The sequence below is a fragment of the Streptomyces sp. NPDC048506 genome, from assembly GCF_040651315.1.
Classification (GTDB): Bacteria; Actinomycetota; Actinomycetes; order Streptomycetales; family Streptomycetaceae; genus Streptomyces.
In genome coordinates this window covers 57672-170581 of sequence record NZ_JBEZIX010000011.1, presented here as the reverse complement: position 1 = coordinate 170581, position 112910 = coordinate 57672, and the positions used below count along the sequence as shown (strand labels likewise).

Here is a 112910-nt window from a genome sequence, read left to right as displayed (position 1 = left end):
GCCCGGTGGGGCGGACGTTGGGGGAGCCGACGGCGTAGAGCGTGCCGTAGGCGACGGTCCAGCCGATCAGCACCGTCGTGATGATCGCGAACGGAGTGGTGTACCGGCCCACCAGGACCGCGAACGCCTCCAGCAGCAGCACGCCCCACATCGCGACCCGCCAGCGCGGCCGCCGGGACATCCCCACCGCCGTCATATAGGCGATCACCGGCGCCAGGTAGCTGTGCACCGGCGCGGAGAGCGAGCCGTTCGCCAGCGGCTGGGTCAGCGCGACCCGGATGGAGGCGGGGGCGGCCTCGGCCACCCACAGGTCGGTGGCGAGCGACACCCCGTGGGCGAGGACGGCGGCGAGCACCCCGTCCGCGATCCGCAGCCCGTCCCGCTTGATCAGCCGCTCCACGGCGAACGCCACCGGCACGATCAGCACCGCGACGCTGGACGTCAGCCCCGCCAGGTTGATCAGCAGCGGCGGCGCGGCCTTCGCGCCGGTGCCGATGTCCCGCGCCAGGCCCGCCGTGGTGCCGTGGGCGAACGTGGCCAGTCCGAGGACGAGGGCGATCCCCGCCATCCCGAGCAGCAGCCGCAGCAGGTCGGCGGGCCGGTGCACCCGGGCGGGCAGCAGCGGCTCGTCGCCGGAGACCCGGTCGACGTGGAATTCGCCGCACTCGTCGGCGCTCAGGTCCGAGCGGTGCGCGCCGCCGCGGGGCCTGCCCCGGGCCGCGCCGGACACCGGCTCCTCGCCCTTGTGGTGCTCGACGTGCTCGTCCGGAACCTGCTTCTGCTCGCGCTCCTCCTCGTTGCGCTGCGATGGCTCGGGCTCCCTGGGCCCCTTCGGCCTCTCGGACGCCCCTGGTCGTTCGGCCTTCTCGATCGTGCTCGCCTTTTCGGTAGCGGAAGCCGTGACCGGCCTTCGTGGGTGCTTCCCCGCGACGGGCAGCGCGTCAGGGGCGCCCGCCTCCCGCGGAGGCGCCGCACCCTGCTGCTCGGCTGTCTCTTCTTGATCTCGTATCACCAGTCACCGTCCGGAAGATGGTGGCACGGCCGACCAGTGGAGGGGGGCATCAGGGTGCATTTCGGGGGTACGGGAAGCGGAACGTCGGCCCCCGCTGCCGTGACGGCGAGGGCGGCGTCCCCCTTCCCGCGGGGCCAACGGCGCCGTGCCGCCGACCTCCCGGATGGTGCGGGACCGTGTGTCCGCTCCCATTGTCGGTGCCGTACGGCAGGATGGACCGAATGAGTGGGACCGGAGATACCGAGCCCGGCACCGAGGCCGGTGAGCTGCCCGAGTACGCGGAGCGGGTCCTCGCTGTCGCCGAGCTGATTCCGCCGGGCCGCGTGATGACGTACGGCGATGTCGCCGAGTGGCTGGAAGAGGGAGGGCCGCGGCAGGTCGGGCGGGTGATGGCCCTCTACGGTGGCGCGGTGCCCTGGTGGCGGGTGGTCCGCGCGGACGGCCAGCTGCTGCCCGGCCACGAACGGCGCGCCCTGGCGCACTACCGCGCCGAGGGCACCCCCCTGCGGGAAGCCGCCCGCACCGCGCCCGAGGGCAGCGCGCGCAGCGCCCCGGCGAGCGGCGGCGGTCCGAAGACGGGCGGGCCGATACCACGGCTCGACATGCGGCGGGCCCGCTGGGACGGGCATCAGGACGACGACGGCGCCCCCTAGCGTGTACGGCAGACCGCACGGCACGCGGCCGTACGGGCAGCCCGCACCGCGGCCCGCCGCGCACCGCATCCGCACCACGACCAGCACCCTTCTTTGGACCGGCGATCCACGTGAGTTCCTCCTCCTCGGCCGTCCCGCCGACGCAGCCCCACCGGGCGCGGCGGGACGACCCCGGCGCGTACCGACTGGTGCGTACCCCGCCGGGGCGGGTGGATCCTCCTGCCTTGGACGCAACCCAGCGCGCTGTGGTTGACCACCGGCACGGGCCGCTGCTGGTACTGGCCGGCCCCGGCACCGGCAAGACCACGACGCTGGTGGAGTCGGTCGCCCGCCGGATCCGGGCCGGCACCGACCCCGACCGGATCCTCGTCCTCACCTTCAGCCGCAAGGCCGCCGTCGCACTCCGCGACCGGCTCGCCGTCCGCCTGCGGGACCTGGAGGGGCACGGCCGTGACCGACGACGGGCCGGCGTCCCCCAGGCGACCACCTTCCACTCCTTCTGCTACGCCCTGGTCCGCGCCCACCAGGACGCCGACCTCTTCGCCGACCCTCTGCGGCTGCTGTCCGGACCCGAACAGGACCTCGTCGTCCGCGAGCTCCTCGAAGGACAGGCGGAGCTGGCCGGCGACGGACGCGCCCGGATCGGCTGGCCCGACGAACTGCGGGCCTGCCTGACCACCCGCGGCTTCGCCGACGAGGTCCGCGCGGTGCTCGCCCGCAGCCGCGAACTGGGCCTGGGTCCGGACGCCCTCGGCGACTTCGCCCGGCGCACCGGACGCCCCGACTGGAGCGCCGCCGCCGACTTCCTCGCCGAATACCTCGACGTGCTGGACGCCCAGGGGGTCCTGGACTACGCCGAGCTGGTGCACCGCGCCGTGCTGCTCGCCGGACGCCCCGACGTCGCCGCCGAGCTCGCGGCCCGCTACGACGCCGTCTACGTCGACGAGTACCAGGACACCGACGTCGCACAGGTACGGCTGCTGCGCGCCCTCGCCGGCAATGACGTGACCGCCGCCGCACCGGGCTCCCCGGGCCGCACCCTCATCGCCTTCGGCGACCCCGACCAGTCGATCTACGCCTTCCGAGGAGCCGACGTCAACGGCATCCTCGACTTCCCCGAGACCTTCCGGCGCGCCGACGGCACCCCCGCGCCGGTGGCCGTGCTGGGCACCGCCCGCCGCTCGGGCGCCGCCCTCCTCGCCGCCACCCGGCTGCTCACCCGCCGGATGCCGCTCACCCGGTTGCCCGCCCAGAAGGTCCGCGCCCACCGCGAGCCGGCCCCCGTACGGGACGGCGGCCGCGTCGAGGTCTCCACGTATCCGACGCCCGGCGCCGAGCTCGACAACATCGCCGACATCCTGCGCCGCGCCCACCTGGAGGACGGCGTGCCCTGGCGCGAGATGGCCGTCCTCGTCCGCGCCGGGGGGCGCACGATCCCCGCCGTGCGCCGCGCGCTCACCTCGGCCGGGGTACCGCTCGACATCGACGGCGACGACCTGCCGCTGCGCCACGAACCGGCCGTCGCACCCCTGCTCACGGCCCTGCGCGCGGCCGCCCGCGCGGCGCTGGCCGCCGCCACCGGCGACCACGCCGAGGACCCCGCCACCGACCACCGCCTCGACACCGAAACCGCCCTCGACCTGCTGACCTCCCCCCTGGGCGGCATGGACTCCGCCGACCTGCGCCGCCTGGGCCGCGCCCTGCGCGAGGAGGAGCGTGCCGCCGGGCAGCCGCTGCCGCCCCCCTCCGACGAACTGATCGCCCAGGCACTCGCCGAACCCCAGCGCCTGGTGGCCCACGACCCCGGCTACGCCCGCGGCGCCCAGCGGCTCGGCCTGCTGCTGCGCAAGGCCCGCGAACTGCTCGCCGGCGGCGGCACCGCGGAGCAGGCGCTGTGGGAGCTGTGGGACGGCACGCCCTGGCCGCAGCGCCTGGAGCGCGCCGCCCGCCGCGGCGGCGCCGCCGGCCGCAACGCCGACCGGGACCTGGACGCGGTGGTCGCCCTCTTCGAGACCGCAGCCCGCGCCGAGGAGCGCACCGGCGGCCGCGGCGCCCTCAACTTCCTGGAGGAACTCGACGCCCAGGACATCGCTGCCGACACCCTCACCCGCCGCACCGTCCGCCCCGACGCCGTCCGCCTGATGACCGCGCACCGCGCCAAGGGCCTGGAGTGGCGGCTCGTCGTCGTCGCCGGCGTCCAGGAGGGGCTCTGGCCCGACCTGCGCCGGCGCGGCTCACTCCTGGAGGCCGACCGCATCGGCCGCGACGGCCTCGCCGAACCGCTCACCCCCGGCGCGCTGCTCGCCGAGGAACGCCGCCTGTTCTACGTCGCCGCCACCCGCGCCCGTGAACGCCTCGTGGTCACCGCCGTCAAGGCCGCCGCCGACGACGGCGACCAGCCCTCCCGGTTCCTCACCGAACTCGGCGTCACCCCCCAGGACGTCACCGGTCGCCCGCGCCGCCCCCTCTCGGTCGCCGCGCTCGTCGCCGAACTGCGCGCCACCACCGTCGACCCGAACGCCGGCCCCGCCCTGCGCGAGGCCGCCGCCCAGCGCCTGGCCACCCTCGCCGCGCTGCACGACGACGACCACAAGCCCCTGGTGCCGGCCGCCCACCCCGACAACTGGTGGGGCCTCGCCGAACCCACCCACAGCAGCGTCCCGCTCCGTGACCGGGACCAGCCCGTGGTCCTCTCCGGCAGCGCCCTCGACCAGCTCGCCAACACCTGCTCCCTCCAGTGGTTCCTGGGCCGCGAGGTCAAGGCGGACGCCCCCGCCACCGCCGCCCAGGGCTTCGGCAACGTCGTCCATGTGCTCGCCGACGAGGTCGCCTCCGGCCGCACCCCCGCCGACCTGACCGTCCTGATGGAGCGCCTGGACTCCGTGTGGGACGCGCTCGCCTTCGACGCCCCCTGGAAGTCCCGCCAGGAGAAGGACAACGCCCGCGCCGCCCTGGAGCGCTTCCTGCGCTGGCACGTCATGGAGCGCGAGACCCGCGGCCGCGACGCCGTCGCCACCGAGCACGGCTTCGACGTCACCCTCACGGCAGCCGGCTACCAGGTCCGCGTCCGCGGCAGCATGGACCGGGTCTCCCGCGACGCACAGGGCAGGGCCTACGTCGTCGACTTCAAGACCGGCAAGCAGAAACCGACCGGACCCGAGGTCGCCCGCCACCCCCAGCTCGCCGTCTACCAGCTCGCGGTCCGCGAGGGCGCCGTCGACGAGGCCTTCGACGGCCGTACACCCGACGCCGCCGGCGCCGAACTGGTGCACCTGCGGCTCGGCGCGCCCCAGAAGGAGGGCGGCGAGGCGCTGCCCGCCGTACAGGCACAGCAGCCCCTGGACGGCGAGTGGGTCGGCGAACTCCTCGCCACGGCCGCGGGCCGCGTCCTGGAGGAGCGGTTCACCCCCACCACCGGCACCCACTGCACCCACTGCACCTTCCGCGCGTCGTGCAGCGCGCGGCCGGAGGGGCGGCATGTGGTCGACTGACGTTCCGCTGCGCTTGGCTGCCTGCCCACGTTGTTGGCTTTCCCGCCGTGGCCTGGCGGCCGGCGCTCCCCCCCACGTTCTTGGCTTTCTCTCCATGACGCCTGCGGCGGGCGGTTGCCGCTGCGCGGGGCTGTCAGCTGCGGGTGCGCCCCTCCGGACTTCGTCCTGCGGTCCGCCCCCTCCCGTGGGTGGGTGGAGAGGATTGGTGGGGGTGCCCGTAGACCGTCGTCTGCGCGCACGAGCCCTCTCACGCTCGCCCCCACGACCGTTTTTCCTCCCACTCACGGGAGGGGACGGGCCGGAGGGGCAGGGGTGTGGGACGTAAAGCGAAGCAATCCCACACCCCTGCCCCGCAGGACCGTCACCGCACCCAACACACCACGCCCGCCGCAGGCGCAACGGCGACAAGCCACCACGGCGGGAAAGCCAAAAACGTGGGAAGCCAGCCAAGCGCAGCGGACGGGTTACGGTTCTGGTTGTGTCGGCCCGCATCACAGACCCCGAGCAGCTCAAGGAGCTCCTCGGCATCCCGTTCACCCCGGAGCAGACGGCGTGCATCATCGCCCCGCCCGCCCCGCAGGTCATCGTGGCCGGGGCCGGTTCGGGCAAGACGACGGTCATGGCCGCCCGGGTCGTCTGGCTGGTGGGCACCGGCCAGGTCGCCCCCGAACAGATCCTCGGCCTGACGTTCACCAACAAGGCGGCCGGTGAGCTCGCCGAACGGGTCAGGGCCGCACTGCTCGCCGCCGGCGTCACCGACCCCGACGCCCTCCCGGTCGACGGCGGCACCGCGGCCGACCAGCCCCCCGGAGAGCCACGGATCTCCACCTACCACGCCTTCGCCGGCCAGCTCCTCAAGGACCACGGCCTGCGCATCGGCCTGGAGCCCAGCGCCCGGCTGCTCGCCGACGCCACCCGCTTCCAGCTCGCCGCCCGCACGCTCCGCGCCGCCCCCGGCCCCTACCCGGCGCTCACCACCTCGCTGCCCACCCTCGTCGAGGACCTCCTCGCCCTCGACGCCGAACTCGCCGAACACCTCGTCGACCCCGCCCGGCTCCGCGCGCACGACACCGACCTCCTCGCCGCCCTCGACGGCGTCAAGCTCAGCAACGCCGACCTGCGCAAGGTCCCCGAAACCGCGCGCGCCCGCCTGGAGCTGCTCGACCTGGTCACCGCCTACCGCAGCGAGAAGAGCCGCCGCGATCTGCTCGACTTCGGCGACCAGATCGCCCACTCCGCAACCCTCGCCACCACCCACCCCGAGGTCGGCCGGATACTCCGCGACGAATTCCGCGTCGTGCTGCTCGACGAGTACCAGGACACCTCCGTCGCCCAACGCCTCCTGCTCTCCGGCCTCTTCGGCTCCGGCTCCGGCGCCCCCACCGGGCATGCGGTCACCGCCGTCGGCGACCCCTGCCAGGCCATCTACGGCTGGCGCGGCGCCTCCGTCGCCAACCTGGACGACTTCCCCGCCCACTTCCCCTTCCAGGACGGCACCCCCGCCCGCCGCTTCGCCCTCAGCGAGAACCGCCGCAGCGGCGGCCGCCTCCTCGACCTCGCCAACGGCCTGGCCGCCCCTCTGCGCGCCCTGCACGAAGGCGTCGAGGCGCTGCGCCCGGCCCCCGGCGCCGAACGCGACGGCACCGTCCGCTGTGCCCTGCTGCCCACTCACGCCGAGGAGATCGAGTGGCTCGCCGACTCGATCGCCCACCTCGTCCGCACCGGCACCCCGCCCGGTGAGGTCGCGGTGCTCTGCCGCACCGCCGGCGATTTCGCCCGAATCCAGGGTGAACTGGTCGCCCGCGACATCCCCGTGGAGGTCGTCGGCCTCTCCGGACTGCTGCACCTGCCCGAGATCGCCGACCTCGTCGCCGTCTGCGAGGTCCTCCAGGACCCCACCGCCAACGCCTCCCTGGTCCGCCTGCTGATCGGCCCGCGCTGGCGCATCGGCCCCCGCGACCTCGCCCTCCTCGGCCGCCGCGCCCGCATGCTGGTCCAGCACGGCGGCCCCTCCGACGACCCCGAGCAGCGGCTCGCCGAGGCCGTCGAAGGCGTCGACCCGGCCGAGACCGTCTCCCTCGCCGACGCCCTCGACACCTTCCTGGAAGCCGACGGCTCCGACGACGGCCTGCCGTTCTCCCCCGAGGCACGGGTCCGCTTCGCCTACCTCGCCACCGAACTCCGCGACCTGCGGCGCTCCCTCGGCGATCCGCTCATGGACGTGCTCCACCGGATCCTCACCACCACCGGCCTGGAGGTCGAGCTCTCCGCCTCCCCGCACGCCCTCGCCGCCCGCCGCCGCGAAACGCTCGGCACCTTCCTCGACATCGCCGCCGGATTCGCCGCCAAACAGGGCGGCGAATCCCTCGACGGCGACGCCACCCTGCTCGCCTTCCTGGGTTTCCTGCGCACCGCCGTCCAGTACGAGAAGGGCCTGGACAGCTCCCTCCCCGGCGGCGACAACACGGTCAAGGTCCTCACCGCCCACAAGTCCAAGGGCCTCGAATGGGACGTCGTCGCCGTCCCCGGCCTGGTCGGCAAGCAGTTCCCCAGCGAACAGGCCCGCGAGTCCTGGATCACCCGCCCCAAGGTCCTGCCGCACGCCCTGCGCGGCGACGCCGCCACCCTCCCCGACGTCGAGGCATGGGCCGCCCGCGACCTGAAGAACTTCAAGGAGGCGATGAAGCACCACCAGGAAACCGAGGAACTGCGCCTCGGCTATGTCACCTTCACCCGCCCCCGTTCCCTGCTGCTCGGCTCCGGCCACTGGTGGGGCCCGCAGCAGAAGCGCCCCCGCGGCCCGTCCGCCTTCCTGGAGGCGCTCCGCGCCCACTGCGAAGCGGGGCACGGCGAAATCGAGCACTGGGCGGAGGCCCCCGAGGACGGTGCCGAGAACCCGGCCCTCGCCGAGGCCGCCGCGGAGCAGGCCTGGCCGCTGCCCCTCGACCCCACCGCCACCGCCCGTCGCCGCGCCGCCGCGGCCACGGTCCGCGCCCACCTGGCCCGCCGCACCGGCCCGGCGGCACCCCCCGCCGTCCTCCCCGCACAGCCCTCCTCCTACGACCCGGAGTGGCCCCCGCCACCGACGGACGAGGAGTGGGAGGGCGAGCCGTACGACGATGTCCCCGAGGACACGCCGTTCGCGGATGACCCGTTCGAGGACGCGCCGTTCGCGGATGACCTGCCCCAGGACGTGCCGTTCGAGGGCGACCTGTCCGAGGGCGACCTGTCCGACGGCGACCTGTCCGGGGGTGTCCCGCCACAGCGGAAGGCACTGCCCTACGGCGAGGCTCTGCCTCAAAAGGACGACCTGCCCTGCGGCATTGCTCCGCAGGCCGACCCCGACCCCACCGACCCCGACCCCACCGACACCGGGCCGCACGCCCTCCTCCCCGAGGAGCGCCGTACCGTCGGATCCTGGGACCGCGACCTGGAAGCCCTCACCGCCGAGCTGCGCCGCTCCCGCGCGACCGTCCGCGACGTCCCGCTGCCCGCCGCGCTCAGCGCCACCGACCTGCTCCGCCTCGCCGCCGACCCCGACGGCTTCGCCCGCGAACTGGCCCGCCCCATGCCGCGCCCGCCGCAGCCCGGTGCCCGCCGCGGTACCCGCTTCCACGCCTGGGTCGAATCGCGCTTCGAAGAGTTGACGCTGCCGGTCCTCGGCCCGGACGAACTGCCCGGCGCCGACGGTGAGGAGTCCGGGATCACGGACGAAGGCGACCTGGCAGCCCTCAAGGAAGCCTTCGCCCGGACCCCCTACGCCCATCGCACCCCGTTCCGCGTCGAAGCCCCCTTCCAGCTGACGCTCGCCGGACGGGTGATCCGCGGCCGCATCGACGCCGTCTACAAGGAGCACGGCCCCGACGGCGACCGCTTCGAGATCGTCGACTGGAAGACCGGCCGCGCCCACACCGCCGACCCCCTCCAGCTGGCCATCTACCGCCTCGCCTGGGCCGAGCGCTACGGCCTGCCCCCGTCCGCCGTCGACGCCGTCTTCCTCCACGTCCGCAGTGGAGAGGTGGTCAGGCCGGCGCGACTGCCGGGCCGCGCCGGACTCGAACGCATCCTCCTCGGCGAGACCGCCGACCGGCATCCCCCGGAAGGCCGATAGGCTCGGTCGTATGAGCACAACCCCGGACAGCGCCGTCCGCACGTACATCGCCGGCCACCGCGAGGCCTTCCTCGACGACCTCGCCGACTGGCTGCGCATCCCCTCCGTGTCCGCCGACCCGGAGCGCGCCGGCGAGGTCCGTCGCAGTGCCGAATGGCTCGCCGCCAAGCTCAGCGACACCGGTTTCCCGACCGCCGAGATCTGGGAGACCGACGGCGACGGCCTGCCCGCGGTGTTCGCCGAATGGCCCTCCGGCGACCCGTCCGCGCCCACCGTGCTCGTCTACGGTCACCACGACGTGCAGCCCGCCGCCCGCGAGGACGGCTGGCACACCGACCCCTTCGAACCGCACACCGTCGACGGCAAGCTCTACGCCCGCGGCGCCGCCGACGACAAGGGCCAGGTGTTCTTCCACACCCTCGGCGTCCGCGCCCACCTCGCCGCCACCGGCCGCACCGCGCCCGCCGTCAACCTCAAGCTGCTCATCGAGGGCGAGGAGGAGTCCGGTTCGCCGAACTTCCCGGCCCTGATCAAGAAGCACGTGGACCGCCTCACCTGCGACACCGTGATCGTCTCCGACACCGGCATGTGGTCCAGGGACACTCCCACGGTCTGCACCGGCATGCGCGGCCTGACGGACTGTCAGATCGATCTGTACGGCCCCGACCAGGACATCCACTCCGGCTCGTTCGGCGGCGCCGTCCCCAACCCCGCCACCGAGGCCGCCCGACTGGCCGCCGCGCTGCACGACGCCGACCGCCGCGTCGCCGTCCCCGGCTTCTACGACGGCGTCATCGAGCTCACCGACCGCGAGCGGGAGCTCTTCGCCGAGCTGCCCTTCGACGAGGCGGAGTGGCTGCGCACCGCACACTCCCACGCCACCCTCGGCGAGGCCGGCAGCACGACCCTGGAGCGCGTCTGGGCCCGCCCCACCGCCGAGGTCAACGGCATCGGCGGCGGCTACCAGGGCCCCGGCGGCAAGACCATCGTGCCGTCCACCGCCCAGCTCAAGCTCTCCTTCCGGCTCGTCGCCGGCCAGGACGCCGCCGCCGTCCAGCAGTCCGTACGCGACTGGGTCGCAGACCGGCTCCCGTCCGGCATCCGCCACGAGATCACCTTCTGGGGCGCCACCCGCCCCTGCCTGACCCCGCTCGACCACCCCGCGCTCCAGTCCGTCGTGCGCGCCATGGGGCGCGCCTTCGGCCAGCAGATCCGCTTCACCCGCGAGGGCGGCTCAGGGCCGGCTGCCGACCTCCAGGACGTCCTCGGAGTCCCGGTGCTCTTCCTCGGCATCTCCGTCCCCTCCGACGGCTGGCACGCCCCGAACGAAAAGGTCGAGCTCGACCTGCTGATGAAGGGCGTCGAGACCGCCGCCCACCTGTGGGGGGACCTGGCGGAGAACTGGTCCACGTCCTGACCGTGCTCGCACCGCCATCGTTACCGCCACCGCCAGCCCGCTCCGCGCCCGTACGCAGCAATCACCCACGCCATAGGGGGAGTTGGAAACAGCAGTGACCACCTGGACCGACCACACCGCCGACCGGCCGCTCACCTTCAGCGCGCCGAGCGGCATCGACCGCTCCGCCCATCACCGCCTCGACGAGGCCTGGCTGGCGGCGGCCTGGAGTCACCCGACGACCCGCGTCTTCGTGGTATCCGGAGGCCAGGCGCTGGTCGACGACACCCCCGACGGCGGCACCGAACTGATCATGACGCCGTCGTTCGAGGCGCCGCTGACCGAGGCCCACCGTTACTACCTCGGCACCGACGATGACGGCGTCAGCTACTTCGCGCTCCAGAAGGACTCGCTCCCCGGTCGCATGGACCAGTCCGCGCGCCCGGCCGGCCTGCGCGAAGCGGGCCTCCTGCTGTCACCCCGGGACGCCGGCCTCCTCGTCCACGCCGTCGCCCTGGAGAACTGGCAGCGCCTGCACCGCTTCTGCTCCCGCTGCGGCGAACGCACCATGATCGCTGCCGCCGGCCACATCCGCCGCTGCCCCGCCTGCGGCGCCGAGCACTACCCCCGTACGGACCCGGCCGTGATCATGCTCGTCACCGACGAGGACGACCGCGCGCTGCTGGGCCGCCAGGTCCACTGGCCCGAAGGCCGCTTCTCCACCCTGGCGGGCTTCGTCGAGCCGGGCGAGTCGATCGAGCAGTCGGTGGCCCGCGAGGTCTTCGAGGAGGCGGGCGTGATCGTCGGCGACGTCGAGTACGTCGCCAGCCAGCCCTGGCCGTTCCCCTCCAGTCTGATGCTCGGCTTCATGGCCCGCGCCACGTCCGGCGAGATCCAGGTCGACGGCGAGGAGATCGAGGAGGCCCGCTGGTTCTCCCGTGAGGACCTCCGCGCCGCCTTCGAATCCGGCGAGGTCCTCCCGCCGTACGGCATCTCCATCGCGGCCCGCCTGATCGAACTCTGGTACGGCAAGCCCCTCCCGAAGCCGTGACCGGCGCCTGACCCACCCGCGGCGCCCCGGCCACCCGCCGCGCGGTGGGCCTTCTGCGGGGTGAGCGGGCTGCCGCTCACCCGCCCGGGCCCGGCGCACATCGGCTCTCGACCGCACGCGCGAAGGGCCGTCCGGCCGGTCCCGGCGAGGGATCCGGCCGGACGGCCCCTCAGCGGCGCGTCAGGCGGTGCGTCCGACCGTCAGGCCGCGCCCACCTTCTGCTTGACCTGCGCCAGGGACGGGTTGGTCAGCGTCGTACCGTCGGCGAAGAGCACGGTCGGCACCGTCTGGTTGCCGCCGTTCGCCTTCTCCACGAACGCCGCGGACTCCGGGTCCTGCTCGATGTTGATCTCGGTGTAGGCGATGCCCTCACGGTCCATCTGGCTCTTCAGCCGACGGCAGTATCCGCACCAGGTCGTGCTGTACATCGTCACAGTGCCCGCCATGCGTCCCGCGCTCCTTTAGCTATGTCTTGCAGCTATGTCTTGATCGAATACCGCCCACTCGGCGCGGCCAAGCAACACAACGCACACCGAGCCCCAGCAATTCCCGACGGTTGCGTGCGGCCCGTAGGGCGCTGGGACTACTCGTCCCGGCACCCCGCCGCCCGCCGCGACGTGGGCACCACCCACCGGTCCCGCGCAAGGACCGCCCGGCCCGGGCCCCGCCGCTCGCTCGGTGTACGGACCGGCCGCTCGTTGTCGGCGCAGAGCCAGCAAAGCACGCGGCGTCGTCGCACGCCGGTCGTTGTCCACAGCGGGGGCGATGTGTACGACCGGGGCGGGCGGCTGTGGACAGGCGTCACGGGAGTCCCGGGGGACCTGGCAGCATGGCGGGGTGACAGCAGCAACGGACTCCTCGCTCTTCCCGCCGGTGCCGGATTCGGCCGACGGGGTGCTCGACGGGCTCGACCCCGAGCAGCGCGAGGTCGCGACGGCTCTGCACGGTCCGGTCTGCGTGCTGGCGGGAGCCGGTACGGGCAAGACGCGGGCGATCACGCACCGCATCGCGTACGGGGTGCGGGCCGGGATCCTGCACCCGGCGAGTGTGTTGGCGGTCACGTTCACGGCTCGTGCGGCCGGCGAGATGCGCGGTCGGCTGCGGCAGCTCGGCGCGGGCGGGGTCCAGGCGAGGACGTTCCACTCGGCGGCGTTGCGGCAGCTCCAGTTCTTCTGGCCCAAGGCCGTCGGGGGCGAGATGCCGCGGCTGCTGGAGCGCAAGGTCCAACTGGTGTCCGAGGCCGCCGCGCGGTGCCGCATCCGGCTCGACCGCAACGAGCTGCGGGACGCGACGGCGGAGATCGAGTGGTCCAAGGTGACGCAGACGGTGCCGGCCGACTATCCGGCCGCGGTCGTGAAGGCCGGCCGTGAGGCGCCCCGTGACCCCGCCGAGATCGGGCAGCTCTACGCCGCGTACGAGCAGCTCAAGCGCGATCGCGGGGCCATCGACTTCGAGGACGTGCTGCTGCTCACCGTCGGCGTGCTACAGGACCGGCACGACATCGCCGAGCAGGTCCGGGCCCAGTACCAGCACTTCGTCGTGGACGAGTATCAGGACGTCAGCCCGCTCCAGCAGCGGCTGCTGGAGCTGTGGCTGGGGGACCGCGACAGCCTCTGCGTGGTCGGTGACGCCAGCCAGACGATCTACAGCTTCACCGGTGCCACCCCCGACCACCTCCTCGACTTCCGCACCCGACACCCGCAGGCGACGGTCGTCAAGCTCGTCCGCGACTACCGCTCCAGCCCGCAGGTCGTGCACCTTGCCAACGGGCTGCTCTCCCAGGCCAGGGGGCGTGCCGCCGAGTACCGCCTGGAGCTGGTCTCGCAGCGCCCGGCCGGCCCGGAGCCGGTGTACACGGAGTACGCGGACGAGCCGGCGGAGGCCGAGGGGACGGCCCGCCGTATCCGGGACCTGATCGCTTCCGGCGTGCCGGCGAGCGAGATAGCGGTGCTGTACCGCGTGAACGCCCAGTCCGAGGTGTACGAGCAGGCGCTGGCCGATGCCGGCGTGCCGTACCAGTTGCGGGGTGCCGAGCGGTTCTTCGAGCGGCCGGAGGTGCGGGAGGCCGGCATCAAGCTGCGCGGTGCCGCCCGTTTCGGGGGCAACGACGCGCTGCTGGACGATGCCATGGACCTGCCGTCCGAGGTGCGGGCGGTGCTGAGCGACATGGGCTGGACCGGTCAGCCGCCGGCCGGCTCGGGGGCGACGCGGGACCGCTGGGAGTCGCTGGCCGCCCTGGTGCGGCTCGCGGAGGACTTCGCCCGGGCCCGGCCCCGGGCCACCCTCGCCGACCTGGTCGCGGAGCTGGACGAGCGGGCCAACGCCCAGCACGCCCCGACGGTGGAGGGGGTGACGCTCGCCTCCCTGCACGCCGCGAAGGGCCTGGAGTGGGACGCCGTCTTCCTGGTGGGTCTCACCGAAGGCATGATGCCGATCACCTACGCCAGGACCGATGAGCAGATAGAGGAGGAGCGGCGGCTGCTGTACGTCGGTGTCACCCGTGCTCGGGTCCATCTGGGGCTGTCCTGGTCGCTGTCGCGGTCTCCCGGTGGCCGGGCCTCGCGCAGCGCCAGCCGTTTCCTGAGCGGTCTGCGGCCGGGCACCGGCGCGGGGAGCGGGCGTCGGGTGCCGGGCGCGGCCTTCGGGGGGATCGAGCGCGGTGCGGCGACGGCGGCGGTTGCCCGGCGGACCAGGAACCGCACACCGGCCCGCTGCCGGGTCTGCAACCGCACCCTGACGGACGCGGGCGAGATGAAGCTGATGCGGTGTGAGGACTGCCCCGCGGAGCTCGACGAGGCGCTGTACGAGCGGCTGTACGCGTGGCGGGCGGAGCAGGCGGCGCGTTCGCGGCAGCCGGCCTACTGCATCTTCACCGACAAGACGTTGATGGCGATTGCCGAGGCGGTTCCGGGAACCGAATCGGAGCTTGCGGTCATCTCAGGTGTGGGGCGGCGCAAGTTCGACCGCTTCGGCAGCGACGTGCTGGCTATCTGTGCCGGTGAGGAGCTTGTGGGAGCCTCGGGAGACGGGTCCGGGGACGCCACGGAAAACTCGTCGGAAAAATAGTTTGCGCGTGCGGAGCGCATCCCCATAGCCTTCGGAGCAACGGGGACATCGGAACTTGTCCGAGATCCGATGGATCCGTGCTGTACTTGAACGCCCTGGAACGGGATTCCCGGTCCACCGAGACGCCGAGAGGAGGCGAGCCCAGTGATCAGCTTCATCGAGACCAGCAAAATGACCGATCGCTCGGTCGTCGCCACCTGCCCGCTCGGCTCCTCGCTCCGTGGCACCGGTCTGTCCGGCTTCGGCCGCCTTTCCGGTTCCGAGGTCGCGCGCCCCGAATCCCTCGCCGTGCTGACGCGCAGCGAGCGCACCGCGCGACCGACCGAGGCACCTGCGGCAGTAGCAGTGGCGGCTGAGGCGAATGCCTTTGCCTTCGCGGCGGCCAATGGTGCCGAATCCCGGAAGCAGTACCCGACGCAGCATGACATGTGGGCCTACCGCGGCCTCGAACCCTGGAGAGATCCAGCCTGATCGGCAGATCAGGTCGGCACCTTCCAGGGCCGCGGAACCCACACCGGGATCCGCGGCCCTTTTGTTTGCCCGATCGCCCGCCACAGCGGGCCGAACTGACGAGGAACACACCACCGTGCAACTGCAGACGCACACCACGTCCGTGGCCACCGACCTGATCCCTCCGCCCGACCCCCAGGAGAACTCCTTGCTGCCCCTCACCGAGCTCGACAACGAGATCGACCGCCTCGGCGCCGCCGTACCGTGCCGCACCTATGACCCGGAGGTCTTCTTCGCCGAGTCCCCGGCCGACGTCGAGTACGCCAAGACGCTGTGCCAGTCCTGTCCGGTCCGTGAGGCCTGCCTGGCCGGCGCCAAGGACCGCCGTGAGCCGTGGGGTGTCTGGGGCGGTGAGCTCTTCGTCCAGGGTGTCGTGGTGCCGCGGAAGCGTCCGCGTGGCCGTCCGCGCAAGAACCCGGTTGCGGCATGAGCATCACCGAGGCAGGAACGATCGACCGTCCCATCACACGGGACCCCAAGAAGCAGGACCCCACGATGAATCCCACCTTCACCGACACACCCGTCCCCACGAACGTCGACGCGATCGAGTGGCGTCAGAACAGGAACTTCGCCATGCAACTCATCCCAGAAGCCCTGGCACGTGCGCATATGCATGAACGCTTGCGGGAGGCCGAGTCCGAACGCAGGGCTCATCGGATCGCCGCCGCGCGGCGTATGCAGCGGCGTGCCGAGCGCGCGTCGCTGCGCGCCCGGCGTGCCCTGGCGATGGCCGTAATGCAGTAAGGCCGTGCGCTGACACGTAGCGTCCACGGGGTCCGTCCGACAGGGCGGGCCCCGTGGTGCGTTGTATCCGGCTTCGTGCGGTTGGCGGAGATATCGTCGGATGGTGGACCAGAAGACGCATGAACGGGCGGAGTTGGCCGACGGGAACACGGTGTGCGCCGGCTGCGGCGTGGTCGCCGAGGGCACTCCGCCGACCTGGACCTGCTCCGTGGAGAACGGCGAGCGCCGCTACTTCTGCGACGACTGCGCACGGGAGCACATCAGGGCCATCGAGGGGCGCCTGGATTCCAGCTGGTGGTGAGGCCGGGCGTCATCGAGGGGTGACGCCCGGCCCGCGGTTCAGGCGGTGGATTCCTCGACGACCTCCGCGTGGTTGTCCGCGCCGGTGTCGGTTCGGCCGTCCGAGGTGACGGAGCCGGAGGCGTCGGGGTCGATGCCGGTGGGGTCGGGGCCGGGGGGCTCCTCCTCGGGCACGAAGCCGGGCATCCAGGCTTCCAGTTCGTCGCGGAGCCGCACCGTCGCGCCGAGCTGGCACAGCACGCCGATCGTGCTCAAGGTCACACGGTGGATCAGCAGATAGGCGGGCGGCAGGTTGAGCCGCTTGCCCAGCTGGTGTGCGGGGGAGCGGGGATCGCCGACCCGGGCCGCCTGCTGGCGCATCCAGCTCCGGGTGAAGGTGAACTCCTCGGCCTGTGCGGGCTCGATGATGGGCAGCAGGTAGTGCAGCACCGCGTCCGGGTCCAGCTCGATGGACTCCTTGACGAAGCCCTCCTCGCACAGCAGCTCGTAAACCATGTCCGCCTCGCCGTCCAGCGTCATCCGCAGCGAGGTGCCGATGGTCGGCGGCAGTCCGTCGGGCAGCCGGTCGACCGTGCCGAAGTCCAGGACGCCCAGCCGCCACTCCTCGGCGGGCCCGTCCGGGGAGTCGCCGGCCAGCAGGCGGAAGTTGCCCGGGTGCGGGTCGGCGTGCAGCAGGCCGGTGCGGGCGGGCCCGGAGAAGAGGAAGCGGGCCAGGAGCTGACCGGCCCGGTTCCGCTGCTCGTCGGTGCCGTCTGCGATCACCTCGGACAGCGGCACGCCGTCCATCCACTCCGTCACCAGCACCTCGTCGCTCTGGTGCACCACCGCCGGCACCACCACGTCGGGGTCGTCGGCGAACTCCTCGGCGTGCGCGCGCTGGGCCTCCGCCTCCAAGGAGTAGTCCAGCTCCTCGGAGACCCGGTCGCGCAGCTCGGTGATCAGCGGCTTGATGTCCATACCGGGGATCAGCGGCCCCAACAGCCGGGCGAAGCGGCTCAGCTGTGCCAGGTCCGACAGCAGTGCCTGCCCGGCTCCGGGGTACTGGACCTTGACGGCCACCTCGCGGCCGTCGTGCCAGACTGCCCGGTGCACCTGCCCGATCGAGGCCGCCGCGGCCGGCTTGTCCTCGAACTCCTCGAACAGCTCCCGCCAGTCCTCGCCGAGCCGCTCCGCGAGCACGGCGTGCACCGTGCTCGTCGGCATCGGCGGTGCCGCCTCCTGAAGCTTCGTCAGGGCGGCGCGGTAGGGCCCGGCGATCTCCTCGGGCAGCGCCGATTCGAAGACGGACAGCGCCTGCCCGAACTTCATCGCTCCGCCCTTCAGCTCACCCAGCACCTTGAAGAGCTGTTCGGCGGTGCGTTGTTGCAGCTCGCGGCCCACGATCTCGGCGGATCTGCCGCCGATCCGCTTGCCCAGGCCCCAGGTGGCACGGCCGGCGAACCCCAGTGGCAGCGCGGCCAGCTTGGCGGTACGAGTGACCGCCTTGCGGGGAAGATCAGACATGCGCCCCTCCAACTCACACTGTTCCCTACCGGGGTTACTCCGTCATTGTGGCGTGTCGCGGCCGAGGATCCGAGGCGCCTGCCGAAGACAGCGAAGCGGCGGCACCGCAGCCGCACTCCGGATGTGGTGCGATCCGCACGGTGCGCACGCTCGCACACGGCAGCGCGAGCTCCATCCGCGCCCCCGTGCACGGCGGGAGCTCACCGTCGAGGAACGCCAGCGCCTGGGCGGCCGCGAGGCCCGCCACCGCCGTGGCCAGCGCGGCGTCACACGCCGGCACCGCGGGCGCCGCACGCCCCGACCGCCACTGCGCCAGCAGCCGCGGCCAGGCCGGCTCCGCGTCCATACGGCGCAGCTCGTCGCAGCGGGCGCAGGCCGACCCGCCGGGCAGCACCAGAGGACCCACCACACCCGTGCCCTCGATCACGCCCGCGTACAGGTGCGGGATTCCGGCGGTCAGCAGCGGCTCGGAGAGCACCGGGTCGGGTGCGTACGCGGCGAGCCCGTCCCGCGGGGCAAGCACCATCAGGGACAGTCCGGGCTCACCGGACTCGCTGACCGGGACCCGCGGTCGCGGCCGGCGGCTCCAGGGGGAGGAGCTGCGGACCAGCCGCTCGGCGGCGGTGGCCCGCCCCTCGCCGATCCGTTCGGCGCCGAGCCCGCCGGGCAGGACGTCCGCCGGGTCGACTGAGCCCCCGTCGACGACCTCCACCCTGCCGAGGCCGGAGGCCGAGAGCAGCGCCGCGATCGCCGCGCCCACCCGCCCCGCTCCCTTGATCTTCGTCCGGATCGCCCGGCGCGCCCCTATCCGGTCCAGGGCGCCGGCCGGCTCGCGATGCCGTACCGACAGGGACGCCAGATCGGGCCGCAGCCGCTCGAAGGCGGGCCGGTCCGCCCGCACGGCGGCGGCCGCCGGTCCGCCCGCGGTGGGGGCCTCCAGCAGTCCGGCCGCGCCGAGCCGGTCCACCACGCCCCGTGCGTGCTCGGGCGGCAGGTCCAGTAACGCGGCCTCCGCGATCAGTTGCTGCATGGTGCGGGTGCCGTCGATCAGCGTGAGGAAGCTGCCGGTCGCGGTGTCGACCGGGCCGACCACCATCGCATGGGCCGGTGCCACGCCGAACCGCACCGTCTCCCTGTCCCGCCAGCCGCGCCGCAGCGCGGGCTTGAGCATCGGATGCATCTCATCCGCCCCCGTTCTTCGTCGTACGGCCCTCAGCATGCACCCTGCGGCGGACGGCACCCGAAGTTATCCACAGGCCGGGTCGGGGTTTGTCATATGAACGGGGCGCGCCGTGGAGTGGATGGAGTGGTTCGGTGGCGAACCGTTCGCGGGGCGGGACTTCCCACAGGGCCAGCGGGTAACGTCGGGCGCGTGCCCGCCGACCCGCACCCTCACGGATCAGGGGAGACGCCCCTGCGCCGCGCCACCGACTCCTCGCGCAGGGCTGCCCCGAGCCCGAAGGCCCGGGGATCGGGGACCAGCGCGGTCGAGGTGCGGCGGAGTTCACGGCGGCGCCGGACGGTCTCCGCGTACCGCGAGGGCGACCGCACCGTCGTCCTCATCCCCGCCCGCATGTCGGAGGCCGAGGAGCAGCGCTGGGTCACCGTCATGCTCGACAAGCTGGCCGCCCAGGAGAGCAAGCGGATGCTCGGCGACGGCGAGCTGGTCGAGCGCGCCGGGCGGTTGTCGGAGCAGTACCTCGACGGCCGGGCCCGGCCCGCGTCGGTGCGCTGGGTCACCAACCAGAACACCCGCTGGGGATCGTGCACCCCCGCCGAGGGCAGCATCCGGCTCTCGCACCGGCTCCAGGGCATGCCGGAGTACGTCATCGACTACGTCCTGCTGCACGAGCTCGCCCACCTCCTCGTCCCCGGCCACGGCCCACAGTTCTGGCGCCTGCTGGAGTCCTATCCCCGTACGGAGCGGGCCCGCGGATACCTGGAGGGCGTGGTCGCGGCCGACCGGCTGCCCCATCTGCCGCCGGCCCGCAGCGAGTAGGCGCGGCGCCGGAAGAGGCGGGCGGGGCACCGGGACAACTTCGTGACGCCCCGGAATCGCCCGCTGTCGGCGCCAGCCGTTAGCCTGGCGGCCCAGGCGGAATCACAGCGGGAGCGGGGGACGGTCGTTACGTATGGCCAGGGAATTCCAGCGCGGCCACAAGGCCAAGATCGGTGATCTGACGGCGGGGACGGATCTGTACGTAGGGGTGCAGATCGCCGGCCCCGGCCTGACCTTCGACATCAGCTGCTTCGGTCTGGACACCGCCGAACGGCTCTCCGACGACCGGTACTTCATCTTCTACAACCAGCCAAAGTCGCCGGAGGAGTCGATCCAGCTGCTCGGCCCGCAGGCCGGCGACACCGAGTCCTTCCGGGTCACCCTCGACAAGATCCCGCCGCAGATCCAGAAGCTGTGCTTCACCGCCGCGCTCGACGGCGCCGGCCAGATCTCCCAGATCGGGCCGGGCTACATCCGGATCGTGGCCGGCGGCGAAGAGGTCGCCCGGTACTCCTTCACCGGCAGCGAGTTCAGCACCGAACGCGCCGTCATGCTGGGCGACTTCTACCTCAAGGACGTCTGGCGGTTCGCCGCGGTCGGCCAGGGCTTCGACGGCGGCCTGGAGGCGCTGTTGAAGAACTTCGGCGGCGAGGTCGCGGAGGAGGCGGAGGCGCAGCCCGAACCGCCCGCCGTCGCACAGGGCGCGCCCGGCTTCGCCCCGCCGCCCGGGCCGGCGGCGCCGGCGCCGTCCTTCGGGGCACCTGCCGCGCCCGTGACGCCGCAGCCGGCGCCCGTACCGCCGCCGCCCGCGCCCGAGTTCGGCGCGCCCCAGGGGGTACCGCCGGCGTCCCCGGCCGTGCCCCAGCCCGGCCCGGTGGCCCCGGCCCCGCAGCCCACGCCCCCGCCGGTCCACAGCGCGCCCACCATCGCCGCGCCCTTGGTCCCGCCGTCCCCCGAGGGCCTTCGACAAGCTCCGGTCCAGGGGGGACCCCCATGCCCGGTGCCGCCGCCCGGCGTGCCCGGACCACCCGGACAGCAGCCGGCGGCCCCCTACGGCCAGCCGCAGCCCGCGCCGGGCGGCTTCCCCGGCCAGCCGGCCCCGCAGGCAGCCCCGTACGGGCAGCCCGGCGCGTTCCCGGGCCAGCCGGCCCCGTACGGCCAGCCCCCGGCCGCCCCGTATCCGGGACAGGCCCCGGCCGTCCAGGGCGGTGGCCCCGGCCTCGGCGTCGTCCTGGACAAGTACAAGGAAGCCCCCACCGGCCAGCGCTGGACCCCGCAGAACAGCAAGCTGATCCGCGCCGACCTCGGCGTCGACGGGCAGCCGGTCCTCGCCCGCCAGGGCAGCATGGTGCTCTACCAGGGCAAGGTCGACTTCGGCTACAAGGGCGCCGGCTTCCGCGGCCGGATCGTCGGCAACGCCACCGGCCAGGAGATGCAGCTGATGCGCTGCACCGGCCAGGGCCAGATCTTCTTCGCCGACAACAGCGCCCACGTGCACCCCATCGAGTTGCAGGGCGACGCGCTCTGCGTGTCCGCCGAGTCGGTGCTCGCCTTCGACGAGTCGCTCCAGCACGAGGTCCGTCGGATCGAGGGGCACGGCATCCCCGGTGGCGCCCTGTTCACCATGCAGTTCCAGGGGACCGGCACCATCGTCGTCAAGACCCACGGCACCCCCGTGGTGCTGCCGGTCACCCCGACCACCTTCGCCGACGCCAACGCCATCGTGGCCTGGTCCGCCGGCTCGCAGGTGATCATCTCCAGTCAGGTGAGCCTGCGCCGGCACGCCTATCCCGGCCACTCCGGCGAGACCGTGAACCTCCAGTTCCGCGGTGCGCCCGGCAACTTCATCGTCGTCCAGCCCTACGAGGTCTGAGGGAGCCCGCACGTCATGAACCAGCAGCAGCTGTCGGGCTACGTCCCGACCCCGCCCGCCGCCCGGATGGAGAACCACGGCAGCGCCATGGTGAAGATCGCCATGCAGAGCGGCCAGGACGTCTTCGCCCGCACCGGCTCGATGGTCGCCTACCAGGGCTTCGTCCAGTACGAGCCGAACCCGCCCGCCGTCCGTCAGATGGCCTCCCAGTGGCTGACCGGCGAGGGCGCGCCCCTGATGAAGTGCTCCGGTGACGGCCTGCTCTACCTGGCCGACTACGGAGCCGACGTGGTCTGCATCAACCTCAACGGCGAATCCCTCTCCGTCAACGGCACCAACCTGCTCGCCTTCGACGCCCACCTCCAGTGGGGCGTGCAGCGCGTCAAGGGCATGGCGAAGTTCGCCGGTCAGGGACTCTTCAACGTCGGGATCTCGGGCACCGGCTGGGTCGCGCTGACCTCCCGGGGCACGCCCATCGTCGTCGACTGTGGCCGTGGCGAGGACGAGACCTATGTGGACCCGGACGCCCTGGTCGCCTGGTCGACGAACCTGAAGATGAAGGGCAAGCGCAGCTTCAAGGCGTCCTCGATGATCGGGCGCGGCAGCGGCGAGGCGTACCAACTGGGCTTCTCCGGCCAGGGGTTCGTCGTCGTCCAGCCCAGCGAGGACAGCACCGACCGGCTCCGGGCCCGGGGCTGAGGGGGAGGACCGAACACGCCATGCAGAGTCCGCTTTTCGCCTTCACCGAGGCACAGACCCAGGACCGCTACGCCCTCCAGAACGGCCAGCTGCTGCGGGTCGCCCTCCAGGGCCACGACGACGTCCTCGCCCGCAAGGGGTCGATGGTCGCCTACCAGGGACTGTTGGAATTCGACGGCAACTACCAGACGCCCGGGCAGCAGCGGGCCCGCGCCCACTCCGGTGAGGGCCTCGACCTGATGCGCGTCTCCGGGCAGGGCACGGTCTATCTGGCCAACCTCGCCCAGTACGTGCACGTCGTCGACGTCGACCACGACGGGCTGACCGTCGACAGCAGCTACGTACTGGCGCTGGACTCCGGCCTCCACTGGGAGGTGGTCTCCGTCGACAGCCAGTACGGGATCTCCGGCACCGGCAAGTACCAGCTGAACATCTCCGGGCAGGGCAAGGTCGCCCTGATGACCTCCGGTCAGCCGCTGATGTTGCAGGTCACGCCCGACAAGTACGTCAACGCCGACGCCGATGCGGTGGTCGCCTGGTCCGCGTCGCTACGGGTGCAGATGCAGGCGCAGACGCACTCCTCCGGGGTGTGGCGGCGCCGCGGCAGCACCGGTGAGGGCTGGGAGCTCAGCTTCCTCGGCCAGGGCTTCGCGCTGGTCCAGCCCAGCGAGCTGCTGCCGCCGCAGAACGCGGTCGTCGGCTCCGGGCTGGCCGCCCAGTTCGGCATGGGCCAGCAGGGCGCCCGGGGCATGAACCAGGGCAACATCTTCACCAACTGACCGGCCGCCCGGACGTGTTCGGCGCCCGCCCCGAGGAGAAGGTGCGAGCGCCGGACGCGTGGGGCCGATGCCGAGCCGGTGTCAGGGCGGCCGTGCGATGACAGGGCGTCCGGCCGGTGTCAGGGCGTCCGGCCGGTGTCTAGAGGAGCGCCCGGGCGCCGTCCACCAGGCGCGCCACCGACGCATCGGCGACGCCGGGCACCTCGTCGTACGCGAACCAGCGCAGGTCCAGCGACTCGTCGCTGATCGCCGCCACCGCGCCTTCGGGGGCCAGCGCCGCGTACTGGACGTCCAGATGCACCGCACAGGGCGTGTGGTGGCGGTCCAGCCGCACCGGGCCGCCGGGCAGCAGCGTCAGCCCCTCGGCGATGCCCGACTCCTCGCGCGCCTCCCGCAGCGCCGCGTCGGCCAGCGAGGCGTCCTCCGGCTCGCAGTGGCCGCCCATCTGGAGCCACATCTCCAGCTTGCGGTGGAGGGTGAGCAGCACCCGGCCGCCGACCGGGTCGATCACCAGCGCGCTCGCCGTGAGGTGCCCCTGGGCACAGGGCTTCCACATGCCGTCCTGATGGGCGGCGAGATGGTCCAGATACGCCAGCCGCAGCCGTTCCTGTTCGGCCGACGGCGCGGGCCACTCCTTGAGCACCCGCGCCGCATCCGCGTGCAGACTCACTTGTCGCCGTCACCCTTGCCGTCGCCGGGCGTCCCTTCCGGGCCGTCGCCCTTCTGCGCGGGCCCGCCCGGACCGGACGTGTCGCCGCGCGCCGCCTCGCCGAGCATCTTGTCGAGCTCGGAGAAGTCCAGCTGCTCGTGGTGCACAAAGCCGTCCGGGTCGTCCAGGTCGGCCGCCGTCGGCAGCATGTCCGGGTGCTCCCACAGGCCGTCCCGGCCGTCCAGGCCCCGGGCGTCGGTCAGCGACGCCCACAGTCGCGAGGCGTCCCGCAGCCGGCGCGGACGCAGCTGGAGACCGATCAGGGTGGAGAACGTCTGCTCGGCCGGGCCACCGCTCGCCCGGCGCCGCCGCAGCGTCTCGCGCAGCTTGTCCGCGGACGGCAGGTGCGGCTTGGCGGCGGCGTGCACCACCGCGTCCACCCAGCCCTCGACCAGCGCCAGGGCGGTCTCCAGCCGGGCCAGGGCGGCCTTCTGCTCCGGGGTGTCCTCGGGCTGGAACATGCCCTGCTGTAGGGCGTTCTGAAGCTCTTCGGGGTGCTGCGGGTCGATCTGGCCGACCACGTCCTCCAGCTTGGTCGTGTCGACCTTGATGCCGCGCGCATAGCCCTCGACGGCCCCGAACAGATGCGAGCGCAGCCACGGCACATGGGCGAAGAGCCGCTGGTGGGCGGCCTCGCGCAGGGCCAGATACAGCCGCACCTCCTCCTCCGGCACGCCCAGTCCGGCGCCGAAGGTGGCGATGTTCCCGGGCAGCAGCGCGGCCTTCCCGGCCGGGCCCAGCGGCAGCCCGATGTCCGTCGAACCGACGACCTCACTGGCCAGCACGCCCAGCGCCTGGCCGATCTGGGTGCCGAACATCGCGCCGCCCATGGAGCGCATCATCCCCAGCAGCGGGCCCGCCATGGCCTGCATCTCGCCGGGCAGCACCTCTCCCATGGCCGCGCCGACCCGCTCGGCGAGCGGATTGACCAGGTCCTTCCACACCGGCAGGGTCTCCTCGACCCACTCGGCGCGGCTCCAGGCCACCACCGAGCCGGAGCCCGACGGCAGCGACGTCACACCGTCCAGCCACAGGTCCGCCAGCCGCACGGCCTCCTCGACCGCCGACCGCTCGCCCGGCGACAGGCTCGCGTCCTTGCTGCCGTCCTGGGCGCCCTGCGCGACGGTCTGCCGCGCGATGTCCTTGGCCATGTCCCAGTTCACCGGGCCGCCCTCGTACGAGAGCATCTGGCCGAGCTTCTGGAACGCGGCTCCCAGGTCACCAGGGTTCATCTCGCCGCCGGGACCGCCCATGCCGCCGAAGAGCGCCGCGAACGGATTGTCCGCGCCGCCGCTCCCGCCGCCGAACCCGAAGGGGTCCGCGGGGCCCTGGCTACCTCCCTGGCCGCCCTTCTTCTTGCCGTTGTCGCCGTCCTCCGGCTCCTCCGGCGGAAGGCCGAATCCAAATGGGGTGTCACTCACGGGTTTCCTCGGCTCGTAGGGCCGCCGACCAGGTGGCCGACGGCGGCTGCCCGACATCACCTCCAGCGTAGACACCCGGACCGCTTCGGGGCTCGGTGCTTCGCCGTCCCGGTGGCTGGGGCAGGATGGACGCCACCTGGTGCGGACGCGTCAGCACACGCCCGCACTGAAGACAACCGCTGGAGACGCCCGGTGAGTTCCCCAGATCCGACCGTTCGCGCAGCGCGAAACGCTGCGGCCCAGACCGAGCAGGCAGGCGACCCCGCGGCCGGCGCCGCGGACCGGCCGCTGCGCCGGCCCGTCGTCGCCGTCACCGGAGCCGCCTCCGGGGTCGGCGCGCTGCTCACCCGTGCCCTGGTCGCATCCGACGAGGTCAAGGCGGTGGTGGCCATCGACGAGCGGCGCGGCGACGTCGCCGAGGCGCAGTGGCACGTCCTGGACGTCCGCGACCCCGCCATCGCCGACAAGCTGCGCGGCGCCGACGTCGTCGTCCACCTGGCGCTCGACCTCGACCTGGAGACCGACGCCACCGCGCGCACCGCCTACAACGTGCGCGGCACCCAGACCGTGCTCACCGCCGCCGCGGCCGCCGGCGTCCACCGGGTGGTGCTGTGCACCTCCGCCATGGTCTACGGGGCGCTGCCCGACAACGATGTGCCGCTGGCCGAGGACGCCGAGCTGCGGGCCACCGCGGACGCCACCGGAGTCGGCGACCTCCTGGAGATCGAGCACCTGGCGCACCGTGCGCCCCGGGCGCACCCGGGCCTGAACGTCACGGTGCTGCGCCCCACCGTCCTGGTGGGCGGCACCGACACCGCGCTCACCCGCTACTTCGAGTCGCCGCGCCTCCTGGTCGTCGCCGGATCCCGTCCCGCCTGGCAGTTCTGCCACGTCGAGGACCTGGTCAGCGCCCTGGAGTACGCGGCGCTGGAGAAGGTCGACGGAGAGCTGGCGGTGGGCTGCGACGGCTGGCTGGAGCAGGAGGAGGTCGAGGAGCTCTCCGGCATCCGCCGCATGGAGCTGCCGTCCTCGGTGGCGCTGGGCGCCGCCGCCCGCCTCCACCGCATCGGCCTGACGCCGTCGCCCGCCGGGGACCTCGCCTACACCATGCACCCCTGGGTGGTCAGCGGCAGCCGGCTGTACGACGCGGGCTGGCGCCCCCGGTGGACGAACGAGGAGGTGCTCGCCGAGCTCCTGGAGGAGGTCGCCGGACGGCACACCGTGGCCGGCCGCCGGCTGGGCCGCAAGGACGCCACCGCCGCGGGTGCCGCCGGTGCCACCGTCGCCCTGCTGGGCACCGCCGCGCTGGTGCGGCGCGCCCGGAAGGCCCGCCGCCGGATCTGAGCCCCTCCAGGCGCGCGGGCCTGGAGGAGTCTCCATACCGCGGCCGGGACGACCGGCAGATCCGGCCATTCCGCGCCGTGCCCGTGTACGGCACGATGGGGGTATGTCTGGCACGCCCTCCCCCTCGACGCCCGGCCGCGACCACCCCGGTGAGCTGGCCGCGGCGGATCCGATCCGGCTCCTGGAGATCCGCGACACCGCGCTGTCCGTGGACGAGGTGTTCGCGGCGGTCGGAGATGCGGCGGCCGGTGGCACGGCCCTGTTCGTCGGCACCGTCCGCTCCCACGACAACGGCGCCGACGTCGACGCCCTGGGCTACTCCGCGCACCCGACCGCCGAGGCGGAGATGCGCCGGATCGCCGAGAAGGTGATCGCCGAGTACCCGGTGCGGGCACTGGCCGCCGTGCACCGGGTGGGCGAGCTGCGGATCGGCGATCTGGCCGTCGTCGTCGCGGTGTCCTGCCCGCACCGGGGCGAGGCCTTCGACGCCTGCCGCAGGATGATCGACGACCTCAAGCACGAAGTGCCGATCTGGAAGCACCAGACGTTCTCGGACGGAACCGAGGAATGGGTGGGAGCCTCTTGAAGGACGGGGTAGGCGCCTTGTGATGACCCGGGGGAGGCGCTCCCGGGCGCGGGGCCGGATCCGGTGCCTGCGCGGGGCCGTTCGGCTTGCGTAACCCGCCCCCTGGCGTGAGCGTTGACCTGGCAGATGGTTAATCTGCTTATTCGTCGATTGCGGTTGTGCAAGGGGTTGGGAGGTAGCTGATGGGTGCGCTCCTCTGGTTGCTGATTCCGGTTGGCGCCGGGGTGATCGCCGCGGTGTGGAGCAGTTGGGCCCTGAGGCACCGCAAGACCGGGGACGTCGAGGAGCTCGCGGGCTACGCCCGGTTCCGTGACGCGATGGAGAAGCAGCATTCCGTTTCCGACCCCGCGCCGGCCGCCCCCGACCGGGCCTGAGACGCGTCACCCGTACGCAGTAGCAAGCACCGCCCGGTATGCCGCGTCTTCGCACGGGCGGGAGCCCGATCCCGTACGGACGGCCCCGCAGGCCGGTTGTCATACCTGTCCCGTACTGTCGTTCCATGCCACGCCGCACCGCGACGCTGCTCGCGTCGACCCTGATGCTCATCGCGCTGCTCTGCGCGGGAGTGCTCATCCCCGTGCCGTACTCGGAGATGTCGCCGGGGCCGACGGTGAACACGCTGGGTGACCACGATGGCGAGCCGGTGTTGCAGATCGCCCGGCACAAGACCTACTCGACGACCGGTCACCTCAACATGACCACCGTCCGGGTCACCGGCCCCGACTACCGGATGAACCTCCTTGAGGCGGTCTACGGCTGGCTCGACCACGACAGCGCCGTGGTCCCGCACAAGACGCTCTACCCCGAGGGACAGACCGCCGAGCAGGCCGACCAGCAGAACGCCGAGGAGTTCAGCCAGTCCCAGGAGAGCGCCAAGGTCGCGGCCCTCCGCCAGCTGCACCTCCCGGTCGCCACCCAGACCGTCGTCGGCTCGGTCGTGAAGGACAAGCCGGCCGACGGGCTGCTGCACGCCGGCGATGTGATCAAGGCCGTGGACGGCACGGCGGTCAAGCAGACCGGTGACGTCGCCAAGCTCGTCACCAAGCACAAGCCCGGCGAGAAGGTCGTCTTCACGATCATTCCGGCCAAGGAGGCGGCCGCGGCGGAGAAGCGGGGCGAGAAGCCCGAGACCGGCGCGCGGCAGGTCGCGATCACGACGCAGAAGGCGGACGACGGCCGGGCGATCGTGGGCATCCAGGCCGCCGTGGACCACATATTCCCGTTCCCCATCGACGTCAAGCTGGCCGATGTGGGCGGCCCGAGCGCCGGGCTGATGTTCGCGCTCGGCATCGTCGACAAGCTCACCCCCGGCTACCTGACCGGCGGAAAGTTCGTGGCCGGTACGGGCACGATCGACGACCAGGGCAAGGTCGGCCCGATCGGCGGCATCTCGATGAAGACGGTCGGCGCGCGTGACCAGGGCGCGGAGTTCTTCCTGACGCCGAAGGACAACTGCGCCACCGCGGCCAAGGACACCCCGCAGGGGCTCCGCCTGGTCAAGGTCGACACCATAGGCGACGCCATCAAGGCGTTGGACAAGATCCGCACCGGCGACCTCGCCGGCCTGCCGAGCTGTAGCCCGGCAGGCGGGAAGTAACGCCGGTCCGGCCCCGGAGCTTCAGCTCTCGAAGCCCGCGGGCTCAGCCCTCGAAGGTCGCGGCGAGTGCGTCGGCGAGGCCCGGCACCAGACCCGATCCGGTGAGCACCTCGGCGGTGGAGTCCTTCTCGCGCAGCCGCAGGGCCGACTCCCGGCGGCCGTCGCGCAGCACCGCCACCGTCATCCGGACCTCCTGGCGCTCCGGGTGCTCGGCGACCCACTTGGCGAGCTGTGCCTCGTCCATGCCGGCGGGCTCGGACGCCTCGGCGGCCGGCGGCAGCATGAGGCGCTCCACGGTCAGTGCGCAGCCGGTGACGGCGTCCGGCCAGGCGATGGTGGCGAGGAACTCGTCCAGCGGGACTTCCGCCGGGATCTCGTCCTGTTCCACGGGGGTCAGGGAAGCGGTGCTGGAGTCGTCGATGCCGAGCTGGGCGGCGAGCGAGGGCTCCTGCGCACGCAGCTTGGCGGTGTCGACGAGGGCGAACAGTCGGGCGGGCTGGTCCCAGCCGAGCCCCGCGGTGTACTCGTCGATTTCGAGCACCGCGCGGGTCAGTGGGTCGGCGGCAAGGGGGGTGCCGTCAACGGGGAGGTTGGTCATGCCCAACATCGTGCCTTGTCCACCCCCGAAATCGGGAACTGGGTAAAGCCTTCGTAAGTTGCATCAGTGGGTCCTAGTATCGCCGGGCCTGCCCCACACGACAGCGAACTTCGAGGTGCGCACCTTGGCTTTCCAGATGCCGGACCGCGGCTCAGGCCCGACAGGGCCACGGATCAGAGGCGGCCGACCATCGCGGCGGATCCGGACCCTGCTGATGACACTGGGAGTGCTGGCCGTGCTGGCCATGCTCTTTGTCATGTTTGCGGGGTTCTGGACCGATTGGCTCTGGTATCGCTCGGTCAAGTACTCCTCGGTCTTCACCACCACCCTGTGGACCAAGATCGGCCTGTTCTTCTTCTTCGGCGTCCTGATGGCGGTCGCCGTCGGCGTCAACGTCTGGCTGGCGCACCGACTGCGGCCGCCGCTGAGCGCGATGTCCATGGAGCAACAGAGCCTGGACCGCTACCGCATGAGCATCGCGCCGTTCAAGAAGTGGGCGCTGATCGCGATCACGGCGGTGGTCGGTCTGATCGCCGGCGCCTCGGCGTCCGGTGAGTGGCGCACGTGGTTGCAGTGGGTCAACGGCGTCCCGTTCGGTACGACGGACCCGCAGTTCGGCAAGGACATCTCCTTCTACACGTTCGATCTGCCCTGGTACCGCTTCCTGTTGAGCTTCGGCTTCGCCTGCGCGGTGCTGTGTCTGGTCGCCGCGGCGCTGACCCACTACCTCTACGGCGGACTGCGGCTGACCAGCCCCGGCTCACGGGCGACCGCCGCGGCCACCGGCCATCTGTCGGTGCTGCTCGGCCTCTTCGTCTCGCTCAAGGCGGTCGCGTACTGGCTCGACCGGTACGGACTCGCGGTCAAGTCCAGCGGCCTGAAGTCGGCCGACAACTGGGCGGGCCTGCGCTACGTGGACGCCAACGCCTACCTTCCGGCGAAGACCATCCTGTTCTTCATCGCGGCGATCTGCGCGGCGCTGTTCTTCGCGACGCTGTGGCGGCGGACGTGGCAGCTGCCGGTCATCGGCTTCGGCCTCATGGTGCTCTCCGCGATCCTGATCGGCGGCCTGTACCCGGCCATCGTGCAGAAGTTCCAGGTCCAGCCGAACGAGCAGGCCAAGGAAGCGCCGTACATCAAGCAGAACATCAAGGCGACCCGCGACGCGTACGACATCCAGGACTCCGCGGTCACGGCGTACAAGGGCAACTACAAGCCGTCCGGCAAGGAGGACAGCCAGCGGCTGCGCGACGACGCCGACACCACGGCCAGTCTGCGGCTGCTCGACCCGAACGTGGTCTCGCCGGCCTTCCAGCAACAGCAGCAGGCGAAGGGGTACTACCAGTTCCCCTCCACCCTGGACGTCGACCGCTACAAGGACCAGGACGGCGCCGAGCAGGACACCGTCATCGGCCTGCGCGAGCTGAACATCGCCGGTATCCCCGAGCGCAACTGGATCAACGACCACTTCAAGTACACCCACGGCTACGGCGCGGTGGCCGCCAAGGGGACCGAGACCGCCGACGGCGGCGGCCCCAAGTACACCGAGTCGGACCTGCCGGCCAAGGGGCAGCTCCCCCCGTACGAGCAGCGGGTGTACTACGGCGAGAAGACCTCCCAGTACTCCATCGTCGGCGGTCCGCAGAAGGAGCTGGACTACTCCGACGACCGCACCGGCGAGAAGAGCTACAGCTACAAGGGCAACAGCGGGGTCAGCCTCGCCAACCCGATCAACCGCGCCGCCTACGCGGTGGCGTTCGGGGAGCCGCAGATCCTCTACTCCGGCGCGATCGGCGACGGCTCGCGGATCCTGTACAACCGCACGCCCAAGGAGCGCGTCGAGTCCGTCGCCCCCTGGCTGACCATCGACGGTGACGCCTACCCGGCGGTCATCGACGGCCACATCAAGTGGATCGTGGACGCCTACACGACGAGCAACGGCTATCCGTACGCCTCGCGCACCACGCTCGGGGACACCACGGCCGATTCGCTCACCGACGGCCAGCGGGCGGTGGTGGCCCAGCAGAACCAGGTCAACTACATCCGCAACTCCGTCAAGGCGACGGTGGACGCCTACGACGGGTCGGTCAAGCTCTACCAGTGGGACGAGAAGGACCCGGTCCTCAAGACCTGGATGAAGGCCTTCCCCGGCACCGTCGAGAAGAAGAGCGCGATCAGCCAGTCGCTCAAGGAGCACCTGCGCTACCCGCAGGACCTCTTCAAGGTGCAGCGCCAGCTGCTGACGACGTACCACGTCACGGACCCGGGGACCTTCTACACCGGCTCCGAGCGCTGGCAGATCCCCAGCGACCCGACGACCAAGTCGGGCAACGCGGTACCGCCGTACTACCTGAGCATGAAGATGCCGGACCAGAAGGACCGGACGTTCTCCCTGACGACCACGTTCACGCCCAACAAGCGGGACAACCTGGGCGCGTTCATGGCGGTCGACGCCAATGCGACGAGCGCGGACTACGGCAAGATCAGACTGCTGAAGCTGCCGTCGCAGACACCGGTGCCCGGTCCGCAGCTGGTGCAGTCGAAGTTCAACTCCGATCCGAACATCGCCAACGAGCTCAACATCCTCAAGAAGCTCGGCGACTCGGAGATCGAGTACGGCAATCTGCTGACCGTCCCACTGGACGGCGGACTGCTCTACGTCGAACCGGTGTACCTGCGCGGTGCCAGCACCAACTACCCCCTGCTGAAGAAGGTGTTGGTCAGCTACGGCGACGAGAAGCCCGTCCTGGAGAACTCCCTCAAGGACGCGCTGGACGTGGTCTTCGGCAAGAAGGCGCCCAGTTCCGGCGGGACGGAGAAGCCGCCGGGCGGCACCGACACGGGCAAGCAGCCGCCGTCCGACCAGACGGTGCAGCAGGCCCTGTCCGACGCGGAGAAGGCGTACGAGGAGGGCGAGAAGGCCCTCGGACGGCGCGACCTGGCCGCCTACGACGAGGCCAAGAAGAAGCTGAAGGCCGCGCTGGACCGGGCCGCCAAGGCGGCCGAGAAGGGCGGTGCGTCGGGCGGCTGATCCGCCCGGCAGCGGTCTGGGACCTGCGGCCGCCGGTGCGAACCGGCGGCCGCGGAGCCGCTCCGGCGCGAGGGGCGGCGCGGTGCCGTGATACGTTGAGGGCACAACGACGCGGGGTGGAGCAGCTCGGTAGCTCGCTGGGCTCATAACCCAGAGGTCGCAGGTTCAAATCCTGTCCCCGCTACGGAACGCCGAAGGCCTGGATCCTCAAGGATCCGGGCCTTCGTCATGCGTCGTCATACGTTTCGGTGTGATCGGGGAGAAGGCCGGGTCGCGCGGCCAATGTAGGGAACCTGTGTGCTTGAGTTTGACTTGTCGTTGTGTCGGGAAGTCGACAAACCGCTGAAGTGACCTCACTGGCTGCGGTATACCAGGTGTACGCGGGTTACAGGTGATGCGACGATGGGTCTTATGGGGGACAAGGCAAGGTTGTTGGAGACGGACCGGTTTGTACATGCGCCCGACGACGGGCGCGAACCCGAGCTGGCGATGGACGCGATGGAGGCCGCGGAGGCCGCCGAGGCGTCCGACGCCGTGACAGAGACCGGCCACCGCCGGGCCGCCGAGGCGGGCGACACCGCCGCGATGAGCGCGCTCGGCGCGATGCTGCTGCGCCGCGGTGACCTCGACGGCGCCGAGCCGCACCTGCGCTCCGCGGCCGCCGCCGGGGACCGCGCCGCGGCCAACAACCTCGGCGTACTGCTCCACCAGCGCGGCTACGGGGACGAGGCGGCCGGCTGGTGGCGGATCGCCGCCGTCGCCGGCTCCGCCGCCGCGGCCCACGCCCTCGGCCGCCACTACCGCGAGCGCGGCGACGAACCGGCGGCCGAGTACTGGCTGCGCCAGTCCGCCGAGTCCGGCCACTGCCTGGGCGCCTACGCGCTCGCCGACCTGCTGGAGCACCGCGGGGACATCGGCGCCGAGCGCTGGTTCCGCGCCGCCGCCGAGCGCGGCCACCGCGAGGCCGCGTACCGCCTCGCCCGGCTCATCGAGGACGGCCGCGACACGGACCGCCGGACGGTGCCCGCGTACGGCGAGCTGACCCAGCAGGAGGAGGCCGAGCAGTGGTACCGCCAGGCCGCCGCGCGGGGCCACCGTCGGGCCGCTTTGCAGCTGGGCGCGCTCCTGGAGGACCGCGGCGACATCCAGGAGGCCGGCCGCTGGTACCTGTCCGCCGCCAAGGACGGTGAGGCGCGCGCCGCCTGCGCGCTGGGCTACCTGCTGCGCGACGCCGGTGACGAGGAGAGCGCCGCGGAGTGGTGGCGGCGGGCCGCCCAGGACGGCGATGGCAACGCCGCCAATGCGCTGGGGGCACTGCACGCCGACCGGGGCGAGGTGCAGAGCGCCGAGCGCTGGTACCGGGTCGCGCTGGAGGCCGGTGACGTCAACGGCGCCTACAACATCGGGCTGCTCTGCGCCGAGCAGGGCCGGGCCGGACGCGGCGAGCAGTGGTACCGCCGGGCCGCCTACGCCGGGCACCGCGAGGCCGCCAACGCGCTGGCGATCCTACTGCTCCAGCGCGGCGACGCCTCGGGAGCCGAGCCGTGGTTCTCCAAGGCGGCCGAGGCGGGCAGCGTGGACGCCGCGTTCAACCTGGGAATCCTGTTCGCCGGCCGCGGTGACGAGCGGACGGCGCAGACCTGGTACGAACGGGCGGCCGCGGCCGGGCACACCGATGCGGCGCTCCAGGTCGGGATCGTGCAGCTGCGGGACGGCCGGCTGGCGGACGCGGAGCGCAATCTGCGCTGTGCGGCCGACGGCGGTAGCGCCGAGGCGGCCTTCCGGCTGGCGGACCTCCTCGACCGCAAGGCCTCGGCCGCGGGCGACGGGCCGGCGGACGGCGAGCGGCCGGCCGACGACGAGAGCATGCAGTGGTACGAGCGGGCCGCCCGGCAGGGCCACCGCCGCGCCCAGGTGCGGGTCGGCATGTTCGCGGCGGCCCGCGGCGAGGTCGTCGAGGCCGCCAACTGGTACCGCGCGGCGGCCGAGGCCGGCAGCCGCAACGGTGCCTTCAACCTCGGGCTGCTGCTGGCCAGGGAGGGCAGCCTGCCCGAGGCGGCCCTGTGGTGGCAGCGCGCCGCCGAGGGCGGGCACGGCCGGGCCGCACTGCGGCTGGCGCTGCTCGCCGCCCGGCACGGCGCCCTCGCCGAGGCGCAGGGCTGGTGCGCGCGGGCCGTCGACCTGGGACCGCCGGAGGTCGCGGAGCGCGCGGCCCGGCTGCGTACGGCGCTCCAGGACGAGCTCAGCGCCTAGGGCACACCCACGGCGCGCGCAGCTCCCTCCGGGCCCCGGAGCCGGGTCCTCGGGCCCGGGGGCCGGGGGCCCGGAAAGGGATTTGCACTGGTCGTCGGGCCGGGGTTAAAGTAAGGGCACAACGACGCGGGGTGGAGCAGCTCGGTAGCTCGCTGGGCTCATAACCCAGAGGTCGCAGGTTCAAATCCTGTCCCCGCTACTCAAGGACGAAGGCCCGGATTCCATGGAATCCGGGCCTTCGTCGTGTGCGGAGGGCGGAACCGGACCGTACGGGCCCGTTGTGGCCGGTGGCCGACCGTCTCCGGGTACCGGCGGCGGTCACCGAGGCTGCCCCGCTCCCGTAGGGCCGGCGGGCTCCTGGGCCCTCACGCGGTCCCGGCGTAGTGTTCGGCGATCTCGTCACTGGTCGTGAGCCACACGCCGGGGTGGTTCGCGACGTACTCCAGCGCCTGGTCCAGGTACCTGTGCCGGAACGCCTGGCCGATGACGAAGGGGTGCAGGGCCAGCGACATCACCCGGCCGCTGCCCGCCGCGTCCTCGTAGAGCTGGTCGAGCTGGTCCTTGACGATCGTGACGAAGTCCGGCCCGGTGAGGCCCTTGCTGACGAACAGGCCGATGTCGTTCAGCTCGACGGAGTACGGCACGCTCAGCATTCCGGGCACGTTCAGCCGGTACGGCTGGTCGTCGTTGGTCCAGTCGAGCACATAGCTCAGGCCGAGGTCGGCGAGCAGCTCCGGCGTCCGGAAGGTCTCGGTGAGCGCCGGCCCCATCCAGCCGCGCGGCCGTTGGCCGGTGGTGCGCTCGATGGTGTCGACCACGTCGGTCAGGTAGGCGCGTTCCTCGTCCGGCGTCATGTCGGCCTGGAAGGTGGAGTTGTCCCTGCCGTGGGCGAGCCACGCCCAGTTCCGGGCCCGTCCGGCCTCGATGATCTGCGGATACCGCTCGCCGACAGCGGAGTTGAGCAGGGCGCTCGCGCGGATGCCGTGGCGGTCGAGGCTCTCGATCAGCCGCCAGATGCCGACCCGGGGGCCGTAGTCGCGCCAGCCGTAGTTCAGCGGGTCCGGAGTCAGCCCCGCGGTGCCCGCGAAGGTGCTCGTGGAGGGGCGGTCGATCCGGTAGTGCTCGATGTTCAGTCCGACGTAGAAGGCGACCCGGGCGCCGTTCGGCCAGTGGATCGGCTCGCGGTCGATGATGGGGCTGTAGTCGTAGAGCTGGTTGTCCATCGAATCTCACCTTCGAGTGCGCGTGGGTGCCGTGATCTGCTGCGATCTCTTGGTGGGATGCTCGAACCCTCACATTGATGTGAAGGTCAAGTGCGGGCCGGCTGTGACGCCGGTCACCTGCGAACCCGGGGCGATGGGCGGGGCCTTCGGGCACGCCGAAGCGCCCGCCGGATTTCGGCGGGTGCGGTCGGTTCTGCGTGCCGGGGCCTTGCGAGGCGGCCGACGGGGCCGGATTGCCCGGGGTGGTCAGGCGGCGGCGTTACAGGTGGGGCAGAGGCCGCGGTAGGTCACGGTGACCTCGGAGACCTGGAAGCCGTAGCGCTCGGGCTCGGGGAGCGCGGAGAGCGGGTCGCCCTGCACGTGGACGTCGCGGATGGTGCCGCACTGCGAGCAGACGAGGTGCTGGTGGTCGTGGTGCGCGTTCGGGTCGTACCGCTTGGCGCGGCCGTCCGTGCTCACCTCGATCACCTCGCCGAGCGCCACCAGCTCGCCGAGGGTGTTGTAGACCGTGGCGCGGGAGATCTCGGGAAGCCGGTCGGTCGCCAGTGCGTGCACTTCGTCGGCGGTGTAGTGGACGTGGTCCCCGTCGAGGACCTCGGCGACGACGCGTCGCTGCGCGGTCAGCCGCCAGCCGCGTTCCCGGAGTCGTTCCAGCAGGTCACTCATGCCAATCACCCATCAGTCAGATAGGGCAAGGGTAGCAGTGGGGATCCATCACCGGAATGTGTACGGCTTTCGGATGCTTCTTGACTTAGACAATGTCCAATGTAGGATCGTGTTCGGCGCAGGCCAAGGACAGGTGGAGAAGATTTTCAGGAGGCGCACGTGTCGGTAGAGAGCACCACCGGACCGCTGACCACGGAGTCCGGCGCTCCGGTCGCGGACAACCAGAACAGCGAGTCGGCCGGCATCGGCGGCCCCGGTCTCCTCCAGGACCAGCTCCTGATCGAGAAGCTCGCGCACTTCAACCGCGAGCGCATCCCGGAGCGCATCGTGCACGCCCGCGGCGCCGGCGCGTACGGCACGTTCAGGGTGACCGCGGACGTGACCCGGTACACCCGTGCCGCGTTCCTGTCCGAGGTCGGCAAGGAGACCGAGGTCTTCCTGCGCTTCTCCACCGTCGCGGGCAGCCTCGGTGCGGCCGACGCGGTGCGCGACCCGCGCGGCTTCGCGCTGAAGTTCTACACCGAGGAGGGCAATTACGACCTCGTCGGCAACAACACCCCGGTGTTCTTCATCAAGGACGCCATCAAGTTCCCGGACTTCATCCACACCCAGAAGCGCGACCCGTACACCGGCTCCCAGGAGGCGGACAACGTCTGGGACTTCTGGGGTCTGTCGCCCGAGTCGACCCACCAGGTGACCTGGCTGTTCGGCGACCGTGGCATCCCCGCCTCGTACCGCCACCTGAACGGCTACGGCTCGCACACCTTCCAGTGGAACAACGCCGCCGGTGAGGTCTTCTGGGTCAAGTACCACTTCAAGACCGACCAGGGCATCAAGAACCTCCCCCAGGACGAGGCCAACAGGCTCGCCGGTGAGGACCCGGACAGCCACCAGCGGGACCTGCGCACGGCCATCGAGCGGGGCGAGTTCCCGACCTGGACGGTGCAGGTGCAGATCATGCCCGCGGCCGAGGCGGCCGACTACCGCTTCAACCCGTTCGACCTGACCAAGGTCTGGCCGCACGAGGACTACCCGCCGATCGAGATCGGCACGTTGGAGCTCAACCGCAACCCGCAGAACATCTTCGCCGAGGTCGAGCAGTCGATCTTCTCCCCGCACCACTTCGTGCCGGGCATCGGCCCGTCCCCCGACAAGATGCTCCAGGGCCGCCTCTTCGCGTACGGCGACGCGCACCGCTACCGCGTCGGCATCAACGCCGACCACCTGCCGGTCAACCGTCCGCACGCCACCGAGGCGCGCAGCCACGGCCGGGACGGCGCGCTCTACGACGGCCGTCACGGCGGTCGGAAGAACTACGAGCCCAACAGCTTCGGCGGCCCGAACCAGACCGGTCAGCCGCTGTGGCAGCCGCTCCCGGTGACCGGCACCGCCGGTGACCACGCGGCGCCCGCGCACGCCGAGGACGACGACTTCGTCCAGGCCGGCAACCTCTACCGCCTGATGTCGGAGGACGAGAAGGAGCGCCTGATCGGCAACCTGGCGGGCTTCCTCGCACAGGTCTCCCGCGACGACATCGCACAGCGGGCGATCGAGAACTTCCGCAAGGCGGACGCGGACTACGGCAAGCGGCTGGAAGCCGCGGTGCAGGCCCTGCGCGGCTGATACGCCCGCCGCTGCCGTACATGCCGAAGAGGCCGGATGCCGAGGGGCTTCGGCCTCTTCGTGCGTCCGGCCCTTCGTGCGCCCTCAGGCCGGTACCGCGCCCGCCCTTGCGTCGGCGCGCACCTCGGCGGTCGACCAGCAGCGGATGATGTCGCGCACGGACACGATGCCGACCGGTTCGTGGTCCCGCAGCACGATCAGATGGCGGAAGCCGCCGCGCACCATGGCGTCCGCGGCATCGTCCAGGGTCCAGTCCGGTGTGGCGAAGACGACGTCGGGGGTGGTGTGGGTCTGGGCGGTCTCCCGGTCGGGGTTCTCGCCCGCGCCGAGGGAGTTGAGGATGTCACGCTCGGTGAGGATGCCGATGCCGCTGTTGTCGCTGTCGAGGACCACGGCCGAGCCGACGCGGCGGGCCGCCATCAACTGTGCCGCCTGGCGGAGGGTGTGAGCGGGCCCGATGGTGAGGATCAGGGTGCTCATGGCGTCTTTGACGTACATGGGCATGGAGCGGAGCCACCTCCTTGGTGAATGTGCCTTGCGAACGGATTCACAAGTTCACAAAGTGGGGGGTTCTCATGTTCACATGCCGTTGTGCAGCTCAACAAGGGGCAAGTGTTGGACGTTTGTCCGAGTGCTTGCCCCTCAGGTGCGCGGGCGCGCGCCGGTGTCAGTGCTTGTCGTCGCCGAGGTAGCTCAGCAGGTCCTCGTGCAGCAGGCCGTTGGAGGCCGCCGCGTTGCCGCTGTGCGGGCCCGGCCTGCCGTCCAGGCCGGAGAACTGCCCGCCGGCCTCCTTGACCACCACCGCACAGGCCGCCATGTCCCACAGCGACAGCTCCGGCTCCGCGCAGATGTCCACCGAGCCCTCGGCGACCATCATGTACGGCCAGAAGTCCCCGTAGGCCCGGGTGCGCCAGCAGTCCCGGCTCAGGTCGAGGAAGCCGGGCAGCTTGCCGCGCTCCTCCCAGCCGGTCAGTGAGGAGTAGGCGAAGGACGCGTCCTGGATGCGGCCGACCTTCGAGACCTGTAGCCGGGTCGCCGAGGTCAGGCTGCGGCCGGTGAAGGCGCCCAGCCCCTCCGCGGCCCACCAGCGGCGGTTGAGCGCCGGCGCGGAGACGATGCCGACCACCGGACGGTCGCCGCCCTCGCCGCGCTCCATCAGCGCGATCAGGGTCGCCCAGACCGGCACCCCGCGGACGTAGTTCTTGGTGCCGTCGATCGGGTCGATGATCCAGCGGCGCGGCCCCGTGCCCTCGCTGCCGAACTCCTCGCCGAGCACCGCGTCGCGCGGCCGCGCCCGCTGGAGCTGGCCGCGGATCAGCTCCTCGGCGGCCTTGTCCGCCTCGCTCACCGGAGTCATGTCCGGTTTGGTCTCGACCTTGAGGTCGAGCGCCTTGAAGCGCTCCATGGTGGCGGCGTCCGCGGCGTCGGCGAGGACATGGCCGAGGCGAAGATCATCGTGATAGTCGGGCATGTGCGAACAGTATCCATTGGTATACGCCGGAGCCACACGGCCGTGCCCGGCCCGGCGTGTGGTGCCCTCCGGGCGGGTGGTCGAAGGGTGCTGCGACGGCCCTTGACACCGACTGATGCGGCGTCAATTCTGTGCGCAATCCGGCCATCTGGGCCGGCGGCCGGGGAGGCGATGGATGTCGGCAGCGCGCGAGTCCCTGCTGGATGCCGCCTACACGGCGCTGACGACCCGGGCCTGGACGGCCGTGCGGATGGTTGACGTCGCGGCCGCCGCCGGGGTCTCCCGGCAGACGCTCTACAACGAGTTCGGCAGCAAGGAGGGCCTGGCCCGCGCCCTGGTCCGCCGGGAGACCGACAGCTACCTCAGCGGGGTCGCCCGGGCGCTGGCCCGGGGCGGCACCGCGGCCGCCGGGACGCCCGGCGACGCGGCGGCCAGGATGGTCGCCGCGGCCGCCTGGACGCTGCGTACCGCGCGCACCAATCCCCTGGTCAGGGCCGCCCTGACGGGCTGCTGGGGGGACCGACTGCCGGACCCGGAGGTGGCCGCGGCGAGCCCCGCGCCGGTCCGGGCCCGCCGCCCCGGCGGCGTGCCCGCGCAGCGCACCCGGCCGTCCACGGACGGGCCGCTGCCCGGGCCCGCCGAACTCGTCGGCCGGCTCTGCGACCAGGCGGTAGCCGTACTGGAGCCGGACTGGCCGAAGGAGGAGCTGCCCGCCCTGGGCACCGCGTGCGAGGCCGCGGCGCGGCTGACGCTGTCTTGTGTGGTGGCCCCGGCCGCGGCGACGGCGCCGGCCGGACGGACGCGGGCGCAGCGGACCCGCCGGGAGGCGGAGGCCGAGGCGGTGTCACGACTCGTACGGGGGGCGTTCGACCGGTTGCCGGGCGGTGCGGAGCGGCCCGGTCGGGGCTGACGGGCCGTCACGGGCGCGGCGGGCGCACGGCGTCCGGCGCACCGGTGCCGGCCGTGGCGGAGCGCGGCGTCCCGGCCCCGGCCGGGCTCAGTGGTGCCCCGACCCCGACAACTGGAGCCCGATCACGCCCACGATGACCAGCGTGATCGAGACGATCTTCAGGGTGGAGACCAGGTCCCCGAGGAAGACCATGCCGTAGATCGCCGTGCCGGCCGCGCCGAGGCCCGTCCAGACCGCATAGGCCGGGCCGACGTCGAGCTTGCGCAGGGCCAGTGTCAGCAGGCCGAAGCTGCCGAGGGCGAAGGCCGCGAAGGCGATGGTCGGGAAGAGCCGGGTGAAGCCGTGGGAGAGCTTCAGGCAGACCGCGAAGCCGGTCTCCAGCAGCCCTGCCACCACGACCAGCAGCCACGACCACGCCATACCCATGCCTCCGTCAGCTGGACGAGTGACGACGGGTTCCGGGGCGGTTGTCCGCCCCCACCCATCCGGGCCCCGTCCGGGCGTCCAGGGCCCGGTGACCAGTTCGCCGGCCTTGGTGTGATTATGCCGTTGCTCCGGACGGCCGGGGGTGAACTCCAGGGATCAGTCGCCCTCGCGTCGCTCCCGGGTGGCCAGCAGACGGCGCAGCGAGTACAGGCGGGCCGGTTCGGCATGGCCGTCGGCGACCCACTCGTCCAGTGCGCAGTCCGGCTCGTCGTGGCTGCACGCGCGCGGGCAGTCGACGGTGCCCGGCTCCAGGTCGGGGAAGGCGTGGATGACCCGGGACGGGTCGATGTGGGCCAGCCCGAAGGAGCGCACGCCCGGGGTGTCGATGACCCAGCCCGGGTCGCCGGGGAGCGGGAGGGCCAGCGCCGAGGTGGTGGTGTGCCGGCCGCGGCCGGTGACCGCGTTGACATGGCCGGTGGCCCGGCGCCGCTCCGGGACCAGCGCGTTGACCAGGGTCGTCTTGCCGACGCCGGAGTGTCCGACGAACGCCGTCATCCGACCCTTGAGCGTCTCCCGCACCCGCTCGGCGGCGCTGCCGTCGGCGAGTTCGTCCCGGTTGGTCACCACGTACGGCACGCCCAGCGCTCCGTAGGACTCCAACAGGGCGTCCGCGGGCGCCAGATCGGACTTGGTCAGCACCAGCAGTGGGTCCAGCCCCGCGTCATAGGCGGCGACCAGACAGCGGTCGATCAGCCGGGGGCGCGGCTCGGGGTCGGCGAGCGCGGTGACGATGGCGAGTTGGTCGGCGTTGGCGACCACGACCCGCTCGTACGGGTCGTCGTCGTCGGCGGTACGGCGCAGCGTGGAGGTGCGCGGTTCGACCCGGACGATCCGGGCCAGGGTGTCCTTGGCGCCGCTCAGATCGCCCACCACGGCGACCCGGTCGCCCACCACCGCGCTCTTGCGGCCCAGTTCGCGGGCCTTCATCGCGGTGACCGTGCGGCCCTCGATGAGGCAGGTCAGCCGTCCGCGGTCGACGGTCAGGACCAGCCCCTCGGCGGCGTCCTCGTGCTTGGGGCGGATGTTCGTACGGGGCCGGTTGCCCTTGCGGTTGGGCCGGACGCGGACGTCGTCCTCATCGGGGTTCTTGCCGTAGCGGCGCATGGCGGCCGGACCTCTCAGGCTCTCCGGGCGGGGGCGGCCGCCGGGTCGAGCATCTCGGTCCACAGCGCGGGGAAGTCGGGCAGGGTCTTGGCCGTCGTGGCGACGTTCTCCACCTCCACGCCCTCGACCGCGAGGCCGATGACCGCCGCGGCGGTGGCCAGCCGGTGGTCGTCGTAGGTGTGGAAGATCCCGCCGTGCAGCGGCCGCGGCCGGATGTGCAGACCGTCCGCGGTCTCGGTGACGTCGCCGCCGAGCTCGTTGAGCTCCTTGGTGAGCGCGGCCAGCCGGTCGGTCTCGTGCAGCCGCAGGTGCGCCACCCCGCGCAGGGTCGAGGGCGAGTCGGCGAGTGCGGCGACCGCGGCGATGCCCGGGGTCAGCTCGCCGACCTCGCTCAGGTCGACGTCGATGCCGTGGATGCGGCCGCTGCCGGTGAAGGTCAGGCCGTGGTCGGTCAGCTCGCAGGAGCCGCCCATCGTGGTGAAGATCTCGCGCAGCGCGTCACCGGGCTGGGTGGTGTGCGCGGGCCAGTCCGGGATGGTGACCCGGCCGCCGGTGACCAGCGCCGCGGCCAGGAACGGCTGGGCGTTGGACAGGTCCGGCTCGACGACCAGATCGCGGCCGAGCAGCGCACCGGGGGTGACCCGCCAGACGTTCGGCTCGCCGCCCGCCTCCGGGGTGTCCACCTGCGCACCGACGCTGCGCAGCATGTCGACGGTCATCCGGATGTGGGGCATGGAGGGCAGCGCGGCACCGACGTGCCGGACCTCGACGCCCTGGTTGAAGCGCGGCGCCGACAGCAGCAGGGCGCTGACGAACTGGGAGGACGAGGACGCGTCGATCTCGACCGTGCCGCCCTCCAGGGCGCCGCCGCCGAACACCGTCATCGGCAGCGCACCGCGGTTGTCGTCGTCGATCCGGGCGCCCAGGGCGCGCAGCGCGTCGATGACGCCGCCGAGCGGGCGCTCGTAGGAGCGCGGGTCGCCGTCGAAGCGGACCGGGCCGTCGGCGAGCGCGGCGACCGGCGGCAGGAAGCGCATGACCGTTCCGGCGTTGCCGACGTCGATGGTGGCCGGGCCGTGCAGGCCGGCCGGGATGATCCGCCAGGCCTCGCCGCCACCGGGCTGTCCGGCGGTGTCCGCGGAGTCGGCGGGGCCGGTGGAGCTGGACGAGGCGGTCTCCTCGATGCCGACGCCCATGGCGCGCAGCGCCTCGGCCATCAGGAGGGTGTCGCGGGAACGCAGCGGGCGGCGCAGCCATCCGGGCTCGGACGACAGCGCGGCCAGTACCAGGCCGCGGTTGGTGACCGATTTCGAGCCGGGAACGGTGACGGTCGCGTCGACGGCCCCGGAGGCGAGCGGGGCGGGCCAGAGGGCGGGATGCGTGGGGCTCTCGGTCATGCCCTTACTTTAATGGCTGGGCAAGGGGCCCGATCTTGATCAAAAGTGGCGCAACCCATCCGAAACACGGCACTGGTAGTGCGCTCGCGCACAGGAGGCTCACATCCGGTGGGCGCACCGGGCGTGCCGCCGGCGGCACCGGCCCCGGCCGACGTCACAGGCCGAGCAGCCAGCGTCCGCCGCCGATCAGGGAGCACAGGGTCACCACGTGGAAGAGTCCGAGCCAGACGGCCGCCGGGACGTTCGTCAGCCGCGCCAACTGATCGGGGTCCGAATCCACCGCTCCGCCGCGTCGCCGCTTGCCCTGGAGCTCGAACGGCGGCCGCACCCCGCCCAGCAGCAGGAACCACACCACCGCGTAGGCGAACGCCGCCTGGACGTCCGCCGACGTCAGCCACGAGACCAGCACGAACGCGGCGCCGGCCAGGACGACAGTGAGCACCCCGTAGGCGTTGCGGATCATGATCAGCATCGCCAGCAGCAGCGCCGTGGCACCCCACAGCAGCGCGGTGATGTGCCCCGCGGCGAGCAGCGCGGCACCGGCCAGACCCAGCAAGGATGGCGCGATATAGCCGGCCGCGGCGGTCAGGATCATGCCCGGACCGGTCGGCTTGCCACGCGAAACGGTCAGACCGGAGGTATCGGAGTGCAGTCGGATGCCGTCCAGGCGGCGGCCCGTGACCAGCGCGATCAGCCCGTGTCCGCCCTCGTGAGCGATGGTGACGGCGTTCCGCGACAGCCGCCAGGCGGTGTGCGGGACCACGGAGCCCAGCGCCAGCACCGCCGTGACGATCACCAGCCAGAGCGACGGAGCGGGCTGGGTCCCGACGACTCGGCCCCATATGTCGGTGAGGTGGTCGGTGTCCATGTCTCCCCTTCGTGTGGCATGGCAGTGTGGCATGCATGTGCGGTAGGTATGCAGCGAGCCGTCGGCCCGAGGACCTGGTGGGGCTCTTCGGCGTTCAGCAGTGGGAGCCGGCGGAGACCCTGGCGCCCAACTGGAACGTGGCTCCGACGGTCAACGTGCACGCGGTGCTCGAACGTCCCCTCAAGGGCGCGGCGGCCGACGGATTCCCGCCGGGGCCGGTGCGCCAGCTGCGGACGCTGAAGTGGGGCCTGGTCCCGTCGTGGTCGAAATCACCCGACGGCGCCGCGCGGATGATCAACGCGCGGGCCGAGACGGTCCATGAGAAGCCGTCCTTCCGCCAGGCCCTGGCCGCCCGCCGCTGTCTGATCCCCGGTGACGGCTACTTCGAGTGGGTCACCGACGCCGCCGAGCGGCAGCTGGAGGAGCAGGGCAGGAAGAAGCGCCCCCGCAAGCAGCCGTACTTCGTGACGCCCGCGGACGGCTCCGTGATGGCGATGGCCGGGCTGTACGAGTTCTGGCGGGACCGCACGCTGCCCGGGGACCACCCGCTGGCCTGGTGGGTGACCTGCACGGTCGTCACCACCGAGGCCGAGACCACCCCGCTGGCCGGGGCGAGCGGCGGTGAGGGCCCGCAGTCGCTGGCCGACATCCACCCCCGGATGCCGTTGGTGCTGACGCCGGACCGCTGGGACGCCTGGCTGGACCCGGCCGTGACCGACCCCGACGAGCTGCAAGCCCTGCTGACGCCCCCGCCGCCCGGCCTGATGCGGGCCCACCCCGTGCCGACCGACGTCAGCAACGTCCGCAACAACGGCCCTGAGCTGATCACCGAGCTCGACGGGCCCGAGGTCGGCACGCTGTTCTGAGGCGGCTCCGGGGCGTCCGCGTTCTGAGGCGGCTCCGGGGCGTCCGCCGCGTGCTGCGCTGCCCTTCGCGCCGCGGCGCGGGCAGGATGGGCACATGGGTGAGCGCGGCGAGCGCTCACGGGACGGTGCGTGCCTCGCGCAGGCGAGGACGGCGTGGAGCGGGACGTTTCGGCATGAGGACAGGGGCGATGGAGAGCGAGACGGTCGGGACACCGGCGGGCGACGCCCGGATCACCTGGTACCGCGGCGCGGAGCCGGCCCGGGCCGTGGTGGCCCTCGGGCACGGCGCCGGCGGCGGCATCGAGGCACGCGACCTGCGGGCGCTGGCGGCCGCGCTGCCGGCCCGTGGCTACACCGTGGCGCTGGTCGAGCAGCCGTGGCGGGTGGCGGGCAAGAAGGTGGCGCCCGCGCCCAGGACGCTGGACGCGGGGTGGCGCGAGCTGTGGCCGGCGTTGGCGAAGCCGGGCCTGCCGGTGGTGGCCGGCGGCCGGAGCGCCGGGGCCCGGGTGGCCTGCCGTATGGCGGGCGAGCTGGGCGCCGAGGCCGTACTGGCGCTCAGCTTCCCGCTGCACCCCCCGGGCAAGCCGGAGAAGTCCCGGGCGGACGAGCTGACCGGTGCCGGGGTGCCGACGCTGGTCGTCCAGGGCGGCCGGGACCCGTTCGGCCGTCCGCAGGAGTTCCCGTCGGGGACCGTGCTCACCGAGGTGCCGCACGGTGACCACGGCTTCGCGGTGCCGAAGTCGGCGGGCGTCACCGAGGCCGAGTCGATGGCCGGGCTCACGGATGCGGTGCTGGCCTGGCTCGACGGGATGCTCGGCTGACCCGACCCGGCGCGCCCCGGGTCAGTCCGCCGCTCCCCGCGGCCGGGCCCGCACGTGCATCCGCTCGCCCTGCCGGCCGAACAGGCTGAGCACCTCCACCGGCTCCTCGCCCGCGGGCCCGAACCAGTGCGGCAGCCGGGTGTCGAACTCCGCCGCCTCCCCGGCCCGCAGCTCCACGTCGTGGTCCGCCAACAGCAGGCGCAGCCGGCCGGACAGCACGTACAGCCACTCGTAGCCCTCGTGCGTCCGCTGCTCGGGGGCGCCCTCCTCCGGATCGATGACCAGCTTGAACGCCTGGAGCGCACCGGGCTGGCGGGTCAGCGGCACCACCGTCATGCGGCCGCGCCGCTGCGGCGCGGCGCGCACCCGTGGATCGCCCACCTCCGGCGCCCCCACCAGCTCGTCCAGCGGCACCCGGTGCGCCCGTGCCAGCGGCAGCAGCAGTTCGAGGGTGGCCCGGCGGCCGCCGGACTCCAGGCGTGACAGCGTGCTCACCGAGATACCGGTCGCCGTGGAGAGCGCCGCGAGCGTCACCCCGCGCTCCTGGCGCAGCCGCCGCAGCCGCGGGCCCACCTCGGCGAGCACCCGGTCGTGCTCGGTCTCTCCACCGGCGGGGCCGGTGCCGTCGGAGGGGCCGGGCGCGGAGCCGTCGGCGGGGGCGTTGCGGGTGCTGCGCGGCGTGTGGTCCACCCCTCCATTGCCGAACCGGCAAGGGGGTTTGTCAAGCCGACGGAAGAACGGGTGTCCGAGCGGGAATGATCCGCCGCACCGCGCTGTTGAGGCTGTCGTATGCACGTGAGTACAGCCGGCGAAGCACGAGAATGGGAGTCCGCCGCATGGGAATCGCTTGCCTGGCCCGCCCGGTCGCTGACCTGCCGTGGTCGCAGATGCAGGTGACGCAGCCCGCCCTGGCTGGAGCGGCGGCGGCACCGGATCGTCGTCTATTCTCCGATTCGAGTGGGTCCGTTTCCGGATCCGTGGTGTTGGAGGAGGTGGGTCCGGTCACCGGTACCGACGCAGGGACCGACGGCACGGCTGAGGAGCAGTCCGCGCGCCGACAGGAGAGCGCGGTCGAACGGAACGCGCGCTTCGAGCGGGACGCCCTCACCTTCCTGGACCAGATGTACTCCGCCGCTCTGCGCATGACGCGCAATCCGGCCGACGCGGAGGACCTGGTGCAGGAGACGTATGCCAAGGCGTATGCGTCCTTCCACCAGTTCCGGGAGGGCACCAACCTCAAGGCCTGGCTGTACCGCATCCTCACGAACACCTTCATCAACTCCTACCGCAAGAAGCAGCGGGAGCCGCAGCGCAGTGCCGCCGACGAGATCGAGGACTGGCAGCTGGCGCGCGCCGAGTCGCACATGTCGACGGGTCTGCGTTCCGCCGAGTCCCAGGCGCTGGACCACCTCCCCGATTCGGACGTGAAGGCCGCACTCCAGGCGATTCCGGAGGAATTCCGCATCGCCGTCTACCTCGCCGATGTCGAGGGGTTTGCGTACAAGGAGATCGCGGACATCATGGGGACACCCATCGGCACGGTGATGTCCCGACTGCACCGCGGCCGGCGCCAACTGCGCGGCATGCTGGAGGACTATGCCCGTGAGCGCGGGCTGGTCCCGGCGGGGGCGACGGCTGCGGACCCGCAGGCCGCGCGGACGTCGGAGTCGCACGACCGGAAAGGCTCGGGATCATGAGCTGCGGAGAGCCGCACGAGAAGGACTGCTCAGAGGTCCTTGACCACCTCTACGAGTATCTCGACCGGGAGATGCCCGCCGGGGAGTGCGCGGAGTTCCAGGTCCACCTCGAAGAGTGCTCTCCGTGCCTGGAGAAGTACGGCCTGGAGCAGGCCGTCAAGAAGCTCGTCAAGCGCTGCTGCGGCCATGACGACGTCCCCAGCGACCTGCGCTCCAAGGTCATGGGCCGGATCGATCTCATCCGGGCCGGCGAGGCCGTGCCCGAGGTGAGCGTGCTGGACCAGGCCCGGCACGAACAGGCACAGCGGGAGCAGGCGGAGGCCGAGGCGGCCGCCGGCTCCCAGGAGGCGGGCGACCGGTCCGAGGAGACCGGCGCCGCCGACGCGCGGACCGACGCCGGTCCTGATGCACGGACCAAGGCCGCGCGCGCCGAATAAGGCGGCACATCACCCTAAGGGGTGAGGGGCGGGGTGATTCGTCCCGCCCGATCCGCTGAAGCGCCCTTTCCGGCGCCCCAGCCCCTCTATTCTCACCGAACCCAAGCGCTCTGCGGACAGGACGGCAGCGCGCGGGCGGTGGGCATGGTGAGGAGGGCGCGATGCGGGGACTTCCGACGGCCGCGCGATGGTATATCGGCTGCGCCACCCTGGCCGCGGCGCTGTGCGCCGCCCCCGCGATACGGCTCGGCGCCGCCGCCCCCTGGAGCACCGCCCTGGCCCTGGCCGTCCTCTACGCACTGTGCGAACGGGTCCGTCGCGGGCCGCTGTTGGGTGGCCTGATGCCGTTCGGCCGGGGGACCGGCGTGACGCCCGCGGGGTTCCCCGCCGGCTGGGCGAGCCCCGTCCTGCTGGCCGGGGTGGTCCTGCTGCCACCGCCGCTGGCCGCACTGGCCGCCGTCCCCGGCGCCCTGCTCGCCCCGGCCGAGGAGCGCTCGGCCGCCGCTCGCAGGCTCTGGCACGCCGCCGAGCTGGCGCTCGCCTGTTGCGTGGCGGCCCGGGTCTTCCGGGTCGTCGACCACCAGCCGCTGTCCGCACCGCAGTTCCCCGTTCTGCTGCTGCCGGCCGCGGCCGGCGCGGCGGCCTTCTGCGCCGTGCTCGCCGCGCTGGACGGCGGGGTGCTGGTCGCCGCCGAGCGGTACCCGGTGCGCACCGCCTGGCGGGGGCTGCTGACCCGGTCGCTGGGACCGCACCTGGTGCACGGCCTGGCCGGACTGATGATGGCGGTGCTGTGGCGCAGCTCGTACGGCCCGCCGGCGGCGCTGCTGGTGCTGCTGCCGATGTACCTCTCCTGCTGGGTCTTCGACCGCTGTCACCGCGAACGCGCCGCCCATCAGGCCACCGTGCGCGCCCTCGTCCAGGCCGTGGACATCAAGGACCGCTACACCCGTGGGCACAGCGAACGGGTCGGCCGGGCATCGGTGATGATCGCCCGGGAGCTGGGCATGACGGAGGACCGGATGGAGGTGCTCCGCTTCGCCGGCATCCTGCACGACGTCGGCAAACTCGGCGTGCCCACCCGGCTGTTGCGCAAGGACGGGCCGCTCACCCCGGAGGAGCGCCGGGTCATCGAGCTGCACCCCGAGTACGGCCACGAGATCGTGCGCGGCATCGGCTTCCTGGGGGAGGCGCGGGCGGCGATCCTGCACCACCACGAGCGGCTGGACGGCCGCGGCTACCCCTACGGGCTGAGGGGGCATCAGATTCCCGAGTTCGCACGGGTGGTGGCGGTCGCCGACGCCTTCGACGCGATGACCTCCACCCGCTCCTACCGGCGGGCCAGGCCGGTGCCGGCGGCGCTCGCCGAGCTGCGCAAGTGCGCCGGCGCCCAGTTCGACCCGCGGATGGTGCGGGCGTTGGCGGCGTCCCTGGGGCGGTACGGCTGGCAACCCGACTCGGTGACCGCGGCCGATGTGGTGACCGCGGCGGACGTGGTGGCGGGGGCGGTGCGGTGCGGGAGAGGAAACGTCACAGCTGACGGGAGGGAAGGGGCGCAAGGGGTGAAGGGGGCGCTCGGGGTCGAGGGTGGCGCACCCGTCGCAGCCGTGGCGCGCGACCCCGCACCGGGTCGGCCCGAACGGACCGGACCGTCCGTTGCGGTAGGTTCCTCCGCCGCGACCGGACCGTCCGTTGCGGTCGGTTCCTCGGCCGTGACCGGGCCGACTGCCGTGACCGGGCCGACTGCCGTGACCGGACCGACTGCCGTGACCGGGCCGTCCATCGCGACCGGACCGTCCGTCCCGACCGGCTCTTCCGCCCCGGCCGGGCCGTCCGGACAGGGCGGTCGGCGATGACCCCCGCGCCCGAGGAGCCCCCCGACGGCCCGTCACCCGAGGGCCGGGCCGGCGGCGCCGGCCGCCGGGCGCCCGCCGTCCGCGGGCGGGGCGTGGTCGTCGCCGTCCACACCTCCGCCGCCGCGCTGGCCTGCTGGTCGCTCGGTCGGACGCTGTGGGACGGCCTGGTCCAGCCGGGGATCGCGCTGGCCTTCGGGGTGTTGATCGCGATCGGCGAGCTGGTGGGCCGGGGCCCGGCACCGGCCGCCGGGTACGGACGGGCGCCGGAGGAGCGGGAGGGTGCACCGCTCGCCGCGGCCGGGGCGCTCGCGTACGCACTGCTCGGAGCGGCCGCCGGACGGCCGACGGCGCACGGCGTCCCGCAGACCGTGGCCGTCGTCCTGGCGGCCGGCCTGGTCGGCCTCGTGCCGCAGGTCGCGCGCGGCCGCGGCCCCGCGCTGGACCAGCTCGCCCGCCGGGTGCTGACGGTCGGCTTCGCCGCCGTCTGCTTCCAACCCCTCCGCGCCAGTGGGGCGTTGGGCAGGTGGGTGACGTCCGGGCCGGCCCATCCGCTCTTCCTGGTCGGCCTACTGGCGCTCACCACGCTGTGCGACGCGGTGCTGGCCGCCGCGCTGGCCCGGGCCCGCACCGGCTGGCCGTACGGGCCGCTGCTGCACGACGAGTTGCGGGCGCTGCTCGGCCTCGGCACCGCCATCTGCGCCACCGGAGTGGTGATCTCGCTGGCCACCGCGGTCGCCGGACTGTGGGCGCTGCCGGTGTTCTGCCTGCCGCTGCTGCTCACCCAGTTCGCCTTCCGCCGGTTCGCGGCCGTGCGTGCCACCTGCCGCCAGACCATCGCCTCGCTGGCCCGCTCCACCGAGATCGCCGGCTACACCCCGCACGGCCACGCCCGCCGGGTGGCCGCGCTCAGCCGTGCGGTGGGCCGTGAACTCGGCTTGAACGCACCTGACTTGGATGTGTTGGAGTACGCCGCGCTGATGCATGACATCGGCCAGCTCTCGCTGCTGGACCCGGTGCCGGACGGTGCCACTGCCCCGCTGCCGCCCGCCGAGCAGCGTCGGATCGCACTGCTGGGCGGCGCCGTCGTCCGGCAGACCGGGGCCCCCGCCGAGGTCGCGGTGATCGTCGAGCGGCAGGCCGATCCGTACCGGGACCAGCCGGTCATGGCGCGTATCGTCCGCACCGTCAACGCCTACGACGATCTGTCCGGTGGGGCGGCCGGACCCGGCGGGCGGCTGCGCGCCCTGGAGCGGCTGCGGCTGGCCACCGCGCACGACCACGAGCCCGAGGTCGTCGAGGCGCTGGCCCGGGTCCTGGCGCGTGGCTGCCGGGCGGGGTGAGGCACGCGGGGCGTACGGAAGCGCGCCTGGTGTGCGCCCCGGACGGCAGGGGGTATGAGCACGGTGCGCGGGGGCGCCTGCTCCCGGCGCACGGAACGGGGCGCCTGCGGTGCGTCGTACACCCCGTTCACGGCCCCTGTTCCGCCGGGTATTCGCCGGTAAGGCCGGAAATCGCCCGTGACGGACGTACGCACGGCCCCGATCCGTCCGTACGTCCGCATCCCGCGGCGGAGCCGTCATCGTGTGCCGGGAGCCATGGAACCCATGGGTAATGAGCGCCCTCGGAGATGGGCATGGTTGGATGCGAAGGAAGGCCCTCTCCGGGGGGTTCAGGGGGTCGGCGAAGGGCAAGGAGCCGCAGGGGGCGCAACAAACCGGGCTGAGCCCGACGGCAATCTGTGGCAGGTTGTCGAGTGGGCCCCCCGACAGGGCCCCGGGCGCCACTCGGGAGACCACCGGAGCGGCAACGAGAGCAACCAGCAGGCGGGAATCGTGAGGATCTTCGGCAAGGTACGGCACCGGCCCTCCGCCTCGTGGCGGCAGGCGACCGACCGCGCTTTCACGCTGATCGGCGACGGCCGTTACGAGGACGCGGGCGCACTGCTGACCCGCGCCGCGGACATGGAGCCGTGGCTGTCGGAGTCCTGGTTCAACCTCGCCCTGCTGCACAAGTTCCGGCACGACTGGGAACAGGCGCGGGCCGCCGGCCTGCGCGCGGTCGCACTGCTCGACCGCGAGACCGGGGCGCCCGACTGGTGGAACGTCGGCATCGCCGCCACCGCCCTCCAGGACTGGCCGCTCGCCCGCCGCGCCTGGCAGGCCTACGGACTCAAGGTCCCCGCCGAGGGCTCCCCGTCCGGCGAACCGCTTGGTATGGCCCTGGGCAGCGCCGCCGTCCGACTCTCCCCGGAGGGCGAGGCCGAAGTGGTCTGGGGCCGCCGGCTGGACCCGGCCCGCATCGAGGTCCTCTCCATCCCGCTGCCGTCCTCCGGGCGGCGCTGGGGCGAGGTCGTGCTGCACGACGGCGTCCCGCACGGCGAGCGCACCACCGCCGCCGGTGCCGGCGGCGCCACCCGGGCGTACCCGGTCTTCGACGAGATCGAGCTGTGGGCGCCCTCCCCGGTTCCCACCTGGGTGGTGCTCCTGGAGGCCGCCACGGAGGCCGACCGGGACGCCCTGGAGCGGCTGGCGGCCGATGCCGGCTACGCCGCCGAGGACTGGTCGTCCTCCGTCCGGTTGCTGTGCCGCACCTGCTCCGAGAGCCGGATGCCCAGCGACGAGGGCGACGGCGAGCACCTGGACCCGCACGACCACAGCGAACCGGGGCACCCCGGCCCGCTGGGTCACCGCACCGCGGGCTCGGGTTCGCTGTGGGTGCCGGAGCGCGAATGCGGTATCGCCGCGCCGTCCGCCCTGGTGCGCGGGCTGCTGGACGGCTGGGTCGCGGACAGCCCGGACACCCGGGAATGGCGCGATCTCGAAGAGGTCTGCTGAGCGGCCGGGCGCGTCCCCGTAGGCTGTAGGGCGACTCATCAGGGTTTTGTGAGGAAGGCGTACGGCGGAGATGGCCCAGCAGCCGGTGTTTGATCAAGAGAGTGACCAGCGGGTGGACGACGAGTTCCTCGACGACGTCACGGACGCCAACGAGCGGGAGGCCGCCCACCGCGAGCGGGGTACCTCGCGGCCGATCACGGTCGTCGGCAATCCGGTGCTCCACAAGGAGTGCCAGGACGTCACCGCGTTCGACGACGAGCTCGCCCAGCTGATCGACGACATGTTCGCCAGCCAGCGCACCGCCGAGGGCGTGGGCCTGGCCGCCAACCAGATCGGCGTGGACCTCAAGGTCTTCGTCTACGACTGCCTGGACGACCAGGGCGAACGCCACGTCGGCCATGTGTGCAACCCGGTGCTGGACGAGCTGCCGGTCGAGCGGCGGGTGCTGGACGACTCCAACGAGGGCTGCCTGTCCGTGCCCGGCGCGTACGCCGAGCTGGCCCGCCCGGACTACGCCGTCGTCCGCGGCCAGAACATGAAGGGCGAGCCGATCGTCGTCCAGGGCACCGGCTACTTCGCGCGCTGCCTCCAGCACGAGACCGATCACCTCTACGGCTACCTCTACATCGACCGGCTCAGCAAGCGGGACCGCAAGGACGCGCTGAAGCAGATGGCCGAGCGGGAGCCGCGCTACCCCGTCGTCGCCAACGACTGAGGCGCAGCGGGCGCCCGGCTCCGGGCCGGGCGCCCCGCCGCCGCTACGAGGCCAGGGCACCCCGCCGCCGTTACGAGCCCGCCTGGTAGGCCTCCCAGACCTTCGGCGGGAGGGCCGTCCCCAGCGCCTTCGGGTCACCGCCGACGCCCTGGAGGGGCAGCAGCTCGGGCGCACCGGGCTTGTTGCGGAACATGGTGACGGCCGTGGTCGGCTCGTCGCCGGCGGTCGGGCCGGTAGCCCGCTCGGGGCGGACGACGCGCGAGCCGTCGGCGCCGTCGGACGTCGTGTCCGCGGCCGACGGGCTGCCGATGAACCACGCCGACTTCATCCGGTCGCCCGGCTCCGTCCGGCCGGCCGCGACCGGCCGGCCGTCGGGCAGCCCCAGGGAGCGCCAGCCCAGCCCCTCCAGGGTTACCGACACCTCCTGGGCGACCCCGGCGTCGAGGACCTGATCGGGCTCGGCGCGCTGGAAGCCGCTGATCTTCCTGCCGTCGCAGGTCATCTTGGACACCGCGTAGGGGTCGGCGTGCTGCCCGCCGTTGGCGAAGGTGGTGTAGGCGCTGGCCATCCGTATCGCGCTGGGCGCCGAGGTGCCCAGCGGGAAGGTCTGCTCCAGGCGCGCCATGCTCTCCTCGCGCAGCCCGGCGGCCACCGCGAGATCCCGGATCCGCTCCAGCCCGATCTCCTTCCCGGCCTGCACGAACGGCGGGTTCTCGGCCTTCATCAGGGCCCCGCGCAGGTCCCCGAGCCGGCTCTCCCAGTCCACCGGGGCCGCTTCGGTCACCCCGTCGTCGGGCCGGTCGCCCCGCTGCTGGAGCGCGGCGGCCAGCACGAACGGCTTGAAGGCGGAGCCGGCCGGGACGGCCGAGGTGTCCGCGTTGTTGCTGAAGTGCCGGGTGGCGTCCGCGCCGCCGTAGAGCGCGACGATCGCACCGTCCGTGGGTCGCACGGAGGCCGCGCCGAATTCCACGTAATTGTCGGCGGCGCGTTCCTTCGGGTCGATGTTCTCCCGGCGGACGTCATTGACCGCCTTTTCCAGACGGCGGGTGCGTGCCTTGTCGAACGTGGTGTGAATGCGGTAGCCGCCGCGCGCCAGGTCCTGGTCGGTCAGTCCGGTGGCCGCCCGGACGAACTTGTTGGCCACATCGACGAGATAGCCGATCTGGCCGGCCTGACTGGTGGGCTTCGACGGCGCCCGGGGCTCGGGGAACTTGGTGTACTTGGCCCGTTCCTCCTTGCTCATCTTGCCGGTGGCGACCTGCCGGTCGAGTATCCACTTCCAGCGCTCCACGGCCCGCTGGTGGTTGGCCTTGCTCAGCCCCGGGTCGTACTGCTCGGAGCCCTTCAGCAGGGCGGCCAGCAGGGCACCCTGGCTGGGGTTCAGGTCCTTGGCGTCGATGCCGTAATACGCATGGGCGGCCGCCTGAATTCCGTTGGAACCGCGACCGAACCAGCTGGTGTTGAGGTATCCGCGAAGGATCTCCGGCTTGGATTTCTGGTTGCTCACCTTCAGCGAGATGATGAATTCCTTCACCTTGCGGGTGACCGTCTGGTCCTGCGAGAGATAGGTGTTCTTCACGTACTGCTGGGTGATGGTGGAGCCGCCCTGGGTCTCCTCGCCGGAGACCATGTTGACCAGGGCGCGGGCAATTCCTTGGACCGAGACGCCGGGATCGCTGTAGAAGGTGGCGTTCTCCGCCGCGATGACGGAGTTCTCGACGGAGTCGGGCACCTTGTCGAGGGTGACGTTCTGCCGGTTGACCGCGCCCACGCTGACCATCTGGCTGCCGTCCGCCCAGTAGTAGACGGTGGCCTCCTGCCCGGCGAGCTCGTTCTCGTTCGGAATGTCCACCGTCGCGTAGACGACGGCGAACAGCCCCACCAGGCAGAGGATGCCGAACGAGAAGGTGCCGAGCCACAGCCGCCATGACGGCAGCCAGCGGCGCGGGCCCTCCCGTCCCTGGCGCGGATAGTCGATGAACCGGCGACGCCCCTTCGTGCCCTTCATATCCAGTGAGATGTGGTGGCCACCGCTCCGGTTGCCGAGGTAACAGAACGCTCACAATGGCAGGTGGCCAGGGTCGAAGGGGCGCCGCGGGTCCGGGACTTCGGTGGGCCTAGAAGTCGTCGTCGAAGGAGACCGAGCCTTCGACCGCGACCTGATAGGCGGAGGCCCGGCGCTCGAAGAAGTTGGTCAGCTCCTGGACGTTCTGAAGCTCCATGAAGGAGAACGGGTTCTCCGAGCCGTAGACCGGCGCGAAGCCGAGACGCTGCAACCGCTGGTCGGCGACGCACTGGAGGTACTCGCGCATCGACTCGGTGTTCATGCCCGCCAGGCCGTCACCGCACAGGTCGCGGCCGAACTGCAACTCCGCCTCGACGGCCTCCTTGAGCATCTCGGTGACCTGCTGCTCCAGCTTGTCGTCGAAGAGCTCGGGCTCCTCCACGCGGACCGTGTCCACCACCGAGAACGCGAAGTCCATATGCATGGACTCGTCCCGGAACACCCAGTTGGTACCGGTCGCCAGCCCGTGCAGCAGCCCGCGCGAGCGGAACCAGTACACGTAGGCGAAGGCGCCGTAGAAGAACAGGCCCTCGATGCACGCCGCGAAGCAGATCAGGTTGAGCAGGAAGCGGCGGCGGTCCTCCTTGGTCTCCAGCTGCTCGATCTGCTCGACGTGGTCCATCCACCGGAAGCAGAACTGGGCCTTCTCCCGGATGGACGGGATGTTCTCCACCGCGGCGAACGCGGCGGCGCGGTCGTCCGGGTCGGGGAGGTAGGTGTCCAGCAGGGTCAGGTAGAACTGGACGTGCACGGCCTCCTCGAACAGCTGACGGCTCAGGTACAGCCGCGCCTCGGGGGAGTTGATGTGCTTGTAGAGGGTCAGGACCAGGTTGTTGGCCACGATCGAGTCGCCGGTGGCGAAGAACGCGACCAGACGGCCGATGAGGTGCTGCTCGCCAGGGGAGAGCTTGGCGAGGTCGGCGACGTCGGAGTGGAGGTCGACCTCCTCCACGGTCCAGGTGTTCTTGATCGCGTCGCGGTAGCGGTCGTAGAAGTCCGGGTACCGCATCGGGCGCAGCGTCAGCTCGAAGCCCGGGTCGAGGAGGTTCTTCGCGCCCGTGGTGGCGGTGTGCGCGGCCGCGGCGGCGGTGGTGGTGGTCTCGGGGGCGGTGGGGTTGTCGGGCATTACTGGCAGGCCTCGCAGGACTCGGGGTTTTCCAGGGAGCAGGCGACCGCCTCGGGGTCGGCGGCCTGCTGCGGCACGGGGACGGCGGCGGCGGTGCCGCGGGCCGACTGGGCGATCCGGGTCGCCGGGCGCGACCGCAGGTAGTACGTGGTCTTGATGCCCTGCTGCCAGGCGTAGGCGTACATCGAGCTGAGCTTGCCGATGGTCGGCGACGCCATGAACAGGTTCAGCGACTGGCTCTGGTCGAGGTAGGGCGTACGGGCCGCGGCCATGTCGATCAGCGCGCGCTGCGGGATCTCCCAGGCGGTGCGGTACAGCGCCCGGACCTCCTCGGGGATCCAACTGACGTCCTGCACCGAGCCGTTCGCCTCGCGCAGGGCGTCACGGGTCCGTGCGTCCCACAGGCCGCGCGCCTTCAGCTCCTCCACCAGGTAGGTGTTGACCTGGAGGAACTCGCCGGACAGGGTCTCCCGCTTGAAGAGGTTGGAGACCTGCGGCTCGATGCACTCGTACACCCCCGCGATGGAGGCGATGGTCGCGGTCGGCGCGATCGCCAGCAGCAGGGAGTTGCGCATCCCGGTCGCGGCGATGCGGGTGCGCAGCGCCGCCCAGCGGTCGGCCCAGTGGGGCTCGGCGTTGGGGTAGTGGTCCGGGTGCAGCACACCGCGGGCGGTGCGGGTCGCGGACCAGGCCGGGTGCGGACCGTGCCGCTCGGCGAGGTCGGCGGACGCCTCGTACGCGGCGAGCATGATCCGCTCGGAGATCCGGGTGGACAGCTCCCGGGCCTCGGGAGAGTCGAAGGGCAGCCGCAGCCGGAAGAAGACGTCCTGGAGGCCCATCAGGCCCAGGCCGACCGGCCGCCAGCGGGAGTTGGACGCGCCGGCCTGCTCGGTCGGGTAGAAGTTGATGTCGACGACCCGGTCCAGGAAGGTGACGGCCGTACGGACCGTGGCGTCCAGCTTCTCCCAGTCCATCCGGCCGTCCGTACCCAGGTGCGCGGCGAGGTTGACCGACCCGAGGTTGCAGACGGCGGTCTCGCCGTCGTTCGTCACCTCCAGGATCTCGGTGCACAGGTTGGAGGAGTGCACGACCGCCCCCGGCTCGGCGGTCTGGTTGGCGGTGCGGTTGGCGGCGTCCTTGAAGGTCATCCAGCCGTTGCCGGTCTGTGCCAGGGTGCGCATCATCCGCGCGTAGAGGACCCGCGCCGGAACGGACTTGACGGCCCTGCCCTCGGCCTCGGCCCTGCGGTACGCGGCGTCGAACTCCTCGCCCCACAGGTCCACCAGCTCCGGTGCGTCCGCGGGAGAGAACAGCGACCAGTCGGCGTCCGCCGCCACCCGGCGCATGAACTCGTCCGGGATCCAGTGCGCGATGTTCAGGTTGTGCGTGCGGCGGGCCTCCTCACCGGTGTTGTCCCGCAGCTCCAGGAACTCCTCGATGTCCGCGTGCCAGGTCTCCAGGTAGACGCAGGCGGCGCCCTTGCGCCGGCCGCCCTGGTTCACCGCTGCGACCGAGGCGTCCAGGGTGCGCAGGAACGGCACGATCCCGTTGGAGTGCCCGTTCGTGCCGCGGATCAGCGAACCGCGGGCGCGGATACGGGAGTACGACAGCCCGATGCCGCCGGCGTGCTTGGAGAGCCGGGCGACCTGGTGGTACCGGTCGTAGATCGAGTCCAGCTCGTCCAGCGGGGAGTCCAGCAGGTAGCACGACGACATCTGCGGGTGCCGGGTGCCGGAGTTGAAGAGGGTGGGGGAGGAGGGGAGGTAGGACAGCGAGCTGGTGAGGCGGTACAGCTCGGCGACGTCCGCGAGGGCCCGCTCGGAACGGTCCTCGGCCAGCCCGCAGGCCACCCGCAGCAGGAAGTGCTGGGGGGTCTCGATGACCTGGCGGGTGGTGGGGTGGCGCAGCAGGTAGCGGGAGTGCAGGGTGCGCAGCCCGAAGTAGCCGAAGCGGTCGTCGGCGCCGTCCGCGAGCGCGCCGTCGACCAGTGCGTCCAGCTGCGCGGCGTGCGCCCGTACGAACTCCGCCGTCTCGTCGGCGATCAGCCCCTCGCGGTGGCCGACCTCGATGGAGACGGAGAAGGCGACCGCCCCCTGTTCGGCCGCCTCCTCCGAGATTGCGAGGGTGAGCAGGCGCGCGGCGAGCTTGGAGTACTGCGGCTCGTCACCGATCAGCCCGGCCGCGGCGTCGATCGCCAGCGACCGCAGCTCGGCCTCGCCTGCGCCCTCGTACCGGCCGCGGAGGGCGGCGGCGGCCACCTTGCCGGGGTCGGTCGCGGTGAGGTCCTCGGTCAGCCGGGTCAGGGTGCGCAGCAGGGCGACGCCCGGTCCGTCCGGCGCGTCCCCGCCCGGTCCGCCGTCGGCGGGGGCGGCCGGCGTGGTCACCGCAGGCGGCACGACCTCGGCGTCTGACGCGGGCTCCGTTGGCGCGATGGTCACGTGATGCTCTCCCTCACTCGGCGGGGGCCGGGAGGGAGGGGCGCGACGGGCGCGCGCGGGCGTGCGGCACCCCCTTGCGGCCAGGGGTGCGCGGGCACACCGCGCGGCGTCCACCGGCCCAACCTCGGGGCCCGGACGTATCGACGTCCGCGCCGATGGCGGCGCGGGCGTACCGTCGGCAGGTCCTCGGACTTCGCGGGCGCGCGACCGGGCCGTGATCAGGCCTCTGGGCGTGCTCCTACACCGTTGCGGGACAGTTCCGGATTCCCACCGGATTCCCCTGCGGCGACAGCGAGGACGAGCATACATGTGGTGGTGGTCCCTCGCGTGCACCCCCACATCTAGTGTGTTGAGAGTGATCACGCGGTGTCTGTCAGTGGCCCCGGTCGTCCGCCGGTGCCGGCCGGGCGGCGCCCGGTGCGCGAGCGCGGCACGCGAAAGGGCCGCCGTGACCCGAGGTCGCGGCGGCCCTTTCCGGTGAACGGACCGGCGGTTCAGTGCCCCGCCGGCGCCCCCGCCGTGGCGGGCGGCAGGTCGGCGGTGACGCCCTCGTCGCCGGCGTCCGCGGTGTAGTCGGCCGGGCTGGTCTCGTCGACGCCCTCGGGGGCCTTGAGGGCCCTCAGGGCGAACGTGAACAGGACCGTCACCACGACGTTCAGGACGAGTGCGGTCAGGCCGATGTAGCCGATCTCGCCGATGCCGGGGATCTCCTTGCTGGAACCGCCGAAGTGCGCCTGGGTCGGGCTGGCGACGCCGTAGGCCGCGAGGGTGCCGTAGAGCATGCCGACCGCCCAGCCGGCCAGCAGCGCCCAGCGGTGGAACCAGCGGGTGAACAGGCCGCCGACCAGTGGCGGCATGGTCTGGAGGATCCAGATGCCGCCCAGCAGTTGGAAGTTGATGGCGACGGTCTTGTCCATGGTGAGGACGAAGACCAGGGCGCCGACCTTGACCAGCAGGGAGACCAGCTTGGCGACCTTGTGCTCCTGCTCCGGTGTGGCGTCCCGTTTGAGGAAGTCCTTGTAGACGTTGCGGGTGAAGAGGTTGGCCGCGGCGATGGACATGATGGCCGCCGGCACCAGGGCGCCGATGCCGATCGCGGCGAACGCGATGCCGGTGAACCAGCTGGGGAACACGTCCTCGAACAGCTGCGGAATGGCCAGCTGCGGGTTGCCCTGGGTGTCCGTGCCGGCCTTGATGGCCATGAAGCCGAGCAGCGCCAGCAGGCCCAGCAGCAGCGAGTACAGCGGCAGGATCGTGGTGTTGCGCCGGATGACGTTGCGGCTCCGGGAGGACAGCGTGGCGGTGATGGAGTGGGGGTACATGAACAGGGCGAGCGCCGAGCCCAGCGCCAACGTCGCGTACGCCCACTGGGCGTTGGGGCCGCTGGTCAGCTCGCCCCGCGGCTTGCCGGGGACGGCGCCGGGCTGGGCGAACGCCTTGCCCGCCGCGTCGAAGATCGCGTCGAACCCGCCGAGTTTGATCGGGATGTAGATGATCGCCACGGCGAGGACCAGGTAGATCAGGCCGTCCTTGACGAAGGCGATCAGCGCCGGGGCGCGCAGGCCGGAGGAGTAGGTGTAGGCGGCCAGCACCGCGAACGCGATCAGCAGCGGCAGGTCCTTGACGAACCAGTTGGTGTGCTCGCCGCCGCCGACGCCCATCACGTCCAGCACCGCCTGGATGCCGACCAGTTGGAGCGCGATGTACGGCATCGTGGCGAGGATGCCGGTGAGCGCAACCGCCAGCGACAGCCCCCTGGAGCCGAAGCGGCCGCGCACGAAGTCGGAGGTGGTGACGTAACCGTGCTTGTGCGAGACCGACCACAGGCGGGGGAGGAAGGTGAAGATCAGGGGGTAGACGAGGATCGTGTACGGGACGGCGAAGAAGCCGGCCGCGCCGGCGGTGTAGATCGCCGCCGGGACGGCCACGAAGGTGTACGCGGTGTAGAGGTCGCCACCGAGCAGGAACCAGGTGATCCAGGTGCCGAAACTGCGCCCGCCCAGGCCCCATTCGTCGAGGTTGGCGGACTCCTCGGCCTTGCGCCAGCGGGCCGCCAGGAAGCCCATGACCGTCACGGCCAGGAAGAAGAAGACGAAGACGGCGAGCGCCACGCCGTTCACGCCGTGGGTCGAGGAAGCCGCGAGTGCGGCCGAGGTGCCCGGTGCGGCCGAGGTGCCCGGTGCGGCGGAGGTGAACATCACTGGGACGCACCGCCCTTGCGGGCGCGCTGCTCACGTTGCACGAGCTTGTACGCGATCGACGTCAGCGCCGCCGAGACCAGCACCCACAGCATCTGGTACCAGTAGAAGAACGGGATCCCGATGAGCCTGGGCTCGATCCTGGCGTACGAACTCACCCACAGCATCGCCACGAACGGGGCGAGCAGGCACAGTCCGGCCACCACCCGCGTCGGTGTGACGACCTGTCTGCTGGTCGGTGATTCGGCTGCTGGCTCTGGCATCGGCGCGGCTCCGTCCGTGGCGAACTCCTGTGCAATCGGCTGGAAATCTATGGCAGTTCCGTGGCGCGCGTCACTAGGTGTCCGCATATCGGTATGAGGAATTCGCGTGGCGGCGCGCGGTCCGGAGGCCGGCTCCGCGCGCCGTCACGGCCCGACCCGGGCCGTCGAACGGACGGTGGCTTCAGTCCGCGGGCCGCTGGAGCCTGGCGACGAACTTGTAGCGGTCGCCGCGGTAGACCGAGCGCACCCACTCCACCGGCCGGCCCTGGGCGTCGAGCGAGTGCCGGGAGAGCATCAGCATCGGCAGACCGACGTCGGTGCCGAGCAGGCCGGCCTCGCGCGGGGTGGCGAGCGAGGTCTCGATGGTCTCCTCGGCCTCCGCGAGGCGGACGTCGTAGACCTCGGCCAGTGCGGTGTAGAGCGAGGTGTACTTGACGAGGTTGCGGCGCAGCGCGGGGAAGCGCTTGGCGGACAGGTGGGTGGTCTCGATGGCCATCGGCTCGCCGCTGGCCAGCCGCAGCCGTTCGATGCGCAGCACCCGGCCGCCGGGGGCGATGTCCAGCAGCCCGGCCAGCCGGTCGTCGGCGGTGACGTAGCCGATGTCCAGCAGCTGGGAGGTGGGCTCCAGCCCCTGGGCGCGCATGTCCTCGGTGTACGAGGTCAGTTGCAGCGCCTGGGAGACCTTCGGCTTGGCCACGAAGGTGCCCTTGCCCTGGATGCGCTCCAGACGGCCCTCGACGACCAGCTCCTGGAGGGCCTGCCGCACCGTGGTGCGCGAGGTGTCGAACTCCGCGGCGAGAGTGCGCTCGGGCGGGACCGGGGTGCCGGGCGGCAGGGTCTCGGTGATCTCCAACAAGTGCCGCTTGAGCCGGTAGTACTTGGGTACCCGCGCGGTCCGTGCGCCGCCGCTCTCGGCGCTGCCCCCGTCCGTCTCCATGACCCGCCTCTCCGACTCCTGTCGTGCTGCCGTCACCGGCTCCTCCGTACGTAGCGGCTCACATCGTGGCACGGGTGGGTTCTCCGTGCTCCCTCGCAGGTCCCGGCGCGCCAGATGTCGGTCCCGTAACGGACCTGACAGCGACTCTTATACACCCTTGACACCCCGAAAGGTCTAGGCCAAGCTGCGGGAACTGGTCTAAACCATTAAAGACCACACCCGGCCTCTAGGGGAGAGCGCGATGAAGCGTGGGCTCATAGCAGCGACGGCGGTCGCGGGAATGCTGGTGAGTGTCGCTGCCTGTGGGTCCAGCGACGGGAACAAGGCGGGTGCCGATGGCTTCAAGGGTCAGAAGCTGACCGTTTGGGTGATGTCCGGATCCAATCCGGCGGAATGGACCAAGCGGGTTTCGGCGCAATTCGCGAAGAAGACCGGTGCCACCGTCGACTTCAAGGTCCAGCAGTGGAACGGCATTCAGCAGAAGCTGAGCACCGCCCTTTCCGAGGACACTCCACCGGACGTGGTGGAAATCGGCAACACCCAGACCGCCGCCTATGCCAAGGCCGGCGCCCTGGCCGATCTCGGCGATCTGAAGAAGGAGATCGGGTCCACCTGGAACGACGCCTTCAACAAGGCCTCGCTGGTGGACGGCAAGCAGTACGCGCTGCCCTGGTACGCGGGCAACCGCGTGGTGATGTACAACAAGAAGATCTGGGCGAAGGCCGGCCTCAAGGACATCCCCAAGACCCGCACCGAGCTCTTCAAGGCCTTTGACACCATCAAGAAGAAGACCGACGCCGAACCGCTGTACCTCCCCGGTCAGAACTGGTACTTCTTCGACGGCCTGACCATCGGCACCGGCGCCGACCTGGTGAAGAAGCAGGGTGGAAAGTGGGTCTCCAACCTCGGCGACCCCAAGGTCTCCAAGGCCATGGACATCTACCGGCAGTACCAGGCCTTCAGCACCGCCCCCAAGAACAAGGACGAGGCCACCCCGCAGCAGGCCGAGATCTTCGCCAAGGGGAGGACCGGCGCCGTCATCGCCATGGGCTACGAGGCGGCCGAGGCCATCAAGACCAACCCGGACATCAAGAACGACCTCGGTTTCTTCACCATTCCGGGGGAGACCGCGGACAAGCCCGAGGGCGTATTCCTCGGCGGCTCCAACTTCGCCGTCGCCGGCATGGGCAAGAACCAGGAACTCGCCAAGGAATTCCTGAAGATCGCCCTGTCGAAGGAGAACGACGAACAGATGGTCAAGGAAGCCGGCTGGACCCCGAAGTCCCCGGACCTGGCCGATGCCGCCAAGGAGAATCCGGCCGCCGCGGCCGCCGCACCCGCGGCACAGAAGTCCGGCGGCACCACTCCGCTGATTCCGCAGTGGGCCGCCGTGGAGAACGTTCCGAACCCCATCAAGAGCTATATGACGGCGGTGCTGAACGGTAAGTCCCCGGCCGACGCCGCCAAGGACATCGAGCCCGAGATCAACGCCCGGCTCGCCAAGCAGTGAGCGCCACCGGCCGCGTACGGGGCCGATCGTCCCCGGTCCCGTACGCGCGCCGGCACGTGCACCGAGGTTCTACGCAACACGAGGGGGAGCAGGGGCCCATGGCAGCGCAGCTCGACGACGCGGTGGACAGGACCGCGCCGCGGTCCGGCAAGGGCGCCGCACCGCCCGACCGCGGCAACGGCGACCGACGGGCCGGGCCCGGCACCCCCGAGACCCGCCGCGCCCTGCCGTCCCCCACCCGCCGTGCCCCGTACCTCCTGCTGGCCCCGGCCCTCCTCGCGACCGTGGTCTTCCTGGGCTGGCCCATGGTCCGCAACGTGGTGCTCTCCTTCCAGAACCTCAACATGAAGGAGCTGATCCAGCACCTCACCGACTGGCGGGGGATCGGCAACTACCAGGAGATCCTTGGCAGCGAGCAGTTCTGGCGGGTCACCCTCCGGACCGTCGTCTTCACCGCGGTCAACGTCACCCTCATCATGGTGCTCGGCGTGCTGATCGGGCTGCTGCTGGCCCGGCTCGGCACGACGATGCGCCTGGTGCTGTCCACCGCGCTGGTACTGGCCTGGGCGATGCCGGTGATCGCCGCCACCACCGTCTTCCAGTGGCTCTTCGACGCCCGCTACGGCGTCGTCAACTGGGGCCTGGACCGGCTCGGCTGGCACGCCATGGCCCACTACGACTGGGTGGGCAGTCAGCTGTCGACCTTCTTCGTCATCACCGTGCTGATCGTCTGGCAGTCACTGCCGTTCGTGGCGCTCAACCTCTACGCGGCCAGCACGACCATCCCCGAGGAGCTCTACGAGGCGGCGCGGATGGACGGCGCCGGCGCCTGGAAGGTCTTCACCTCCGTCACCTTCCCGTTCCTCAAGCCGTTCTTCCTGGCCACGACGTTCCTCGAAGTCATCTGGGTCTTCAAGGCGTTCCCGCAGATCTTCGCGATCAACGAGGGCGGACCGGACCGGCTCACCGAGACGCTGCCGATCTACGCCTTCACCGAGGGCGTCGGCAACCTCCACTTCGGGATGGGCGCCGCGATATCGCTGCTGACGATCGTGGTGCTGCTGGCCATGACCGCGTACTACCTGCGCCTGACGCTCCGTCAGGAAGCGCGGCAGGAGCAAGAAGAGGAGGCGCCGTGAAGCGCCCGCTCGCCGGCCGCGCCTGGCCCAACGCCACGGCGGCCCTGCTCGCCGTCGGCTTCGTCTTCCCGGTCTACTGGATGTTCAACACGGCCTTCAAGCCGAACCGGGACATCATCAGCGAGGACCCGGTGTGGTTCCCGTTCCACGGCACCGTCGAGCACTTCGCGACGGCCGTGCACGCCCCCAACTTCTGGATCCTGGCCGGCAACTCGCTCGTGGTGACCGTCCTCGCCGTCGGCCTGGCGCTGGTGATCGCGCTCTGCGGGGCGTTCGCCCTCACCCGGATGCGGTTCAAGGGACGCCGCGGCATCCTGCTGACCTTCATGGTCGCGCAGATGGCGCCCTGGGAGGTCATGGTGATCTCGATCTACCTGATCGTCCGGGACGCGGACATGCTCAACAGCCTGGTGCCGCTCACCGCCTTCTACATGCTGATGGTGCTGCCCTTCACCCTGCTGACGCTCCGGGGCTACGTCGCCGCGGTGCCCAAGGAGCTGGAGGAGTCCGCCATGGTCGACGGCTGCAACCGCCGCCAGGCCTTCCTCAAGGTGGTCTTCCCGCTGCTGGCTCCCGGCCTGATGGCCACCTCCCTCTTCGGCTTCATCACTGCCTGGAACGAGTTCCCGCTGGTGCTGGTCCTCAACAAGGAACCGGCCATGGGCACCCTGCCGCTGTGGCTCTCGCAGTTCCAGAGCCAGTTCGGCGACGACTGGGGCGCCACGATGGCCGCCGCCTCGATCTTCGCCGTCCCGATCCTCGTCCTCTTCCTGTTCCTGCAACGCAAGGCGGTCGGCGGTCTCACCTCCGGCGCAGTGAAGGGATAACGCAGTCCATGACTCCTTCCGTAGGCTCGGCGCGGTCCGTGCGCCCCGTCGACACCCTCACCCGCGACGCCCTCACCGTCCTGCAACCCGGTTTCACCGGCACCACCGCCCCCGACTGGCTGCTGCGCCGGCTCGGCGAGGGCCTGTCCGCGGTCGGCCTCTTCGGCCGCAACGTCCACGACCCCGCCCAACTCGCCCGACTCACGGCGCAGTTGCGACGTGAACGTGAGGACGTGCTCGTCGCCGTCGACGAGGAGGGCGGCGACGTCACCCGCCTCGAAGTGCGCGGTGGCTCCTCCTTCCCCGGCAACCACGCGCTGGGCGCCGTCGACGACACCGCGCTGACCCGCGAGGTCGCCCACGAACTCGGCCGCCGGCTGGCCGGCTGCGGGATCAACCTCAACTGGGCGCCCTCCGCCGACGTCAACTCCAACCCGGCCAACCCGGTCATCGGCGTCCGCTCCTTCGGCGCCGACCCGCAGCTGGTCGCCCGGCACACCGCCGCCTACGTCGAGGGCCTACAGTCCGCCGGGGTCGCCGCCTGCACCAAGCACTTCCCCGGGCACGGCGACACCGCCGTCGACTCCCACCACGACCTGCCGCGGATCACCGTCGACCTGGCCACCCTCCAGGAGCGTGAACTGGTGCCGTTCCGCGCCGCCGTCGCGGCCGGCACCCGGGCCGTGATGAGCGCGCACATCCTGCTGCCCTCCCTGGACGGCGACCGTCCCGCCACCCTCAGCCCCGCCGCCCTGCACGGCCTGCTCCGCGCGCCCGCCGGCGAGGGCGGGCTGGGCTTCGACGGGCTGATCGTCACCGACGGGATGGAGATGCAGGCGATCTCCGCCACCTACGGCATCGAGCGGGGCAGCGTGCTGGCCATCGCGGCCGGCGCCGACGCCATCTGCGTGGGCGGCGGACTGGCCGACGAGGACACGGTGCTGCGGCTGCGGGACGCCCTGGTGGGCGCGGTGCGCACCGGCGAGCTGCCGGAGGAGCGGCTCGCCGACGCCGCGGCACGGGTGCGGGACCTGGCGCACTGGGCCCGGAGCGCGGGGGAGGGGGCCGCGCCCGCACCCGGCATCGGCCTCACCGCGGCCCGGCGCGCGCTCCGCATCACCGCCGGCGACCGTCCCCCTGAGCCGCTCACCACGCCCGCCTACGTCGCTGCCTTCACCCCCCTCGCCAATATCGCGGTCGGTGACGACACCCCGTGGGGCGTCGCGGCCGAACTGTCCCGCCTTGTCCCCGGCACCGCCACCGCCACCTACACCGCCACCTCCGCCGCCGGCACGGTCTCCCTGGTCGACGACCTGCTCGCCGCGGCCGGCGACCGGCGGATCGTCGCCGTCGTCCGTGACGTGCACCGGCACCCCTGGATGACCGACGCGCTGCACGCCCTGCTCGCCGCCCGGCCCGACACCGCCGTGGTCGAGATGGGCGTCCCCCAGGCCCCGCCCCAGGGCGCCCTCCACATCGCCACCCACGGCGCGGCCCGCGTCTGCGGCCAGGCCGCGGCCGAGGTGCTCACCGGCCGGGAGCCGTCGCACACGGGGTGAGCCCGCGCGCCGCAGCCACTGGCCCGGATTCGCCGCGGCCACCGGGCTCGGATACGCCGCGGCCGGGGCCTCCCAGAGGACTACCCCGGCCGCGGCACCGGCAGGCCCTGCCGCCGGGAGAACCCCTCAGATGCCCTGCCAGTCCGGCTTCGCGGCGTAGGTGGCGCGGAAGTAGTCGGCGAGCTTCAGCTTGGCGGCCGCCGCTTCGTCGACCACGACCGTGGCGTGCGGGTGGAGCTGTAGCGCCGACGCCGGGACCAGCGCGGCGACCGGGCCTTCCACGGCGTGGGCCACGGCGTCCGCCTTGCCCTCGCCGGTGGCGAGCAGCACCAGATGGCGGGCCTCCAGGATGGTGCCGATCCCCTGGGTGATGACGTGGTGCGGTACCTCGTCGAGGCCGGTGAAGAACCGGGCGTTGTCCTCCCTGGTCTGCTGGGTCAGCGTCTTGATACGGGTGCGGGAAGCCAGCGACGAGCAGGGCTCGTTGAAGCCGATGTGCCCGTCGGTGCCGATGCCGAGGAGCTGGAGGTCCACCCCACCGGCCTCGCTCAGCGCACGGTCGTACGCCTCGCAGGCGGCCTGGACGTCCTCGGCCGTACCGTCGGGGCCCATGAACGCGTCCTCGCCGAGACCGAGCGGCTCGACCACCTCGCGCAGCACCACCGAGCGGTAGGACTCCGGGTGCCCGGCCGGCAGGCCGACGTACTCGTCGAGCTGGCAGATACGGGCCCGCGAGGCGTCCACCGCGCCGGCCCGGACCTTCGCCGCCAGCGCCTCGTAGACGGGCAACGGGGTCGAGCCGGTGGCCACACCGAGCAGGGCGTCGGGCTTGCGGCGCACCAGGGTGGCGATGGCCTCCGCGATCAGCTCGCCGCCTGCCGCGGCGTCCGGAACGATGACAACTTCCACGCTTTGGCCTGCCGTTCTGGAGAGTGGTCTCATGCGGTATGTGGTATAGACCAATCTATCAGAGCGCGGGCCCCCGGTCCCGGTGGCATCTCCGAACAATGGGGCACGTCGTGCCGTCCGTCAGATGGCCGCGAAGCCACCGGACCGAGCCGGCGACGCCTCGTCAGAGCAGGGCGCCTCCCGTCGCGTCGATCCACTGGCCCGTCACCCAGCGGCTGTCGCCCGAGGCCAGGAAGGCCACGACGTCGCCGATGTCGGTGCCGTCCGCGACCCGGCCGAGGGGGGATATGCCGCTGACCCTCTGCCGCGCCTCGGCATTGACCTCGCCCCGCAGCCACCGGGCGTTCATATCGGTGTCCACCGCGCCCGGAGCCACCGCGTTCACCGTGATCCCGCGCGGACCCAGGTCCTTGGCGAGGGTCGAGGTGAAGACGTCGATCGCACCCTTGGTCATGGCGTAGGCGATCAGCTCGGGCTTGGCCGCGCCACGCGTCAGCCCCGTGGAGACATTGATGATCCGCCCGCCGTCCCGCAGTCGGGTGAGCCCCCGCTGGACGATGAAGAACGGCGCCTTGGTGTTCACTGCGAAGAGTCGGTCGAAGTCCTCCGCCGTCACCTCGCCGATGCCCTTGAGTGTCCCGTCGACCGCCTTGTTGATCCCGGCGTTGTTGACCAGGACGTCCAGCCCCTCGGCCTGTGCGTCGAACGCCGCCCACAGTGCTTCGGCGTCCCCCGGCACCCCCAGTTCGGCCTGGATCGCGAAGGCCCGCCCGCCCGCGGCCTCGATCGCCGCAACCGTCTCCTTGGCCGCGGTCTCGTCGTGGCCGTAATGCACGCCGACCCGTGCGCCGTCCCGTGCCAGCCGCTCCGAGATCGCCCGGCCGATCCCCCTGCCGCCGCCCGTCACCAGTGCCGTCTTGCCGCTGAGTGCACCCATGGCGGTGCCCCTCCCCTGTTCGTACCCGTACGCGTCCGTCTGCGGACGCACAGCTCTCGCGAGTGATTTCTGTATCGTTCGCTACATAAAAACCGTAGCACGCGTTCCGTACCGGCCGCTATAAAATTCCTCCCATGGCGTCCAAGGAAACGAAGCAGCGCGGCCGACCCCGGTCCTTCGACCGGGAGACGGCCCTGGAACAGGCGGTGCGGTCCTTCTGGGAGCAGGGCTACGAAGCCACCTCGATCGCCGACCTCACCCGCGCCATGGGCATCAGCGCACCCAGCCTCTACGCCGCCTTCGGCGACAAGCGGGCCCTGTTCGAGGAGGTCGTGGCCGAGTACGGGCGCCTCTACGGCAACTTCATCGTGCGCGCGGTGGCCGAGGAGCCGACCGCCCGCCGCGGCGTCGAACGGGCGCTGCGCGAGGCGGCGGTCGAGTACACCCTGCCCGGCCGTCCCCGCGGCTGTCTCGTGATCAGCGCCGCCCTGAACATCTCGGCCGGATCCGCCGAAGTCGCCGCGTCCCTGCGGCAGATGAGGCAGTCGCACCTCCGGGAGATCGCGAGCGCCGTCCGCGCGGACATCGCCGCGGGAGAGCTCCCCGCCGACACGGAAGCCGACGCGCTGGCCGACTACGTGGGCGCCGTGATCCAGGGGATGTCCCAGCAGGCGCGGGACGGCGCCGAGCGGGCGTCGCTGGATGCCGTCGCCGCACTGGCGATGAGGGCCTGGCCACAGCGGCCGACGAGGCAGTCGACGAGGTCGTCGGCAAGGCCGTCGACGGCACGGCCGGAGGAGGCCCCCGAGACCCCGGACGCCTCTGTCGCCGCGCACCCCGCCCCGTGAGACGGGCCGGGAACCACACGGCGCAATGGGCCCGGAAACACCCGCGGGCCGCGGCGCCGGGACAGGACCCTCAACCTGTCCGGCACCGCAGCCCGGAGCTGACATCGGCCGACCCCGTCGTGCGGGCGGGAAGGCGCCCCCCTGTGCGGTAGGGGTGCCGCCCCGTCCTGGGGTCGGTCGATCTGAGGCCTCGGCGCAGTCAGGGCAGAGAGCGCCTCTGGCCTCGTTCCGCCCTCCTGTGCGGGGAGAGCGGAGGCCTTTGCTGAATTGTGGACTAGACCATTCTTACTTGTCCATGCCCGTGCAAACACAACACGGACACCGTACGCCGGTAGGCTCCAAGACGTGCCCTCCATGAACGATCTCGTACGCCAGCACACCGCTCTGAGCGACTCCGACCTCGAGTGGCTCCACTTGCTGGTCTCGGAGTGGCAGCTGCTCTCCGACCTGTCCTTCGCCGATCTCGTGCTGTGGGTCCCCACCCTCGACGGCACCCGCTACGTCTCGGTCGCCCAGATGCGGCCCAATACGGGCCCCACCTCCTACCAGGACGACATGGTGGGCCATCTCGTTCCCCGGGGACGCCGTCCGATGCTGGACTCCGCCTTGGATGAGGGCCGCATCGTACGCGAGGGCGACCCCGAGTGGCGAGAGGAAGTTCCGGTACGGGTCGAGTCCATTCCGGTGCGGCGCGAGGGCCGGGTGCTCGGGGTGATCGCCCGCAACACCAATCTGCTGACCGTGCGCACCCCCAGCCGGCTGGAGCTCACCTACCTCCAGAGCGCTTCCGACCTCGCCCAGATGATCGCTGCCGGAACGTTTCCGTTCCCCGGCCAGCAGGTCGACATGGACGCCTCACCGCGCGCCGGCGACGGCCTGATCAGGCTCGACGCGGACGGTGTCGTCCAGTACGCCAGCCCCAATGCGCTCTCCGCCTACCACCGGCTCGGCCTCGCCGCCGACCTGGTGGGCCACCACCTGGGCCAGGTCACCGCCGAACTCGCGCCCGCCCGCGGCCCGGTGGACGAGGCCCTGGTGAAACTCGCCAGCGGCTGGGCTCCCCGGGAATTCGAGGTCGAGGGCAATGACGGCGTGATCCAATTGCGCGCCATTCCGCTCAAACCGAAGGGCGCGCACATCGGTTCGCTGGTGCTGCTGCGCGACGTGACCGAACTGCGCCGCCGTGAGCGGGAGCTGATCACCAAGGACGCCACCATCCGGGAGATCCACCACCGGGTGAAGAACAATTTGCAGACGGTGGCCGCGCTGCTGCGACTACAGGCCCGCCGGATGGATTCCGAACAGGGCCGTGAGGCCCTCAACGAGGCCGTCCGCAGGGTCGGTTCGATCGCGATCGTGCACGAGACGCTCTCCCAGAACCTCGACGAGCGGGTCGCCTTCGACGACATCGCCGATCGGGTGCTGGCCATGGTCGCGGAGATCTCCCCCGGCAAGGTGGTCACCCGCCGCACCGGACGCTTCGGCATCCTGGACGCCGAGGTGGCCACGCCGCTGTCGATGGTGCTCACCGAGGTGTTGCAGAACGCCCTGGAGCACGCCTTCGACCAGGCGGGCCAGGGCGTCGTCGAGGTCGGGGCGGTGCGCGGCGGCAGCCGTACGGAACCGCGGCTGCTGGTCACCGTCCAGGACAACGGCCGCGGACTGCCCGAGGGGTTCGATCCGCGCCGCGCCGGAAACCTGGGGTTGCAGATCGTACGGACCCTGGTGGAAGGGGAGTTGGGCGGAACGTTCGACATGGTGCCGGCGCCCGAACGCGGCACCCAGGTCCTCCTCGACCTGCCCGTACGACCCGAGAAACAGCACTGAGACCGTTCCGAGGCGGCATCGAGACAGCACTGATATCAGGGCCGGAGGCGGCGCGCACCGATATCCGGAGCGCGGCGTCCGACCCCCGGCACAGCAACAAGCCCCGGACCATGCGGTCCGGGGCTCAAAGCTATTGCGATGCGGTAACGACCGGGCTTCTCAGCGCCGATGGTGCATCGGGGGTACTGCGCGCTGCGGCTCGGGGGCCACGAGGCGGCTGGCTCAGGCGCTGGCGTTGCGCGCCCGGTTGCGAGCTGCACGGCGCTTCATGGCGCGGCGCTCGTCCTCGCTCAGACCACCCCAGACGCCGGAGTCCTGGCCGGACTCAAGCGCCCACTGCAGGCACTGCTCCATGACGGGGCAGCGGCGGCAGACGGCCTTGGCTTCCTCGATCTGCAGCAGCGCAGGACCGGTGTTGCCGATGGGGAAGAAGAGCTCGGGGTCTTCCTCGCGGCAAACGGCGCGGTGACGCCAGTCCATGGCTGCTCCATCTCCTCGTGTGACGGGATCGTTGCTTGTGAATGTGAACGCTTTCACGAATCCCCCAACAAGGGAAGGGCCGAAATCCAGCTGCGAACTGGTGCGGTCCTGTGGAATGAGGAGGAGGATTCGGGCTCTCAAGGGGGCCGTTAAAGCGGCCGTCCCGATCGCCATGAAGAGACTCGCAAACCTCGGCTGCGGATACAACCCCTTCCGGAAACTTTTTTTTGATTCCTTGGTGTCGCCTCGGTCACAGCCGTCATTCCAGGGGGTGGGAACCAGCCTAAACGTTCGAGTGAAAGGACTTTGGGCCCTACTGCTCACACAATCACACGCAGTGCACGGCGAACGCCTGTGAACGTCACACTCGTACGCACGCCCAGGTGGTCACCGTCCATCTGGAAGGGCAGCGGGACCTGCGAATGCAAGGTGAAGTTTGTGAGGTCGTGAAGTGAGAGTGCGTGCTTACCGCGGGGGCCGCGCTCGGGCGTTGACGTCAGCAGCTGGGTGGCGTACCGGGCCACCGCCGGCGGCGAGAGCTTGCTCAGCGCGAACAGGTCGAGCCCGGTGTCGAACGAGGCGTCCGGAGACGGGTAGATCGGGCGGTTGCCCAGGTAGGACCACGGGGCGGTGTTGCAGATTATGGCCAGCGCGAGGTTCTCGACGATCTCCGGCGTGCTGAGGTCGTCGCCCTGGCGTTCGAGGGTGATCACCCCGCGCCGGCGGCTCGCCTCGCCCAGGAACTGCCGTACGACCTGTCGCATATAGAGGGCATGGGTCGAACGCTTGCCGCGTTCCCGCTGCTGCTCGACCCGGCCGACGACACCGGCGTCGAAGCCGAAGCCCGCGCAGAAGGTGAACCAGCGCCCCGGCACTCCCTCGTCCTCGGTGCCCGGAGTGCCCGCGGCCAGGCCCAGGCCGATCGTGCGCTCGCTCCCGTCGCGCAGCGCGTCCAGCAGGGCGCCGGTCGCCTCCACGACGTCGTTGGGCAGCCCCAGCGCGCGGGCGAAGACATTGGTGGAGCCCCCGGGGACGACCGCCAGCCGGGGGTGCGAGTCCGGATCGGGGCCGTTGGCGAGCAGTCCGTTGACGACCTCGTTGACCGTGCCGTCACCGCCGAGCGCCACGACCAGTTCGGTCTCCCCGCCCTCGGTGGCCTGCTGGGCCAGATCGCGGGCGTGTCCGCGGTAGCGGGTCTCGGCGACCTCCAGCTTGAGGTCGCTGGCGAGGGCGTGGGCGAGGACTTCACGGGTGCGGGCACTGGTGGTGGTAGCTGCGGGATTGACCACGAGGAGTGCGCGCATGTGGAGCAGCGTACCTACCTGCTGGTACCGGCCTCACGCCCCGTCCGGATATGGGGCATTCCCGGGCCTTGTGGCGCCACCGCTACCCTGCTGGGGTGAGCAGTCAGCAGAAACAGTCCGCCAAGCGAGCTGCCGGCGCCCCCGCCGCGGCCGCGCCGACCGCGCCGGCCGGGCCGCGACCCGCCCGGCTGAGTGCCGCCGCGGCGCTCACCGGCGCCGAGGGACTGGCGGTGGCCGCCCTCGGTGCGTACATGCTGATCATGGGGCTGGCCGGTTCGCCGGACAATCCGCAGCAGGCGGAGATGGGCGGGCTGACCGTGCTGGCGCTGGCGGTGCTGCCGCTGGTGGCGGCGCGCGGGCTGTGGCTGCGGCGCCGCTGGAGCCGGGGCCCCTCGCTGATCACCCAGATCGTGGCGCTGCCGGTGGCCTGGACGCTGGTCAAGGGCGGCGGTGCGCTGATCGCGGCCGGTGCCGGGCTGGCGGTGGCCGCGCTCGTCGTGCTCGTCCTGCTGGTCAATCCGACGGCCACCGAGGCTCTGGGGATCGGGCCGCGGGAGACGCCGTAGGGGCTCCGGAGGCGCGGGAGCACGCTCTGCATGGACGAGCCCCGTAGGGGAGGGGCGAACAGATCCCGTAGGGGGTGCACGCGCCCCCTACGGGGCCACAACGGGGTGGGGTCGAGGGGTATTCCGGCCCCGGCCCCCGGGGTGCTCCGGCCCCGCCCCGGCCCCAGGTGTGCTCCGGTAGGAGCGGGGCCGTTGGTGATCCGGTGTCTCACTCCTCCACGAGGAGCTTGTCGCGCAGCTGGGCCAGGGTGCGGGCCAGCAGCCGGGAGACGTGCATCTGGGAGATGCCGACCTCCTGGGCGATCTGCGACTGGGTCATGTTGCCGAAGAAGCGCAGCAGCAGGATCTTCTTCTCGCGCGGCGGGAGGTCCTCCAGCAGCGGCTTGAGCGATTCGCGGTACTCCACGCCCTCCAGTGCCTCGTCCTCGGCACCGAGGGTGTCCGCGACGGCCGGGGACTCGTCGTCCGTGTCCGGGACGTCCAGGGACAGCGTGCTGTACGCGTTGGCGGACTCCAGGCCCTCCAGGACCTCCTCCTCGGAGATCGCCAGATGCTCGGCCAGCTCGTGGACCGTGGGCGCCCGGCCGTGCCGCTGGGAGAGCTCCGCGGTCGCCGTCGTCAGCGACAGCCGCAGCTCCTGGAGGCGACGCGGGACGCGGACCGCCCAGCCCTTGTCGCGGAAGTGCCGCTTGATCTCGCCGACGACGGTGGGGGTGGCGTACGTGGAGAACTCCACGCCGCGCTCCGGGTCGAAGCGGTCCACCGACTTGATCAGGCCGATGGTGGCGACCTGGGTCAGATCGTCCAGTGGCTCGCCACGGTTGCGGAACCGCCGGGCCAGATGCTCGACGAGCGGGAGGTGCATGCGGACGAGGGTGTTGCGCAGCTCCGCCCGCTCCGGTGAGCCCTCGGGCAGCTTGCGCAGCTCGTAGAACATCGCCCGGGCGCCGCTGCGGTCCTGCGGCTCCTGGGAGTGCTGGTGATCTTGCAGCGCGTCATTGCCAGCAGGCGCACCGTGCTGCTGCGCCTGCTGCCCTTGCTGCTCGCTCTGGTCCATGTGGTCCGCCCGCTCTGCCTGCTCCGCCGCGTCCAAATGGCCGCCGTGGTCGTCCACGCCCACCGGGTGCGGCCGGGCGTGCTGCTCGGGGATGGTCGCACTGGACGCCATCCGCCCGCCGCGTTCGAGATCTTTCACGGGGCCCCCTGTTCGGTCATGACGGTCCGGGACCGGCGCCGCGCTCCTTGTACAGACTGATGGTGACCGTACGGTCCTCGGCGACGGTGGAATCGACCTTGCCGGCGAGTGCGGAGAGCACCGTCCAGGCGAAGGTGTCCCGCTCCGGGGCGCGGCCGTCGGTCGTCGGGGCGGACACGGTCACCTGCAGTGCGTCGTCGATGAGGCGGAAGACGCAGCTCAGCACACTGCCGGGGACGGCCTGTTGCAGCAGGATCGCGCAGGCCTCGTCGACCGCGATGCGCAGATCCTCGATCTCGTCGAGGGTGAAGTCCAAGCGGGCTGCGAGCCCGGCCGTGGCCGTACGCAGCACGGACAGGTAGGCACCCGCAGCGGGCAGACGGACTTCCACGAAGTCCTGCGTCCCGGGCTCGCCTGCGATCTGGGACACCCTCACCTCCAAGGTGGCACAAGCTGGTTGAGCTGGAATTGCGCGATATTCGCGTTGTTCGGGATATTTCGCGCCGGTCCTTTCTCCCGTCGGTGAAAGGAGAACGATTCGGCGCGGCACATGGTTCGGCTGTGACGCTATCGCGATCTGTGGGCCGGTGTCGCCCGGAAGGAGCACCGCCGCCCTTCGGGAGGCGCGCCACCCCGGGTGTACCGGACGCCATCGCTGTCACTGATTGTAAAACTTCGGGTACGGAAAGTGGCTAGGGGTGTGCATCGCCAATTCGGGGCTGATTACCCTCTGTTGACGCGCGGGGCGCCCGCGAGGTTGTGCAGCGCATCTCCAGTGAGCCGGAAGACCGTCCATTCGTCCATGGGCAGGGCGCCGATCGACCGGTAAAAGCCGATGGACGGTTCATTCCAATCCAGGACTGACCACTCGAAACGCTCGTAGCCGCGGTCCACGCAGATCTTGGCGAGGGCCGCGAGCAGTGCCTTGCCGTGGCCGCCGCCGCGCGCCTCGGGGCGCACGTACAGATCCTCCAGATAGACACCCTGCGTGCCCGTCCAGGTCGAGAAGTTCCGGAACCACAGGGCAAAGCCCACGGGGGCGCCGTCGGCCTCGGCTATCAGTGCGAAGACGGCCGGCTGGTCGCCGAAGAGGGCCTCCTTCAGCTGTGCCTCGGTGGCCTGCGCGGCCTCGGGGGCACGTTCGTACGTGGCCAGCTCGCGGATCATGGTGAGGATGACCGGGACATCGTCGGGCGTCGCTTCGCGGATCATCTGTGCAGGCTAAACCGACTCCACTGAACGATTCACCTCCCTTTCCTCACACCAATCGTTGGTGGACGAAGCACCAGCGCCAGGATTCGCCCGGCTCGAACGTCCGCATCACGGGGTGTCCGGTCGCCTCGAAGTGCCCCGTCGCATGCCGGTACGGCGACGAGTCGCAGCAGCCCACGTGGCCACAGACCAGGCACAGCCGCAGCTGTACGGGGTGGCTGCCGACCGCCAGGCACTCCAGGCAGGTGGCGCTCAGCGGCGCAGGTTCGGCGCGCGCCAGTTCGGCAATGTGCGTGCACTCGCTCATGATGGCCAGGTTAGATCGCCGGGACGGACGGCGGAGTGGACGGCGACGGGACGGGCCGATGGCTGTGATGCCACTGTTCTTGCTGGTCGCGGGGAGTGCGGCGGTCGCCGGCCTGGCGCGCAGGACGCCCGTCCCGGCGCCGCTGTTGTTGGTCACCGCCGGGATCGCGGCGTCCTTCATCCCCGGAATCCCCGACTACACCCTCGATCCGCACATCGTGCTGCCGTTGGTGCTGCCCCCTCTGCTGCACACCGCGGCGCTGGACAGCTCGTACCTGGACCTGCGGGCCAACCTGCGGCCGGTGGCGCTGCTGTCGGTGGGGTACGTGCTGTTCGCGACGCTGGTCGTCGGCTACGCGGCCTACCTCCTCATCCCGGACCTGCCGCTGACCGCCGCGCTCGTCCTGGGCGCCGTGGTCGCCCCGCCGGACGCCGTCGCGGCGACCGCCATCTCCCGCCGGCTCGGGCTGCCGCACCGGATCACCACGATCCTCCAGGGCGAATCCCTGGTCAACGACGCCACCGCGATCACCGCCTACAAGGTGGCGTTGGCCGCGGCCGTGGGCGTCGGCGCCACCTGGGCCGGCGGACTCAAGGAGTTCGTCGTCGCCTCCCTGGGCGGCATCGGCATCGGCGTGCTCCTCATGGTGCCGCTGCACTGGCTGCGCGTCCGGCTGCGGGAGTCCGCGCTCCTGGAGAACACCCTCTCGTTGCTCATCCCGTTCGTCGCCTACGCGCTGGCCGAGCAGTTCCACGCCTCCGGCGTGCTCGCCGTCGTCGTGGTGGGCCTCTACCTGGGGCACCGCTCCTGGCAGGTCGACTTCGAGACCCGGCTCCAGGAGGACGCCGTCTGGAAGGTGATCTCCTTCCTCCTGGAGTCCGCGGTCTTCGCGCTGATCGGGTTGCAGCTGCCGGTCGTGCTGCGCGGCCTGGGGGAGTTCAGCACGGCCCAGGCCCTCTGGTACGCGGTCGTGGTGTTCCTCGTCGTGGTGGTGTCGCGCTTCGTGTGGGTCTTCCCCGCGACCTACCTGCCGCGGTGCCTCTCGACCCGGATCCGGGCCCGTGAGCCGGACCTGAACTGGACCCGGCCGGTCATCGTCGGCTGGGCCGGGATGCGCGGGGTGGTGTCGCTGGCCATCGCGTTCACCATCCCGTCCACGGTGGCCGGCGGGGGCCCCTTCCCGGCCCGCAACCTCGTGCTCTTCCTGACCTTCACCACCGTCATCGGCACCCTCGTCATCCAGGGCCTGACGCTGCCGGTGCTGATCCGCGCCCTGCGGCTGCCCGGCCGGGACGCCCAGGCCGAGACGCTCGCCGAGGCCCAGGTGCAGAACGAGGCCTCGCGCGCCGCCGAGGAGCGCCTGGACGAGCTCCTCCAGGACGAGCGCAACGCCCTGCCCGGCCCCCTCGCGGACCGGCTGCGCGCCGTCATGGAACGGCGTCGCAACTCCGTCTGGGAGCGGCTGGGCGCGGTCAACGAGGTGACCGGCGAGTCCGCCGACGAGACCTACCGCCGGCTGGCCCGGGACGTGATCGACGTCGAGCGGCGGGTCTTCGTCACGCTGCGTGACGCCCGGCGGATCGACGACGAGATGATGCGGACCCTGCTGCGCCGGCTGGACCTGGAGGAGGCGGCGGCCTATCGGGAGGCGGCGTCGTGAGCGGGGCCGTAGGGCAGTGGGCCGCGAGCGGGGCCGTACGGCAGTGGGCCGCGAGCGGGTCGGTAAGGCAGTCGGTCGGCGCGGCGGCGGTGAGTCGTGAGTGGGCCCGTACGGCGATGAGTCGGGAGTGGGGCGGTACGGCGATGAGTCGGGAGTGGGGCGGTACGGCCGTAAGGCCACAACGGTCGACGGACCTGCGGAGTCCTGCGGACCTGCGGAGTCGGGAACCCCGCCGGGCGGATCACGGGGTGCCGGTGATCACCGCGGCCACCGTGCTGCCGCGGGCGAAGGCGCCCTCCTCGGCCAGCGTGGTGAGCCCGAACAGCAGCTTGGCGACGTAGCTCCGCTCCACCGGCAGGCCGTGGCGCTGCTCGAAGGCGTCCGCGAAGGCGTCCAGCTCCGGGGTGCGGCGGGCGTATCCGCCGCAGTGGAAGCGGTCGTCCAGTCGCCAGCTGCCGCGCCGGCCGCCGAACGCCGCGCACTGTAGCCGCTCGACCGTCTCCTGGAGGAAGTGCGGCCGACCGCCCTTGAGGACGGGGAAACCGATGGCCTGCTGGCCCGGTCCCAGGCCGGCGGCCAGGCCGGCCAGGGTGCCGCCGGTCCCGCAGGCCACCGCGACCGAGTCCGCGGCACCACGGAGCTCCCGGCCCAGCTCCGTGCAACCCTGTGCGGCCAGGGAGTTGCTGCCGCCCTCCGGTATCACGCGGAACGCGCCGAACCGCTCGTGCAGGGCGGCGAGCACCTCCGGGTCGGTCTTGCGGCGGTAGCGGGCCCGGTCGATGAAGTGCAGCCGCATGCCGTCGGCGGCGCAGCGGGCCAGCGAGGGGTTGAGCGGAGCCGCGGCCAGCTCCTCGCCGCGGACCACGCCGATGGTGGTGAAGCCGAGCAGGCGGCCGGCCGCCGCGGTGGCCCGCAGATGGTTGGAGTACGCGCCGCCGAAGGTCAGCAGCGCCCGCTCGCCCGCGGCGGCCGCGGCCCGCAGGTTCGGCTCCAGCTTGCGCCACTTGTTGCCCGGCAGGTCCGGGTGGATCAGATCGTCCCGCTTGAGCAGCAGCCGCACCCCGCGGCGCGCGAACGGCCCGTCCTCGACCTCCTGGAGGGGGGAGGGGAGCCGGGGGCGGAGCGCGTCGGCGAGGTCTACGGGAGCGTTCACCCCCCCATTGTGGCTGCTGAGCCGGGGCAGCTCCGGGCCTCAGCCCACTGGCACGGCACGGCCCCACAGTTCTTCGGCGTGCTCGGCGAACCGGTCGAACATCCCTCCGGCGCTCTGGCGGCGCAGATGCAACAGCGGTGAGTCATGACCCACCAGCCGGGCCAGATGGGGCGTGACGAGCGCATCGTGGTCGAATCGGAACACCGACAGTGAAACGTGGTTCACGGCGTCGTCAGGGCTGCTGTAGCGCACCTCCAGCCCGGGCACGGCACCCATCCGGTCCAGGTGCTCCACGCTGATCCGGATACGGGTGGACACGCTCAGGGCCACGTCCTCGATCGCCTCACGCTGCCTTGTGACCTCACCGGCGGGGTCACCGAGCAGGAACCTGACCCGGCACCCGGACTCGGTCTTGCGGCGGACCGTCTCGGCGAACTGGGGGACCTGGGTCCGGAAGAAGTAGTTTCGTGTACCCGGCGAGGAACAGTTCCTCGGTTGCGCCCTCGACGAGCTCGGCCCAGACGGTGGACGGGCAGGCGGACCGGTACGGATACGAGTGCGTGCACGCGGGCGTCGCGGCCGTTCACTTCAGACGGGCGGCGATCCGTTCGCGCAGTCGGTCCATCGTGAAGCCGCGCGGATCGACCTTGCCCGGCTGCCACTCCAGATGGCCGATCACCGAGCGCTCGGTCCAGCTGTGCGCCCGGCAGATCGCTGCCGCGGCCTTCTCCAGGGCCGCCAGCTGCGCCTCCGGCCAGGGGTCATGGCCGTCGCCGAGGTTCTCGCACTCGAAGCCGTAGAAGGCGCGGTTGCCGTCGGTGTCGGCCTCGTCGTCCGGTGGCAGGCGCTTCTCGGCGATCACCGCGCGCAGCACGTCGCCATCCCCGAGGCCCGCGTGATTGGCGCGGCCCCAGCCCACCAGATGCACCCTGCCGTCCTTGGTGATCACGCCGTGGCACAGCGGACCGGGCAGATCGGGACGGCCGTCGTGACAGACCTCGACCGTGTGCTCGGCGCCGGAGGTGCCGGTGTGGTGCACCACCACACCGTGCACCGGGCCCCACGGACCCTGACCGTCGCGGTTGTGCGTCCGCCAGCCGGTCACCTCGACGACCGTGAGGCCTTCGTCCCGGAGCGCCGTGAGCAAGCCGTCCGCGGACAGGGGTGACGCCATCGGCGACTCCCTTCGATGCGCGGCGGCCGCCGGCCGCGCACCGCCTCCCGCCCGACTTGTACGGGACGGTTCCGCACCGGGGGAGGGGAACGGGATTAAACGGACCGGGTGTTCGGGTGCCGTGCGAGTGGTTTCGGCCCCGTCCGGTCCGTGTGCTCCCGACTCCGGGGGCCCGGCTCTGGTGTTCTCGACTCCGGTGTCGCTGACCCCGGTGTCCCTGTCTCCGGTGCCGGGCCCCCGGCCCGCGCTTGGCCCGGCCCGGGCCGCGGCGTGCTGCCTGCTGCCGCGGTGCCGGTCGGTGGTGCCTACCCGTGCAGGAAGCCGTCCCCATGGGAGCTGATGTGCGCCTCCAGTGCCGTGAGCGCGCTCTGCGTGGCGTCGGGCGTACCGCTGCCCCGCCGTTCGGCGTAGTACGCCGCGCCCAGCTTCTTCAGCAGGTCGTTGCCGGCCCGCTGTTGCTGCACCTCGTCGACCTTCTGCCGGCCCGCTTCCAGCCCCTGCCGCGCCTGCTCCTTGGCGCGGTCGAGAAACCCTGACATGTGCCACCTCCGTGAGGTCCGTGTCGTAAGGGATCAACGGCGCGGAAGGCCGTGGGGTTCCCGTGTCAGGCTGGGGGGCATGGGCGAAGGGCGCGACAGGAGTGGGCCACTCGGCCTACCGGACGGCACCGGCGGGTACCGGGAGCGGACGGCACGGCTGGCCGGCGCGGTGCTGTGGACGACCACCACGCCCCCTTCGGCGCGGCCGGTGCTGCCCGACGGCTGTATGGACCTGATGTGGAGTGCGGGGCGGCTGTGGGTGGCGGGCCCGGACACCGGCCCGTACCGCCTGGACGGCGTGGCGCCGGGCACCCGCTACGTCGGACTGCGCTTCGCCCCGGGCCAGGGCCCCGCCGTGCTCGGCGTCGCCGCCCACGAACTGCGCGACCGACGGGTGCCGTTGGCGGATCTGTGGCCCGCCGACCGGGTGCGCGAGCTGGCCGAGCGCACGGCCGCGGCCGGTGCCCCGGGCCGGATCGCCCGCCTCCTGGAGGAGACCGCGACGGCCCGTCTGCACGACGCCGACCCGCCCACCGGCCGGACCGCCGCCGTCGCCGCGGCGCTGGCCCGCGGCCGCCCCGTCGCCGAGGTCGCCTGCGCCGTCTCCCTGAGCGAGCGCCAGCTGCACCGCCTCAGCCTGGACGCCTTCGGCTACGGCCCCAAGACCCTGACCCGGGTGCTCCGGCTCGTCCGCGCGCTCGACCTGGCGCGCTCCGGGTTGCCGTACGCGGCGGTCGCGGTGCGCGCCGGGTACGCGGACCAGGCGCATCTGGCGCGTGAGGTGAAGTCGCTGGCGGGGGCCCCGATGGGGGTGTTGCTCGCCTCGGGTTAGCGTGTCCGTCATGGACTACCAGGCCGTTCTCGAAGAGGTAGCGGCCCACGCCCGGCCGTTCGTGCGACAGGGGCAGGTCGCCGACTACATACCGGCGCTGGAGCGGGTGTCGGTGGACCGCTTCGGCATCGCGGTCGCCGACATCAACGGCGAGGTGTTCGGGGTCGGCGACTGGGATGTGCCGTTCTCCGTCCAGTCCATCTCCAAGACCTTCTCGCTGGCGCTGGTGATGGCGCAGAGCCACGGCAGCCAGGGCGACCACGACATCTGGCAGCGGGTCGGCCGCGAGCCGTCCGGCACGCCGTTCAACTCACTGGTCCAGCTGGAGGCCGAGCAGGGCATCCCGCGCAATCCGTTCATCAACGCGGGTGCCCTGGTGGTCACCGACCGGCTACAGACCCTGACCGGCGACGCCAGCACCTCGATGCTGCACTTCCTGCGCGAGGAGAGCGGCAATCCGGACCTCGCCTTCGACCAGGCGGTGGCCGACTCCGAGGCCGAGCACGGTGACCGCAATGCCGCGCTGGCCCACTTCATGGCGTCCTTCGGCAATCTGGAGAACCCCGTCCCCAGCGTCATCGAGCACTACTTCTGGCAGTGCTCGATCGAGATGAGCTGCCGTGACCTGGCCGTCGCCGGCGGCTTCCTGGCCCGCCACGGGTTGCGCGCCGACGGCAGCCGGCTGCTGGAGCCCCGCGAGGCCAAGCGGATCAACGCGGTGATGCTGACCTGCGGGACGTACGACGCGGCCGGGGAGTTCGCCTACCGAGTGGGGCTGCCCGCGAAGAGCGGTGTCGGCGGCGGCATCATCGCCGTCATCCCCGGCCGCTGCACGCTCTGCGTCTGGAGCCCCGGCCTGGACGCCCGGGGCAACTCCGTCGCCGGCGCGGCGGCCCTGGACCACTTCACGACACTCACCGGATGGTCGGTGTTCTGACCCGGCGGGTCCCCCGAAGGACGCAGTCTGACCTGCTCCGTCCCGGCCGGTTGGCGTTGTGGCCCCCGACCGGCTGGCGCATCGTATGGGTAGGAGGTGCACCGCCATGGAGCACGAGATTCGCGCTGAGTACGAGGAAGGCGTGCTGCCGCACGAAGACACGCCGGTCAAGCTCTGGCACATGTGCCGGGTGGGCAGCACCACGGCCATGTGCGGACGGATGCTGGCCCCGGCAGCGGCCACTCTTGCGGCCGAGACCTGGGGCACGCCCGACTCCGAGCCGTTCTGCTTCCTGTGCGGGGCGCAGTTCCTGCGCGAGCACCCCGGCCCGTAGCGGCGGGCGCCCTCAGGGCAGCGGCGCGAACAGGTCCACCCCGTGGCCGTCCGGGTCCTGGACGACCGCGTAGCGCTGCCCCCAGAACGCGTCCCACGGCGGCTTCTCGCCCTGGTAGCCGGCGGCGGTGAGCTCGGCGTAGACGGCGTCGACCCCGGCGGCACCGTCGCACTCGAACGCCAGCCCCGTGGGGGCACCGGCCTGCGGCGGTGTCCAGTCGGGGTCGACGGCGCGGGCGGTCGCGTAGGAGTCCCACATCAGCCGCAGACCGCCGGGGAGCTGCGCCTCGGCGTGCGGGGCGGTGTCCGCCTCGGCGGGGACGTCCAGGCCGAGGCGGCGGTAGAAGGCGAGGGACGCGGCCATGTCGGCGACGACCATGCCGAGGGCGGCGAACCGGGGAGCGGGGGAAGGGCTGCTGGTCATGCGGGGGAGCGTAGGCAGCGTGCCGCACCGCGGTCTTGAACGAATCGGACGCGCCCCGGCCCGCCCCGCTCGCCCCGGGCGGTCACGGGCAGCGGATGACCTGGCCCGCGTACGAGAGGTTGCCGCCGAAGGCGAACAGCAGGACCGGGTCGCCGGAGGCGATCTCCCGGCGTTCGACCAGCTTGGACAGCGCCAGCGGGACGGATGCCGCGGAGGTGTTCCCGGAGTCGACGACGTCCTTGGCGACCACCGCGTTGACCGCGCCGAGCTTCGCCGCAACCGGTTCGATGATCCGCAGGTTGGCCTGGTGGAGCACCACACCGGCGAGGTCCTCGGGCCGGATGCCGGAGCGCTCGCAGACCTGGCGGGCGATGGCCGGCAGCCGGGTCGTCGCCCAGCGGTAGACGGTCTGGCCCTCCTGGGCGAACCGGGCCGGCTCGCCCTCGATCCGGACCGCGCCGCCCATCTGCGGCACCGAGCCCCACAGCACCGGGCCGATCTCCGCGTCCGGGGCGGCGGCGACCACCGCGGCGCCCGCTCCGTCGCCGACCAGCACACAGGTCGTGCGGTCCGTCCAGTCGACCACGTCGGTGAACTTCTCCGCCCCGATGACCAGCGCACGGGTCGCGGAGCCGGCCCGGATGGCGTGGTCCGCGGTGGCCAGGGCGTGGGTGAAACCGGAGCAGACCACGTTGATGTCCATCGTGGCGGGCGCCGTGAGGTCGAGCCGGGCGGCGACCCGGGCCGCGGTGTTGGGGCTGCGGTCGGTGGCCGTGCAGGTGGCGACCAGGACCAGGTCGATGTCCTGGGGGGCGACGCCGCTGGCGGCCAGGGCCTTGGCCGCGGCGGCGGCCGCCATCGCGTCCACGGTCTCGTCGGCCGCGGCGATGTGGCGGGTGTGGATGCCGACCCGGCTGCGGATCCAGGCGTCGTCGGTCTCGACGATCTTGGCCAGGTCGTCGTTGGTGAGCACGCCGGAGGGCTGGTAATGGCCGAGAGCCAGGATGCGTGACCCGGTCATGAACTCCCCTGTACGTGGACGGTCGCTGCCTCACCAGTCTCACCCGCCGGTGCGAGCCGGCGGGTGAGCGATCCGCCAATGTTCTGGCGCCAGATCTGGAGACAGGCGCCAGAACCGGGGGTGGACCGGCGGTGCGGGTCAGCCGCGTGCCCCCGCCGGGCCTTCGTGGACGAGCGCCTTGAAGCGGCGCAGTCGCAGGCTGTTGCCGACGACGAACACCGAGGAGAAGGCCATCGCGGCGCCGGCGATCATCGGGTTGAGCAGCCCGGCGGCGGCCAGCGGCAGCGCCGCGACGTTGTAGCCGAAGGCCCAGAACAGGTTGCCCCTGATGGTGCCGAGGGTGGCCCGGGCCAGCCGGATGGCGTCCGCGGCCACCCGCAGGTCGCCCCGTACCAGGGTGAGGTCGCCGGCCTCGATGGCGGCGTCGGTGCCGGTGCCCATCGCCAGGCCCAGGTCGGCGCGGGCGAGCGCGGCCGCGTCGTTGACGCCGTCGCCGACCATGGCGACCGAGCGGCCCTCCGCCTGGAGCCGTTCCACCACGGCCACCTTGTCCTCGGGCAGGACCTCGGCGATCACCTCGTCGATGCCGACCTCGGCGGCCACCGCCTCGGCGACGGCCTTGTTGTCCCCGGTCAGCAGCACCGGCGTCAGGCCCAGCGCGCGCAGGCTGCGGACCGCCTCGGCGCTGGTCGGCTTCACCGCGTCGGAGACGACCAGGACGGCCCGTGCCGCCCCGTCCCAGCTGACGGCCACCGCGGTACGGCCCTCCGCCTCGGCGGCCGCCTTGGCGGCCGCCAGCGCGGGCGGCAGCGGCTGGGACCAGTCGGTCAGCAGCTGCTCGCGGCCCACCAGGACGGCGTGCCCCTCGACGACGCCCTGGACGCCCAGACCGGGGACGTTCGCGAAGTCCTCGGGGGCGGGCAGCGGGGCGCCGGTGCGGGCCTCGGCCCCGGCGGCGACGGCCCGCGCGATCGGGTGCTCGGAGGCGTGCTCCAGCGCACCGGCCAGCCGCAGCACCTCCGACTCGTCGGCGCCCTCGGCGAGGTGTACCTCGGTCAGCGTCATCACACCGGTGGTGACCGTGCCGGTCTTGTCCAGCACGATGGTGTCGGCCCGGCGGGTCGACTCCAGCACCTCGGGCCCCTTGAGCAGGATGCCGAGCTGGGCGCCGCGGCCGGTACCGACCATCAGCGCGGTCGGGGTGGCCAGCCCCAGGGCGCACGGGCAGGCGATGATCAGGACGGCGACGGCCGCGGTGAAGGCGGCCACCCCGCCGGCGCCCGTGGCGAGCCAGAAGCCGAGCGTGCCGAGGGCGAGCGCGATCACGACCGGGACGAAGACCGCGGAGATCCGGTCGGCCAGCCGTTGCGCCGCGGCCTTCCCGTTCTGCGCGTCCTCCACCAGCCGCGCCATCCGGGCGAGCTGGGTGTCCGCGCCGACCCGGGTGGCCTCGACGACCAGGCGGCCGCCGGCGTTGACGGTGGCGCCGGTGACGGTGTCCCCGGGGGAGACCTCGACCGGGACGGACTCACCGGTCAGCATCGACGCGTCGACGGCCGAGGAGCCCTCCACCACCGTTCCGTCGGTGGCGATCTTCTCCCCGGGGCGCACCACGAAGTGGTCGCCGACGCTCAGCTCGGCGGTGGGGACGCGGACCTCCCGGCCGTTCCGCAGCACGGCGACGTCCTTGGCGCCCAGCTCCAGCAGGGCCCGCAGGGCGGCGCCAGCCTTCCGCTTGGAGCGGGCCTCGAAGTAGCGGCCGGCCAGGATGAAGGTGGTGACGCCGGCCGCGGCCTCCAGGTAGAGGGAGCTGCTGCCGTCGGTACGGGAGATGGTGAGCGTGAACGGGTGCGTCATCCCGGGCATCCCGGCGTGCCCGAAGAACAGCGCCCACACCGACCAGCCGAACGCCGCCAGGGTGCCCATGGAGATCAGGGTGTCCATCGTGGCGGCGCCGTGCCGCAGGTTCGTCACGGCCGCCCGGTGGAAGGGCCAGGCGCCGTAGGCCACCACCGGGGCGGCGAGGGTGAGCGAGAGCCACTGCCAGTTGGTGAACTGTAGCGGCGGGACCATCGCCATCAGGACCACCGGGACGCTCAGCGCGAGGGAGACCAGCAGCCGCTGCCGGAGCGCGGCGAGCCCGTCGGCGGCCCGGTCGCCCCCGCCGTCGCCGGGGGCTTCGCCGCCGGGGCCCGCCGCTGCCGCCGGTGCGGGGGCCGGTGGCTCGGGGACCGCGGCGGTGTAACCGGTCTTCTCCACGGTGGCGATCAGCTCCGCGGCCCCGACCCCGCTGCCCTCCGCCACCGCCACCTGCGCCTTTTCGGTGGCGTAGTTGACGGTGGCGGTGACCCCCTCCATGCGGTTGAGCTTCTTCTCGATGCGGGCGGCGCACGAGGCGCAGGTCATCCCGCCGATCTCCAGCTCGACGCGGTGCTCTCCGATCGCGGTGGTCATGAGTGCTCCTCGGTGTGCGGCAGGTGCGTGCGGCAAGTGTGCCCACTCGCGGAACCATATACCCCATGGGGGTATTCCGTCACGGTGGACTCATCACGTCCCCGACCCCCGGCCGCCGCTCGCCGGGGGCGCCCCCGCGCCATCCGGGGGAGTGCCCGCGTCATTCGGGGGAGTGCCCGCGTCATTCGGGGGCGTGCCCGTCGAGCGGCTCACCCGCCCGCCCATCTCCCGCAGGTACGCCGCCAGCTCCGGCGGCTCGTGGACCGTGAACTCGTGCCCCAGCAACGCCAGCCGCATCGCCAGCCACTCCAGCGAGTCCGGGGCGCTGCGCCAGCGGCAGGACGTCTCGTCGAGCGCCTCGACCTCGCCCGCCGCCGGCCCGCCCAGCCGGGCGGCCACCTCCGCGGCCGGCGCGTACACCGTGGCCACCGCCCGGTGGGTCGGGGCCGTGCCCTGCATCCGGGCGCGGACGTACTCCCCCGCATCGGCGGCCGGCAGCTCGCGGGGCGGGGTGCGGACGCCGGTCGGGAACGGTTCGCTCAGCCGGTCCACCCGGAAGATCCGCCAGTCCTCGCGGTCGTTGTCGTACGCCACCAGGTACCAGCGCCGCCCCGCCGCGACCAGCCGGTGCGGTTCCACCAGGCGCTTGCTGACGGCTCCGGCGCCCGCCCGGTACCTGAAGCGCAGCCGCTCGTGGTTGGTGATGGCCGCGGCGAGCACCGTCAGGTGCTCAGGGTCGACGGTCGGGCCGGCGCCGGCCGGCATCGGCACGGTGGCCGTGCCCAGCGTGCCCACCCGCCGCCGCAGCCGGGCCGGCAGCACCTGTTCGAGTTTGGCCAGCGCCCGTACGGACGCCTCCTCCATGCCCACGATGGTGTGGCCGGCGGCCGACCGCAGGCCGACCGCGATGGCCACCGCCTCCTCGTCGTCGAGCAGCAGCGGCGGCATCGCGGTGCCCGCGGCCAGTCGGTAGCCGCCCTCCGCGCCCATCGTGGCGTGCACCGGGTACCCCAGGTCCCGCAGTCGCTCGATGTCGCGGCGGATCGTCCGGGACGTGACCCCCAGCCGCTCGGCCAGCTCGCTGCCGGGCCATTCACGCGGGGTCTGCAACAGGGACAGCAGATTCAACAGTCGCGCCGAAGTCTCGCTCATGGGACCGATGATGCCCGTCCCAGTAGGACCGGAGCTGTCCTAGATGCCTCCTAGTGTCGAGGACGAACGCAGACCGGAGCACCCTTCCTGGAGAGCAGAACGCCATGACCACGACCGCCCCCGCACCGGCCGACCGCAGACGCTGGATAGCGCTCGCCGTCGTCCTCACCGCCAGCTTCATGGACCTGGTCGACGCCACCATCGTCAACATCGCCATCCCGAGCATCCGGCAGGACACCGGGGCCAGCTTCAGCGCCCTTCAGTGGGTCACCGCCGGCTACGCCCTGGCCTTCGCGCTCGGCCTGATCACCGGCGGCCGGCTCGGCGACATCTTCGGCCGCAAGAGGCTGTTCCTGCTGGGCATGGCCGGCTTCACCGCCGCCTCGGCGCTCTGCGGCCTCGCGGCGACCCCCGGGATGCTGGTCGGCGCGCGGGTGCTTCAGGGCGCGATGGCCGCGCTGATGGTGCCGCAGGTGCTGGCGATCATCCACGTCAGCTTCCCCGCGCACGAGCGCGGCAAGGTCTTCGGGATGTTCGGCGCGGTGATCGGCCTCGGCGCGGTCTGCGGCCCGCTGATCGGCGCACTGCTCACCGAGGGCGACCTCCTCGGGCTGGAGTGGCGCCCGATCTTCCTGATCAACCTGCCGGTCGGGATCGCCGGCATCCTGCTCGGCCGCCACTTCATCGCCGAGTCCCGGTCCCCGCACGCGCTCCGCCTCGACCTCATCGGCACCGCGCTGGCCACCGTCGGCCTGCTGATGCTGCTCTACCCGCTCACCCAGGGCCGGGAGTCCGGCTGGCCGCTGTGGGGCTTTGTGTCGATGGCCGCGAGCCCGCTGGTCCTGGCGGCGTTCGTGCGCTACGAGCGCGCCAAGGCCCGCAAGGACGGCTCGCCGCTGGTCGAGCTCTCCCTCTTCAAGGTCAAGACCTTCGCGGCCGGTGCCGGCGTCCAGCTGACGTTCGGCGTGGTCAGCGGGCTGTTCTTCCTGATCTGGACGCTCTACATGCAGCTCGGTCTGGGCTGGGGCCCGCTGCACGCCGGACTGACCGGGGTGCCGTTCTCGCTCGCCTGCTCGGCCGCCGCCGGGATGTCGGTGCAGAAGCTGGTGCCGCGCTTCGGCCGCGCGGTGTTGCAGGCCGGCGCGCTGATCATGCTGGCCGGTGCGCTGCTCTACATCTGGGAGGCCGGGCACTACGGCACCGCCATGCAGTCCTGGCAGATGGCACCGGCGATGCTGCTGATGGGCGCCGGTATGGGCCTGATCGTCGCCCCGATCACCGATGCGGCGATCTCCGAGGTGCCGGCCGAGCACTCCGGCTCGGCGTCCGGCATCTTCAACACCACCGGTCAGCTGGGCATGGCGTTCGGCCTGGGCCTGTCCTCGGTGGCCTTCTTCGGGGTCGTCGACGACGCGGGGGCGACCGGCGCAGCGGCGACCGGTGCCGCGTCGGGGGCCGCGTTCATCGATGCCACCGTCAACGCCCTGTGGTGGGTCTCCGGCGGCCTGGTCCTCGTCTTCGGCCTGCTGTTCCGGCTCCCGCGGCGGGCCCGTGCGCAGCACCCGGCGGCGTCGGACGGCGCGGCGGCGGAGACGTCCGCCGAGCAGCAGCCGGCCCTGGTCGCCTGAGGGGCGAGCCGTCCGGGGGCGCCTCCCGGACCCGGCCGGGAGGCGCCCCCGGTTCGGGCCGGGAGGCGCCCCCGGCCCGGGTAAAAACCGCCCCTTTGCCGTAGGCCGCACGGGCCGCCCCGGGCCATACTGGCCGGGTGTCGGTGATCAGCAACCTCCGCAAGGCCGTCCGGCTGCCGCAGCCGCGCAGCCACGGCGTCGACCTCAGCCACCCCGCGCGCTCGCCGCTCGGCACCGCCGTGGTGAACTGCGCGGTCTATGTGGACGGCGTGCGCCAGGACGGCAACCACCCGGCCGACGTGGCGATACGCAAGGTCCGGGAGACCGGCCGCGGGTTCGTCTGGATCGGTCTGCACGAACCGTCCGAGAAGGAGTTCTCCGGCATCGTCGAGCTGTTCGGGCTGCATCCGCTCGCCGTCGAGGACGCGGTCTACGCCCATCAGCGGCCGAAGCTGGAGACGTACGACGACTCGCTGTTCACGGTCTTCAAGACGGTCCGCTACGTCGAGCACGACCGGCTCACCGACACCAGTGAAGTGGTGGAGACCGGCGAGATCATGGTCTTCACCGGCACCGACTTCGTGATCACGGTGCGGCACGGCGGACACGGCTCACTGGGCCCGCTGCGCGAGCACCTGGAGTGCGTGCCCGAGCAGTTGGCGCTCGGCCCGTCCGCCGTGCTGCACGCCATCGCCGACCTGGTCGTGGACGACTACCTCGACGTCACCGCCGCCGTGCAGGACGACATCGACGACGTCGAGAGCGAGGTCTTCTCCGTCCGCGGCAGCGGCGGGGCCGGCCGGATCTACCAGCTCAAGCGCGAACTGCTGGAACTCAAGCGCGCGGTGGCCCCACTGGACAGGCCGATGCAGGAGCTGGCGACCCAGCCCATGCGGCAGGTCGACCCCCGGATCAAGACGTACTTCCGGGACGTGTCCGACCACCTCGACCGGGTCACCGAGCAGATCACCGCCTTCGACGAGCTGCTCAACTCCATACTCCAGGCCCATCTCGCCCAGGTGACCGTCGCCCAGAACGAGGACATGCGCAAGATCAGCGCCTGGGTCGCGATCCTCGCCGTACCGACCATGGTGTGCGGGGTGTACGGCATGAACTTCGAGTACATGCCGGAGAAGCACTGGACGTTCGGCTATCCGCTGGTGATGGGGCTGACGGTGGCCGTCTGCTGGGTGATCCACCGCGGCTTCAAGCGGAACGGCTGGCTCTAGGCGGCTCCCGCCCCCGGGGGGCCTCCCCCCGGGGCCTCCCCTGGGGAAACTACCCGCCCCTCACCTGGCGCGGCCGGGCCGCGCCCCAGCCCACCGCGATCTGCGGGAGCAGCAGCGCCAGGAGGACCACCAGCGGCACCGTCCAGCTGCCGGAGGCGTCGTGCACGGCGCCCAGCACCGCCGGGCCGGATGCCGCGAGGACATAGCCGAAGCACTGGGCCATGCTGGAGAGTTGGGCGGCGTGCCGGGCGTCCGGGGCGCGCTGGACGATGAAGAGCAGCGCCAGGCTGATCGCCGTGCCCTGGCCCAGGCCGAGCAGCACCATCCAGACGTATCCGCCGCCGACCGGTGCGACCAGGACGCCGAGGAAGCCGGCCGCGCACAGCACCGCGCCCAGGGTGGCCAGCACTCCGGCCGAGAGCCGGCGGCCGACGATCACCGGGGCGAGGAACGAGCCCGCGATGCCCAGCAACGAGGAGAAGGACAGCATCCAGCCGGCGTCACCGGCGGTCATCCCGGCGTCCGCGAGCATCGTCGGCAGCCAGGCGGCCGCCGCGTAGTAACTCAGCGATTGCAGGCCCATATAGCCGGTGACCTGCCAGGCCAGCGGGTCCCGCCACAGCCCGCGCACCGGGTGCGCCGGCTCGCGGGCCGCGGCCGCCGGCATCCGCGTACGCGCGCCGACCTGCGGCAGCCAGCACAGCACCGCCAGTATCGCCGGCCCGCCCCAACAGGCCAGTGTGGTCCGCCAGTCGAGGCCGGCGGCCTGCTGGACGGGGACCGTGACGCCGGCCGCCAGCGCGGCGCCGCCGAACAGCGACATCGAGTACAGGCCGGTCATCAGCCCGGCCCTGGCCGGGAAGTCCCGCTTGATCAGGCCGGGCAGCAGCACATTGGCGACGGCTATCCCGGCGCCGATCACGAGCGTCCCGGCGAACAGCGCCACGACCGAGTCCAGCAGCCGCAGTGCGGTGCCCGCACAGATCAAGGCCATCGTGCCGAGCAGCGACCGCTCCATGCCCAGCCGCCGCCCCAGCCGTGGTGCGACCGGTGACAGCAGGCCGAAACAGAGCAGGGGCAGCGCGGTGAGCAGGCTCGTGGCGGCGGCCGACATCCCGCTCTCGGCGCGGATGGTGCCGACCAGCGGGGAGACGGCGACCAGCGCCGGACGCAGGTTCAGGGCCAGCAGCACGACGCCGATGCCGACGTAGCGGGCCCGCCGCCCGGCCAGGCCCGGGGCGGGCGGTGCCGCGGGCGGTCGGGCGGCGCCGGCCGCCGTGGGGGCGCCGGTGCCCGGGCCGGGGGGCGTCTGGGTGGCGGTCCGGTCCCGGATCACCTCTGCCCTCCCTTCGGGCGGTCGGTGCCGTCGGCGCCCGAGTCGGCGTCGGTGTCGGTAGCGGTGTCGGTAGTGCTGTCGGTGGCGCGCAGCGCGGCCATGCCCTCCGACAGGTGGGCCAGCGCCGCGCGCTCCGCGGCCTCGGCGTCCCGCGCCTCGATGGCGTCGACGATGGCCTCGTGCGAGGCGTACTGGTTGCGCACGGAATCGGGGACGGGGGCGCCGACGACCGACTGGAGCGTGGAGCGCAGGGCGTCGCTGAGGTGGTCGTACAGCTCGGCGAGGACGCTGTTGTGGGCCGCGGCGGCGACGGCGCGGTGGAAGTCCATGTCCGCGTCGACGAAGGCGGCCAGATCGCCGCTCTTCCAGGCGCGGTCGCGGGTGGCGAGGGCGGTGCGCAGCGCGGTGAGGTCCTCGTCGGTGCGACGCAGGGCGGCGTGCCGCGCGGCGTCCCGCTCCAGGGAGGCGCGCACCTCGAACGCCTCCAGGTCCCCGGCCCGCCGCAGTCTGCGCTGGACGGCGGCGCCGAAACCGCTGCGGGCGCGGACGTAGGTGCCGTCGCCCTGGCGCGGTTCCAGCATCCCGGTGTGCACCAGGGCGCGGACCGCCTCGCGGACGGTGTTGCGGCCGACGTCGAGCTGCTCCACGAGCGCCGGTTCGGCCGGGATCTTCGTCCCGACCTGCCACTCGCCACTGGCGATCAGGCTCTCCATCTGCTCGATGACCAGGTCCACCAGGTTGGTGCGGGCGGTGCTGCGCAGCGGCATGGGCCCCTCCTCCGATCTCAATCCACCGGTGATGGGAACATCCCATGTTTAGCCGTGTCAAACCGCCGCCGCTAGGGTGAGGGCGCCGATGACCTCGAAGGACGCGGACGACATGGACGAGCGAGCCCGCCGGGCGGCGCCCTGGCAGGGGCAGTGGCCGGTGATCGGCGTGGTGGCCGCGGGCGGCGCGATCGGCGCCACGGCCCGTTACGGCGCCTCATTGCTCTGGCCCTCCGGGGCCGGCGCCTTCCCCTGGACGACCCTGGTCGTCAATGCCGTCGGCTGCGCACTGATGGGTGTCCTGATGGTGCTGATCGCCGAGGTCTGGTCGTCCCACCGGCTCCTGCGGCCGTTCCTCGGCACCGGCATCCTCGGCGGCTTCACCACGTTCTCCGCATACGCGGTCGACATCCAGCGGCTGGTCGGCGCCCGACAGCCGCTGCTCGCCCTGGCCTACCTCGCCGGTACGCTGCTCGCCGCGCTCGTGGCCGTGTGGGGCGCGATGGCCGTCACCCGCGCACTGCTCGGACCCGGCAGGGCCGTCCGCCGCTGAACCGGCCGGCGGCGGCCCTCCCGACACACGAAGGCGGTGGGGCTCCGGGAGGAGCCCCACCGCACGGGCGGCGCAGAAGGTGCGAGGGCTGGTGGGGGTACGAGGGCCGGCCGCCAGGTTCCGGCACTCGTCAGCCCCTGGCCTGTTGCGGACCGACCACCGTCAGTCCGGTCCGGAACGCGGGCCACCGCCGAACTCGTGATGCAGGGACTGCGTGTTGGTGCAGGGGTGGTGCAGGTGTAGAAGGCGCGAAAGGTGTGAAAGGTGCGAGATGTGCCGGCGGCCTGACGGCGCTGTCAGGCCGCCGGATCGATCAGGACGCCGTGCCGAAGTGGACGCCCTTGAGGCCGTTGGCCCACAACTGCTCCACCTTGGCGCTCTCGTTCGCGTCGGGCTGGGTGTTCTGGCAGGACGTGCCGGGGCCGCCGCCGGACATCAGCTCGCTGCACGGACCCTCGTAGTGGTCCGGCAGGCCGAGCACATGGCCGGTCTCGTGGGCGGTGACCCGGGTCGAGTTGTACTCCTGGTTCTGCTGGTAGTCCAGGAAGACGTAGCCCTTGCCGTGGCCGTCGGTGCTGGCGTACGAACCGCGCGGGTCATTGCCCTCGCGGTACTGGAAGTCGCCGCCGCTGCCCTCTTGGAGCTGCACGTTCTTCACGGCGCTGTTCCAGATCGACGCGCTCTCGGATATCTGGTCCTTGAACGTCGGGGCCGCGCTGGCGTCATAGGTGACGGTCACCGAGGCCGCGTGCGGGTGCGCCTTCATCTTGGCCCGGGCCGACTTCATCACGGCCTCGAAGAACGCCTTGGTGTTCGCCTTCTCGGCGGCCGATCCGTTGTAGGCCGCGATCGAAGCGGTGGTGCTGTGGCCGGAACGGGCAGGGGAGGGGGAAGCGGCCGAAACCGGTGCCGCGGCGGCGAGCGCAGCGGCGAGGCCCAGACCGAGCGCAGCCGACAGCGCCGTCTTGGGAGATTTCATGTGGGGGGCTCCTTAATTTCCGGGAGCCGTACGGTCGCCGTGTGGGGCGGCGACCGGGGCCCCGCGGATTTCTTGGTGCCGTTGAGTCTGGACGGACTTCACCCGGAAGACGGAGATGCCAGGTGGCGATAGGACCAGCCAATACCCTCGGGAAAAAAGGCGAGTTACAGCGGGTTTGAGAGTCTGGTGTGACGGATGCCGCGGTCGTTATGCTCCGGACGTGGAGCTAGAGGTAAGGCATCTTCGCGCGCTGTGCGCCATCGCCGACTCCGGCAGCGTGCGCAGGGCGGCACGGCAGCTCGGCATGACCCAGCCCTCCCTGACGACCCAGCTCCGCCGCATCGAAAAGGCCCTGGGCGGCCAGCTCTTCTTCCGCGAGTCGACCGGCAGCCGACCGACCCCACTGGGGCATGCGGTGCTCTGTCGGGCCAGGCCGATAGTGGCCGAGATGCGGGCGCTTGTCGATGAGGTCGCCTCGGCCTCGTCCCGCGCACAGGGCACCCGGCTCCGCATCGGCAGCACCAACAGCCCCGCGGTGGCCGGCTGGTTGCGCCGGCTGCGCGGCCGGCTGCCGGAGACGGACACCACGATACGCACCGATGTGTCCGCCAATGCCCTGTTGCACATGGTCGCGATGGGACAGCTCGACGCCGCGTTCGTGCACGAGGTCGAGGGGGCGCCGCTCCGCATCCCCGACGGCCTGGTCGAACACGAACTCATCGCCCGGGAGCCGCAGTTCATCGCCCTGGCGGACACCCACCCGGCGGCCGCGCAGGAGATCGTCCGGGTCGCGGACCTCGCCGACGACCAGTGGATGGTCGACCCGACCGTGGACGGCGAATGGGCCGGCCTGCGCCGCATCTGGACCGCGGCCGGCGTCAACCCGCGGGTGGTGCAGGGCGACTACCTCACCGCCGTCGACCTGGTCACCGCCGGCGAGGTGGTCACCCCCTGCCAGCCGACCGCCCGCTCCCGGCCCGGCATGGCCATCCGCCCGCTCCACGGCGACCCGCTGGCCGTCCGCCTCTTCATGGCCTGCCGCCAGGACGGCACCCCGGCCGCCTCGCCCGAGGACCTGTGCGCCGACCTGACCGCCTCGTACATGGAGATCGCCTGGGCGAGCGACGCCTACCGGGCCTGGCTCGTCCGCCATGACGGCCCGCTGCCGGTGGCGACGTACTCCAGCCACGGCTGAGCGGCACCCGCCGGCTACGACGGACGTTCCCGCCGGTCCGCCCGCCCCCGCTCCCCGGCCCTTTCCTGGTCCTCCGCCCGCTGTGTCAACAGGGCCCGCTCCTGGGCGTTGCGGGTCAGCGCCGCCGCCCGCAGGAACTCCTCCCGGGCCTCCGCCGCCCGCCCCAGCCGGGCCAGCAGATCGCCCCGGACGCTCGGCAGCAGGTGGTATCCGGTCAGCGCCGGCTCCGCCGCCAGCTCGTCCACGACCGCCAGCCCCGCCTCCGCCCCGAACGCCATGCCCACCGCGACCGCCCGGTTCAGCTCCACCACCGGTGACGGCGTGACCTGCGCCAGCGCCTCGTACAGCACCGCGATCCGCGGCCAGTCGGTCTCCCGGGCGGTACGGGCCCGAGCATGGCAGGCGGCGATCGCGGCCTGGAGGGCGTACGGGCCGACCGTGCCGCCCAACTCCTCGGCCCGCGCGAGCGCGGCCAGTCCGCGCCGGATCAGCAGCCGGTCCCAGCGCGCACGGTTCTGCTCCAGCAGCAGCACCGGTTCGCCCTTCGGGCCGATGCGCGCCGCCGACCGCGACGCCTGGATCTCCATCAGCGCCACCAGCCCGTGCGCCTCCGGCTCCGCCGGCAGCAGCGCGGCCACCATCCGCCCCAGCCGCAGCGCCTCCTCGCACAGCGCCGGCCGCATCCAGTCGTCGCCGGCGGTGGCCGCGTACCCCTCGTTGAAGATCAGGTAGATCACCTCCAGCACCGACGACAGCCGCTCGGCGAGTTCGTCCCGCCCCGGCACCTCGAACGGCACCCGCGCCTGGGCCAGCCGCTTCTTGGCCCGCACGATCCGCTGTTGCACGGTCGCCTCCGACACCAGGAAGGCGCGCGCGATCTCCTCGGTCCGCAGGCCGCCCACCAGTCGCAGGGTGAGTGCCACCCGTGCCTGGGTGGACAGCACCGGATGGCAGGCGATGAACACCAGCCGCAGCAGATCGTCCTCGATCTCCGCGCCGTCCACGACCCGCTCGAAGTCGGCCTCGGCCCAGCCGGGTGCGCTCTCCGCGTCGCGCCCCAGCACCTCGACCTTCTGCGCCAGCCGCTGCCGCCGGCGCAGCAGGTCGACGGCGCGGTTCCTGGCGGTGGCCATCAGCCAGGCACCCGGATTGTCCGGGACGCCGCTTTCCGGCCATCGCTCCAGCGCGGCCACCAGGGCGTCCTGGGCGAGCTCCTCGGCGAGCCCGACGTCCCCGACGATCCGCGTCAGCCCGGCGATCAGCCGTGCCGACTCGATCCTGAACACCGCTTCGATCGCGCGGTGCGCCTCACCTCGTGCCGTCACGGCCACCCATCACAGCACCCGGGTCCCGCCGCGGCAATCCGGCGCCGCGGACGGGACCCGGACCGGGTACCGGTCGCCTCACGCACCGCCCTCCGGCGGCTCCTCCACCTGCCGGATCTCGGACGTCAGCGTCCACTCGTCCCCGTGCACCCGCAGGAACCGGGTCGCCCACTCGACGGCCTCCTCCTTCGACCCGGCCTGGATCAGGGCGTATCCGCCGATGACCTCCTTGGCCTCGGTGAACGGCCCGTCCGTCGCGGTGATCCGGCCGCCCGACAGGTGCAGCCGGGTCCCCTGGGCGCTCGGCGCGAGTCCGGCGGTGTCCAGCAGCACCCCCGCCTTGGTCATCTCGTCGATCAGCTTCCCCATCTCCGCCATCAGCTCCGGGCTGGGCCCGCCGGCCGGAATGTCGTTCTCGTCGATCTTGATCAGCATCATGAAGCGCATGACCGTCTCCTTCGGATATCTGTCGGTCGTCCACGGATGAGTGGTGCGGGGCGGAACCGGTGACCGGAAGCAGCCGCCGACCGGTGGCCCGAAACCGACCCCTCGTCAACGCGACGAACCACGGCCGGCCGGATCGACACCCTCGGCAGAACTTTCCGAGATTTCTTCGGCCGCCGCGATCCAGGGGAGCTCGGCGGGCCCGCAGCGGCCCCGGCGAGCGGCTCCCGGGCCTTCGACCAGCCGTGTGAAAGTCGCCGGCCGGGCCCTCGGGCGGCGGGCGGACGTCCGGGGCATGGCCGAGAGTGGAGTGGCTGGAGTGCGGCGCGGGCGAGCCTGGAGAATTTCCGTGGACGGCAGCTTTTCCCTGGTTCTGCTCCTGCTGTTCCTGTGGTGCCTGTGCTCGCGGCGGATGGAGCGCTTCGAACTGACCGCGCCGGCCGCCTTCGTCCTGATGGGGCTGCTGCTCGGCGCGGGCACCGGGGCCCTGGACCTGTCGCTGGGGCACGAGACCGTCAAGGTGCTCGCCGAGGTCACGCTGGTCCTGGTGCTCTTCATCGACGCCGCACGGCTCTCCTACCGCGCGCTACGGCACGAACTCGGCCTGTGCGCACGGCTGCTGGGCATCGGCCTACCGCTGTGCGCGGGGCTCGGCACGCTGCTGGCGCACGCCCTGCTCCCCGGCGTGACCTGGTGGTCCGCCCTGTACGTCGGGGCCGCGCTCGCTCCGACGGACGCCGCGCTGGGCGCCACGATGATGGTCAACCCGGAGGTCCCGGCGCGGATCCGCCGGGTCATCAATGTGGAGAGCGGGCTCAACGACGGCATCGTCACGCCGTTGGTGGTGATCGCGCTCGCCGGCGTCTCCGCCACCGAGGGCGCCGCGGCGCCGGGCGCCCCCGGGCACGCCGTGCTGGAGCTGCTGGTCGGTACGGCGTACGGCACGGCGCTCGGGCTGGCCGCCGGGTGGCTGCTGCGGACCGCCCTGCGCAGCGGCTGGGCGGCCGAGGACTTCGCCGGCGCGGGCGTACTGGCCCTGGCGCTCCTGTGCTACGTCTCCGCCCTCGCGATCGGCGGCAACGGCTTCGTCGCCGCGTTCGTCGCCGGGCTGGCCTTCGGGACGGCGCACGGCGCACCACCGCGGGTGCTGCTCTACGTCGAGCAGTCCGGGGCGCTGCTCTCGGTGCTGGTGTGGCTGGTCCTCGGCGCCCTCCTGTTGCCGGACGTGTTCGCCCATACGACCTGGCAGGCGGTCGGCTATGCGGTGTTGAGCCTGACGGTGATCCGGATGGTGCCGGTGGCGCTGTCCTTGGTCGGGAGCGGTCTGGACGCCCGTACCGTGCTGTTCGTGGGCTGGTTCGGACCCCGCGGACTGGCCTCGGTCGTCTTCGGGCTGTTGGCGGTCGAGGAGCTCAAGGCCCCCGACGCGCGGACGGTCGTCCCGGTGGTCGGCTGCACCGTCCTGCTCAGCGTCCTCGCGCACGGTCTCACCTCCGCGCCGCTGGCGACCCGCTACGGCAGGGCGATGGCGGCCGCGGGGCCCGGCCCGGCCGGCCCGGAGCCGGCCGAGCTACCCGTCAGGGCGATGGCGGCCGGCGGCCTGCACGGGCGCCGTCGGCGCATCGGCGGCGGTCGCTGACCACGGCGCGCCCGGTGCGTGAGGTGCGCTGGGCCACCGGGGTTCCGGCCTCGGCGTGGCGGGCGGTGCGCAGCGACCACCCCAGGTCGCCCGCCATGAATGCCTTGAGGGCGTCGACATAGGCGGCGACGCCCTCACGGGTGGCGTCCGTGGCGTCGGCGGCGTCGAGGGTGGTGGGCAGCCGGTCGGTGAGGGACGCGAAGGTGCGCAGTCGTCGTGAGACGAGTTCGTCGACGTGGTCGACGGCGGTCTGGAGGTCGTATCCGAAGGTGTGTTGGGCGATGACCAGGCTGTTGGCGAGTTCGCCTTCGTAGGCGATCTCCTGGTGGTACGAGAAGATGTCGTTGCGCAGCAGCGCGCTGTCGATGACCGCTTCGGCGATGCCCCGCAGGTGCTCCGTTTCCAGGAGCGCGGTGGGCACGGCGTCGCCTCCGGCGTAGCGGGCCAGGGTGACGAAGAACTCCCCGCCGCCCGTTCTGCGGCGGGCCTCGATGTACTCGATCGGGTCGGGGACCCGTCGGTGTTCGGCGTTCGCCAACTCCCACGCCCAGCTGTTCACCATGTCGAGCGTGGCGCGGTAGAACCCCTCGCGCAGCGGCCGGGCAAGGGCTCGGGCGCTGCGCGGGAAGAGGTCCGCCAGTCCTCGTTCCACACAGTTGCGGGGGCGGAAGTCCCTGGTCGGGGAGGCGAGCAGGGAAGTGACGCGGTCTATCCAGCAGTGCGCGCCGTCGGGGTCGTGGCCGTGCTTGAAGGCCTTGGCTATGAGGTCGTCGAAGTGGAATCCCCACACGTACCAGTCCGTGATGAGGTCGAGTTCGTCCCTCGACGCCTGGGGGTGGGTCATGGCGGTGAACAGGGGGAAGTCGAGTGCGTCGTAGCGGGACTCGCTCCAGGCCGGCGGTGCTCCCGGGGCGAGTCCACCGGTGAACAGTCCCATCCGGCGCGCCCATGCCCGGGTGTGCTCGGCCGTCGCGTGCAGATGGGGGTTGACCCGCTCGGGGTACGGCATGAGGAACTCGGGCACCGTGAACGGGCCGAAGGCCGCGGGCCCCAGGGGGCGGACGGACCGGCCCCGGCCGCTCGGGGCGGGCGGGGGCGGTTCGTGCCGTCCACGCCATCGGGCGTCGGCGGCCAGAAACACCCGCAGTCCCTCGGCGTAGCGGTGGCAGGCCGCACGGCCTCGCCGCGGCCCGTCGGTGTCGTGCGGGGCGCGCGACGGCGCCTGGGCGATACGGGCGAAGTGCCGCAGGCGGGAGTCGAGCAGGCGTGTGAGGAGCTCGGCATGCCGGGGGGAGGGACGGAGCGGGGGCCGGACGCCGCGGCCCAAAGCCTGGCGCAGTCCCAGCACGTCGGCGAACGCCTCGGTCAGCGACGCGGCCTGCCCGGCGCAGGCCGGGTCCGTCGAGACGTCGATCCCCAGGGCGTGCTCGACCAAGTGGGCGGCGACTTCGCCGCCGCCGGCCGCGCGCTGTTGCCGCAGATACGCGATCGGGTCGAGGAACTCCCCCGGCGCGGCGTCACGGCATTGCCGGGCCAGGGCCCGGTACCGGTTCGCCAGGGCCTGGGCGAACCGGTCCGCCCAGGCGGTCGATCGGGAGGCGACGGTGCGCGGCCACAGCTCGGCGAGGCCACGACGCAGGGGATCGCCCGGGTCCGCCGGGTCGAGGCAGGCGTGCGCCGAGGCCGCGGTGAACGTGGCCAGCCAGGGTATGAGGTCATCCGCCTCGACGGAATCGACGCCCGACGCGATCCGCCGACGGACCTCCCGGTACACCTGCCATGACCAGGTGTACCAGCCCACCAGCAGGTCGAGTTCGGCGGGGGAAACGGCAGGGTGGAGGGTCCGTGCCGGAGGGACGAGGTCCGCCGGCGGCGCGGCAGGACCGATCCCGGCGGGCGGGCGGGCGTCGACCCTCGGGGGTCGGTGGTGCGGGACGTAGAGTGCCACGATTGTCTCCTCCGGGCGGGACGACACCGCGTATGCGGTGTCCGAACGGCGGGGCGGGGGGCGCTCGTGCATCGACGGGAGGAACGGCCGGCTCAGTGGGCAGGAGCCTCGGGCCGTTCCACTGCGGTCACTTCGCGCTCCCTGATCGCTGTCTCCACGGCAACGGATTCCTGACAACGAGGGGAACCGCGAGTGACCACACAGGTCACCAGAGTCACCCCGCCGTGCACAACGGCGCGTGGCGGGGGCGACGGTACGTTCGCCTCTCCGCCCGCCCGACCGCATGCCTCCCAGTGCCCCGCGCGCCCCGTCCCGCGCCCTGCCCGGACCGAGACCCGTCCCCCACGAGGCCACGGGGAAGGTAGTCCGGCGCCTTGCGCAGCAGCGGAGTGATCTCAGCAGACGGCTCACTACGGTGCCTGCCCGTGCGGCCGGCACCAGTTGATGTCGGTCTCGCTGAGCAGCGCGTGCCGGAACAGCGTGTTCGAGTGCCGAAATCCCGTTGTCGGCGTGCTGACTTCGATTGAGAATTCCCTCATGCGAAATGTCCTTACATCGGCCCAGACAGAGCGCTTTGTGGCCGATGGCTTCGTCCATCTTGAAGGTGCCTTCCCGCGCTCGTTGGCCGACGAGTGCCGTGCGTTCCTGTGGCGCGAGACCGGTCTCGACCCGGACGATCCCGCCACCTGGACCCAGCCGGTGGTGAGGCTCTGGGGTTACGCGGACGAGCCGTTTCAGCGGGCCGCCACCACGCCGCGTCTGCACGGCGCGTTCGACCAACTGGTCGGACCGGGGCGATGGCTGCCGCGCAGCGGGCTCGGCACCTTCCCCATCCGGTTCCCGCACCCGGACGACCCGGGTGACACCGGGTGGCACATGGACGCCAGCTACACGCCCGCGGGCGAGAGCGGCTACTGGCTCAACCTCCGCTCCCGCGAACGGGCGCTGCTGATGCTCTTCCTGTTCTCCGACGTCGACGCCGACCACGGGCCGACCCGCATCAAGGTCGGTTCGCACCTGGACGTGCCGACCTTCCTCGCCCCGGCGGGTGAGCGCGGCATGGACGGCATGGAACTCTGCACGACCATGGACGCGGCGGGCAGGCTCGATGCTCCGGACCGCCCGCTGGCGCTCGCCACCGGGCAGGCCGGTGACGTCTATCTCTGCCACCCGTTCCTGATCCATGCCGCCCAGCCCAACCACGGCACCCGGCCCAGGTTCATGGCGCAGCCTCCGCTGATGGCGGCCGCTCCGCTCGACCTCGAACGCGCCGACGGCGCCTACTCGCCGCTTGAGCGCGCGGTGCGGCGCGGCCTGGGCGGGGCCGACTGAGGGCATCGGCGTAAGGGCGTTGGCGCCGGCGACCGGACGTGAACCGGCCGGAGCGAGGAGGGTGGGCGGACCCGACTTCTCCGGGTCCGGTTCGGTCCGGCGCACGCCCCGGGTGCTGGCGTAACAGCCGTCAGGCCGAACGCTTCCTCGCGGCGATCCGCTGCCGGGAAGCCTCGTAGAGCACGGCGGTCGCGGCGTTCGCGGCGTTCAGCGAACTCGCCGAGCCGGTCATCGGAATGCTGACCGTGTGGTCACACAGGTCCCGCCAGGTGCTGCTCAGCCCGGACGTCTCGTTGCCGATCAGCAGCAGCACCGGCTGGGTGAAGTCGAAGTCGAAGACGTCGCAGTCCCCCTTCTCGTCGGTGCCGACCAGGACGATCGACTGCCCCATGGCCCGCTGCGCGTCGATCCAGGCCATCACCTCACCGGGCGAGGGAACGCGTATGGCCGGTACGGCGAACAGGGAACCCGTGCTCGCCCGCACGGATTTGGGGTCGTACACGTCGGCGGCGTGTCCCGACACGATGAGCCCGTGCGCCCCGAAGGCGTCCGCGGACCGGATGATGCTGCCGATGTTCCCGGGGCTGGTCGGCCGGTCGAACAGGACGCCCAGGAAGTCGTCGCCGGTGTTCAACCGGTCGAGGTCGTCGGCCGGCATCTCGATGACGGCGACGAGCTCGGGCGCGCTCTCGCCCTTCTCCCCGAGGTCCGCCAGCATGTCCGGCGCCATGGCGAACCGCTCGGCGTCGACGGACCGCAGCAGGTCCTCCGCCCACTGCGACAACGTGCGCCTGCCGTCGTAAATCAGCGCCTTGACGGGCCAGCCGTACCGGACCGCCATCGAGATTGGACGAACACCCTGCACCAGGAACTCGCGAGCTCGCGTTCGCTTGTTCCGGTTGGTCAGCAGCGACTCCCACTGCTGAAAGCGGGCGTTGCGTGAGGTGATTCGCTGGAGCGGCGGCAAGTGTTCTCCAAGGCAAGCCGGTATTGACGATGCGGGAGAGGCCAGCCTAAGAGGTTCCACGAAGGCGCCCGACATGGCGGTGGGCATCAGACGGGCGGTCGGTACGGCGATCGCGCCCACCTGCGGCCGGGCAAAGAAGACCGCACCCGCTCCGTCATGGACGCCGTGCTCGGCGGCTTGCGGACCGGGTGCGGACAGGTAGCCGATATGACCCGTGAAATCGCAGGTCAGAGGGCCTGGCCAAAGATCAGGCCTTCTTGGTCTCCCAGAAGATCTTGTCGATCTGGGCGATGTAGTCCAGTGCCTTCTGGCCGGTCGCCGGGTCGTTCGAACCCTTGGCGGCGCTGAGCGCCTTGAGGGTGTCGTTGACCAGCTGGTGCAGCTCCGGGTACTTCTCGAAGTGCGGGGGCTTGAAGTAGTCGCTCCACAGCACCGAGACGTGGTGCTTGGCCAGCTCGGCGCGCTGCTCCTTGATCAGGACGGCGCGGGTGCGGAAGTCCGCGTCCTCGTTTGCCTGGTACTTCTCCTGGACGGCCTTGACCGACTCGGCCTCGATGCGGGCCTGGGCCGGGTCGTAGACGCCGCAGGGCAGGTCGCAGTGCGCGCTGACCTTGACCTTGGGGGCGAACAGGCGGGAAAGCATGTTCAGTCCTTCCTCGTGATCGTCTTCTCAGGTGCGAGATTACTCGGTGCGGGAAGGCTTTTCTCGGGCGGCCCGGGGGTCTTAGGGCAAAAGTCCAGTGTCAGGCTGGGACTGATGGAGGATGGACCGGTGAGCGGGTCTGACCGGGGCAGGACCGGGAGGTACGGGATGCCGGAGCGGGTGCACGAGCGCGGGCCGGAGCAGGGTGAGGGCGCGGAACCGGGGCGCGAGCGGGCCGGTCTGCTGCGTGCGTTCGGGCTGGCCGAGGTCTACAACCCGTCCATGGTGCCGACGCTCCGGCCCGGCGACCAGCTCGTGGTGCAGTACGGGGCGGTGGTGCGACCCGGTGACGTGGTGGTGCTGCGGCACCCGTTCCGCCAGGACCTGCTGATCGTCAAGCGGGCGGTGCGGCGGCACGACGGCGGCTGGTGGGTCCAAGGGGACAATCCGTTCGTCGAGAACGACAGCCGGGAATTCGGGGTGGTTCCGGACGAGCTGGTCATCGCCCGCGCCTGGGTGCGGCTCCGGCCGCCCCGGGGGACTCAGCGGTCGGTCGCCGGGGTGCTCTCCTGGGCGGCGTCGGCGGTCCGCCCGGTAAGGGCCGAGCGCTCGCTCTCCAGGCGTTTGCGGGCACGGTAGGCGGCGACGTTGGCGCGGGTGGCGCAGCGGTCCGAGCAGTAGCGCCGCGAGCGGTTGGTCGAGGTGTCCAGGTAGACGTTGCGGCAGGGGGACGCCTCGCAGACGCCCAGACGGTCCACGCCCAGTTCGGTGAGCTGGAAGGCCAGGCCCATGCAGGCGGTCGCGGTGAAGCCGGCCGTGGCGTTGGCGGCGTGGTCGGCGATGTGCATGTGCCAGTCGGGGCGGCCGTCCTCGTCCCGGAACTCGTGGCCGGAGATCTGCGGGCTGACCGGGAACTCCATCATCAGGGCGTTCAGCAGGTCCACGGCCAGGACCTCGTCACCGGCGTCGGCCGCCTCGAAGACCGCGCGCAGACGGGAGCGGACCGCGCGCAGGCGGGTCACATCGCTCTCGGTCGCCCGCCGGGCGGCCTGCTGGGCGGGGCCGAAGAGCTCCCGCACGGCCTCGACCGAGGTGAGGCTGTCGTCGCCGCGCTCGGGCTGCTCGGTGTTGACCAGTCGTACGGCAAAGTCCGAGTAATAGGCCAGTTCCACTTGTAGTCCTTACGGGCGGGGGCTAGGGTGCGGGTGCATGCTCGTAGTAATGGGTCTTTCCACTACGAGGGTATTACGGCCTGGAGGGGAAGCGATGACCGATACCGTCGTCGGCGCCGATTGGCAGGCGTGGCAGAACAGTTGGGACCGTCAGCAGGAGTGGTACCTCCCCGATCGCGAGGAGCGGTTCCGGGTGATGCTCGACATGGTCGAGGCACTGGTGGGCCCCGCCCCTCGGGTACTGGATCTGGCGTGCGGTACGGGCAGTATCTCCGACCGGCTGCTCAAGCGGCTGCCGAAGGCGGAGACCGTGGGCGTCGATCTGGATCCCGCGCTGCTGGCCATCGCGGAAGGGCACTTCGCCGACGAGCCCAGGATCCGCCTGGTCCGGGCCGATCTGAAGGACCCGCACTGGACGGCGAAGCTGCCGTACGACTCCTACGACGCGGTGCTCACCGCCACCGCGCTGCACTGGCTGCACACCGAGGATCTGCGCGCGCTGTACGGGCAGCTCGGTGAGCTGGTGCGGGACGGCGGGGTGTTCCTGAACGCCGACCACATGCCGGACGCCTCCACCCCGCGGATCAACGCCGCCGAGCGGGCCTTCCGTCACGCGCGGATGGACGCGGCGAAGGCGGCCGGTGCGGTCGACTGGGCCGAGTGGTGGCAGCAGGCCGCGGCCGACCCGCGGCTGGCCGCCGCGACCGCGGAGCGCTTCGAGATCTACGGCGAACACGCCGACGGGGACACGCCCACGGCCGCCTGGCACACCCAGGTGCTGCGCGACGCGGGCTTCGCGGAGGCCCGCACGGTCTGGGCGTCGCCGACCGACGCGCTGGTGATGGCCCTGCGGTAGGGCTCGCACACGCGGACGGGGCCCGCTCCCGAGGGAGCGGGCCCCGTCCGCCATGACGCGTCGGCAGCGCCGGTGCGTCCTACAGCACCTTCGACAGGAACGACTTGGTGCGCTCGTGCTGCGGATTGCCGAGCACCTCGCGCGGGTGGCCGGACTCGACGACCACCCCGTTGTCCATGAAGACCAGCGAGTCGCCGACCTCGCGGGCGAAGCCCATCTCATGGGTCACCACGACCATCGTCATCCCGTCCGCGGCCAGGTCCTTCATGACGTCCAGGACGTCACCCACCAGCTCCGGGTCGAGCGCCGAGGTCGGCTCGTCGAAGAGCATCAACTTGGGCTCCATCGCCAGCGCACGGGCGATGGCGACCCGCTGCTGCTGGCCGCCGGAGAGCTGGGAGGGGTAGTTCCCGGCCTTGTCGGCGAGGCCGACGCGGTCCAGCAGCTTGGCCGCGCGCTCGCGGGCGGAGGCCTTGGACTCGCCCTTGACCTGGACCGGAGCCTCCATGACGTTCTCGATCGCGGTCATGTGCGGGAAGAGGTTGAAGCGCTGGAAGACCATGCCGATGTCCCGGCGGCGGGCGGCGACCTCCTTGTCGCGCAGCTCGTAGAGCTTGCCCTTGTGCTCGCGGTAGCCGACCAGTTCGCCGTCGACCGACAGCCGGCCGGCGTTGACCTTCTCCAGGTGGTTGATGCAGCGCAGGAACGTCGACTTGCCGGAGCCGGACGGACCGATCAGGCAGAAGACCTCGCGGGGCGCGACCTCCAGGTCGATGCCCTTGAGGATGTGGGCCGCGCCGTAGGACTTGTGGACGCCCTCGGCCAGGACCATGGGGCCGCCGCTGGTGCCCGGGGCGGTGGTCTTGGTGGTCTTGCTGGTCATCCGACACCTCCGGCGGAGCGGTTGGAGCCGCCGGCCAGCCGCGCCTTGACGCGCTGGAGCGGAGTGGGCGGGAGCTGGCGGCTGGAGCCGCGGGCGTAGTAGCGCTCAAGGTAGTACTGCCCGATGCTGAGCACCGTAGTGGCGATCAGGTACCAGGTGGCGGCGAGGATCAGCATCTCGACCACCACACCGGAGTCCCGGCCGACGTTCTGGGCGGCCTGTAGCAGGTCGTAGTACTGGACGGCGATCACCAGCGACGAGGTCTTCAGCATGTTGATGACCTCGTTGCCGGTCGGCGGCACGATGACCCGCATCGCCTGCGGCACGATGATCCGGCGCAGCGTCTTGCCGTGGCTCATGCCCAGCGCGTGCGCCGCCTCGGTCTGCCCCTCGTCGACGGCGTTCAGACCGGCCCGGCAGATCTCCGCCATGTACGCGGCCTCGTTCAGGCCGAGGCCCAGCAGCGCACACAGGAACGGGGTCATGAAGTCCGACCACTCGTCCTTGTAGATCGGCATGATGTCGATGTACTGGAAGACCAGGCCCAGGTTGAACCACAGGAACAGCTGGACGTAGACCGGCGTACCGCGGAAGAACCAGACGTAGAACCACGCCACGGTCGAGGTCACCGGGTTCTTGGACTGGCGCATCACGGCCAGGATCACGCCGAGGACGATGCCGATGACCATCGACAGCACGGTGATCAGCAGGGTGTTGCGCAGGCCCTTGAGGATGTCCGCGTTGAACATGTACTGGGGGATGGCGCCCCAGTTGACGTTGCCGGAGGCGAAGGCCCTGCCGAGCAGGGCGATCAGCCCGATGACGACGATCGCCGCGACCCAGCGCCCGTAGTGGCGGACCGGGATGGCTTTGATGGACTCGGGCTGGGGCGGCGGAGCGTCCGCCGGCGGCTGGGCCGACTTGTCGACGTCAACTGACACGGATGTTGCCTTTCAGCATTCGGCGGGGGTGGCCAGAGGGGACGGGACGGCTGCCGGCGGCTCAGGTGCCGCCGTTGAGCTTCACTTCCTTGACCGCCGCGTCCTTGACGTCCCACTTGTCCAGGACCTTGGCGTACGAGCCGTTCTTGATCACGTATTCCACGGCTGCCTTCAGCGCGTCACGCAGCTGCTCCTGGCCCTTGGGGACCGCGATGCCGTACGGGGCCGCCTTGAGCGGTGCGCCGCCGACCATCTGGAAGTCCTTGCCGTGGCCGGAGACCTTCACCGCGTACGCCGCGACCGGGTAGTCGCTGGAGACGGCGTCCACGCCGCCGGTACGCAGCCGGGTCTGGGCCTCGGAGTCGTTGTCGTACGCCTCGATGGAGAAGGGCTGCTCGCCGTTCTTCTCACAGGCCTTCGACTTGTCCTTGGCCAGGTCGTGCGAGACGGTGCCGCGCTGTACCGCGATCTTCTTGCCGCACAGCGTCTCCCAGCCGTCGATGCCCTTGGTGTCGCCCTTCTGGGTGTAGAGCGAGACGCCGACGTTGAGGTAGTCGATGAAGTCGACGCCCTGGCCGATCTTCTTGCCGGTGTTGCTGTCGACGCCCTCCTGGCGCTCCTTGGTGTCGGTCATCGCCGACATGGCTATGTCGTAGCGCTTGGACTTCAGGCCGCCCATGAGGGTGTCGAAGGTGGCGTTGTTGAAGTTCAGCTTGATGCCGAGCGCCTTGCTCATCGCCGCCGCGAGGTCCGGGTCGATGCCCTCGACCGCCCCGTTGGAGCGGAACTCCACCGGCTTGTAGGTGATGTCCGAGCCGACCTGGAGCAGGCCCTTCTCCTGGACGGTCTTGGGCAGCTTCTTGAACAGCGGGGCGTTGACGTTCCGGTTCTTCAGTGCCTCACGTCTGGCAATGGCCGCGTCCGTCTGGTCGCCGCAGGCGCTGAGCAGCATCAGCGAGGCGACGACCGCGGCCGCGGCGGCCACGGCTTTGCGCGACGTGCCGGTGACCGGGCGACGGGTGGTGCTTGCGGTCATGCTGAGCCTCCTGCGGGTGGAGAAGCCGACGTGCCAAAGGGCCGGGGCACGCACCTTCGGGCGTCGCGACCTGGTTGGTGACGGAATCCTGCCATCCGGACTCCGGTATTCGGACTGTCGTTCAGGTCAAAATCGGATAACGGACGGGTCGGCCGAGGTGGTGGCCTTGCGGCACAAGGGAAGCGGCGTCGCCGTGCGGGCGGGGGGAATGCCCGGTGCACTCCGGCCGTCTCGGAATCCGGACGCTACGAGAGTTGGATCTTCTGAGGTTTTCGCGTATTCCACGGTTATTGTCGGATCCTTGAACCCGAGGGTAATGAATCTGACTCGTCGGGGCCCGCGCCCGTCCGGTAGAAAGGTTCGTTACACCCCTCATCCGGGGCTCAGGGCGCGTGTGCGGCGCGCCCGGCGTTCGCACCTCCCCCTGTGCGGCGGCCATCCGCCGGTCAGGGCGCGGACGCGGTGCCCGCCCACTCCTCAACCAGGGAGTGGCCACCCTCAGAAGATTTACGAAAAAAGGGGTAAGACAAGTGGCAGCGGAGATCGTCAATCCTCGCAGCGACGGCAATACGGGCGCGGACGAAGGCGCGGGCACGGCGCCCGACGGCACCTTCGATCCGGCCTTCGCGCTGCATCGCGGCGGCAAGATGGCCATCCAGGCCACCGTGCCGGTCCGCGACAAGGACGACCTGTCCCTCGCGTACACACCGGGCGTCGCCAAGGTGTGCAGCGCCATCGCCGAGCAGCCCGAGCTGGTCCACGACTACACCTGGAAGTCCCAGGTCGTCGCCGTGGTCACGGACGGCACCGCGGTGCTCGGCCTGGGTGACATCGGCCCGGAGGCCTCCCTCCCCGTGATGGAGGGCAAGGCCATCCTGTTCAAGCAGTTCGGTGGGGTGGACGCGGTGCCGATCGCGCTCGCCACCACCGACACCGACGAGATCGTGGAGACCGTCGTCCGGCTCGCCCCGTCCTTCGGCGGCGTCAACCTGGAGGACATCTCGGCGCCCCGGTGCTTCGAGATCGAGCGCCGCCTCCAGGAGGCGCTGGACATCCCGGTCTTCCACGACGACCAGCACGGCACCGCGGTCGTCACGCTGGCCGCACTGCGCAACGCCGCCAAGCTGACCGACCGGACGCTCGGCCAGCTCCGGGCGGTCATCTCGGGGGCCGGCGCGGCCGGTGTCGCCATCGCCAAGATCCTCATCGAGGCGGGCATCGGGGACGTCGCGGTCTGTGACCGCAAGGGCATCGTCTCCGCCGACCGCGACGACCTCACCGACGTCAAGCGCGAGGTGGCCGGCTTCACCAACAAGGCCCAGCTGACCGGCTCGCTGGAGCAGGCGCTGGACGGCGCCGACGTCTTCATCGGGGTCTCCGGCGGCACGGTGCCCGAGGCGGCGGTGGCGAAGATGGCGAAGAACTCGCTGATCTTCGCGATGGCCAACCCCACCCCGGAGATCCACCCCGACGTCGCGCACAAGTACGCGGCCGTGGTCGCCACCGGGCGCAGCGACTTCCCGAACCAGATCAACAACGTGCTGGCCTTCCCCGGCATCTTCGCCGGTGCCATGCAGGTCCGGGCCGCGCGGATCACCGAGGGCATGAAGCTCGCCGCCGCCGAGGCGCTCGCCGCCGTCGTCGCCGACGAGCTCAGCGCCGACCGGGTGATCCCCTCGCCGTTCGACGAGCGGGTCGCCCCCGCCGTCACCGCCGCCGTCGCGGCCGCCGCCCGCGCCGAGGGCGTGGCGCGCCGCTGACCGCCGGAGCGTGCCGTACCTGCGACGGGCCGGGCCCGCACCCCACACGGGTGCGCGCCCGGCCCCTTGCGTGCAGGGGCGGGGTGCCCGGCCGGCGCGGCGCGGTGCGTGTCACACCCCTGCGCGGTACCGCAGCGCCCGACCGCGGCCTACGTTGGGATCATGTTTGCTGCCTATGCCGCCCGCATCGACCGTGACCAGCCGCTGAACGGCCTGGAATTGGGGGAGCGCCCCGCCCCCGAGGCACGCCCCGGCTGGACGACCGTCAACGTGAAGGCCGCTTCCCTCAACCACCACGACCTGTGGACGCTGCGCGGGGTCGGGATCACCGAGGAGTCGCTGCCGATGATCCTCGGCTGTGACGCCGCCGGTATCGACGCGGACGGCAACGAGGTCGTCCTGCACTCCGTCATCGGCCAGACCGGTCACGGGGTCGGCCCCAAGGAGAAGCCCTCCATCCTCACCGAGCGCTACCAGGGGACCTTCGCCGAGCAGGTCACCGTCCCCACCTGGAACGTCCTGCCCAAGCCGAAGGAGCTGTCCTTCGCGGAGGCCGCCTGCCTGCCGACCGCCTGGCTGACCGCGTACCGCATGCTGTTCACCAACGGCGGTGTGCGGCCCGGGGACAGCGTGCTGGTCCAGGGTGCGGGCGGTGGTGTGGCGACCGCCGCCATCGTCCTCGGCGCCGCCGCGGGCCTGCGGGTCTTCGCCACCAGCCGGGACGAGGCCAAGCGCAAGCGCGCCCTGGAGCTCGGTGCGGAGGCGGTGTTCGCCAGCGGGGAGCGGCTGCCGCAGCGTGTGGACGCGGTGATCGAGACCGTCGGCGCCGCCACCTGGTCGCACTCCGTCAAGTCCCTCAAGCCCGGTGGCACGCTGGTGATTTCGGGTGCCACCAGTGGCTTCACCCCGCCGAACGGGGAGCTCAACCGGATCTTCTTCCTGGAGCTGAAGATCGTCGGCTCGACGATGGGCAGCAAGGAGGAGCTGTCCGGACTGCTCAGCTTCTGCGCCGCCAAGGGCATCCGCCCGGTCATCGACTCGACGCTGCCGCTGGACCGGGCGCGCGAGGGCTTCGCGAAGATGGCCGAGGGCGACCTGTTCGGGAAGATCGTGCTGACGGCGTGACGGCGTGACGGCGTGACGGCGTGACGGCGTGACGGCGTGACGGCCGAGGGTGTCGGTGGCCGTGCGCCCGGGGCGGACGGTTTTCCGGGTCGGCGCCCCGCGGAGCGGTGGGCTGACGCCTCGTCATGT

100 protein-coding genes, 2 tRNA genes, 2 pseudogenes and 1 riboswitch (1 of these 105 only partly in view) are annotated in these 112910 nt (G+C 71.9%); of the genes and pseudogenes, 53 read left to right on the top strand and 51 right to left on the bottom strand.

Annotation, left to right across the window (positions count from 1 at the left end):
- A protein-coding gene (locus tag AB0C96_RS11665) for a flippase-like domain-containing protein (protein ID WP_362916207.1) crosses the window boundary here: on the bottom strand, positions 1-679 show its beginning. It extends 1937 nt beyond the left edge of the window; only the first 679 of its 2616 coding nucleotides appear in the window; it begins with the start codon at positions 677-679; its stop codon lies beyond the left edge, outside the window.
- 554 nt (positions 680-1233) lie between these two features.
- Between AB0C96_RS11665 and AB0C96_RS11660 the strand changes: the two genes are divergently transcribed.
- The 5 genes from AB0C96_RS11660 (at position 1234) to nudC (ending at position 11714) form a co-directional block, all read left to right on the top strand.
- Entirely contained in the window at positions 1234-1665 is a 432-nt protein-coding gene (locus tag AB0C96_RS11660) for an MGMT family protein (protein WP_362916148.1), read from the top strand.
- Between the two features lie 110 nt (positions 1666-1775).
- A complete protein-coding gene (locus AB0C96_RS11655) occupies positions 1776-5156 on the top strand; it encodes an ATP-dependent DNA helicase (protein WP_362916146.1) in 3381 nt (1126 codons plus the stop codon).
- Positions 5157-5634: 478 nt separating this feature from the next.
- A complete protein-coding gene (locus tag AB0C96_RS11650; RefSeq protein ID WP_362916144.1) occupies positions 5635-9267 on the top strand; it encodes an ATP-dependent DNA helicase in 3633 nt (1210 codons plus the stop codon).
- A 10-nt stretch (positions 9268-9277) separates the two neighbouring features.
- Complete coding sequence (locus AB0C96_RS11645) at positions 9278-10684, top strand: dipeptidase (RefSeq protein WP_362916142.1); 1407 nt, start codon at positions 9278-9280, stop codon at positions 10682-10684.
- A gap of 94 nt (positions 10685-10778) precedes the next feature.
- Positions 10779-11714 carry an NAD(+) diphosphatase gene (nudC, locus tag AB0C96_RS11640; RefSeq protein ID WP_362916140.1) on the top strand — a complete coding sequence of 312 codons (936 nt, stop codon included), beginning with the start codon at positions 10779-10781 and terminating at the stop codon, positions 11712-11714.
- Positions 11715-11914: 200 nt separating this feature from the next.
- On the opposite strand, the gene AB0C96_RS11635 is transcribed toward nudC, so the two are convergent.
- A complete protein-coding gene (locus tag AB0C96_RS11635) occupies positions 11915-12160 on the bottom strand; it encodes a mycoredoxin (protein ID WP_066926501.1) in 246 nt (81 codons plus the stop codon).
- A 319-nt stretch (positions 12161-12479) separates the two neighbouring features.
- Here AB0C96_RS11635 and AB0C96_RS11630 point away from each other — a divergent pair, with 319 nt between their 5' ends.
- The 5 genes from AB0C96_RS11630 to AB0C96_RS11610 all read left to right on the top strand — a co-directional run bounded on the left by AB0C96_RS11630 (position 12480) and on the right by AB0C96_RS11610 (position 16335).
- The gene (locus AB0C96_RS11630) at positions 12480-14780 is read left to right on the top strand and encodes an ATP-dependent DNA helicase UvrD2 (protein ID WP_362916138.1); all 2301 of its coding nucleotides are present in this window, start codon (positions 12480-12482) and stop codon (positions 14778-14780) included.
- Between the two features lie 144 nt (positions 14781-14924).
- Positions 14925-15251, top strand: a complete 327-nt coding sequence (locus AB0C96_RS11625; protein ID WP_362916136.1) for a hypothetical protein — start codon at positions 14925-14927, stop codon at positions 15249-15251.
- Positions 15252-15366: 115 nt separating this feature from the next.
- Entirely contained in the window at positions 15367-15720 is a 354-nt protein-coding gene (locus AB0C96_RS11620) for a WhiB family transcriptional regulator (protein WP_362916134.1), read from the top strand.
- Positions 15717-16034: a hypothetical protein gene (locus AB0C96_RS11615; RefSeq protein WP_362916132.1), complete on the top strand. Its 318-nt coding sequence runs from the start codon at positions 15717-15719 to the stop codon at positions 16032-16034. The genes AB0C96_RS11620 and AB0C96_RS11615 overlap by 4 nt, the downstream gene beginning before the upstream one ends.
- 100 nt (positions 16035-16134) lie before the next feature.
- Positions 16135-16335, top strand: a complete 201-nt coding sequence (locus AB0C96_RS11610; RefSeq protein ID WP_362916130.1) for a hypothetical protein — start codon at positions 16135-16137, stop codon at positions 16333-16335.
- A gap of 38 nt (positions 16336-16373) precedes the next feature.
- Here AB0C96_RS11610 and AB0C96_RS11605 read toward each other — a convergent pair whose 3' ends face one another.
- Positions 16374-17837, bottom strand: a complete 1464-nt coding sequence (locus AB0C96_RS11605) for an AarF/ABC1/UbiB kinase family protein (protein ID WP_362916128.1) — start codon at positions 17835-17837, stop codon at positions 16374-16376.
- A 34-nt stretch (positions 17838-17871) separates the two neighbouring features.
- Entirely contained in the window at positions 17872-19008 is a 1137-nt protein-coding gene (locus AB0C96_RS11600) for a TOMM precursor leader peptide-binding protein (protein WP_362916127.1), read from the bottom strand.
- A 201-nt stretch (positions 19009-19209) separates the two neighbouring features.
- Here AB0C96_RS11600 and AB0C96_RS11595 point away from each other — a divergent pair, with 201 nt between their 5' ends.
- The 4 genes from AB0C96_RS11595 to AB0C96_RS11580 all read left to right on the top strand — a co-directional run bounded on the left by AB0C96_RS11595 (position 19210) and on the right by AB0C96_RS11580 (position 23187).
- Positions 19210-19836: a M48 family metallopeptidase gene (locus AB0C96_RS11595; RefSeq protein WP_362916125.1), complete on the top strand. Its 627-nt coding sequence runs from the start codon at positions 19210-19212 to the stop codon at positions 19834-19836.
- A gap of 133 nt (positions 19837-19969) precedes the next feature.
- Complete coding sequence (locus AB0C96_RS11590; protein WP_362916123.1) at positions 19970-21709, top strand: TerD family protein; 1740 nt, start codon at positions 19970-19972, stop codon at positions 21707-21709.
- A 15-nt stretch (positions 21710-21724) separates the two neighbouring features.
- Positions 21725-22408 carry an AIM24 family protein gene (locus AB0C96_RS11585; RefSeq protein WP_362916122.1) on the top strand — a complete coding sequence of 228 codons (684 nt, stop codon included), beginning with the start codon at positions 21725-21727 and terminating at the stop codon, positions 22406-22408.
- A gap of 20 nt (positions 22409-22428) precedes the next feature.
- Complete coding sequence (locus tag AB0C96_RS11580) at positions 22429-23187, top strand: AIM24 family protein (protein ID WP_362916120.1); 759 nt, start codon at positions 22429-22431, stop codon at positions 23185-23187.
- A 139-nt stretch (positions 23188-23326) separates the two neighbouring features.
- Here the strand turns inward: AB0C96_RS11580 and AB0C96_RS11575 are convergent, their stop codons facing one another.
- Complete coding sequence (locus AB0C96_RS11575; RefSeq protein WP_362916118.1) at positions 23327-23857, bottom strand: NUDIX hydrolase; 531 nt, start codon at positions 23855-23857, stop codon at positions 23327-23329.
- Entirely contained in the window at positions 23854-25317 is a 1464-nt protein-coding gene (locus tag AB0C96_RS11570; protein ID WP_362916116.1) for a zinc-dependent metalloprotease, read from the bottom strand. The genes AB0C96_RS11575 and AB0C96_RS11570 overlap by 4 nt, the downstream gene beginning before the upstream one ends.
- 192 nt (positions 25318-25509) lie before the next feature.
- Here AB0C96_RS11570 and AB0C96_RS11565 point away from each other — a divergent pair, with 192 nt between their 5' ends.
- The 4 genes from AB0C96_RS11565 (at position 25510) to AB0C96_RS11550 (ending at position 28844) form a co-directional block, all read left to right on the top strand.
- Positions 25510-26661, top strand: a complete 1152-nt coding sequence (locus AB0C96_RS11565) for an SDR family oxidoreductase (protein WP_362916114.1) — start codon at positions 25510-25512, stop codon at positions 26659-26661.
- Positions 26662-26764: 103 nt separating this feature from the next.
- Entirely contained in the window at positions 26765-27247 is a 483-nt protein-coding gene (locus tag AB0C96_RS11560; RefSeq protein WP_362916112.1) for a molybdenum cofactor biosynthesis protein MoaE, read from the top strand.
- Positions 27248-27429: 182 nt separating this feature from the next.
- A complete protein-coding gene (locus tag AB0C96_RS11555; RefSeq protein ID WP_362916110.1) occupies positions 27430-27621 on the top strand; it encodes a hypothetical protein in 192 nt (63 codons plus the stop codon).
- 125 nt (positions 27622-27746) lie between these two features.
- Entirely contained in the window at positions 27747-28844 is a 1098-nt protein-coding gene (locus AB0C96_RS11550) for a PDZ domain-containing protein (protein ID WP_362916108.1), read from the top strand.
- Positions 28845-28887: 43 nt separating this feature from the next.
- Here the strand turns inward: AB0C96_RS11550 and AB0C96_RS11545 are convergent, their stop codons facing one another.
- On the bottom strand, positions 28888-29442 hold the full coding sequence (locus AB0C96_RS11545) for a PPA1309 family protein (RefSeq protein WP_362916106.1): 555 nt from the start codon (positions 29440-29442) through the stop codon (positions 28888-28890).
- A gap of 136 nt (positions 29443-29578) precedes the next feature.
- On the opposite strand from AB0C96_RS11545, the gene AB0C96_RS11540 reads away from it, so the two are divergent.
- From AB0C96_RS11540 to AB0C96_RS11525, 4 genes are all read left to right on the top strand, one after another.
- Positions 29579-32473 carry a UPF0182 family protein gene (locus AB0C96_RS11540; RefSeq protein ID WP_362916205.1) on the top strand — a complete coding sequence of 965 codons (2895 nt, stop codon included), beginning with the start codon at positions 29579-29581 and terminating at the stop codon, positions 32471-32473.
- A 110-nt stretch (positions 32474-32583) separates the two neighbouring features.
- A tRNA-Met gene (locus AB0C96_RS11535) sits at positions 32584-32657 on the top strand.
- Positions 32658-32875: 218 nt separating this feature from the next.
- A complete protein-coding gene (locus AB0C96_RS11530; RefSeq protein ID WP_362916104.1) occupies positions 32876-34726 on the top strand; it encodes a tetratricopeptide repeat protein in 1851 nt (616 codons plus the stop codon).
- A 125-nt stretch (positions 34727-34851) separates the two neighbouring features.
- Positions 34852-34925, top strand: a tRNA-Met gene (locus AB0C96_RS11525).
- Between the two features lie 166 nt (positions 34926-35091).
- Here the strand turns inward: AB0C96_RS11525 and AB0C96_RS11520 are convergent.
- Positions 35092-35949: a polysaccharide deacetylase family protein gene (locus AB0C96_RS11520; protein WP_362916102.1), complete on the bottom strand. Its 858-nt coding sequence runs from the start codon at positions 35947-35949 to the stop codon at positions 35092-35094.
- A gap of 246 nt (positions 35950-36195) precedes the next feature.
- Entirely contained in the window at positions 36196-36615 is a 420-nt protein-coding gene (locus tag AB0C96_RS11515) for a Fur family transcriptional regulator (protein WP_362916100.1), read from the bottom strand.
- Positions 36616-36774: 159 nt separating this feature from the next.
- On the opposite strand from AB0C96_RS11515, the gene AB0C96_RS11510 reads away from it, so the two are divergent.
- Complete coding sequence (locus tag AB0C96_RS11510; protein WP_362916098.1) at positions 36775-38238, top strand: catalase; 1464 nt, start codon at positions 36775-36777, stop codon at positions 38236-38238.
- An 84-nt stretch (positions 38239-38322) separates the two neighbouring features.
- Here the strand turns inward: AB0C96_RS11510 and AB0C96_RS11505 are convergent, their stop codons facing one another.
- Both AB0C96_RS11505 and hisN read right to left on the bottom strand, forming a co-directional pair.
- On the bottom strand, positions 38323-38736 hold the full coding sequence (locus tag AB0C96_RS11505) for a CBS domain-containing protein (RefSeq protein ID WP_362916203.1): 414 nt from the start codon (positions 38734-38736) through the stop codon (positions 38323-38325).
- 169 nt (positions 38737-38905) lie between these two features.
- The gene (gene hisN, locus AB0C96_RS11500; protein ID WP_362916096.1) at positions 38906-39709 is read right to left on the bottom strand and encodes a histidinol-phosphatase; all 804 of its coding nucleotides are present in this window, start codon (positions 39707-39709) and stop codon (positions 38906-38908) included.
- A 175-nt stretch (positions 39710-39884) separates the two neighbouring features.
- Here hisN and AB0C96_RS11495 point away from each other — a divergent pair, with 175 nt between their 5' ends.
- Positions 39885-40619: a TetR/AcrR family transcriptional regulator gene (locus AB0C96_RS11495; RefSeq protein ID WP_362916094.1), complete on the top strand. Its 735-nt coding sequence runs from the start codon at positions 39885-39887 to the stop codon at positions 40617-40619.
- Between the two features lie 87 nt (positions 40620-40706).
- Here AB0C96_RS11495 and AB0C96_RS11490 read toward each other — a convergent pair whose 3' ends face one another.
- The 4 genes from AB0C96_RS11490 to AB0C96_RS11475 all read right to left on the bottom strand — a co-directional run bounded on the left by AB0C96_RS11490 (position 40707) and on the right by AB0C96_RS11475 (position 44474).
- Positions 40707-41039, bottom strand: coding sequence for a multidrug efflux SMR transporter (locus AB0C96_RS11490; protein WP_362916092.1), 333 nt, complete (start codon positions 41037-41039; stop codon positions 40707-40709).
- 162 nt (positions 41040-41201) lie between these two features.
- Positions 41202-42209: a ribosome small subunit-dependent GTPase A gene (gene rsgA / locus AB0C96_RS11485; RefSeq protein WP_362916090.1), complete on the bottom strand. Its 1008-nt coding sequence runs from the start codon at positions 42207-42209 to the stop codon at positions 41202-41204.
- A gap of 14 nt (positions 42210-42223) precedes the next feature.
- Positions 42224-43606, bottom strand: a complete 1383-nt coding sequence (gene aroA, locus AB0C96_RS11480) for a 3-phosphoshikimate 1-carboxyvinyltransferase (protein WP_362916088.1) — start codon at positions 43604-43606, stop codon at positions 42224-42226.
- 154 nt (positions 43607-43760) lie between these two features.
- The gene (locus AB0C96_RS11475; RefSeq protein ID WP_362916086.1) at positions 43761-44474 is read right to left on the bottom strand and encodes a M50 family metallopeptidase; all 714 of its coding nucleotides are present in this window, start codon (positions 44472-44474) and stop codon (positions 43761-43763) included.
- Positions 44475-44509: 35 nt separating this feature from the next.
- Here AB0C96_RS11475 and AB0C96_RS11470 point away from each other — a divergent pair, with 35 nt between their 5' ends.
- Positions 44510-45340, top strand: coding sequence for an SOS response-associated peptidase (locus tag AB0C96_RS11470; protein WP_362916084.1), 831 nt, complete (start codon positions 44510-44512; stop codon positions 45338-45340).
- Positions 45341-45528: 188 nt separating this feature from the next.
- Positions 45529-46161: an alpha/beta family hydrolase gene (locus AB0C96_RS11465; protein ID WP_362916082.1), complete on the top strand. Its 633-nt coding sequence runs from the start codon at positions 45529-45531 to the stop codon at positions 46159-46161.
- A 21-nt stretch (positions 46162-46182) separates the two neighbouring features.
- On the opposite strand, the gene AB0C96_RS11460 is transcribed toward AB0C96_RS11465, so the two are convergent.
- Positions 46183-46746: an XRE family transcriptional regulator gene (locus tag AB0C96_RS11460; RefSeq protein WP_362916201.1), complete on the bottom strand. Its 564-nt coding sequence runs from the start codon at positions 46744-46746 to the stop codon at positions 46183-46185.
- Between the two features lie 407 nt (positions 46747-47153).
- On the opposite strand from AB0C96_RS11460, the gene AB0C96_RS11455 reads away from it, so the two are divergent.
- The 6 genes and pseudogenes from AB0C96_RS11455 to def all read left to right on the top strand — a co-directional run bounded on the left by AB0C96_RS11455 (position 47154) and on the right by def (position 53697).
- Positions 47154-47858, top strand: a complete 705-nt coding sequence (locus tag AB0C96_RS11455; protein WP_362916199.1) for a sigma-70 family RNA polymerase sigma factor — start codon at positions 47154-47156, stop codon at positions 47856-47858.
- Entirely contained in the window at positions 47855-48295 is a 441-nt protein-coding gene (gene rsrA / locus AB0C96_RS11450) for a mycothiol system anti-sigma-R factor (protein ID WP_362916080.1), read from the top strand. The genes AB0C96_RS11455 and rsrA overlap by 4 nt, the downstream gene beginning before the upstream one ends.
- Positions 48296-48456: 161 nt before the next feature.
- A pseudogene (locus AB0C96_RS11445) lies at positions 48457-49761 on the top strand (HD-GYP domain-containing protein); the annotation flags it as partial.
- Between the two features lie 383 nt (positions 49762-50144).
- Positions 50145-51488, top strand: a complete 1344-nt coding sequence (locus AB0C96_RS11440) for an HD domain-containing protein (RefSeq protein ID WP_362916078.1) — start codon at positions 50145-50147, stop codon at positions 51486-51488.
- A gap of 492 nt (positions 51489-51980) precedes the next feature.
- Positions 51981-52982, top strand: coding sequence for a hypothetical protein (locus tag AB0C96_RS11435; RefSeq protein WP_362916076.1), 1002 nt, complete (start codon positions 51981-51983; stop codon positions 52980-52982).
- A 70-nt stretch (positions 52983-53052) separates the two neighbouring features.
- The gene (def, locus tag AB0C96_RS11430; RefSeq protein WP_362916074.1) at positions 53053-53697 is read left to right on the top strand and encodes a peptide deformylase; all 645 of its coding nucleotides are present in this window, start codon (positions 53053-53055) and stop codon (positions 53695-53697) included.
- Between the two features lie 70 nt (positions 53698-53767).
- On the opposite strand, the gene AB0C96_RS11425 is transcribed toward def, so the two are convergent.
- The 6 genes from AB0C96_RS11425 to AB0C96_RS11400 all read right to left on the bottom strand — a co-directional run bounded on the left by AB0C96_RS11425 (position 53768) and on the right by AB0C96_RS11400 (position 62724).
- Entirely contained in the window at positions 53768-55705 is a 1938-nt protein-coding gene (locus AB0C96_RS11425; RefSeq protein ID WP_362916072.1) for a transglycosylase domain-containing protein, read from the bottom strand.
- A 109-nt stretch (positions 55706-55814) separates the two neighbouring features.
- Positions 55815-56888, bottom strand: coding sequence for a ribonucleotide-diphosphate reductase subunit beta (locus AB0C96_RS11420; protein WP_362916070.1), 1074 nt, complete (start codon positions 56886-56888; stop codon positions 55815-55817).
- On the bottom strand, positions 56888-59326 hold the full coding sequence (locus AB0C96_RS11415) for a ribonucleoside-diphosphate reductase subunit alpha (protein WP_362916068.1): 2439 nt from the start codon (positions 59324-59326) through the stop codon (positions 56888-56890). The genes AB0C96_RS11420 and AB0C96_RS11415 overlap by 1 nt, the downstream gene beginning before the upstream one ends.
- 181 nt (positions 59327-59507) lie before the next feature.
- Positions 59508-59606, bottom strand: a riboswitch (cobalamin riboswitch).
- A gap of 214 nt (positions 59607-59820) precedes the next feature.
- On the bottom strand, positions 59821-61392 hold the full coding sequence (gene mctP / locus AB0C96_RS11410; RefSeq protein ID WP_362916197.1) for a monocarboxylate uptake permease MctP: 1572 nt from the start codon (positions 61390-61392) through the stop codon (positions 59821-59823).
- 131 nt (positions 61393-61523) lie between these two features.
- Entirely contained in the window at positions 61524-61787 is a 264-nt protein-coding gene (locus AB0C96_RS11405; RefSeq protein ID WP_362916066.1) for a DUF3311 domain-containing protein, read from the bottom strand.
- Between the two features lie 181 nt (positions 61788-61968).
- A complete protein-coding gene (locus tag AB0C96_RS11400) occupies positions 61969-62724 on the bottom strand; it encodes a GntR family transcriptional regulator (RefSeq protein ID WP_362916195.1) in 756 nt (251 codons plus the stop codon).
- A 241-nt stretch (positions 62725-62965) separates the two neighbouring features.
- Between AB0C96_RS11400 and AB0C96_RS11395 the strand changes: the two genes are divergently transcribed.
- From AB0C96_RS11395 to AB0C96_RS11380, 4 genes are all read left to right on the top strand, one after another.
- A complete protein-coding gene (locus tag AB0C96_RS11395; RefSeq protein WP_362916064.1) occupies positions 62966-64234 on the top strand; it encodes an extracellular solute-binding protein in 1269 nt (422 codons plus the stop codon).
- 98 nt (positions 64235-64332) lie between these two features.
- Complete coding sequence (locus tag AB0C96_RS11390) at positions 64333-65373, top strand: sugar ABC transporter permease (protein WP_362916062.1); 1041 nt, start codon at positions 64333-64335, stop codon at positions 65371-65373.
- A complete protein-coding gene (locus tag AB0C96_RS11385; RefSeq protein WP_362916060.1) occupies positions 65370-66200 on the top strand; it encodes a carbohydrate ABC transporter permease in 831 nt (276 codons plus the stop codon). Before AB0C96_RS11390 ends, AB0C96_RS11385 begins: the two co-directional genes overlap by 4 nt.
- A gap of 8 nt (positions 66201-66208) precedes the next feature.
- Positions 66209-67759: a glycoside hydrolase family 3 protein gene (locus tag AB0C96_RS11380; protein ID WP_362916058.1), complete on the top strand. Its 1551-nt coding sequence runs from the start codon at positions 66209-66211 to the stop codon at positions 67757-67759.
- 126 nt (positions 67760-67885) lie between these two features.
- On the opposite strand, the gene nagB is transcribed toward AB0C96_RS11380, so the two are convergent.
- Positions 67886-68668: a glucosamine-6-phosphate deaminase gene (gene nagB / locus AB0C96_RS11375; protein ID WP_362916056.1), complete on the bottom strand. Its 783-nt coding sequence runs from the start codon at positions 68666-68668 to the stop codon at positions 67886-67888.
- A gap of 163 nt (positions 68669-68831) precedes the next feature.
- Complete coding sequence (locus AB0C96_RS11370) at positions 68832-69605, bottom strand: SDR family oxidoreductase (RefSeq protein WP_362916054.1); 774 nt, start codon at positions 69603-69605, stop codon at positions 68832-68834.
- A 134-nt stretch (positions 69606-69739) separates the two neighbouring features.
- Between AB0C96_RS11370 and AB0C96_RS11365 the strand changes: the two genes are divergently transcribed.
- Positions 69740-70453 carry a TetR/AcrR family transcriptional regulator gene (locus tag AB0C96_RS11365; protein ID WP_362916052.1) on the top strand — a complete coding sequence of 238 codons (714 nt, stop codon included), beginning with the start codon at positions 69740-69742 and terminating at the stop codon, positions 70451-70453.
- 354 nt (positions 70454-70807) lie between these two features.
- A complete protein-coding gene (locus AB0C96_RS11360) occupies positions 70808-72280 on the top strand; it encodes a PAS domain-containing sensor histidine kinase (RefSeq protein ID WP_362916193.1) in 1473 nt (490 codons plus the stop codon).
- 222 nt (positions 72281-72502) lie between these two features.
- On the opposite strand, the gene AB0C96_RS11355 is transcribed toward AB0C96_RS11360, so the two are convergent.
- Together AB0C96_RS11355 and AB0C96_RS11350 are read right to left on the bottom strand one after the other, a co-directional pair.
- Entirely contained in the window at positions 72503-72760 is a 258-nt protein-coding gene (locus AB0C96_RS11355) for a WhiB family transcriptional regulator (RefSeq protein WP_003983230.1), read from the bottom strand.
- 320 nt (positions 72761-73080) lie between these two features.
- A complete protein-coding gene (locus tag AB0C96_RS11350; RefSeq protein WP_362916050.1) occupies positions 73081-74064 on the bottom strand; it encodes a diacylglycerol kinase family protein in 984 nt (327 codons plus the stop codon).
- Between the two features lie 95 nt (positions 74065-74159).
- On the opposite strand from AB0C96_RS11350, the gene AB0C96_RS11345 reads away from it, so the two are divergent.
- Entirely contained in the window at positions 74160-74630 is a 471-nt protein-coding gene (locus tag AB0C96_RS11345) for a hypothetical protein (RefSeq protein ID WP_362916048.1), read from the top strand.
- A 208-nt stretch (positions 74631-74838) separates the two neighbouring features.
- On the opposite strand, the gene AB0C96_RS11340 is transcribed toward AB0C96_RS11345, so the two are convergent.
- The 4 genes from AB0C96_RS11340 to AB0C96_RS11325 all read right to left on the bottom strand — a co-directional run bounded on the left by AB0C96_RS11340 (position 74839) and on the right by AB0C96_RS11325 (position 77344).
- Positions 74839-75798: an RNA polymerase sigma factor SigF gene (locus AB0C96_RS11340; protein WP_362916191.1), complete on the bottom strand. Its 960-nt coding sequence runs from the start codon at positions 75796-75798 to the stop codon at positions 74839-74841.
- A 43-nt stretch (positions 75799-75841) separates the two neighbouring features.
- Positions 75842-76255 (bottom strand): anti-sigma factor, encoded by a 414-nt coding sequence (locus tag AB0C96_RS11335; RefSeq protein ID WP_003985353.1) that lies wholly within the window; start codon positions 76253-76255, stop codon positions 75842-75844.
- Between the two features lie 293 nt (positions 76256-76548).
- Positions 76549-77037, bottom strand: a complete 489-nt coding sequence (locus AB0C96_RS11330) for a GNAT family N-acetyltransferase (protein ID WP_362916046.1) — start codon at positions 77035-77037, stop codon at positions 76549-76551.
- Positions 77038-77083: 46 nt separating this feature from the next.
- Complete coding sequence (locus AB0C96_RS11325) at positions 77084-77344, bottom strand: UBP-type zinc finger domain-containing protein (RefSeq protein WP_362916044.1); 261 nt, start codon at positions 77342-77344, stop codon at positions 77084-77086.
- Between the two features lie 58 nt (positions 77345-77402).
- Between AB0C96_RS11325 and AB0C96_RS11320 the strand changes: the two genes are divergently transcribed.
- Entirely contained in the window at positions 77403-79004 is a 1602-nt protein-coding gene (locus AB0C96_RS11320; RefSeq protein WP_362916042.1) for a Na+/H+ antiporter, read from the top strand.
- 241 nt (positions 79005-79245) lie between these two features.
- Here the strand turns inward: AB0C96_RS11320 and AB0C96_RS11315 are convergent, their stop codons facing one another.
- The 4 genes and pseudogenes from AB0C96_RS11315 to AB0C96_RS11300 all read right to left on the bottom strand — a co-directional run bounded on the left by AB0C96_RS11315 (position 79246) and on the right by AB0C96_RS11300 (position 81870).
- Positions 79246-80157: a pyridoxal-phosphate dependent enzyme gene (locus AB0C96_RS11315; protein WP_362916040.1), complete on the bottom strand. Its 912-nt coding sequence runs from the start codon at positions 80155-80157 to the stop codon at positions 79246-79248.
- 39 nt (positions 80158-80196) lie between these two features.
- Positions 80197-80716, bottom strand: a pseudogene (locus AB0C96_RS11310) (XRE family transcriptional regulator); the annotation flags it as partial.
- Between the two features lie 24 nt (positions 80717-80740).
- A complete protein-coding gene (locus tag AB0C96_RS11305; RefSeq protein ID WP_362916038.1) occupies positions 80741-81331 on the bottom strand; it encodes an N-acetylmuramoyl-L-alanine amidase in 591 nt (196 codons plus the stop codon).
- A gap of 305 nt (positions 81332-81636) precedes the next feature.
- Positions 81637-81870, bottom strand: a complete 234-nt coding sequence (locus tag AB0C96_RS11300) for a hypothetical protein (RefSeq protein WP_362916036.1) — start codon at positions 81868-81870, stop codon at positions 81637-81639.
- 79 nt (positions 81871-81949) lie between these two features.
- Here AB0C96_RS11300 and AB0C96_RS11295 point away from each other — a divergent pair, with 79 nt between their 5' ends.
- The 3 genes from AB0C96_RS11295 to AB0C96_RS11285 all read left to right on the top strand — a co-directional run bounded on the left by AB0C96_RS11295 (position 81950) and on the right by AB0C96_RS11285 (position 83973).
- On the top strand, positions 81950-82702 hold the full coding sequence (locus AB0C96_RS11295) for a helix-turn-helix domain-containing protein (protein ID WP_362916034.1): 753 nt from the start codon (positions 81950-81952) through the stop codon (positions 82700-82702).
- Between the two features lie 10 nt (positions 82703-82712).
- Complete coding sequence (locus AB0C96_RS11290; RefSeq protein ID WP_362916032.1) at positions 82713-83639, top strand: glutaminase; 927 nt, start codon at positions 82713-82715, stop codon at positions 83637-83639.
- Positions 83640-83745: 106 nt separating this feature from the next.
- Positions 83746-83973 (top strand): hypothetical protein, encoded by a 228-nt coding sequence (locus AB0C96_RS11285; RefSeq protein ID WP_362916030.1) that lies wholly within the window; start codon positions 83746-83748, stop codon positions 83971-83973.
- Between the two features lie 12 nt (positions 83974-83985).
- Here AB0C96_RS11285 and AB0C96_RS11280 read toward each other — a convergent pair whose 3' ends face one another.
- The 4 genes from AB0C96_RS11280 to AB0C96_RS11265 all read right to left on the bottom strand — a co-directional run bounded on the left by AB0C96_RS11280 (position 83986) and on the right by AB0C96_RS11265 (position 89023).
- Positions 83986-84396, bottom strand: a complete 411-nt coding sequence (locus AB0C96_RS11280) for a VOC family protein (protein WP_362916028.1) — start codon at positions 84394-84396, stop codon at positions 83986-83988.
- A gap of 82 nt (positions 84397-84478) precedes the next feature.
- Positions 84479-85417 (bottom strand): beta-ketoacyl-ACP synthase III, encoded by a 939-nt coding sequence (locus AB0C96_RS11275; RefSeq protein WP_362916026.1) that lies wholly within the window; start codon positions 85415-85417, stop codon positions 84479-84481.
- A 138-nt stretch (positions 85418-85555) separates the two neighbouring features.
- A complete protein-coding gene (locus AB0C96_RS11270; protein ID WP_362916024.1) occupies positions 85556-87871 on the bottom strand; it encodes a heavy metal translocating P-type ATPase in 2316 nt (771 codons plus the stop codon).
- Positions 87872-87964: 93 nt separating this feature from the next.
- Positions 87965-89023, bottom strand: a complete 1059-nt coding sequence (locus AB0C96_RS11265) for a YafY family protein (protein WP_362916022.1) — start codon at positions 89021-89023, stop codon at positions 87965-87967.
- Positions 89024-89127: 104 nt separating this feature from the next.
- Here AB0C96_RS11265 and AB0C96_RS11260 point away from each other — a divergent pair, with 104 nt between their 5' ends.
- Entirely contained in the window at positions 89128-90651 is a 1524-nt protein-coding gene (locus AB0C96_RS11260; RefSeq protein ID WP_362916020.1) for an MFS transporter, read from the top strand.
- Positions 90652-90794: 143 nt separating this feature from the next.
- A complete protein-coding gene (locus AB0C96_RS11255; protein ID WP_362916189.1) occupies positions 90795-91880 on the top strand; it encodes a magnesium and cobalt transport protein CorA in 1086 nt (361 codons plus the stop codon).
- Between the two features lie 49 nt (positions 91881-91929).
- On the opposite strand, the gene AB0C96_RS11250 is transcribed toward AB0C96_RS11255, so the two are convergent.
- Both AB0C96_RS11250 and AB0C96_RS11245 read right to left on the bottom strand, forming a co-directional pair.
- A complete protein-coding gene (locus AB0C96_RS11250; protein ID WP_362916187.1) occupies positions 91930-93111 on the bottom strand; it encodes an MFS transporter in 1182 nt (393 codons plus the stop codon).
- Between the two features lie 101 nt (positions 93112-93212).
- Positions 93213-93983 (bottom strand): FadR/GntR family transcriptional regulator, encoded by a 771-nt coding sequence (locus tag AB0C96_RS11245; RefSeq protein ID WP_362916018.1) that lies wholly within the window; start codon positions 93981-93983, stop codon positions 93213-93215.
- A 112-nt stretch (positions 93984-94095) separates the two neighbouring features.
- Between AB0C96_RS11245 and AB0C96_RS11240 the strand changes: the two genes are divergently transcribed.
- Positions 94096-94536 carry a CrcB family protein gene (locus AB0C96_RS11240; RefSeq protein WP_362916185.1) on the top strand — a complete coding sequence of 147 codons (441 nt, stop codon included), beginning with the start codon at positions 94096-94098 and terminating at the stop codon, positions 94534-94536.
- A 313-nt stretch (positions 94537-94849) separates the two neighbouring features.
- Here the strand turns inward: AB0C96_RS11240 and snpA are convergent, their stop codons facing one another.
- The gene (gene snpA / locus AB0C96_RS11235; RefSeq protein ID WP_362916016.1) at positions 94850-95515 is read right to left on the bottom strand and encodes a snapalysin; all 666 of its coding nucleotides are present in this window, start codon (positions 95513-95515) and stop codon (positions 94850-94852) included.
- A 220-nt stretch (positions 95516-95735) separates the two neighbouring features.
- Here snpA and AB0C96_RS11230 point away from each other — a divergent pair, with 220 nt between their 5' ends.
- Positions 95736-96710, top strand: a complete 975-nt coding sequence (locus AB0C96_RS11230) for a LysR family transcriptional regulator (RefSeq protein WP_362916014.1) — start codon at positions 95736-95738, stop codon at positions 96708-96710.
- A 14-nt stretch (positions 96711-96724) separates the two neighbouring features.
- Here AB0C96_RS11230 and AB0C96_RS11225 read toward each other — a convergent pair whose 3' ends face one another.
- Together AB0C96_RS11225 and AB0C96_RS11220 are read right to left on the bottom strand one after the other, a co-directional pair.
- Complete coding sequence (locus AB0C96_RS11225) at positions 96725-98041, bottom strand: RNA polymerase sigma factor (protein ID WP_362916012.1); 1317 nt, start codon at positions 98039-98041, stop codon at positions 96725-96727.
- Positions 98042-98113: 72 nt separating this feature from the next.
- Positions 98114-98482 (bottom strand): YciI family protein, encoded by a 369-nt coding sequence (locus AB0C96_RS11220; RefSeq protein WP_362916010.1) that lies wholly within the window; start codon positions 98480-98482, stop codon positions 98114-98116.
- Positions 98483-98828: 346 nt separating this feature from the next.
- Between AB0C96_RS11220 and AB0C96_RS11215 the strand changes: the two genes are divergently transcribed.
- Positions 98829-100118 (top strand): cation:proton antiporter, encoded by a 1290-nt coding sequence (locus AB0C96_RS11215; RefSeq protein WP_362916008.1) that lies wholly within the window; start codon positions 98829-98831, stop codon positions 100116-100118.
- Here the strand turns inward: AB0C96_RS11215 and AB0C96_RS11210 are convergent.
- Both AB0C96_RS11210 and AB0C96_RS11205 read right to left on the bottom strand, forming a co-directional pair.
- Complete coding sequence (locus tag AB0C96_RS11210; RefSeq protein ID WP_362916006.1) at positions 100057-102066, bottom strand: bifunctional terpene synthase/polyprenyl synthetase family protein; 2010 nt, start codon at positions 102064-102066, stop codon at positions 100057-100059. The genes AB0C96_RS11215 and AB0C96_RS11210 overlap by 62 nt on opposite strands.
- 410 nt (positions 102067-102476) lie before the next feature.
- The gene (locus AB0C96_RS11205) at positions 102477-102605 is read right to left on the bottom strand and encodes a hypothetical protein (protein WP_362916004.1); all 129 of its coding nucleotides are present in this window, start codon (positions 102603-102605) and stop codon (positions 102477-102479) included.
- On the opposite strand from AB0C96_RS11205, the gene AB0C96_RS11200 reads away from it, so the two are divergent.
- On the top strand, positions 102604-103398 hold the full coding sequence (locus AB0C96_RS11200) for a phytanoyl-CoA dioxygenase family protein (protein ID WP_362916002.1): 795 nt from the start codon (positions 102604-102606) through the stop codon (positions 103396-103398). The two genes, AB0C96_RS11205 and AB0C96_RS11200, sit on opposite strands and share 2 nt — an antisense overlap.
- A gap of 130 nt (positions 103399-103528) precedes the next feature.
- On the opposite strand, the gene AB0C96_RS11195 is transcribed toward AB0C96_RS11200, so the two are convergent.
- Together AB0C96_RS11195 and sodN are read right to left on the bottom strand one after the other, a co-directional pair.
- The gene (locus tag AB0C96_RS11195; RefSeq protein WP_362916000.1) at positions 103529-104365 is read right to left on the bottom strand and encodes an RNA methyltransferase; all 837 of its coding nucleotides are present in this window, start codon (positions 104363-104365) and stop codon (positions 103529-103531) included.
- A 247-nt stretch (positions 104366-104612) separates the two neighbouring features.
- Positions 104613-105008, bottom strand: coding sequence for a superoxide dismutase, Ni (sodN, locus tag AB0C96_RS11190; protein ID WP_030085982.1), 396 nt, complete (start codon positions 105006-105008; stop codon positions 104613-104615).
- Between the two features lie 168 nt (positions 105009-105176).
- Here sodN and sodX point away from each other — a divergent pair, with 168 nt between their 5' ends.
- Entirely contained in the window at positions 105177-105647 is a 471-nt protein-coding gene (gene sodX, locus AB0C96_RS11185; protein ID WP_362916183.1) for a nickel-type superoxide dismutase maturation protease, read from the top strand.
- Here the strand turns inward: sodX and AB0C96_RS11180 are convergent.
- Positions 105551-106180, bottom strand: coding sequence for a CGNR zinc finger domain-containing protein (locus AB0C96_RS11180; protein WP_362915998.1), 630 nt, complete (start codon positions 106178-106180; stop codon positions 105551-105553). The genes sodX and AB0C96_RS11180 overlap by 97 nt on opposite strands.
- 94 nt (positions 106181-106274) lie before the next feature.
- On the opposite strand from AB0C96_RS11180, the gene AB0C96_RS11175 reads away from it, so the two are divergent.
- On the top strand, positions 106275-107036 hold the full coding sequence (locus AB0C96_RS11175; RefSeq protein WP_362915996.1) for a class I SAM-dependent methyltransferase: 762 nt from the start codon (positions 106275-106277) through the stop codon (positions 107034-107036).
- 79 nt (positions 107037-107115) lie between these two features.
- Here the strand turns inward: AB0C96_RS11175 and AB0C96_RS11170 are convergent, their stop codons facing one another.
- From AB0C96_RS11170 to AB0C96_RS11160, 3 genes are all read right to left on the bottom strand, one after another.
- Entirely contained in the window at positions 107116-107868 is a 753-nt protein-coding gene (locus AB0C96_RS11170) for an amino acid ABC transporter ATP-binding protein (RefSeq protein ID WP_362916181.1), read from the bottom strand.
- A gap of 47 nt (positions 107869-107915) precedes the next feature.
- Positions 107916-108860 carry an amino acid ABC transporter permease gene (locus AB0C96_RS11165; RefSeq protein ID WP_362915994.1) on the bottom strand — a complete coding sequence of 315 codons (945 nt, stop codon included), beginning with the start codon at positions 108858-108860 and terminating at the stop codon, positions 107916-107918.
- A gap of 61 nt (positions 108861-108921) precedes the next feature.
- A complete protein-coding gene (locus AB0C96_RS11160) occupies positions 108922-109896 on the bottom strand; it encodes an ABC transporter substrate-binding protein (RefSeq protein WP_362915992.1) in 975 nt (324 codons plus the stop codon).
- Positions 109897-110426: 530 nt separating this feature from the next.
- Here AB0C96_RS11160 and AB0C96_RS11155 point away from each other — a divergent pair.
- On the top strand, positions 110427-111656 hold the full coding sequence (locus AB0C96_RS11155; RefSeq protein ID WP_362915990.1) for an NADP-dependent malic enzyme: 1230 nt from the start codon (positions 110427-110429) through the stop codon (positions 111654-111656).
- A 162-nt stretch (positions 111657-111818) separates the two neighbouring features.
- Positions 111819-112781 carry a zinc-binding dehydrogenase gene (locus AB0C96_RS11150; protein WP_362915989.1) on the top strand — a complete coding sequence of 321 codons (963 nt, stop codon included), beginning with the start codon at positions 111819-111821 and terminating at the stop codon, positions 112779-112781.
- The last annotated feature ends 129 nt before the right edge of the window (positions 112782-112910 follow it).

What these genes read in the sequence shown, in the direction of transcription:
- AB0C96_RS11660 (WP_362916148.1), top strand. Translation starts at nt 1,234, where the DNA reads ATGAGTGGGACCGGAGATACCGAGCCCGGCACCGAGGCCGGTGAGCTG.
- AB0C96_RS11645 (WP_362916142.1), top strand. Translation starts at nt 9,278, where the DNA reads ATGAGCACAACCCCGGACAGCGCCGTCCGCACGTACATCGCCGGCCAC.
- AB0C96_RS11635 (WP_066926501.1), bottom strand. Translation starts at nt 12,160, where the DNA reads ATGGCGGGCACTGTGACGATGTACAGCACGACCTGGTGCGGATACTGC.
- AB0C96_RS11630 (WP_362916138.1), top strand. Translation starts at nt 12,480, where the DNA reads ATGTGTACGACCGGGGCGGGCGGCTGTGGACAGGCGTCACGGGAGTCC.
- AB0C96_RS11615 (WP_362916132.1), top strand. Translation starts at nt 15,717, where the DNA reads ATGAGCATCACCGAGGCAGGAACGATCGACCGTCCCATCACACGGGAC.
- AB0C96_RS11610 (WP_362916130.1), top strand. Translation starts at nt 16,135, where the DNA reads ATGGTGGACCAGAAGACGCATGAACGGGCGGAGTTGGCCGACGGGAAC.
- AB0C96_RS11605 (WP_362916128.1), bottom strand. Translation starts at nt 17,837, where the DNA reads ATGTCTGATCTTCCCCGCAAGGCGGTCACTCGTACCGCCAAGCTGGCC.
- AB0C96_RS11600 (WP_362916127.1), bottom strand. Translation starts at nt 19,008, where the DNA reads ATGCTCAAGCCCGCGCTGCGGCGCGGCTGGCGGGACAGGGAGACGGTG.
- AB0C96_RS11590 (WP_362916123.1), top strand. Translation starts at nt 19,970, where the DNA reads ATGGCCAGGGAATTCCAGCGCGGCCACAAGGCCAAGATCGGTGATCTG.
- AB0C96_RS11585 (WP_362916122.1), top strand. Translation starts at nt 21,725, where the DNA reads ATGAACCAGCAGCAGCTGTCGGGCTACGTCCCGACCCCGCCCGCCGCC.
- AB0C96_RS11580 (WP_362916120.1), top strand. Translation starts at nt 22,429, where the DNA reads ATGCAGAGTCCGCTTTTCGCCTTCACCGAGGCACAGACCCAGGACCGC.
- AB0C96_RS11560 (WP_362916112.1), top strand. Translation starts at nt 26,765, where the DNA reads ATGTCTGGCACGCCCTCCCCCTCGACGCCCGGCCGCGACCACCCCGGT.
- AB0C96_RS11555 (WP_362916110.1), top strand. Translation starts at nt 27,430, where the DNA reads ATGGGTGCGCTCCTCTGGTTGCTGATTCCGGTTGGCGCCGGGGTGATC.
- AB0C96_RS11550 (WP_362916108.1), top strand. Translation starts at nt 27,747, where the DNA reads ATGCCACGCCGCACCGCGACGCTGCTCGCGTCGACCCTGATGCTCATC.
- AB0C96_RS11545 (WP_362916106.1), bottom strand. Translation starts at nt 29,442, where the DNA reads ATGACCAACCTCCCCGTTGACGGCACCCCCCTTGCCGCCGACCCACTG.
- AB0C96_RS11540 (WP_362916205.1), top strand. Translation starts at nt 29,579, where the DNA reads ATGCCGGACCGCGGCTCAGGCCCGACAGGGCCACGGATCAGAGGCGGC.
- AB0C96_RS11530 (WP_362916104.1), top strand. Translation starts at nt 32,876, where the DNA reads ATGGGTCTTATGGGGGACAAGGCAAGGTTGTTGGAGACGGACCGGTTT.
- AB0C96_RS11520 (WP_362916102.1), bottom strand. Translation starts at nt 35,949, where the DNA reads ATGGACAACCAGCTCTACGACTACAGCCCCATCATCGACCGCGAGCCG.
- AB0C96_RS11515 (WP_362916100.1), bottom strand. Translation starts at nt 36,615, where the DNA reads ATGAGTGACCTGCTGGAACGACTCCGGGAACGCGGCTGGCGGCTGACC.
- AB0C96_RS11505 (WP_362916203.1), bottom strand. Translation starts at nt 38,736, where the DNA reads ATGTACGTCAAAGACGCCATGAGCACCCTGATCCTCACCATCGGGCCC.
- hisN (WP_362916096.1), bottom strand. Translation starts at nt 39,709, where the DNA reads ATGCCCGACTATCACGATGATCTTCGCCTCGGCCATGTCCTCGCCGAC.
- AB0C96_RS11495 (WP_362916094.1), top strand. Translation starts at nt 39,885, where the DNA reads ATGTCGGCAGCGCGCGAGTCCCTGCTGGATGCCGCCTACACGGCGCTG.
- AB0C96_RS11490 (WP_362916092.1), bottom strand. Translation starts at nt 41,039, where the DNA reads ATGGCGTGGTCGTGGCTGCTGGTCGTGGTGGCAGGGCTGCTGGAGACC.
- rsgA (WP_362916090.1), bottom strand. Translation starts at nt 42,209, where the DNA reads ATGCGCCGCTACGGCAAGAACCCCGATGAGGACGACGTCCGCGTCCGG.
- aroA (WP_362916088.1), bottom strand. Translation starts at nt 43,606, where the DNA reads ATGACCGAGAGCCCCACGCATCCCGCCCTCTGGCCCGCCCCGCTCGCC.
- AB0C96_RS11475 (WP_362916086.1), bottom strand. Translation starts at nt 44,474, where the DNA reads ATGGACACCGACCACCTCACCGACATATGGGGCCGAGTCGTCGGGACC.
- AB0C96_RS11470 (WP_362916084.1), top strand. Translation starts at nt 44,510, where the DNA reads ATGTGCGGTAGGTATGCAGCGAGCCGTCGGCCCGAGGACCTGGTGGGG.
- AB0C96_RS11465 (WP_362916082.1), top strand. Translation starts at nt 45,529, where the DNA reads ATGGAGAGCGAGACGGTCGGGACACCGGCGGGCGACGCCCGGATCACC.
- rsrA (WP_362916080.1), top strand. Translation starts at nt 47,855, where the DNA reads ATGAGCTGCGGAGAGCCGCACGAGAAGGACTGCTCAGAGGTCCTTGAC.
- AB0C96_RS11440 (WP_362916078.1), top strand. Translation starts at nt 50,145, where the DNA reads ATGACCCCCGCGCCCGAGGAGCCCCCCGACGGCCCGTCACCCGAGGGC.
- def (WP_362916074.1), top strand. Translation starts at nt 53,053, where the DNA reads ATGGCCCAGCAGCCGGTGTTTGATCAAGAGAGTGACCAGCGGGTGGAC.
- AB0C96_RS11425 (WP_362916072.1), bottom strand. Translation starts at nt 55,705, where the DNA reads ATGAAGGGCACGAAGGGGCGTCGCCGGTTCATCGACTATCCGCGCCAG.
- AB0C96_RS11420 (WP_362916070.1), bottom strand. Translation starts at nt 56,888, where the DNA reads ATGCCCGACAACCCCACCGCCCCCGAGACCACCACCACCGCCGCCGCG.
- mctP (WP_362916197.1), bottom strand. Translation starts at nt 61,392, where the DNA reads ATGGGCTTCCTGGCGGCCCGCTGGCGCAAGGCCGAGGAGTCCGCCAAC.
- AB0C96_RS11405 (WP_362916066.1), bottom strand. Translation starts at nt 61,787, where the DNA reads ATGCCAGAGCCAGCAGCCGAATCACCGACCAGCAGACAGGTCGTCACA.
- AB0C96_RS11400 (WP_362916195.1), bottom strand. Translation starts at nt 62,724, where the DNA reads ATGGAGACGGACGGGGGCAGCGCCGAGAGCGGCGGCGCACGGACCGCG.
- AB0C96_RS11395 (WP_362916064.1), top strand. Translation starts at nt 62,966, where the DNA reads ATGAAGCGTGGGCTCATAGCAGCGACGGCGGTCGCGGGAATGCTGGTG.
- AB0C96_RS11390 (WP_362916062.1), top strand. Translation starts at nt 64,333, where the DNA reads ATGGCAGCGCAGCTCGACGACGCGGTGGACAGGACCGCGCCGCGGTCC.
- AB0C96_RS11380 (WP_362916058.1), top strand. Translation starts at nt 66,209, where the DNA reads ATGACTCCTTCCGTAGGCTCGGCGCGGTCCGTGCGCCCCGTCGACACC.
- AB0C96_RS11370 (WP_362916054.1), bottom strand. Translation starts at nt 69,605, where the DNA reads ATGGGTGCACTCAGCGGCAAGACGGCACTGGTGACGGGCGGCGGCAGG.
- AB0C96_RS11365 (WP_362916052.1), top strand. Translation starts at nt 69,740, where the DNA reads ATGGCGTCCAAGGAAACGAAGCAGCGCGGCCGACCCCGGTCCTTCGAC.
- AB0C96_RS11360 (WP_362916193.1), top strand. Translation starts at nt 70,808, where the DNA reads ATGAACGATCTCGTACGCCAGCACACCGCTCTGAGCGACTCCGACCTC.
- AB0C96_RS11355 (WP_003983230.1), bottom strand. Translation starts at nt 72,760, where the DNA reads ATGGACTGGCGTCACCGCGCCGTTTGCCGCGAGGAAGACCCCGAGCTC.
- AB0C96_RS11350 (WP_362916050.1), bottom strand. Translation starts at nt 74,064, where the DNA reads ATGCGCGCACTCCTCGTGGTCAATCCCGCAGCTACCACCACCAGTGCC.
- AB0C96_RS11340 (WP_362916191.1), bottom strand. Translation starts at nt 75,798, where the DNA reads ATGGCGTCCAGTGCGACCATCCCCGAGCAGCACGCCCGGCCGCACCCG.
- AB0C96_RS11330 (WP_362916046.1), bottom strand. Translation starts at nt 77,037, where the DNA reads ATGATCCGCGAAGCGACGCCCGACGATGTCCCGGTCATCCTCACCATG.
- AB0C96_RS11325 (WP_362916044.1), bottom strand. Translation starts at nt 77,344, where the DNA reads ATGAGCGAGTGCACGCACATTGCCGAACTGGCGCGCGCCGAACCTGCG.
- AB0C96_RS11320 (WP_362916042.1), top strand. Translation starts at nt 77,403, where the DNA reads ATGGCTGTGATGCCACTGTTCTTGCTGGTCGCGGGGAGTGCGGCGGTC.
- AB0C96_RS11305 (WP_362916038.1), bottom strand. Translation starts at nt 81,331, where the DNA reads ATGGCGTCACCCCTGTCCGCGGACGGCTTGCTCACGGCGCTCCGGGAC.
- AB0C96_RS11300 (WP_362916036.1), bottom strand. Translation starts at nt 81,870, where the DNA reads ATGTCAGGGTTTCTCGACCGCGCCAAGGAGCAGGCGCGGCAGGGGCTG.
- AB0C96_RS11295 (WP_362916034.1), top strand. Translation starts at nt 81,950, where the DNA reads ATGGGCGAAGGGCGCGACAGGAGTGGGCCACTCGGCCTACCGGACGGC.
- AB0C96_RS11290 (WP_362916032.1), top strand. Translation starts at nt 82,713, where the DNA reads ATGGACTACCAGGCCGTTCTCGAAGAGGTAGCGGCCCACGCCCGGCCG.
- AB0C96_RS11285 (WP_362916030.1), top strand. Translation starts at nt 83,746, where the DNA reads ATGGAGCACGAGATTCGCGCTGAGTACGAGGAAGGCGTGCTGCCGCAC.
- AB0C96_RS11280 (WP_362916028.1), bottom strand. Translation starts at nt 84,396, where the DNA reads ATGACCAGCAGCCCTTCCCCCGCTCCCCGGTTCGCCGCCCTCGGCATG.
- AB0C96_RS11275 (WP_362916026.1), bottom strand. Translation starts at nt 85,417, where the DNA reads ATGACCGGGTCACGCATCCTGGCTCTCGGCCATTACCAGCCCTCCGGC.
- AB0C96_RS11270 (WP_362916024.1), bottom strand. Translation starts at nt 87,871, where the DNA reads ATGACCACCGCGATCGGAGAGCACCGCGTCGAGCTGGAGATCGGCGGG.
- AB0C96_RS11265 (WP_362916022.1), bottom strand. Translation starts at nt 89,023, where the DNA reads ATGAGCGAGACTTCGGCGCGACTGTTGAATCTGCTGTCCCTGTTGCAG.
- AB0C96_RS11260 (WP_362916020.1), top strand. Translation starts at nt 89,128, where the DNA reads ATGACCACGACCGCCCCCGCACCGGCCGACCGCAGACGCTGGATAGCG.
- AB0C96_RS11245 (WP_362916018.1), bottom strand. Translation starts at nt 93,983, where the DNA reads ATGCCGCTGCGCAGCACCGCCCGCACCAACCTGGTGGACCTGGTCATC.
- AB0C96_RS11240 (WP_362916185.1), top strand. Translation starts at nt 94,096, where the DNA reads ATGGACGAGCGAGCCCGCCGGGCGGCGCCCTGGCAGGGGCAGTGGCCG.
- snpA (WP_362916016.1), bottom strand. Translation starts at nt 95,515, where the DNA reads ATGAAATCTCCCAAGACGGCGCTGTCGGCTGCGCTCGGTCTGGGCCTC.
- AB0C96_RS11220 (WP_362916010.1), bottom strand. Translation starts at nt 98,482, where the DNA reads ATGCGCTTCATGATGCTGATCAAGATCGACGAGAACGACATTCCGGCC.
- AB0C96_RS11200 (WP_362916002.1), top strand. Translation starts at nt 102,604, where the DNA reads ATGCGAAATGTCCTTACATCGGCCCAGACAGAGCGCTTTGTGGCCGAT.
- AB0C96_RS11205 (WP_362916004.1), bottom strand. Translation starts at nt 102,605, where the DNA reads ATGAGGGAATTCTCAATCGAAGTCAGCACGCCGACAACGGGATTTCGG.
- sodN (WP_030085982.1), bottom strand. Translation starts at nt 105,008, where the DNA reads ATGCTTTCCCGCCTGTTCGCCCCCAAGGTCAAGGTCAGCGCGCACTGC.
- sodX (WP_362916183.1), top strand. Translation starts at nt 105,177, where the DNA reads ATGCCGGAGCGGGTGCACGAGCGCGGGCCGGAGCAGGGTGAGGGCGCG.
- AB0C96_RS11175 (WP_362915996.1), top strand. Translation starts at nt 106,275, where the DNA reads ATGACCGATACCGTCGTCGGCGCCGATTGGCAGGCGTGGCAGAACAGT.
- AB0C96_RS11170 (WP_362916181.1), bottom strand. Translation starts at nt 107,868, where the DNA reads ATGGTCCTGGCCGAGGGCGTCCACAAGTCCTACGGCGCGGCCCACATC.
- AB0C96_RS11160 (WP_362915992.1), bottom strand. Translation starts at nt 109,896, where the DNA reads ATGACCGCAAGCACCACCCGTCGCCCGGTCACCGGCACGTCGCGCAAA.
- AB0C96_RS11150 (WP_362915989.1), top strand. Translation starts at nt 111,819, where the DNA reads ATGTTTGCTGCCTATGCCGCCCGCATCGACCGTGACCAGCCGCTGAAC.